The 115,343-nt window shown below is 22.5% G+C and carries 109 protein-coding genes, 13 tRNA genes and 1 pseudogene (2 of these 123 cut by a window edge); 51 read left to right on the top strand and 72 right to left on the bottom strand.

Going from position 1 to position 115,343, the window contains the following annotated elements; all coding sequences use genetic code 11:
• The 19 genes from rpsC to aroK all read right to left on the bottom strand — a co-directional run.
• A protein-coding gene (gene rpsC / locus M3Y47_RS01350) for a 30S ribosomal protein S3 (protein WP_252839300.1) crosses the window boundary here: on the bottom strand, positions 1 to 223 show its beginning. Its footprint begins 473 nt before the window's first position; the window shows 223 of its 696 coding nt (coding positions 1–223); the start codon lies at positions 221 to 223; the stop codon falls past the left edge of the window.
• Between the two features lie 21 nt (positions 224 to 244).
• A complete protein-coding gene (rplV, locus tag M3Y47_RS01355) occupies positions 245 to 574 on the bottom strand; it encodes a 50S ribosomal protein L22 (protein WP_252839301.1) in 330 nt (109 codons plus the stop codon).
• Between the two features lie 24 nt (positions 575 to 598).
• Positions 599 to 877, bottom strand: a complete 279-nt coding sequence (rpsS, locus tag M3Y47_RS01360; RefSeq protein WP_252839302.1) for a 30S ribosomal protein S19 — start codon at positions 875 to 877, stop codon at positions 599 to 601.
• Between the two features lie 24 nt (positions 878 to 901).
• Entirely contained in the window at positions 902 to 1,723 is an 822-nt protein-coding gene (gene rplB, locus M3Y47_RS01365; RefSeq protein WP_252839303.1) for a 50S ribosomal protein L2, read from the bottom strand.
• Positions 1,724 to 1,750: 27 nt separating this feature from the next.
• The gene (locus M3Y47_RS01370; RefSeq protein ID WP_252839304.1) at positions 1,751 to 2,044 is read right to left on the bottom strand and encodes a 50S ribosomal protein L23; all 294 of its coding nucleotides are present in this window, start codon (positions 2,042 to 2,044) and stop codon (positions 1,751 to 1,753) included.
• On the bottom strand, positions 2,044 to 2,652 hold the full coding sequence (gene rplD, locus M3Y47_RS01375; protein ID WP_252839305.1) for a 50S ribosomal protein L4: 609 nt from the start codon (positions 2,650 to 2,652) through the stop codon (positions 2,044 to 2,046). Before rplD ends, M3Y47_RS01370 begins: the two co-directional genes overlap by 1 nt.
• A 13-nt stretch (positions 2,653 to 2,665) precedes the next feature.
• Positions 2,666 to 3,298: a 50S ribosomal protein L3 gene (gene rplC, locus M3Y47_RS01380; protein WP_252839306.1), complete on the bottom strand. Its 633-nt coding sequence runs from the start codon at positions 3,296 to 3,298 to the stop codon at positions 2,666 to 2,668.
• A gap of 29 nt (positions 3,299 to 3,327) precedes the next feature.
• Positions 3,328 to 3,639, bottom strand: a complete 312-nt coding sequence (gene rpsJ, locus M3Y47_RS01385) for a 30S ribosomal protein S10 (RefSeq protein WP_252839307.1) — start codon at positions 3,637 to 3,639, stop codon at positions 3,328 to 3,330.
• Between the two features lie 346 nt (positions 3,640 to 3,985).
• Entirely contained in the window at positions 3,986 to 5,170 is a 1,185-nt protein-coding gene (tuf, locus tag M3Y47_RS01390) for an elongation factor Tu (protein WP_252839308.1), read from the bottom strand.
• A 53-nt stretch (positions 5,171 to 5,223) separates the two neighbouring features.
• A complete protein-coding gene (fusA, locus tag M3Y47_RS01395; RefSeq protein ID WP_252839309.1) occupies positions 5,224 to 7,332 on the bottom strand; it encodes an elongation factor G in 2,109 nt (702 codons plus the stop codon).
• 20 nt (positions 7,333 to 7,352) lie between these two features.
• Positions 7,353 to 7,823: a 30S ribosomal protein S7 gene (gene rpsG / locus M3Y47_RS01400; RefSeq protein ID WP_252839310.1), complete on the bottom strand. Its 471-nt coding sequence runs from the start codon at positions 7,821 to 7,823 to the stop codon at positions 7,353 to 7,355.
• A 41-nt stretch (positions 7,824 to 7,864) separates the two neighbouring features.
• Positions 7,865 to 8,239, bottom strand: coding sequence for a 30S ribosomal protein S12 (gene rpsL / locus M3Y47_RS01405; protein WP_252839311.1), 375 nt, complete (start codon positions 8,237 to 8,239; stop codon positions 7,865 to 7,867).
• Between the two features lie 54 nt (positions 8,240 to 8,293).
• Entirely contained in the window at positions 8,294 to 8,584 is a 291-nt protein-coding gene (tusB, locus tag M3Y47_RS01410) for a sulfurtransferase complex subunit TusB (RefSeq protein WP_252839312.1), read from the bottom strand.
• A 13-nt stretch (positions 8,585 to 8,597) separates the two neighbouring features.
• Positions 8,598 to 8,957 (bottom strand): sulfurtransferase complex subunit TusC, encoded by a 360-nt coding sequence (gene tusC, locus M3Y47_RS01415; protein WP_252839313.1) that lies wholly within the window; start codon positions 8,955 to 8,957, stop codon positions 8,598 to 8,600.
• Positions 8,958 to 8,988: 31 nt separating this feature from the next.
• The gene (tusD, locus tag M3Y47_RS01420) at positions 8,989 to 9,378 is read right to left on the bottom strand and encodes a sulfurtransferase complex subunit TusD (RefSeq protein ID WP_252839314.1); all 390 of its coding nucleotides are present in this window, start codon (positions 9,376 to 9,378) and stop codon (positions 8,989 to 8,991) included.
• Between the two features lie 1,463 nt (positions 9,379 to 10,841).
• On the bottom strand, positions 10,842 to 11,861 hold the full coding sequence (gene trpS / locus M3Y47_RS01425; protein ID WP_252839315.1) for a tryptophan--tRNA ligase: 1,020 nt from the start codon (positions 11,859 to 11,861) through the stop codon (positions 10,842 to 10,844).
• A 42-nt stretch (positions 11,862 to 11,903) separates the two neighbouring features.
• Complete coding sequence (rpe, locus tag M3Y47_RS01430) at positions 11,904 to 12,584, bottom strand: ribulose-phosphate 3-epimerase (protein ID WP_252839316.1); 681 nt, start codon at positions 12,582 to 12,584, stop codon at positions 11,904 to 11,906.
• A 50-nt stretch (positions 12,585 to 12,634) separates the two neighbouring features.
• The gene (aroB, locus tag M3Y47_RS01435) at positions 12,635 to 13,729 is read right to left on the bottom strand and encodes a 3-dehydroquinate synthase (RefSeq protein ID WP_252839317.1); all 1,095 of its coding nucleotides are present in this window, start codon (positions 13,727 to 13,729) and stop codon (positions 12,635 to 12,637) included.
• A gap of 40 nt (positions 13,730 to 13,769) precedes the next feature.
• Positions 13,770 to 14,288, bottom strand: a complete 519-nt coding sequence (aroK, locus tag M3Y47_RS01440; RefSeq protein ID WP_252839318.1) for a shikimate kinase AroK — start codon at positions 14,286 to 14,288, stop codon at positions 13,770 to 13,772.
• A gap of 282 nt (positions 14,289 to 14,570) precedes the next feature.
• On the opposite strand from aroK, the gene M3Y47_RS01445 reads away from it, so the two are divergent.
• Positions 14,571 to 14,661: transfer RNA gene (locus M3Y47_RS01445), tRNA-Ser, on the top strand.
• Positions 14,662 to 15,887: 1,226 nt separating this feature from the next.
• Here the strand turns inward: M3Y47_RS01445 and M3Y47_RS01450 are convergent.
• Positions 15,888 to 17,519, bottom strand: a complete 1,632-nt coding sequence (locus M3Y47_RS01450) for a peptide chain release factor 3 (protein ID WP_436835287.1) — start codon at positions 17,517 to 17,519, stop codon at positions 15,888 to 15,890.
• A 217-nt stretch (positions 17,520 to 17,736) separates the two neighbouring features.
• A complete protein-coding gene (locus M3Y47_RS01455) occupies positions 17,737 to 18,309 on the bottom strand; it encodes a NifU family protein (protein ID WP_252839319.1) in 573 nt (190 codons plus the stop codon).
• A 156-nt stretch (positions 18,310 to 18,465) separates the two neighbouring features.
• Here M3Y47_RS01455 and M3Y47_RS01460 point away from each other — a divergent pair, with 156 nt between their 5' ends.
• Positions 18,466 to 19,203, top strand: a complete 738-nt coding sequence (locus tag M3Y47_RS01460) for an alpha/beta fold hydrolase (RefSeq protein WP_252839320.1) — start codon at positions 18,466 to 18,468, stop codon at positions 19,201 to 19,203.
• A 77-nt stretch (positions 19,204 to 19,280) separates the two neighbouring features.
• On the opposite strand, the gene ssb is transcribed toward M3Y47_RS01460, so the two are convergent.
• Complete coding sequence (gene ssb / locus M3Y47_RS01465) at positions 19,281 to 19,775, bottom strand: single-stranded DNA-binding protein (RefSeq protein ID WP_252839640.1); 495 nt, start codon at positions 19,773 to 19,775, stop codon at positions 19,281 to 19,283.
• 468 nt (positions 19,776 to 20,243) lie between these two features.
• Here ssb and dnaB point away from each other — a divergent pair, with 468 nt between their 5' ends.
• From dnaB to hemW, 5 genes are all read left to right on the top strand, one after another.
• A complete protein-coding gene (dnaB, locus tag M3Y47_RS01470) occupies positions 20,244 to 21,617 on the top strand; it encodes a replicative DNA helicase (RefSeq protein ID WP_252839321.1) in 1,374 nt (457 codons plus the stop codon).
• A 143-nt stretch (positions 21,618 to 21,760) separates the two neighbouring features.
• Positions 21,761 to 22,336, top strand: a complete 576-nt coding sequence (locus M3Y47_RS01475; protein WP_252839322.1) for a YqgE/AlgH family protein — start codon at positions 21,761 to 21,763, stop codon at positions 22,334 to 22,336.
• A gap of 2 nt (positions 22,337 to 22,338) precedes the next feature.
• Complete coding sequence (ruvX, locus tag M3Y47_RS01480; RefSeq protein WP_252839323.1) at positions 22,339 to 22,761, top strand: Holliday junction resolvase RuvX; 423 nt, start codon at positions 22,339 to 22,341, stop codon at positions 22,759 to 22,761.
• 3 nt (positions 22,762 to 22,764) lie between these two features.
• Positions 22,765 to 23,427: a YggS family pyridoxal phosphate-dependent enzyme gene (locus M3Y47_RS01485; protein ID WP_252839324.1), complete on the top strand. Its 663-nt coding sequence runs from the start codon at positions 22,765 to 22,767 to the stop codon at positions 23,425 to 23,427.
• A 50-nt stretch (positions 23,428 to 23,477) separates the two neighbouring features.
• The gene (gene hemW, locus M3Y47_RS01490) at positions 23,478 to 24,611 is read left to right on the top strand and encodes a radical SAM family heme chaperone HemW (RefSeq protein ID WP_350030244.1); all 1,134 of its coding nucleotides are present in this window, start codon (positions 23,478 to 23,480) and stop codon (positions 24,609 to 24,611) included.
• A 19-nt stretch (positions 24,612 to 24,630) separates the two neighbouring features.
• Here the strand turns inward: hemW and trmB are convergent, their stop codons facing one another.
• Entirely contained in the window at positions 24,631 to 25,326 is a 696-nt protein-coding gene (gene trmB / locus M3Y47_RS01495; protein WP_252839326.1) for a tRNA (guanosine(46)-N7)-methyltransferase TrmB, read from the bottom strand.
• Positions 25,327 to 25,435: 109 nt separating this feature from the next.
• On the opposite strand from trmB, the gene M3Y47_RS01500 reads away from it, so the two are divergent.
• Both M3Y47_RS01500 and M3Y47_RS01505 read left to right on the top strand, forming a co-directional pair.
• A complete protein-coding gene (locus M3Y47_RS01500) occupies positions 25,436 to 26,452 on the top strand; it encodes an A/G-specific adenine glycosylase (protein ID WP_434475812.1) in 1,017 nt (338 codons plus the stop codon).
• 23 nt (positions 26,453 to 26,475) lie between these two features.
• Entirely contained in the window at positions 26,476 to 26,736 is a 261-nt protein-coding gene (locus tag M3Y47_RS01505) for an oxidative damage protection protein (protein ID WP_252839327.1), read from the top strand.
• 12 nt (positions 26,737 to 26,748) lie between these two features.
• On the opposite strand, the gene sbcB is transcribed toward M3Y47_RS01505, so the two are convergent.
• Together sbcB and M3Y47_RS01515 are read right to left on the bottom strand one after the other, a co-directional pair.
• Positions 26,749 to 28,170 (bottom strand): exodeoxyribonuclease I, encoded by a 1,422-nt coding sequence (sbcB, locus tag M3Y47_RS01510; RefSeq protein WP_252839328.1) that lies wholly within the window; start codon positions 28,168 to 28,170, stop codon positions 26,749 to 26,751.
• 289 nt (positions 28,171 to 28,459) lie between these two features.
• Positions 28,460 to 28,532: transfer RNA gene (locus tag M3Y47_RS01515), tRNA-Asn, on the bottom strand.
• A 128-nt stretch (positions 28,533 to 28,660) separates the two neighbouring features.
• On the opposite strand from M3Y47_RS01515, the gene M3Y47_RS01520 reads away from it, so the two are divergent.
• Both M3Y47_RS01520 and pyrE read left to right on the top strand, forming a co-directional pair.
• Positions 28,661 to 28,733: transfer RNA gene (locus tag M3Y47_RS01520), tRNA-Ile, on the top strand.
• Between the two features lie 103 nt (positions 28,734 to 28,836).
• A complete protein-coding gene (gene pyrE / locus M3Y47_RS01525) occupies positions 28,837 to 29,457 on the top strand; it encodes an orotate phosphoribosyltransferase (protein ID WP_252839642.1) in 621 nt (206 codons plus the stop codon).
• Here pyrE and dut read toward each other — a convergent pair.
• From dut to pgi, 8 genes are all read right to left on the bottom strand, one after another.
• Positions 29,450 to 29,914, bottom strand: a complete 465-nt coding sequence (gene dut / locus M3Y47_RS01530) for a dUTP diphosphatase (RefSeq protein WP_252839643.1) — start codon at positions 29,912 to 29,914, stop codon at positions 29,450 to 29,452. The genes pyrE and dut overlap by 8 nt on opposite strands.
• A 68-nt stretch (positions 29,915 to 29,982) precedes the next feature.
• Complete coding sequence (gene rplI, locus M3Y47_RS01535) at positions 29,983 to 30,441, bottom strand: 50S ribosomal protein L9 (protein ID WP_252839329.1); 459 nt, start codon at positions 30,439 to 30,441, stop codon at positions 29,983 to 29,985.
• Between the two features lie 39 nt (positions 30,442 to 30,480).
• A complete protein-coding gene (rpsR, locus tag M3Y47_RS01540; RefSeq protein ID WP_252839330.1) occupies positions 30,481 to 30,708 on the bottom strand; it encodes a 30S ribosomal protein S18 in 228 nt (75 codons plus the stop codon).
• 99 nt (positions 30,709 to 30,807) lie between these two features.
• On the bottom strand, positions 30,808 to 31,179 hold the full coding sequence (rpsF, locus tag M3Y47_RS01545) for a 30S ribosomal protein S6 (protein ID WP_252839331.1): 372 nt from the start codon (positions 31,177 to 31,179) through the stop codon (positions 30,808 to 30,810).
• Between the two features lie 120 nt (positions 31,180 to 31,299).
• Positions 31,300 to 32,805: a ribonuclease R family protein gene (locus M3Y47_RS01550; protein WP_252839332.1), complete on the bottom strand. Its 1,506-nt coding sequence runs from the start codon at positions 32,803 to 32,805 to the stop codon at positions 31,300 to 31,302.
• 90 nt (positions 32,806 to 32,895) lie between these two features.
• On the bottom strand, positions 32,896 to 34,203 hold the full coding sequence (locus M3Y47_RS01555; protein WP_252839333.1) for an adenylosuccinate synthase: 1,308 nt from the start codon (positions 34,201 to 34,203) through the stop codon (positions 32,896 to 32,898).
• A gap of 104 nt (positions 34,204 to 34,307) precedes the next feature.
• Positions 34,308 to 35,228, bottom strand: a complete 921-nt coding sequence (gene miaA, locus M3Y47_RS01560) for a tRNA (adenosine(37)-N6)-dimethylallyltransferase MiaA (protein ID WP_354667627.1) — start codon at positions 35,226 to 35,228, stop codon at positions 34,308 to 34,310.
• 84 nt (positions 35,229 to 35,312) lie between these two features.
• Positions 35,313 to 36,962 (bottom strand): glucose-6-phosphate isomerase, encoded by a 1,650-nt coding sequence (pgi, locus tag M3Y47_RS01565; protein WP_252839334.1) that lies wholly within the window; start codon positions 36,960 to 36,962, stop codon positions 35,313 to 35,315.
• Between the two features lie 176 nt (positions 36,963 to 37,138).
• Here pgi and orn point away from each other — a divergent pair, with 176 nt between their 5' ends.
• The 4 genes from orn (at position 37,139) to M3Y47_RS01585 (ending at position 40,560) form a co-directional block, all read left to right on the top strand.
• Positions 37,139 to 37,687 (top strand): oligoribonuclease, encoded by a 549-nt coding sequence (gene orn, locus M3Y47_RS01570; protein ID WP_252839335.1) that lies wholly within the window; start codon positions 37,139 to 37,141, stop codon positions 37,685 to 37,687.
• Positions 37,688 to 37,803: 116 nt separating this feature from the next.
• Positions 37,804 to 37,876 (top strand) — tRNA-Gly (locus M3Y47_RS01575).
• Positions 37,877 to 38,411: 535 nt separating this feature from the next.
• Positions 38,412 to 39,968: an anthranilate synthase component 1 gene (locus M3Y47_RS01580; RefSeq protein ID WP_252839336.1), complete on the top strand. Its 1,557-nt coding sequence runs from the start codon at positions 38,412 to 38,414 to the stop codon at positions 39,966 to 39,968.
• A 1-nt stretch (position 39,969) separates the two neighbouring features.
• Complete coding sequence (locus M3Y47_RS01585; RefSeq protein ID WP_252839337.1) at positions 39,970 to 40,560, top strand: aminodeoxychorismate/anthranilate synthase component II; 591 nt, start codon at positions 39,970 to 39,972, stop codon at positions 40,558 to 40,560.
• 91 nt (positions 40,561 to 40,651) lie between these two features.
• On the opposite strand, the gene rpmE is transcribed toward M3Y47_RS01585, so the two are convergent.
• Positions 40,652 to 40,861 carry a 50S ribosomal protein L31 gene (rpmE, locus tag M3Y47_RS01590; protein ID WP_252839338.1) on the bottom strand — a complete coding sequence of 70 codons (210 nt, stop codon included), beginning with the start codon at positions 40,859 to 40,861 and terminating at the stop codon, positions 40,652 to 40,654.
• Between the two features lie 146 nt (positions 40,862 to 41,007).
• Here rpmE and hslV point away from each other — a divergent pair, with 146 nt between their 5' ends.
• The 4 genes from hslV (at position 41,008) to M3Y47_RS01610 (ending at position 45,044) form a co-directional block, all read left to right on the top strand.
• Positions 41,008 to 41,547, top strand: coding sequence for an ATP-dependent protease subunit HslV (gene hslV / locus M3Y47_RS01595; RefSeq protein WP_252839339.1), 540 nt, complete (start codon positions 41,008 to 41,010; stop codon positions 41,545 to 41,547).
• A gap of 2 nt (positions 41,548 to 41,549) precedes the next feature.
• On the top strand, positions 41,550 to 42,887 hold the full coding sequence (gene hslU, locus M3Y47_RS01600; protein WP_252839340.1) for an HslU--HslV peptidase ATPase subunit: 1,338 nt from the start codon (positions 41,550 to 41,552) through the stop codon (positions 42,885 to 42,887).
• A gap of 218 nt (positions 42,888 to 43,105) precedes the next feature.
• Positions 43,106 to 43,858, top strand: a complete 753-nt coding sequence (locus tag M3Y47_RS01605) for an FAD-binding oxidoreductase (RefSeq protein ID WP_252839341.1) — start codon at positions 43,106 to 43,108, stop codon at positions 43,856 to 43,858.
• A gap of 508 nt (positions 43,859 to 44,366) precedes the next feature.
• Positions 44,367 to 45,044 (top strand): class I SAM-dependent methyltransferase, encoded by a 678-nt coding sequence (locus M3Y47_RS01610; protein ID WP_252839342.1) that lies wholly within the window; start codon positions 44,367 to 44,369, stop codon positions 45,042 to 45,044.
• A gap of 24 nt (positions 45,045 to 45,068) precedes the next feature.
• Here M3Y47_RS01610 and M3Y47_RS01615 read toward each other — a convergent pair whose 3' ends face one another.
• On the bottom strand, positions 45,069 to 46,274 hold the full coding sequence (locus tag M3Y47_RS01615; protein WP_252839343.1) for an MFS transporter: 1,206 nt from the start codon (positions 46,272 to 46,274) through the stop codon (positions 45,069 to 45,071).
• Between the two features lie 90 nt (positions 46,275 to 46,364).
• Positions 46,365 to 47,210: a diaminopimelate epimerase gene (dapF, locus tag M3Y47_RS01620; protein ID WP_252839344.1), complete on the bottom strand. Its 846-nt coding sequence runs from the start codon at positions 47,208 to 47,210 to the stop codon at positions 46,365 to 46,367.
• A gap of 161 nt (positions 47,211 to 47,371) precedes the next feature.
• On the opposite strand from dapF, the gene cyaY reads away from it, so the two are divergent.
• The gene (cyaY, locus tag M3Y47_RS01625; RefSeq protein ID WP_252839345.1) at positions 47,372 to 47,695 is read left to right on the top strand and encodes an iron donor protein CyaY; all 324 of its coding nucleotides are present in this window, start codon (positions 47,372 to 47,374) and stop codon (positions 47,693 to 47,695) included.
• Between the two features lie 22 nt (positions 47,696 to 47,717).
• Here the strand turns inward: cyaY and M3Y47_RS01630 are convergent.
• The 8 genes from M3Y47_RS01630 to M3Y47_RS01665 form a co-directional block, all read right to left on the bottom strand.
• Positions 47,718 to 47,791 (bottom strand) — tRNA-Pro (locus M3Y47_RS01630).
• A 67-nt stretch (positions 47,792 to 47,858) separates the two neighbouring features.
• Positions 47,859 to 47,934, bottom strand: a tRNA-His gene (locus M3Y47_RS01635).
• A gap of 72 nt (positions 47,935 to 48,006) precedes the next feature.
• Positions 48,007 to 48,080 (bottom strand) — tRNA-Arg (locus tag M3Y47_RS01640).
• A gap of 203 nt (positions 48,081 to 48,283) precedes the next feature.
• Positions 48,284 to 49,543, bottom strand: coding sequence for a transcription termination factor Rho (rho, locus tag M3Y47_RS01645; RefSeq protein WP_252839346.1), 1,260 nt, complete (start codon positions 49,541 to 49,543; stop codon positions 48,284 to 48,286).
• 137 nt (positions 49,544 to 49,680) lie between these two features.
• Positions 49,681 to 50,010, bottom strand: coding sequence for a thioredoxin (gene trxA / locus M3Y47_RS01650; protein WP_252839347.1), 330 nt, complete (start codon positions 50,008 to 50,010; stop codon positions 49,681 to 49,683).
• 286 nt (positions 50,011 to 50,296) lie between these two features.
• Positions 50,297 to 51,772, bottom strand: coding sequence for a ketol-acid reductoisomerase (gene ilvC, locus M3Y47_RS01655; protein ID WP_252839348.1), 1,476 nt, complete (start codon positions 51,770 to 51,772; stop codon positions 50,297 to 50,299).
• Between the two features lie 81 nt (positions 51,773 to 51,853).
• Entirely contained in the window at positions 51,854 to 53,716 is a 1,863-nt protein-coding gene (ilvD, locus tag M3Y47_RS01660) for a dihydroxy-acid dehydratase (RefSeq protein WP_252839349.1), read from the bottom strand.
• Positions 53,717 to 53,845: 129 nt separating this feature from the next.
• Positions 53,846 to 53,919, bottom strand: a tRNA-Trp gene (locus M3Y47_RS01665).
• Between the two features lie 261 nt (positions 53,920 to 54,180).
• Between M3Y47_RS01665 and M3Y47_RS01670 the strand changes: the two genes are divergently transcribed.
• The 4 genes from M3Y47_RS01670 (at position 54,181) to fdx (ending at position 56,860) form a co-directional block, all read left to right on the top strand.
• Positions 54,181 to 55,398, top strand: coding sequence for an IscS subfamily cysteine desulfurase (locus M3Y47_RS01670; protein ID WP_252839350.1), 1,218 nt, complete (start codon positions 54,181 to 54,183; stop codon positions 55,396 to 55,398).
• Positions 55,399 to 55,476: 78 nt separating this feature from the next.
• Positions 55,477 to 55,866 carry a Fe-S cluster assembly scaffold IscU gene (gene iscU / locus M3Y47_RS01675; protein ID WP_252839351.1) on the top strand — a complete coding sequence of 130 codons (390 nt, stop codon included), beginning with the start codon at positions 55,477 to 55,479 and terminating at the stop codon, positions 55,864 to 55,866.
• 177 nt (positions 55,867 to 56,043) lie between these two features.
• On the top strand, positions 56,044 to 56,421 hold the full coding sequence (gene hscB, locus M3Y47_RS01680; RefSeq protein ID WP_252839352.1) for a Fe-S protein assembly co-chaperone HscB: 378 nt from the start codon (positions 56,044 to 56,046) through the stop codon (positions 56,419 to 56,421).
• A gap of 112 nt (positions 56,422 to 56,533) precedes the next feature.
• A complete protein-coding gene (fdx, locus tag M3Y47_RS01685; protein WP_252839353.1) occupies positions 56,534 to 56,860 on the top strand; it encodes an ISC system 2Fe-2S type ferredoxin in 327 nt (108 codons plus the stop codon).
• Between the two features lie 18 nt (positions 56,861 to 56,878).
• Here fdx and der read toward each other — a convergent pair whose 3' ends face one another.
• Both der and M3Y47_RS01695 read right to left on the bottom strand, forming a co-directional pair.
• Positions 56,879 to 58,255, bottom strand: a complete 1,377-nt coding sequence (der, locus tag M3Y47_RS01690; protein WP_252839354.1) for a ribosome biogenesis GTPase Der — start codon at positions 58,253 to 58,255, stop codon at positions 56,879 to 56,881.
• 33 nt (positions 58,256 to 58,288) lie between these two features.
• Positions 58,289 to 58,909 carry a hypothetical protein gene (locus M3Y47_RS01695; RefSeq protein WP_252839355.1) on the bottom strand — a complete coding sequence of 207 codons (621 nt, stop codon included), beginning with the start codon at positions 58,907 to 58,909 and terminating at the stop codon, positions 58,289 to 58,291.
• Between the two features lie 375 nt (positions 58,910 to 59,284).
• Here M3Y47_RS01695 and mnmG point away from each other — a divergent pair, with 375 nt between their 5' ends.
• The 9 genes from mnmG to atpC all read left to right on the top strand — a co-directional run bounded on the left by mnmG (position 59,285) and on the right by atpC (position 67,908).
• Positions 59,285 to 61,183 carry a tRNA uridine-5-carboxymethylaminomethyl(34) synthesis enzyme MnmG gene (gene mnmG, locus M3Y47_RS01700; RefSeq protein WP_252839356.1) on the top strand — a complete coding sequence of 633 codons (1,899 nt, stop codon included), beginning with the start codon at positions 59,285 to 59,287 and terminating at the stop codon, positions 61,181 to 61,183.
• A gap of 185 nt (positions 61,184 to 61,368) precedes the next feature.
• Entirely contained in the window at positions 61,369 to 62,193 is an 825-nt protein-coding gene (atpB, locus tag M3Y47_RS01705) for a F0F1 ATP synthase subunit A (RefSeq protein ID WP_252839357.1), read from the top strand.
• Between the two features lie 33 nt (positions 62,194 to 62,226).
• The gene (gene atpE / locus M3Y47_RS01710; RefSeq protein WP_252839358.1) at positions 62,227 to 62,466 is read left to right on the top strand and encodes a F0F1 ATP synthase subunit C; all 240 of its coding nucleotides are present in this window, start codon (positions 62,227 to 62,229) and stop codon (positions 62,464 to 62,466) included.
• Between the two features lie 92 nt (positions 62,467 to 62,558).
• A complete protein-coding gene (gene atpF, locus M3Y47_RS01715; RefSeq protein ID WP_252839359.1) occupies positions 62,559 to 63,053 on the top strand; it encodes a F0F1 ATP synthase subunit B in 495 nt (164 codons plus the stop codon).
• Positions 63,044 to 63,577: an ATP synthase F1 subunit delta gene (gene atpH, locus M3Y47_RS01720; protein WP_252839360.1), complete on the top strand. Its 534-nt coding sequence runs from the start codon at positions 63,044 to 63,046 to the stop codon at positions 63,575 to 63,577. The genes atpF and atpH overlap by 10 nt, the downstream gene beginning before the upstream one ends.
• A gap of 15 nt (positions 63,578 to 63,592) precedes the next feature.
• Positions 63,593 to 65,143: a F0F1 ATP synthase subunit alpha gene (atpA, locus tag M3Y47_RS01725; RefSeq protein WP_252839361.1), complete on the top strand. Its 1,551-nt coding sequence runs from the start codon at positions 63,593 to 63,595 to the stop codon at positions 65,141 to 65,143.
• A 26-nt stretch (positions 65,144 to 65,169) separates the two neighbouring features.
• Positions 65,170 to 66,048: an ATP synthase F1 subunit gamma gene (gene atpG / locus M3Y47_RS01730; protein ID WP_252839362.1), complete on the top strand. Its 879-nt coding sequence runs from the start codon at positions 65,170 to 65,172 to the stop codon at positions 66,046 to 66,048.
• A gap of 23 nt (positions 66,049 to 66,071) precedes the next feature.
• On the top strand, positions 66,072 to 67,469 hold the full coding sequence (atpD, locus tag M3Y47_RS01735; protein WP_252839363.1) for a F0F1 ATP synthase subunit beta: 1,398 nt from the start codon (positions 66,072 to 66,074) through the stop codon (positions 67,467 to 67,469).
• 25 nt (positions 67,470 to 67,494) lie between these two features.
• Entirely contained in the window at positions 67,495 to 67,908 is a 414-nt protein-coding gene (atpC, locus tag M3Y47_RS01740; protein ID WP_252839364.1) for an ATP synthase F1 subunit epsilon, read from the top strand.
• A gap of 118 nt (positions 67,909 to 68,026) precedes the next feature.
• Here atpC and gyrB read toward each other — a convergent pair whose 3' ends face one another.
• The 3 genes from gyrB to dnaA all read right to left on the bottom strand — a co-directional run bounded on the left by gyrB (position 68,027) and on the right by dnaA (position 72,922).
• Positions 68,027 to 70,438 carry a DNA topoisomerase (ATP-hydrolyzing) subunit B gene (gene gyrB / locus M3Y47_RS01745; protein WP_252839365.1) on the bottom strand — a complete coding sequence of 804 codons (2,412 nt, stop codon included), beginning with the start codon at positions 70,436 to 70,438 and terminating at the stop codon, positions 68,027 to 68,029.
• 68 nt (positions 70,439 to 70,506) lie between these two features.
• Entirely contained in the window at positions 70,507 to 71,607 is a 1,101-nt protein-coding gene (dnaN, locus tag M3Y47_RS01750; protein ID WP_252839366.1) for a DNA polymerase III subunit beta, read from the bottom strand.
• 4 nt (positions 71,608 to 71,611) lie between these two features.
• A complete protein-coding gene (gene dnaA, locus M3Y47_RS01755) occupies positions 71,612 to 72,922 on the bottom strand; it encodes a chromosomal replication initiator protein DnaA (RefSeq protein ID WP_252839367.1) in 1,311 nt (436 codons plus the stop codon).
• Between the two features lie 255 nt (positions 72,923 to 73,177).
• Here dnaA and rpmH point away from each other — a divergent pair, with 255 nt between their 5' ends.
• The 5 genes from rpmH to mnmE all read left to right on the top strand — a co-directional run bounded on the left by rpmH (position 73,178) and on the right by mnmE (position 77,045).
• Entirely contained in the window at positions 73,178 to 73,321 is a 144-nt protein-coding gene (gene rpmH, locus M3Y47_RS01760; protein WP_252839368.1) for a 50S ribosomal protein L34, read from the top strand.
• A 19-nt stretch (positions 73,322 to 73,340) separates the two neighbouring features.
• On the top strand, positions 73,341 to 73,691 hold the full coding sequence (gene rnpA / locus M3Y47_RS01765) for a ribonuclease P protein component (protein ID WP_252839369.1): 351 nt from the start codon (positions 73,341 to 73,343) through the stop codon (positions 73,689 to 73,691).
• A gap of 142 nt (positions 73,692 to 73,833) precedes the next feature.
• A complete protein-coding gene (locus tag M3Y47_RS01770) occupies positions 73,834 to 74,481 on the top strand; it encodes a hypothetical protein (RefSeq protein WP_252839370.1) in 648 nt (215 codons plus the stop codon).
• A 5-nt stretch (positions 74,482 to 74,486) separates the two neighbouring features.
• A complete protein-coding gene (yidC, locus tag M3Y47_RS01775; RefSeq protein WP_252839371.1) occupies positions 74,487 to 75,620 on the top strand; it encodes a membrane protein insertase YidC in 1,134 nt (377 codons plus the stop codon).
• A 54-nt stretch (positions 75,621 to 75,674) separates the two neighbouring features.
• A complete protein-coding gene (mnmE, locus tag M3Y47_RS01780) occupies positions 75,675 to 77,045 on the top strand; it encodes a tRNA uridine-5-carboxymethylaminomethyl(34) synthesis GTPase MnmE (protein ID WP_252839372.1) in 1,371 nt (456 codons plus the stop codon).
• Positions 77,046 to 77,094: 49 nt separating this feature from the next.
• On the opposite strand, the gene M3Y47_RS01785 is transcribed toward mnmE, so the two are convergent.
• A tRNA-Phe gene (locus M3Y47_RS01785) sits at positions 77,095 to 77,167 on the bottom strand.
• A gap of 203 nt (positions 77,168 to 77,370) precedes the next feature.
• On the opposite strand from M3Y47_RS01785, the gene M3Y47_RS01790 reads away from it, so the two are divergent.
• The 3 genes from M3Y47_RS01790 to efp all read left to right on the top strand — a co-directional run bounded on the left by M3Y47_RS01790 (position 77,371) and on the right by efp (position 80,088).
• Positions 77,371 to 77,664, top strand: coding sequence for a co-chaperone GroES (locus M3Y47_RS01790; RefSeq protein WP_252839373.1), 294 nt, complete (start codon positions 77,371 to 77,373; stop codon positions 77,662 to 77,664).
• 48 nt (positions 77,665 to 77,712) lie between these two features.
• Positions 77,713 to 79,359 (top strand): chaperonin GroEL, encoded by a 1,647-nt coding sequence (groL, locus tag M3Y47_RS01795; protein ID WP_252839374.1) that lies wholly within the window; start codon positions 77,713 to 77,715, stop codon positions 79,357 to 79,359.
• Between the two features lie 159 nt (positions 79,360 to 79,518).
• On the top strand, positions 79,519 to 80,088 hold the full coding sequence (efp, locus tag M3Y47_RS01800) for an elongation factor P (protein ID WP_252839375.1): 570 nt from the start codon (positions 79,519 to 79,521) through the stop codon (positions 80,086 to 80,088).
• 20 nt (positions 80,089 to 80,108) lie between these two features.
• On the opposite strand, the gene dnaC is transcribed toward efp, so the two are convergent.
• Positions 80,109 to 80,849 (bottom strand): DNA replication protein DnaC, encoded by a 741-nt coding sequence (gene dnaC, locus M3Y47_RS01805; protein ID WP_252839376.1) that lies wholly within the window; start codon positions 80,847 to 80,849, stop codon positions 80,109 to 80,111.
• Between the two features lie 95 nt (positions 80,850 to 80,944).
• Positions 80,945 to 81,517, bottom strand: coding sequence for a 16S rRNA (guanine(966)-N(2))-methyltransferase RsmD (gene rsmD / locus M3Y47_RS01810; RefSeq protein ID WP_252839377.1), 573 nt, complete (start codon positions 81,515 to 81,517; stop codon positions 80,945 to 80,947).
• A gap of 94 nt (positions 81,518 to 81,611) precedes the next feature.
• Here rsmD and ftsY point away from each other — a divergent pair, with 94 nt between their 5' ends.
• The 3 genes from ftsY to metE all read left to right on the top strand — a co-directional run bounded on the left by ftsY (position 81,612) and on the right by metE (position 86,111).
• Positions 81,612 to 82,691, top strand: a complete 1,080-nt coding sequence (gene ftsY / locus M3Y47_RS01815) for a signal recognition particle-docking protein FtsY (RefSeq protein WP_252839378.1) — start codon at positions 81,612 to 81,614, stop codon at positions 82,689 to 82,691.
• A gap of 187 nt (positions 82,692 to 82,878) precedes the next feature.
• Complete coding sequence (gene rpoH, locus M3Y47_RS01820; RefSeq protein ID WP_252839379.1) at positions 82,879 to 83,748, top strand: RNA polymerase sigma factor RpoH; 870 nt, start codon at positions 82,879 to 82,881, stop codon at positions 83,746 to 83,748.
• A 92-nt stretch (positions 83,749 to 83,840) separates the two neighbouring features.
• Entirely contained in the window at positions 83,841 to 86,111 is a 2,271-nt protein-coding gene (gene metE / locus M3Y47_RS01825; RefSeq protein WP_252839380.1) for a 5-methyltetrahydropteroyltriglutamate--homocysteine S-methyltransferase, read from the top strand.
• Positions 86,112 to 86,255: 144 nt separating this feature from the next.
• Here the strand turns inward: metE and purH are convergent, their stop codons facing one another.
• The 14 genes and pseudogenes from purH to M3Y47_RS01895 all read right to left on the bottom strand — a co-directional run bounded on the left by purH (position 86,256) and on the right by M3Y47_RS01895 (position 100,654).
• Positions 86,256 to 87,827 carry a bifunctional phosphoribosylaminoimidazolecarboxamide formyltransferase/IMP cyclohydrolase gene (purH, locus tag M3Y47_RS01830; protein WP_252839381.1) on the bottom strand — a complete coding sequence of 524 codons (1,572 nt, stop codon included), beginning with the start codon at positions 87,825 to 87,827 and terminating at the stop codon, positions 86,256 to 86,258.
• Between the two features lie 183 nt (positions 87,828 to 88,010).
• Positions 88,011 to 88,283: an HU family DNA-binding protein gene (locus M3Y47_RS01835; protein ID WP_252839382.1), complete on the bottom strand. Its 273-nt coding sequence runs from the start codon at positions 88,281 to 88,283 to the stop codon at positions 88,011 to 88,013.
• A 156-nt stretch (positions 88,284 to 88,439) separates the two neighbouring features.
• The gene (rpoC, locus tag M3Y47_RS01840; protein WP_252839383.1) at positions 88,440 to 92,675 is read right to left on the bottom strand and encodes a DNA-directed RNA polymerase subunit beta'; all 4,236 of its coding nucleotides are present in this window, start codon (positions 92,673 to 92,675) and stop codon (positions 88,440 to 88,442) included.
• Positions 92,676 to 92,801: 126 nt separating this feature from the next.
• A complete protein-coding gene (gene rpoB, locus M3Y47_RS01845) occupies positions 92,802 to 96,821 on the bottom strand; it encodes a DNA-directed RNA polymerase subunit beta (RefSeq protein ID WP_252839384.1) in 4,020 nt (1,339 codons plus the stop codon).
• Positions 96,822 to 96,942: 121 nt separating this feature from the next.
• Positions 96,943 to 97,308 (bottom strand): 50S ribosomal protein L7/L12, encoded by a 366-nt coding sequence (gene rplL, locus M3Y47_RS01850; RefSeq protein ID WP_252839385.1) that lies wholly within the window; start codon positions 97,306 to 97,308, stop codon positions 96,943 to 96,945.
• Between the two features lie 27 nt (positions 97,309 to 97,335).
• Positions 97,336 to 97,827: a 50S ribosomal protein L10 gene (rplJ, locus tag M3Y47_RS01855; RefSeq protein ID WP_252839386.1), complete on the bottom strand. Its 492-nt coding sequence runs from the start codon at positions 97,825 to 97,827 to the stop codon at positions 97,336 to 97,338.
• A 264-nt stretch (positions 97,828 to 98,091) separates the two neighbouring features.
• Positions 98,092 to 98,778 carry a 50S ribosomal protein L1 gene (rplA, locus tag M3Y47_RS01860; protein WP_252839387.1) on the bottom strand — a complete coding sequence of 229 codons (687 nt, stop codon included), beginning with the start codon at positions 98,776 to 98,778 and terminating at the stop codon, positions 98,092 to 98,094.
• On the bottom strand, positions 98,768 to 99,214 hold the full coding sequence (gene rplK / locus M3Y47_RS01865; protein WP_252839388.1) for a 50S ribosomal protein L11: 447 nt from the start codon (positions 99,212 to 99,214) through the stop codon (positions 98,768 to 98,770). Before rplK ends, rplA begins: the two co-directional genes overlap by 11 nt.
• A gap of 30 nt (positions 99,215 to 99,244) precedes the next feature.
• Positions 99,245 to 99,778 (bottom strand): annotated as a pseudogene (nusG, locus tag M3Y47_RS01870) (transcription termination/antitermination protein NusG); the annotation flags it as partial.
• A gap of 38 nt (positions 99,779 to 99,816) precedes the next feature.
• Positions 99,817 to 100,197, bottom strand: a complete 381-nt coding sequence (gene secE, locus M3Y47_RS01875; RefSeq protein WP_252839389.1) for a preprotein translocase subunit SecE — start codon at positions 100,195 to 100,197, stop codon at positions 99,817 to 99,819.
• 68 nt (positions 100,198 to 100,265) lie between these two features.
• Positions 100,266 to 100,339: transfer RNA gene (locus M3Y47_RS01880), tRNA-Thr, on the bottom strand.
• Between the two features lie 35 nt (positions 100,340 to 100,374).
• Positions 100,375 to 100,446, bottom strand: a tRNA-Gly gene (locus M3Y47_RS01885).
• A gap of 10 nt (positions 100,447 to 100,456) precedes the next feature.
• Positions 100,457 to 100,539, bottom strand: a tRNA-Tyr gene (locus M3Y47_RS01890).
• 42 nt (positions 100,540 to 100,581) lie between these two features.
• Positions 100,582 to 100,654: transfer RNA gene (locus M3Y47_RS01895), tRNA-Thr, on the bottom strand.
• A 349-nt stretch (positions 100,655 to 101,003) separates the two neighbouring features.
• Here M3Y47_RS01895 and M3Y47_RS01900 point away from each other — a divergent pair.
• The 4 genes from M3Y47_RS01900 to secB all read left to right on the top strand — a co-directional run bounded on the left by M3Y47_RS01900 (position 101,004) and on the right by secB (position 105,730).
• On the top strand, positions 101,004 to 101,843 hold the full coding sequence (locus M3Y47_RS01900; RefSeq protein WP_252839390.1) for a methylenetetrahydrofolate reductase: 840 nt from the start codon (positions 101,004 to 101,006) through the stop codon (positions 101,841 to 101,843).
• A 181-nt stretch (positions 101,844 to 102,024) separates the two neighbouring features.
• Positions 102,025 to 103,224, top strand: coding sequence for an argininosuccinate synthase (locus tag M3Y47_RS01905; RefSeq protein WP_252839391.1), 1,200 nt, complete (start codon positions 102,025 to 102,027; stop codon positions 103,222 to 103,224).
• 149 nt (positions 103,225 to 103,373) lie between these two features.
• Complete coding sequence (gene argH / locus M3Y47_RS01910) at positions 103,374 to 104,771, top strand: argininosuccinate lyase (protein ID WP_252839392.1); 1,398 nt, start codon at positions 103,374 to 103,376, stop codon at positions 104,769 to 104,771.
• 503 nt (positions 104,772 to 105,274) lie between these two features.
• Positions 105,275 to 105,730, top strand: coding sequence for a protein-export chaperone SecB (gene secB / locus M3Y47_RS01915; protein ID WP_252839393.1), 456 nt, complete (start codon positions 105,275 to 105,277; stop codon positions 105,728 to 105,730).
• 115 nt (positions 105,731 to 105,845) lie between these two features.
• Here secB and rpoD read toward each other — a convergent pair whose 3' ends face one another.
• From rpoD to rpsU, 3 genes are all read right to left on the bottom strand, one after another.
• Entirely contained in the window at positions 105,846 to 107,672 is a 1,827-nt protein-coding gene (rpoD, locus tag M3Y47_RS01920; RefSeq protein WP_252839394.1) for an RNA polymerase sigma factor RpoD, read from the bottom strand.
• A 76-nt stretch (positions 107,673 to 107,748) separates the two neighbouring features.
• The gene (gene dnaG, locus M3Y47_RS01925; protein WP_252839395.1) at positions 107,749 to 109,500 is read right to left on the bottom strand and encodes a DNA primase; all 1,752 of its coding nucleotides are present in this window, start codon (positions 109,498 to 109,500) and stop codon (positions 107,749 to 107,751) included.
• Positions 109,501 to 109,588: 88 nt separating this feature from the next.
• Entirely contained in the window at positions 109,589 to 109,804 is a 216-nt protein-coding gene (gene rpsU / locus M3Y47_RS01930) for a 30S ribosomal protein S21 (RefSeq protein WP_252839396.1), read from the bottom strand.
• Between the two features lie 108 nt (positions 109,805 to 109,912).
• Here rpsU and tsaD point away from each other — a divergent pair, with 108 nt between their 5' ends.
• Together tsaD and M3Y47_RS01940 are read left to right on the top strand one after the other, a co-directional pair.
• Positions 109,913 to 110,920, top strand: coding sequence for a tRNA (adenosine(37)-N6)-threonylcarbamoyltransferase complex transferase subunit TsaD (gene tsaD, locus M3Y47_RS01935; protein WP_252839397.1), 1,008 nt, complete (start codon positions 109,913 to 109,915; stop codon positions 110,918 to 110,920).
• 115 nt (positions 110,921 to 111,035) lie between these two features.
• The gene (locus tag M3Y47_RS01940; RefSeq protein ID WP_284622297.1) at positions 111,036 to 112,268 is read left to right on the top strand and encodes a tRNA CCA-pyrophosphorylase; all 1,233 of its coding nucleotides are present in this window, start codon (positions 111,036 to 111,038) and stop codon (positions 112,266 to 112,268) included.
• Between the two features lie 141 nt (positions 112,269 to 112,409).
• On the opposite strand, the gene crr is transcribed toward M3Y47_RS01940, so the two are convergent.
• The 3 genes from crr to M3Y47_RS01955 all read right to left on the bottom strand — a co-directional run bounded on the left by crr (position 112,410) and on the right by M3Y47_RS01955 (position 115,035).
• Positions 112,410 to 112,916, bottom strand: a complete 507-nt coding sequence (gene crr, locus M3Y47_RS01945; protein ID WP_252839399.1) for a PTS glucose transporter subunit IIA — start codon at positions 112,914 to 112,916, stop codon at positions 112,410 to 112,412.
• Positions 112,917 to 112,945: 29 nt separating this feature from the next.
• Positions 112,946 to 114,673: a phosphoenolpyruvate-protein phosphotransferase PtsI gene (gene ptsI, locus M3Y47_RS01950; protein ID WP_252839400.1), complete on the bottom strand. Its 1,728-nt coding sequence runs from the start codon at positions 114,671 to 114,673 to the stop codon at positions 112,946 to 112,948.
• Positions 114,674 to 114,777: 104 nt separating this feature from the next.
• A complete protein-coding gene (locus M3Y47_RS01955; protein ID WP_252839401.1) occupies positions 114,778 to 115,035 on the bottom strand; it encodes an HPr family phosphocarrier protein in 258 nt (85 codons plus the stop codon).
• Positions 115,036 to 115,337: 302 nt separating this feature from the next.
• Here M3Y47_RS01955 and ligA point away from each other — a divergent pair, with 302 nt between their 5' ends.
• Positions 115,338 to 115,343: the start of an NAD-dependent DNA ligase LigA gene (ligA, locus tag M3Y47_RS01960; protein WP_252839402.1), read on the top strand. 2,046 nt of this gene lie beyond the right edge of the window; 6 of the gene's 2,052 nt are visible here — the first part of the coding sequence; it begins with the start codon at positions 115,338 to 115,340; its stop codon lies beyond the right edge, outside the window.

Here is a 115,343-nt window from a genome sequence, read left to right on the forward strand (position 1 = left end):
TTCCAGGTCTTGCAGTATATATAATTATCTTTATTGTTTTAGATGGTCTCTCAATAATTATTTTTGATATTGAAGCTCGAGATAATTTCTTAAACAAAAATTGACGCACTTGATAATCATTATTTAAATAACTAGAAAAATTTTTACTATTCGCAAACCATATTGAATTCCATTTTTTTATAATTCCTAATCTCATTCCATGTGGATGTACTTTTTGCCCCATTATGAAATATCTCCAAAATCATCAATTTGATAATACAATTTTAATATTACTAGTACGCTTCAATATTTGATCTGCTCTTCCTTTTGCTCTAGGTAACATTCTTTTCATAGTTGGTCCTTGGTCTATTAAAATCTCGCTAATTTTAAGTAAATCAATATCTGCTCCACTATTATTTTCAGCATTAGCAATGGCAGATTCTAATACTTTTTTAATTAATAAAGCTGCTTTTTTATTAGAAAAATTTAATATATTTATTGCTTGATCAACTTTTTTTCCACGAATACAATTTGCTACTAATCTTAGTTTTTGAGCTGAAGAACGAACTTTCTTATATTTAGCTAAAATTTTCAAATTTCTAACCTCTTACACAAAAATTTATCTTTTTTTAATTTTTCTATCAGCTGCATGACTTCTAAAAGTTCTTGTTAAAGAAAATTCACCTAGCTTATGACCAACCATTTCTTCTGTAATAAAAACAGGAATATGTCTTTTCCCATTATGTACTAAAAAAGTTAAACCAATCATATTGGGAAAAATAGTAGATCTTCTTGACCATGTTTTAATAGGTTTTTTATCTTTTTTTGAACGAGCTAATTCTACCTTTTTAAATAAACTTTCATCAATATAAGGTCCTTTTTTTAAAGAACGAGGCATAATAAAATTTTCCTATATTTTAAATTATTTTTTACGAAAACGAATAATAAATTTCTTTGTTCTTTTATTTTTTCTTGTTTTTTTTCCTTTTGTTTGTACTCCCCAAGGTGTAACAGGATGTTTACCAAAATTTTTTCCTTCTCCACCACCATGTGGATGATCAATAGGATTCATTGCTGTTCCACGTACAGTCGGACGTACTCCTCTCCAACGAGAAACTCCAGCCTTACCAAAAACTTTTAACATATGTTCAGAATTTCCAACTTCACCAATAGTTGCTCTACATATAGATAAAATTTTTCTTATTTCTCCAGAACGCATTCGTACACTCACATATTTTTCCTCTTTAGAAATTATTTGTAAATAACTTCCCGCAGAACGCGCTAATTGTCCACCTCTTCCAGGTTTTAATTCTACATTATGTATTAAAGATCCTACAGGAATGTTTTGCATAGGTAAAGCATTTCCTAATTTTATTTCTACAGTCGTACCAGAACAAATTTTATCTCCGATTTTTATTCCTTTAGGCGCTAAAATATATTTATAACATCCATCTTTATATAAGATTAAAGCAATATGAGAAGAACGATTTGGATCATATTCTAAACGTACTACAGTAGCTACAACATTATCTTTATTTCTTTTAAAATCAATAATACGATATGCTCTTTTATGGCCTCCTCCAATATGTCGTGTAGTTATTCTTCCTTGATTGTTTCGTCCACCACTTTTATTTTTTTTTTTTAATAAATTAGCAAATGGTTTTCCTCTATGTAAAAAAGAATGTACTACTTTAATAACATGACGACGTCCTGGTGAAGTTGGTTTACATTTAACGATTGTCATAAATAAAATTCTCTAATTTATCTGAAATTAATTATTTAAAAAATCTAAATTTTGATTTTTATGTAAAAAAACATACGCTTTTTTCCAATTTTTTTTAATCACTATATTTTTTCCTTTGCGTTTCCTTTTCCCTTTCACATTTAAAACATTAACTTTTTTAACTTTTAATTTAAACATTTTGAAAACAGATAATTTTATTTCCCGTTTAGTAGAATTTTTACATACCTTTAAAACAAGAACATTATTTGCTCCTCTACATCCATGAGATTTTTCCGAAACATGAAAAGAATATATTATATGAAATAAAAACTCTTGATTCATCATGAAAATTTTTCCTCAAGATTTTTTAAAGCTGATAAAGTAATTAAAATATTTCTATACTTTAATAGTAATACAGGGTTAACAAAATTTACTCCAATCGCTTTCACTTGATATAAATTCCTAGATGCTAATAATAATTCCTTAGATAAATTTTCTTGTATAATCATAGAATTTACATGTATATCAAATTTTTCTAATTTTTTTATTAAAATTTTTGTTTTAGGAATATTAATATTAAAATCCTTAAAAACAATTAAACGTTTCTGAGAAATTAATTTAGAAAATATACACTTCATTGCTCCGCGATACATTTTCTTATTAATCTTTTGAAAATAGTCTCTGGTTTTTGCAGCAAAAGTTACACCACCTGAACGCCAAATCGGACTTCTAATAGATCCCACTCGAGCTCTACCCGTCCCTTTTTGACGCCAAGGTTTTTTACCTGATCCAGAAACTTCAGATCTATTTTTTTGAGCTTTAGTCCCTTGTCTACAAGAAATCAAGTAAGACTTTAAAACTTGATTTACTAAAAATTTATTAAAACTACATTGAAAAATTAACTTAGAAAGTTTAACATATTCATTTGTATCTTTTAATCTTATTTCCATTTTATATACCTCCTTAACTTTTTTTCACAGATGGCTTAATAATTAAATTGCCATTCAAAATCCCAGGAACAGATCCTTTTATCAAAAGATATTTCTTTTTAACATCTATCTTAATGATAGATAAACTTTGTATAGTTACTCTTGTATTTCCTAAATGACCAGCCATTTTTTTCCCTTTAAAAACTCTTCCAGGAGTTTGATTTTGACCAATAGAACCAGGAGCTCGATGAGATAAAGAATTTCCATGAGAAGCATCCTGTGAAGAAAAATTCCAACGTTTAATAGTTCCAGAAAATCCTTTACCTCTAGATATTCCTGTGATATCAACTTTTTTAAAATTTTTTAAAAAATCAATATAAATTTTTTGCCCAACAAAAAAACTATCATTACAAGAAACTTTAAACTCCCACAAACCACGTCCAGCTAAAATATTATTTTTTTTAAAATGCCCAAGTTCTGGCTTATTTAAAGCGCGTAATTTTTTTGTTCCAGTAGTTAATTGTACTGTAAAAAAATTTTTACAAGGGTGAGTTTTAATCTGAGTAATTCTATTTTCTACAATTTCAACTACTGTCACAGGAATAGAATTTCCTTCCTTACTAAAAATTCTTGTCATTCCAAGTTTTTTACCCACTAATCCAAGCACAATTTTATAAACTCCTAAAAGTAAAATGATTAACCTAAACTTATTTGTACATCAACACCAGCAGCAAGATCGAGTCTCATTAAAGCATCAACAGTTTTTTCAGTAGGCTCAACAATATCTATTAATCTTTTATGAGTACGAATTTCATATTGATCACGTGCATCTTTATTTACATGAGGAGAAACCAAAATAGTAAATTTTTCTTTTCTTGTAGGTAAAGGTATAGGACCACAAACTCGTGCACCTGTTCTTTTTGCTGTTGCAACAATTTCTGCAGTAGAGTAATCTATTAATTTGTGATCAAAAGCTTTCAAACGTATTCTAATTCTCTGGTTCTGCATAATCTCAGAACTCCAATTATTGGATTATAGTAAAAACTAAAAATTACTCTCCATAAAAAATTAGAGAGTATTTTAGAATAATTTCTTCTAATAAATCAATTTATTGATATTAGAATTTCAAAAAAATTTCATTAATTATCTATAAATAATATTATAAAAACAAAATTTTTACAAATTAATGCTAAATATGAAATTTTATAAATATATTTTATCAAAAATAATATCTTTACAAATTAAAATTAAAAATTTTTCACTTAGAATAAAAAAATCAAGAAAAGCAAAAATCTTTTCTTGATTTTTATTAAAAAATTATTCAAATCAATATATCTAACTGTAAAATGAAGAATTAACTAATCACTTTAGAAACCACTCCTGCGCCTACTGTTCTACCACCTTCACGAATAGCAAAACGCAATCCTTCCTCCATAGCTACTGGATTAATCAATGTTACAATAATTTTTACATTATCTCCAGGCATTACCATTTCCATATCCTTAGGCAACTCAACAAAACCTGTTACATCAGTTGTTCGAAAATAGAATTGAGGTCTATAACCTTTAAAAAACGGTGTATGTCTTCCACCTTCTTCTTTAGATAAAACATAAACTTCTGATTCGAACTTAATATGTGGTAAAATACTTCCTGGTTTAGCTAAAACTTGACCTCTTTCTATATCGTCACGTTTAATTCCTCTTAATAATACACCAATATTTTCTCCAGCACGACCTTCATCTAATAACTTCCTAAACATTTCTACACCTGTACAAATTGTTTTTGTAGTAGGTTTTATTCCAACAACTTCAACTTCGTCTCCAACTTTTATAATACCACGTTCAACTCGTCCAGTAACTACAGTACCTCTTCCTGAAATTGAAAAAACATCTTCAATCGGTAATAAAAAAGATCCATCAATTGCTCTTTTAGGTTCAGGAATATAATTATCTAAAAAATTTGATAATTCTACTATCTTTTCTTCCCATTTAGGATCACCTTCTAATGCTTTCAAAGCAGATCCTCGAATAATTGGAGTTTCATCACCAGGAAAATCATATTGAGTTAAAAGATCTCTTACTTCCATTTCAACTAATTCTAACAACTCTTCATCATCTACCATGTCACATTTATTTAAAAAAACAACAATATAAGGAACTCCTACTTGTCTTCCAAGTAATATATGCTCACGAGTTTGCGGCATTGGTCCATCAGTCGCTGCAACAACAAGTATAGCTCCATCCATTTGCGCCGCTCCAGTAATCATATTCTTTATATAATCAGCATGACCTGGACAATCTACATGTGCATAATGTCTGTTTTTAGTATCATATTCAACATGTGATGTATTTATTGTAATACCTCGTGCTTTTTCTTCTGGAGCATTATCAATTTGATCGAAAGCACGTGCAGATCCACCATAACTTTTAGATAAAACAGTTGTAATTGCTGCAGTCAATGTTGTTTTACCATGATCAACATGACCTATAGTACCAACATTAATATGAACTTTATCACGTTTAAATTTTTCTTTTGACATAGTCTACCTTTAAATAAAATATAAAATAAAAATTTATTAAAAATATTATTCTTTTATTTTTTCTTTTCAATAATATTTTGAGCTACATTAGTAGGAGCTTGAGAATATTTTAAAAATTCCATTGAATACAAAGCTCTTCCTTGTGTTTGCGATCGTAAATCAGTTGCATACCCAAACATTTCTGACAAAGGAACCAAAGATTTTATAACCTTGATATTATTATTATTTAACATACTTTCAATAATTCCTCTTCTTCGATTTAAATCACCGATCACATCTCCCATATATTCTTCAGGAGTTTCTACTTCGACAACCATTATCGGTTCTAAAAGAATCGGTTTTGCTTTCTTAAAACCATTTTTAAATGCAATAGAAGCAGCTAATTTAAAAGCAATTTCAGAAGAATCAACATCATGGTAAGAACCATCATGTAAAATAACTCCAATATCAACTACTGGATAACCAGCCAAAGGTCCAAATTTTAACTGTTCTTGAATCCCTTTATCTACAGCAGGAATATATTCTCCAGGAATAATTCCACCTTTAATCTTATTAATAAACTTATATCCTTCAGATCCTGGTTCTAAAGGAAAAATATCAATTACAACATGTCCATATTGTCCTCTACCACCGGATTGTTTAATATATTTTCCTTCAATATTTTTTACATCAATACTAATTGTTTCACGATACGCAACCTGTGGTTTACCTATATTTGCATCAACATTAAACTCTCTTTTCATTCGATCAACAATTATTTCCAAATGTAACTCACCCATACCAGAAATAATTGTTTGATTGGATTCCTGATCAGTCCAAACTTTAAAAGATGGATCTTCTTTTGCTAATCTATTTAATGCAATACCCATTTTTTCTTGATCAATTTTAGTTTTTGGCTCAACAGCAATAGAAATAACAGGTTCAGGAAACTCCATTTTCTCTAAAATAATAGAATTTTCAGGATCACATAATGTATCTCCAGTACTAACGTCTTTTAAACCAATCGCTGCTGCTATATCTCCAGAACGTACCTCTTTAATTTCTTCTCTTTTATTCGCATGCATTTGGACTATTCTACCCAAACGTTCTACTTTATTTTTAATAGAATTTAAAATTGTATCTCCCGAACGAATCACACCTGAATACACTCTAAAAAAAGTTAAATTTCCAACATATGGGTCACTAGAAATTTTAAATGCAAGTGCGGAAAAAGGTTCTTTATCTTTGTCTTCCGCAATAGCTAAAGATTTTTTTTTTGAATCATGTAAAACTCTAGAAACAGAATTAACATCACTTGGAGAAGGAAGAAAATCGATCACAGAATCCAATAATGCTTGAACTCCTTTATTTTTAAAAGCAGAACCGCAAGTAATTATAATAATTTCATTTTTTAATGATTTTTCTCTTAATACTTTTTTAATTTCATCCTCAGAAAAGCACTCTTCGTTTAAATATTTATTCATAAAAAATTCATTAAAATCTGCAACTAATTCAATAATTTTATTATTTTCTTTTTTCGACTGAGATAATAAATTTTCTGGAATATCTTTATAAATAAAAGTAATTCCTTTATCTTGTTCATTCCAATAAATCGCTTTCATTTTAATTAAATCAATAACACCAACAAAATTCTCTTCTGATCCAATCGGCAATTGTATAGGGACTGGAATAGCTCCTAATCTCTTCTCAATTTGATCAACTACATTAAAAAAATTTGCTCCTAAACGATCCATTTTATTTATAAAAGCAATTCTTGGAACTTTATATTTATTTGCTTGTCTCCACACGGTTTCTGATTGCGGTTGAACACCTCCTACAGCGCAATATATCATAATCACTCCATCTAAAACACGCATCGAGCGTTCCACTTCAATAGTAAAATCAACATGACCTGGTGTATCTATAATATTAATACGATGAGAAGAATATTGATTCGCCATCCCAGACCAAAAAGTTGTAGTAGCAGCAGAAGTAATAGTTATACCTCTTTCTTGTTCTTGTTCCATCCAATCCATTGTTGCTGCCCCGTCATGAACTTCTCCAATTTTATGATTTACGCCAGTATAAAATAAAATTCTTTCTGTAGTAGTAGTTTTCCCTGCATCTATATGTGCGCTAATACCAATATTTCTATAATTTTTGATAGGTGTCAATCGTGCCATTCTATTCCTTAAAATTTTTATTACCAACGATAATGTGCAAAAGCTTTATTAACTTCAGCAGTTTTATGTAATTCTTCTTTTTTTTTAACAGCATTACCTTTATTCGATATTGCATCAAATAATTCATTTAATAATCTAATAGACATTGATTTATCTGTTCTTTTTCTAGCTGATGCAATAATCCAACGCATAGCTAAAGCATTTCTTCTAATTGGTCGAACTTCAATAGGTACTTGATAAGTTGATCCTCCTACTCTTCTAGATTTTACTTCTACTATTGGACGAACTTTTTCTAATGCGCTTTCAAAAGAATCTAAAGGATTTTTACCAGTTTTTTTAGATAATTTTTTTAAAGCATCATATACAATTACCTCAGCAAGAGATTTTTTTCCATTGATCATAAGTATATTAATAAATTTACTTAATAATTCAGAAGAAAACATAGGATCCGGCAAAATCTTTCTAGAGCCAATTACTTTACGACGAGGCATTTTCTCTCCTGTAATATATCTAACTTTATAATTTTCTTAATTTAAGCTTTCTTTTTTTTTACACCATACTTTGAACGTCCATTTTTTCTATCTTTTACACCAGAACAATCTAATGCTCCTCGAATAACATGATATCTAACTCCAGGTAAATCTTTGACTCTTCCTCCTCGAATTAAAACGACAGAATGTTCTTGTAAGTTATGACCTTCTCCACCAATATATGCTGTTACTTCTAATCCGTTAGTTAATCTTACTCTGCAAACTTTTCTCAAAGCAGAATTTGGTTTTTTTGGAGTAGTAGTATAAACTCTTAAACAAACACCTCTTTTTTGAGGACATCTATATAAAGCTGGTACATTACTTTTAAATTTCTTTTTTGTTCTAGATTTTCTGACTAATTGATTTAAAGTAACCATTTTTCTCCTATTTTATAAAAATTTATTTATAAAAAAATATATTTCTTATATTTGTTACCAAATTAACTGATTTTTATGATGTTCTGTTAACTTAACAAAACCTTGGTAATTAATTGGAATGAAAATTTTTGATATATCTGTAATATTTATTCCCCTAATAATTAAATCATTTAATAAAACATAATTTTTTCGTGTATTTAAAAAAACTTTTTTTAAAAAAATATTTTGCTTAATAGAAAATATTACACCATCTTGAATAACAATTAAATCATCTCTTTTTGTAAGAGATTTTATTAACAATCTTATATCACTTTTAAAAGGAGTATTTATTAAAATATGTAACACAACTCAAATCCTCTTAAAAATTTAAAATATGATCAAAATCATTTATTTTTTTCATGAATTTTCTAGTATTTAAAACTTTTATTGGGAAAAGAAAATTTTTTAAACTTAATACACCTCTATCCTTTAAAGATTGGTAATCACAATAAAAATTTCTGACACCTAAAAAAAATAACGCTTGAAATCTATCACTATAATTAGAAGAATAAACTTCTTTTATGTTTTTTTTTTTTAAAAATTGAAAAATTCCATCACTTAAAAAAAAAATTCCTATTTTCTTTGTATAAGGGGTAAGTGAAATAGCTAGATCTAATCCTTCTCTTCCAATATTATTTCCATGAGGAGAATGTGAAAAAATTACTGCAATATCTTTCATAAAAATTTTATTTCCACTCCAATACCAAACATTAAAACTTTACTACACGATCAGATTTTTGAATGTCCCTAGATAATTCTTCTAAATTAGATATTTTAAAAAAAATATCTAAATTTCCTTGTAAAGAATTATTACCAAAGAATTTTTTGAAATGAATAATCCCTCTATTTAATAAAGAACTAAAACATACACTTAATCTAATTTTATTTTGTAAACTAAATAAAATCCATTTCTTTCTTAAATCTAATATATTTGATCCTGCAGACAAAAACTTATTTGCATGTGACACTCCATCACAATAAAAAAAAACACTTTTTATTATATGTTTTCTCCTTATAATTAATGCATCAGAAAATAATAATGCACTAATAGAATTTTCTATTCCATATGCAGGACCAGTGACAATTACAGTATAAATCAAAAAAATCTCCTAAATATTAAAATATATATATAATTTAAAAATTTCTCACTAAAAAATATAAATTCTGCATATAATTTTATTAAACTATAAAAAATTATCTCATAAAATAATATTTTTTATACTTTTTTTTTTTATTTTTTTTTCAATTTTTTAATATTTTTTTTTTAATTTATCTTTTTTTTTTCGCTATTTTTTCTCGTAAAAATTTATATTTTATCTATAAAATTATTTCATAAAAAATATAAATATATATTTCAAAATAAATCATTTTTTCAATAATAATTAACTTAAACTATATTTTAAAAATATAAAAAAAAAAAAAAAAAAAATATGTCAATTATTTTAACTATATTTTTATTATTATTTAATAAAATACTAATAAATAAAAACTATTTTACATATAAATCTTAAAAAAATATTTCTATTCTAGAAAAAAATAATATTTTTATTTATAAAATGTTAAAAAATTATTTTTTTCATTTTTTATAAATTAATAATCTGAGAAATTATTTTTAATAAAAAAAATATTTTAAATTTTTATAATTCTTTTTATTACCACTAAAAAAATCACCATATTAATATTTTTAAATAATGTAATAATTTTTTTAGAATAATATGTATATTAGGAATAATCTCTGAAATAATCTGATATGTTCAAAATATATAAAAAATTTATCTTAAAAATATATATTAATTAAAAATGAATTTTTATTCATATCAATAATTCTTTTACAATAATTAATATTTTTTTTAATCAAGTTTTTATGAAATAAAATACATATTTATTAATAAATTTAATATAATTTTAATTTTTCAAATATCTATATAAAAATATAAAAAATATTAATATAAAAAATATTTTTTTTTAAAAAACATTTTTTTTATAAATACTTCATATTTATATTTACACAAATAAAAATTTAATAAAGTAAAGAAAAAATATTTAATTAAATTTATAAACTTAAAAATTAAAAAAAAATTTATAAAAAAATCATTAATTATTTATAAATATAAATAATCAAATAATAATAAAATTTTATATCATTTTTTTTACAATTTTTTTAATTTTTACAAACCATCTATATAAAAACTTTCTGAAATATTTATAATATTTATATTTATTTTTATAGAAAAATAAACGATATTTTTTTTACATAATAAATTTTATTTAAATCACTTTAAATGTTTTGATGTATCATAAATACAACATTTAGAAATTAATCTCTATAAAAAAATTCAATAATAATTAGTATTTTATTTATACAAAAAAAAAAAAAAAAAAAAAAAAATAAAACTTATTAATATTTAAAAAAATAATCAACTATAAAATGTAAAAATAAAATTTTCTCTTTAAAAAAATTGAACATCATATATTTTCCATATTTCTAACGTGATGACATATAAAGAAATAATCGAAAAAAAAATTTTTACGTATTTAAATAATATTTTATTAAATCTAAAATTTACTCAAATTTTTTCAATAATCCTAAAATTTTATATATATTTGATAAAGTCTTCTTAGCTATTTTCGATGCTCGCTGTGATCCTTTATAGAATATTTCCTTTAATAAAAATTTATTATTTCTATAAAAAAAAAACTTTTCTTGTATTTGAATAATATTTTTTATTAAAGCGTTATATACCTCTTGCTTTAATTCTAAATATGATTTTCCTAAAAAATACTTTTCTAAATCACATACAGACACGTTATTTAAAGTTGATAAAATAATTAATAAATTTGATATTCCAGGTTTTTTATCAATATCAAAAAATATTTTTGGAGGAAAATCCGAATCTGTAATTGAAGATTTTACTTTTTTTAAAATATCTTTAGGATTATCTAATAAAAAAATTGAATTTTTTAAATTACTATCCGATTTAGACATTTTTTTTTTAGGATTTAATAAAGACATAATTCTTGCACCTTTTTGAAAAATTAATATCTTAGGCACTTGAAAAGTTTTTCCATAAATAGAATTAAATTTCATAGAAATATTGCGAGTTAATTCTATATGTTGCTTTTGATCTTCTCCAACGAGCACTTTATCTGTTTTATATAAAAGAATATCAGATGCCATTAAGACAGGATAATTAAATAATCCAGTATTAATATTTTTTTTTAAATCTAATATTTTACTTTTAAATTGCGTCATTCTCATTAATTCTTTATAAGAAGTATAACAACTCAAAATCCAATTTAATTCAGCATGCTCGCTAATAGAAGATTGTATAAAAATAATACTTTTCTTAGGATCTACTCCGCATGATAAATATAATGCTAAAGTATCTAAAATAGATTTTTTTATAGATGAACAATTTTTATTACTTGTAACAGAGGTTAAAGAATGTAAATCTGCTATACAAAAAATACATTTATATTTTTTTTGCAAACCTTTCCAATGTCGTAAAACGCTAATATAATTTCCTATTGTTAAATTTCCTGAAGGTTGCATAGCACTAAAAACTGTTTTTTTTTTATTCATTAGTTTGTAAATTCTCAATTATAATACAATATCTTTCGATATTTATTTCTTTATATAAAAACTATTTATCTTCTCTCTAATTTTTTTAATAACAAATTGATAATTTGAATTTCTAAAAATATACGATCCCATAACAAAAATATCAGTTCCTGCTTTTAATAAAGAGTATATATGACACATTTTCACTCCTCCATCAACAGAAACATATATTTCTCGTTTACTCAAACGAATTTTTTTTTTAATTTTAGAAATTTTTTTTACAACATTAAAAATAAATTTCTGTTTAGGATATCCAGGATCTACAGACATAACTAAAATTAAATCTAATTTTTCTATAATATAATCTAAAACATCAATAGAAGAAGTAGGATTCAATGCTATTCCCACTTTACAACCGTAATCTTTAATAAGATCTAAAGTTCTATTTAAATGATAAGTAGATTCAGGATGAATTGTAATAAATGTTGCGCCTGCTTTTGCAAACAAAGGAATTAATGTATCTACAGGTTTAGCCATAATATGAACATCAATAGGACAAGAAATATTAAATTTCCTAATAGATTCTAAAACCATTGGACCAAATGTTAAATTTGGAACATAATGATTATCCATAACATCAAAATGAATTATATCTGCTCCTGCATCTAAAACATTTTTTATTTCTTTTCCTAAAATAGAAAAATTTGCTGATAAAATCGAAGGAGCTAAAAGTATTTTTTTCATATGTTATAACCAAAAAATGGAAGAAAAAAAACATTATTTTCATAAAAAAATTATATTTTTTCAAAAGAATTTTTTATTGATGATAAAATAACTTCTTCTTTGATATTATCATATATTTTTACTAATCCAATTTTAAATGGTAAAATCAATTTTATTTTTCCGTAAGAATTTTTTTTATCTCGTTTCATATATGAAATATAATTTAATAAAGGAATTTTTTTAGGAAAAAAAATTGGCAATTGAAATTTATTCAATAAAGAAATTATTTTCTTCACTTGAGAAATTTCTAATATACCTAAAATTTCAGCAGTGCGTGCAGATAAAATCATTCCTATAGAAATTGCTTCTCCATGTAAAAAATTTTTATAATTAGTACATGATTCGATCGCATGACCATAAGTGTGACCAAAATTCAATAATGCCCTCAAATTCTTTTCTTTCTCATCTAAAGAAACAATTTTTGCTTTTATTTTACAACATTTTTTCACGCAATATAATAAGCTTTTTTTCTCTAAATTAATTAATCTAAAAAATGTCTTTTCTAACCATATAAAAAATTTTTTATCAAAACTAATAGCATATTTAATAACTTCTGAAAATCCAGACAATAATTCTCTTTTTGATAAAGTAGATAAAAAAAACAAATCAATAATCACCACTTTAGGTTGCCAAAAAGTACCAATCATATTTTTCCCTAATGCATGATTGACACCAGTTTTTCCTCCAATAGATGCATCTACTTGAGCAAGCAAAGTTGTTGGAATTTGAATAAAACTAATACCTCTTTGATAAATAGAAGCTACAAAACCAGTAATATCTCCAATTACTCCTCCTCCAAAAGCTACTAAAACATCATTTCGACTACAATTTTTTTTCAATAATTCTTTTATAATATAATCTACTTGTTCAATTTTCTTATATATTTCTCCGTCAGATATTACAATAATATCAATATTAATATTATTTTTTTTGAAAATTTGTAAAATTTTTTTTGCCCATATAGATAACAATGTATTATTTGTAATTAAAAAATATCGTTTATTCTTAGAAAAATAAAATAAGAAATCTGATTTTTTAAATATTTTAAAACCAATAATTATCGAATAACTTTTTTTTTTTAGAGAAACAGAAATTTTTTTTATCATAATATGATCTTATAAAAAGTAATTTTAAAATAAAAGAAAATCATAAATTTAACGATTTAATAATATTTTGTACAATAGTTTTTGCGCTATAATTATCTGCATTAATTATAATGTCAGAAATTTTTTTATATAAATAATTTCGTTCTTTTGCTAATTTCTCTAAAGTAGATTTTAAAGAATCTTTATTTTGTAATAAAGGTCTATTTTTATCTTTTCTAGTTCTTAATAATTGTTTTTCAATAGTTATATTTAAATAAATAACTATTCCACGAGCAGATAAAAATTTTCGATTTTCACTTGAAAGTATAGATCCTCCCCCAGTAGCTAAAACAATTCCCTTTTTTTTAGTTAATTCAGAAATAATTTTTGTCTCTCTCTTTCTAAAACCAGACTCTCCTTCAATATCAAAAACCCAATTTATATCAGCACCAGTTCTTTTTTCAATTTCCTGATCAGAATCATAAAATTTCATCTGAAGATTTTTTGATAAATATTTACCTATTGTACTTTTTCCAGCACCCATAGGACCTATTAAAAATAAATTTTTATTTTTTTTCATATGAATATAATAATATAAAAAAGTTAAATAAATGAATAAATTTGTAATAAAAAATATAAATTTTAAAAAATTTATATAAAAAATTAATATTATTAAAAAAATTGACTTCAAAAATATAAAATATTTTTTACATATAAATATAAATATATAATAATGTATATGTTTAAATTTTATTAAATTAATCATTTTATAATATTTTTATATAAAAATATTAAAGATTTGCAATAAAGCTCTTGACGTTTTATATTTTTTTATTAAACTGAGTAAAAGTACTACAAAAAAGGTGAGATGTCCGAGTGGCTTAAGGAGCATGCCTGGAAAGCATGTATACGCACAAAGCGTATCAAGGGTTCGAATCCCTTTCTCACCACCAAAAATAAAAAAAAAAAAAAATAATATTTCAATTATAATTTCGAACAGTTTAACTATAATACTCTAAACCTTTTCTTATATCATGAAAATAATCTTTACTTACTAAAAGTAAGTAAAAAAAAATACATGTTAATATATCTCAACTGAAAATTTTTTAAGAATCTAAAATATATAAAAAAATAAAAATTTTCTAATCTATTTGTAAAATATTTAAAATAATAAAAAATTTTTTAATTTTCTGATAAAAGAAATATTAAATATATATCTTAAAAAAAAATAAAAAGATTTTTTTAATATAATTTAAAATTAAAAATAAAAAAATATATAAAAATAATTTTTATTATAAAAAAAATTATTCATAAATTGAATTCAATCATTTAACTTCTAATATGAAAAACTTTTTTAAACCTCAAAACACTTCATAAACTCATCATTTTTACATTATATTTATTCTTATTTCTTAAATAAATATATATTGATAATACAATAATTTATAAGTACATGATATAACATTTTATTTTTTCTAGAATATTAAAAAGTTCATCTTAAAAATTCATCATATTATATTAATTTTCATATTAAGTATACAAAAAATTTTTATTTATATATTTCAATCTAAAAAAATTTTTTGATATATTAGTTTATAGAATAAAATTTTTGAAAATTTATATATAACATAATTATACTTATAATACTAATACACATAAAATAATTTTTAATAAAAATATTTTTTTTAAACTTACTCAAATAACTTTATACAAAATTAAAATTTTTAAAATTATGGAAATCATTAAAAAATATTCTTATATTATATATTTTAAAAAAAAAAGTATTCTCTAACAAAATTAATATTTTTTTTTAAATAAAAGTATTTTTTATAAATAAAAAATATTTATTTTAAATTAATATTTATTGCATATGAAATAATTCAATTCATTAAAAAATTTAAATTTTTTTAAGAAAAATATACTTTAAAAAAAATAATTTTATTATTTATAACAACATGGAAAAATTTTATTTCAAATATTTATCTTAAATAATATGAATTTTATAGAATTTTAATAATTATAAAAAATCTTCATCTTTACAATAATTAAATGAATTATAAATTCATACAAATAATATTAAAAAATAAAAAATAAAAAACATGTATTAAACAAAATAACTTTCTGAATTCACTGTTCTCTTAAAAATTTTTAAAAATTCAAAAATATAATTTTATTTTTTTTAAAATCTCTTCATTTCTGAAAAATATATATCTTTATATTGAGATTTAATTAAATTTAATTTAAAAATATTGGTCGTAAAAAAAATTATTTCATTATCATTATCATAAGCTAAAAATAAATCATTTTCTTTTTTAAATATCTCAAATGCTTTTTTATTCGTACTAGAAATCCATCGAATAATAGATATATCTGTTTTTCTATATTTTGCTACAACATGATATTCTATTTTTAATCTTTCTAAAACAATATCAAATTGTAATTTTCCTATAACACCTAAAATTAAAGAACGATCTATAAAAGTTTGAAAAAAACTAATCACCCCTTCTTCTGATAATTGCTTTAACCCACGTAATAATTTTTTTTGCTGAAAAGAATCTTTCAAATAAATAATTTTAAAATATTCTGGAGCAAACTTCGGAACTTCAATAAAATTAATTAATTCACCTTCTGTAAAAGTATCTCCAATTTTAATATCTCCCATATGATGTATTCCAATAATATCTCCAGGATACGCTTTTTTAATTAAACACCTTTCTCCTGCAATAAAATTTACTGCATTTTTAATAATTTTAATTTTTTTTGTTCTAACATGATAAAATTTCATTCCTTCTGTATATTTTCCAGAAACTATTCTAATAAAAGCAATTCTATCATGATGCTTAGGATTCATATTTGCTTGTATTTTAAAAACAAAACCTGAAAAATACTTCTCAATAGAAAAAACTTTTCTGGTCAAACTATTCCTAATTTTTGGATAAGGAGCCCATAAAACTATTTTATTTAAAATATTTTTAATCCCAAAATTATTTAATGCGCTTCCAAAAAACAAAGGCGTTTCTTTTCCTTGCAAAAATTTTCTTTTATTAAATGAATTATAACAAGATTGAATTAACTCTAAATCTTCTAACAACTGTAATATTTCATTCTTTTCTAAATACTTTCTTAAAAAAAAATCATTATGATTTAAAAAAATATTTTTTTTAATTACTTTTATTAAAGAATTTTGCGTAAATAAAGAAATTTTATTAGTATAAATATCATAAATTCCTTTAAAGAGTTTTCCGCAACCAATAGGCCAATTTATTGGAACACAAAAAATTTTTAATTTTCTTTCAATATCATCTAAAATTTTAATATAATTATAGGTATTTCTATCTATTTTATTAATAAACGTTATTATGGGAATTTTTTTAATACGTGCAACTTTCATTAATTTTTCTGTTCTAGATTCAACACTTTTAGAACCATCTATGATAATCAAACAACAATCTACTGCAGTTAAAACTCTATATGTATCTTCTGAAAAATCTTCATGACCTGGTGTATCTAATAAATTTATATGATATCCTAAATAAGAAAAACTCATAACAGAAGTATTTATAGAAATTCCTCTTTGTCTTTCAATGTCCATCCAATCTGATTTTGTATATTTTTTAAATCTTTTTGGTTTTATAATTCCTGTTTGATGAATAACTTTACCTAATAATAAAAATTTTTCTGTAATAGTTGTTTTTCCTGAATCAGGATGAGAAATAATGGCAAATGTTCGTCTTCTCTTAATTTTAGAAATATCTTTTTGATCTAAAATTATCTTTTTCATTAAAGCAAATTTTTCTCTTTTAAATGACATAAAATTTTCAAATTATAATAATGTATCCAAAAATTTCACATTTCACATAATACTTTCTTATGAAGATATTATGATCTTAAAATACATTATAGAAATAATATTCAAAGAATACGAAAAACTATTAAAAAAAAAATTACTTGTAATAAGATTTACAAAATCTCTCTAAATAATAAATTGAAAAAAAATTTTATCAATACTGATATTTTTAAAAAAAAAATTAATAATAAGAATGAATATCATGTATATGCTTAGTTACATCAATAACTTTTGTTAATTTTTTAAAATTATTTAATAAACGTTTCTCTACCATATCCTTTAAAGTTGTACTCACCATAGAACAACCATTACAACCTCCCTGAAATTCAATCATAGCTTGATTTTTTTTGTTCACTTCTATTAACACAACTTTTCCACCATGTGAAAAAAGAAATGGATTAATATGTAATTCAATAAAAGAATTAATTTCTTCTTGCAAAGAATAATCATTCTTTTGAAAAGTTTTTTTCAAATCAGGAGCATTTAACATTAACTCAAAATTTAAATCACTTTTGACTAATTTTATTTCAGATTTCTTTAAATATGGTAAATCTCTTTTATTAATATATATATTAAAATTACTAAATTTAATTTCTTTTTCCTGAGTAAGAACATCATCAATATGAACATATTCCATATGACAAGAAGCATCCTCTTTTCCAAAATTTTTAATAAAAATTCTGACATGTATATTTTTTTTTTTATAAAGTAATCTAGAAATATATTCTTGTGCATTTTTAGATATTTTAATCATAATTTTTATTACTTACGTGCAAATTAACAATAAATTAATTTTATCTTAAAAATAAAATTAAATATATATTTTAATTATAAAATTTCTTTAAAAAAGATAAAAAAATTTATACAATAAAATTAAATTTACTAAAAAAAAATAAAAATTTAATAAATTATGATAAAAAAATTTACTGTAATATTAATACATGGTCTAGGATTTAATAAAAAAATTTGGTTTTATCTAAAAAAAAAATTAAAAAAACACTTTAATGTACATACAATAAATTTACACATACCAAAAAAAAATAAAAATTTTTATTTAGAACTTCAAAATTTTATTAATAATACAATTATTTCAATACCAAAAAATTCTATATTAATAGGATGGTCTATAGGTGGTATAATAGCTACTCTACTCACTTTAAAAATACAAGAAAAAATAAAATTACTAGTGACAATTTCGTCTTCTCCATGTTTTATAAAAAAAAAATCATGGATTGGGCTAAATTTAAATAAAATAAAAAAATTAAAAAATGAGCTTAACAATAATTATTTTCAAACGATAAAAAATTTTTTAAAATTACAAAATTTAAATAAAAAAAATATTAAAATTTTATATAAAAAAATTATCAATTCTTCAAATAACAATCCTCAATCAATAAATTTTAATACAAAAATTTTAATAAAACTAGATACTCGAAATTTAATTAAAAAAATACATATTCCAATTTTTAGAATATATGGAAAATTTGATATAATAGTACAAAAAGATGTTAAATATTATGTAGATAAAATTTTAAAAAATGAAAACTCTATTATTATAAATCATGCAAATCATGCTCCTTTTATATCTCATTTAAATTTATTTTATAAAATTCTTATAAAAAAAATAAGAAAATATATTGATTTATAAAAAATGAAAAATATAATTTTATCTCTAAAAAAATTTTTAAAAATGTTTATTAAAAATTTTTAAATAATTTTTCTTTTTTAAAATGGAATTTCATCTTCAAAATCCATATTTGTATCATCATGTAGTAAAATTTTTTTATCATCTTCAAAAGAATCCTTCTTTTTTGAAAAAGTATTATTCACAGGTTTTGTGAAATTCTCTTTTTTTACACTTAAATTATTTTGTCGAGAACCTAACATTTGCATAGAACCATTAATATTTACTATTATTTCTGTCGTATATCTTTCAAAATTATTTTTATCTTTCCATCTTCTTGTTTGTAAAGAACCCTCAATATATACTTGTGAACCTTTTTTTAAATATTCACCAGCAATTTCAGCTAATTTTCCAAATAAAACTACTTTATGCCATTCTGTTTTTTCTTTAACTTCACCAGTATTTTTATCTTTCCAATTTTCTGAAGTAGCTAAATTAATATTTGCTACCGCTGAACCATTTGTCATATAACGAATATCAGGATTTTGCCCTAAATATCCTATTAAAATTACTTTATTTACTCCTCGACTAGCCATAATAAAATCTCCTAACTGAACACACAAAATATTATTCAAAAAAAATATATTTTATTAAATTATATATCATATATTGTATAAAAACTTGAAAAAAATAAAAATTTAAAAAAAAAGAAAAAACGTCAATAAATTTTAAATCACTCTGTAATAATAAAAATAAATATAAAAATTGCAAAACTTGTATTTCAAATAAATATAATTATATTATCTATTTGAAGTATAAAAAATATTTTTTAAATTTTATTTTTTTCGTTCATATTAATAAAAAATATTTTTTATTTATTGTTAATTTAATATGAATTGACATAAAATATATATTTTGTTTATTTTTTTAAAAAAATAAAACAAAAAAATTTTGAAAAAATTATAAAAAACAAATTTTCAATTTATAAAATATTTAAATCCTTTTCAAAAAAAAATATTCTAAAAAAAATTTTATATACAAATATATATGGCGAAAGTTTAACTATGTCTATAAAAAAAATAAAATACAATAAAAAAATTCTACCTAACTCTATTGAAGCAGAAAAATCTCTTTTAGGTGGATTAATGTTAAAAAATGAAAAATGGGATGAAATATTTGAAATTATCAGAAAAAATGATTTCTTTATTTATTCACATCAAATAATCTTTCAAGAAATGGAAATTTTAATAAATTCTCAAAAACCAATAGATTTAATCACGCTTTCAGAATCTTTAGAAAAAAAAAAATTTTTAGAAAAAATTGGAAATTTTTCTTATTTAGCCGAGTTATCTAAAAATACTTTCAGTACTTCAAATATTTCTACCTATGCAAATATTATTAAAGAAAATTCAATAATGAGAGAATTAATTTCAATTGCTGATAAAATTAAAAATATCAGTTATCACCCAAATGGAAAACAAAGTACAGAAATTTTAAATTATTTAGAATCACGTATATTTTCAATTACAGAAAAAAAAAGAAAAAATAACAACGGATTAAAAAATATAGAAGAAATCTTGAGTACAACAGTAAAAAATTTAGAAAAACTTCTTCAAGAACCTTATAAAAAAATTACTGGAATTGATACAGGATATCATGACATTAATGAAAAAACATTTGGTTTACAACCATCTGAACTGATTATTATAGCATCTCGACCTTCTATGGGTAAAACAACTTTTGCAATGAATTTATGTGAAAATATTTCTATGATGTATGAAAAACCGATATTAATTTTCAGTTTAGAAATGCCCAGTGAGCAAATTATAATAAAAATGTTATCTTCTTTATCTCGAGTAAAACAAAAAAACCTTCGTACAGGAAAAATTAATGATAAAGAATGGTCAAGAATTTCTAGTACAATCAACATATTACTCAAAAAGAAAAATATATACATAGATGATTCCTCTTATCTTACACCAAATGAAATTCGATCAAGATCTCGACGTATATATAAAGAAAATAAAGGTATTAGTTTAATTATGATAGATTATTTACAACTCATGAATATTCCATCTTTATCAGATAATCGAACATTAGAAGTAACAGAAATTTCAAAAAATTTAAAATCTTTAGCAAAAGAATTAAAAGTGCCAATAATTGCTTTATCTCAATTAAATCGATCATTAGAACAAAGATCTGATAAAAGACCAATTAATTCAGATTTAAGAGAATCAGGATCTATCGAACAAGATGCAGATGTCATTATGTTTATATATCGAGATGAAATTTATAATCCAGAAACAAATTTAAAAGGAATTGCAGAAATAATTATAGGTAAACAAAGAAATGGACCAATAGGTACAATACGTTTAACATTTAATAAAAAATGTTCAAGATTTGATAATTATGCCGAAAATATATATGAAAATGAATAAAATAAGATATTTTTTTAATAAAATTTTTCTCAATTTCTATCTTCAATTTAATCTAAAAATTTTTTTCAAGTATACAAAAAATTTTATATATAATTTCGGAAATTATTTGAAATAATTGATTTCAACACTATGAGGTAAAATAGATGAAAATTATTAATTTTAAAAATCATCTTTTAATTGCTATGCCAAAACTTTATAATTCATTATTTTATAAAACAGTAATATATATATATCAAGATCATGAAAAAGAAATTAATGGTGTTATAATTAATAAAAAAATTAATAATTTAACAACAAAAAAACTTTTTAATAAATTAAAAATTTATTCTTTAAAAGAAAAAATTTTAGAAAAAATAAAATATCCAATAATATTTGGAGGCCCAATAGAAAGAAACAAGGGATTAATTTTACATTCTTTAAAAAAGAACTTTCTTTCAGATATATATATTTCAAAATCAATTTCAATAACATCTTCAAAAGATATATTAGAAGCTCTAAATAAAAAAAATAATTTTAAAAAATTATTAATTATTTTAGGACATTGTGTATGGAGTCGAAACCAATTACAAAAAGAAATATTAAAAAATAATTGGTTACTCATTAAAGCAAATAAAGATCTTTTATTCCATACTTCTTTAGAGAAAAAATGGGAAAAATGTATAAAAATATTAGGCATCAAAGATATTAATACACTCACAATTGAACATGGAAAAATCTGAAAATGATTCTTTTAGCATTTGATTACGGAACGAAAAACATAGGAGTAGCTATTGGAGAAAGTTTTATACAAACTTCTCGAACATTAGATTGTATTTCTAGAAAAAAAAATAATCACTGGTTAAAAATAAAAAAAATAATATCAGAATGGGAGCCTTTAAAAATTATTCTTGGATTACCTTTAAATATACACGGAAAAAATCAAAAAACTACTTTAAAAACAAGAAAATTTTCTATGAAATTATTCAAAAAATTTCACATTCCAATACATCTCCAAGATGAAAGATTTACAACACAAGAAGCAAAATCTGTTTTATTTAATAAATATGGAAAGAAAAAACTAAATGTCAAAAACATAAATTCTACTTCTGCATTAATTATTTTAAGAAGTTGGTTATATCAAAATACATACAAAAATAAAAAATAAAATATGTCAAAAATAATAAAAAATATTCAAAATATATATGAAAAAATTTCTAATTTTTCTAAAAAAAATAAAATAAAATCTAGAAAAATAAAATTATTAATCGTAACAAAAAATCAAGGAACACACGTAATAAAAAAAATGATAAAAAATAAATTTGTATCTTTTGGAGAAAATTATTTACAAGAAAGTTTAAAAAAAATAAAAAAATTCAAAAAAAATAAATTAAAATGGCATTTTCTTGGGAAAATACAAAGTAACAAAACAAAACTTATTGCAAAAAATTTTTCATGGTGTCATACCATCGATCGCAAAAAAATTGCGTTTTTATTAAATAAACATCGTAATAATATCACACCTCCATTAAATGTTTTAATACAAATAAATATTAGCAATAACAGAAATAAAAACGGAACATCAAAAGAATCTTGTTTTCAATTAGCTGAATATGTAAAAAATCTTAAAAACTTACACTTAAAAGGAATAATGTGTCTACCAAATCTCAATTCAAAAAATGACGAATATCAAAAAATACAAAACATTTTTCAGAAAATGAAAAAAAAATATAAAAATATAAATACATTATCTCTTGGAACAAGCCAAGATTTTAAAAAAGCTATTCTATATGGTAGTACATTGATCAGAATTGGAAAAAAAATTTTTTCTTAATACAACTCAAATAAAAAAAACTAAATTCATAAAATTTATCTAAAAATATTATCTATATGAAAATTCCATTAAGTTTATATATTCACATTCCATGGTGTTTAACAAAATGTCCATATTGTGATTTTTATTCAAAATCAACAAAAAAAAAAATACCTGAAAAAAAATATATTACAAATCTTTTACTAGATTTACAAAATGATATTAAATTAATTAACTCAAGAAAAATACGTTCAATTTTTATAGGAGGAGGAACACCTAATTTAATTCATCCAAAATATATTAAATATTTAATACAAGAAATTAAAAAAAAAATTTTCTTTGCTAAAAATATAGAAATTACTTTAGAAGCCAACCCTAAATCAATTCATGAAAATGTTTTTTTTCAATATAAAGAAGCTGGTGTAAATAGATTATCTTTAGGAATTCAAAGTTTTCATGAAACACTTTTAAAAAAAATTCATAGAAAATATTCTTTTATTGAATTAATAAAAACAATTAAATATATTAGAAAAAAAAAATTCACAAACATAAATTTTGATTTAATGTATGGACTTCCACAACAAACAATCCAAGAATCTTTACAAGATCTTTTGTATGCAATTAAATATAATCCATCACATATATCGTGGTATCAATTATCTATTGAAAAAAATACACCGTTTTCAACAAAAAAAATTATTTTACCACATGAAAAAAAAATTTTATTAATGGAGAAGAAAGGAAAAAAAATTTTAAAAAAAAATAAATTCGTACAGTATGAAATATCTTCTTATACAAAAAATAAAAAAAAATGTCAACATAATCTGAACTATTGGAATTTTGGAGATTATTTAGGTATCGGATGTGGAGCGCATGGAAAAATTACTTTAAAAAATAGAAAAATTCTCAGAACAATCAAAAATAAAAATATAAATAAATTTTTAAATGGAGAGTATATACAAAAACAATATATTGTAAAAAAAAAAAATATTGCATTTGAATTTTTTTTAAATAATTTTCGTTTACATGCTCCATGTTTTAAAAAAAAATTTACACAATATACAGGTCTAAAAATCGAGAGTATTAAAAGTAATATCTATAAAGCAATAAAAAAAAAATACATTATAGAAAATAATGATTCTTGGGAAACAACTAATCAAGGAAAATGTTTTCTAAATAATTTATTGCAAATATTTCTCGAATAAAGTTTTTTAAAATTAATTTTTAAAAAACTTTTTTATAAATTATTTCATAAATTTTACTTTTTTTAATATTTGCTTTTTGTTTAAAACGAGTAAAAAAATTATTTTTTTCTAAATAATATGATTGAAAATCTTTGGTAACACATTCGACTCCTGAAATATAATCAAGTATTTTAATAATATTTTTAGCGTATGAAGCAGAATCAGTAACAATATGCAATATTCCTTGAATAATTAATTTTTGTAATAACAAATAAATTATATTAGATTGCAACATTCTTCTTTTATAATGTTTATTTTTTGGCCATGGATCTGGAAAAAATATATTTATTACAGAAAAAGAAATATTTGTTGCATAATTTTTTAAAAAAAAAATAGCATCCAAATGAATAATTTTAATATTATTTAAATTATTTTTATAAATTTTTTTTAAACAAAAACATATCCCAGGAATATACACTTCAATTCCTAAAAATTGAACATCTTTATATAATTTTGCGAAATGAATTAAAGATTCTCCAAAACCAAAACCAATTTCTAAGATCACTGGAACACTCTTTTGAAAAATTTTTTTTACACTATTACAATCTTCTGCAATATTTAAACCAATTAATGGCCAAAGAAATTCTATAATATTTTTTTTTTTCACACTTAATTTTCTATTTCTTAATCGAAAAGTCTTAATCTGAAAAAAATTTTCTTGAAAATTAATATTCATAATATACAATTTAATAAACTAATATTTTAAAAAAAATAAAAATTAAAAATAGATTTTGAAAAAAATATTTTTTTTATCTATTTCTAAATTTTGGTATATGTCATATATTATGAACTATATTTTTAATTTTTCAAGAACTATAATAAATTGGTTTCACTTACATGGAAGAAAAAATCTTCCTTGGCAAAAAAACCAAACTGCATATAAAACATGGATTTCAGAAATCATGTTACAACAAACGCAAGTTCAAGTAGTCATTCCATATTTTAAAAAATTTATTAAAAAAAATCCAAATATTCGAGATTTAACTAAAAATTCCTTAGATGAAATTCTTTTTATGTGGAGCGGACTAGGATTCTATAAACGCGCGAAAAATATTTATTTAACATCACAAATAATTAAAAAAAAATATAATAATCAAATACCATTAAATTATTATGATTTAATTAAATTACCAGGAATAGGAAAATCTACTGCAGGAGCAATTTTATCATTAACCTTTAATTATTTTTTTCCCATACTTGATGGAAACGTTAAAAGAATACTAAAAAGATTTTATCATTTAAAAGAAAAAAATTCTCAATTAGAAAAATCACTATGGAGAAAAATAAACAAATTATTACCCATTCATAATGCACAGAAATTTAATCAAGCTATGATGGATTTAGGAAAATTAATTTGTAAAAAAAATCCCCTATGTCAGAAATGTCCGTTAGAAAAAAAATGTTTATATACTCATGAAAAAAATATACACAAAAAAAATATAAATATAAAAAAAAAAATTAAAAAATGTTTTTTTTTATTAATCAAATATAAAAATTTTATTTATTTAAAAAAACAAAATCATAATATTTGGAAAAATTTATATTATTTTCCTTTATTTTTTAAAAAAAAAGAATTATTAAATTGGATAAAAAAAAAGAAAATCACTAAAAAAAGAAAAAATATAGAAAAATTTTTTCATCATTTTAATAATTATTCATTGTTAATTCAAGCAAAAATTATTAATTTAAGTAAAAAAAATATTAATCAAAAAAAATCAATCTGGTTTAATTTAATAAATCCACAAAAAATTGGAATTCCTTCTCCTGTAATAAAAATTTTTAAAAAAATAACAAAAAAATAAATAAAAAATAGGAAAATAAATATATGAAAAGAAAAATATATTGTTTTTTTTATAAACAAAAAATGCAAGGATTAAATTTTAAACTTTATCCAGGAAAAATAGGCGATAAAATATATCAAAAAATTTCTCAAAAAGCTTGGAATCAATGGATAAAAAAACAAACAATTTTAATCAATGAACAAAAATTAAATATGCTTAATAAAAAAGATCAAAAAATCTTAGAAAAAAAAATGATCCAATTTCTTTTTAAAAACAATACTGTTAAAAAATATCAAAAAAAATAAAATAAGAATTTATTAAGTAGATTTCAATAGTTTTTTTAAATATTTTAAATAAAATAATAATTTATCTAATAAATTCTGATTTTTTATATTATGTAAATATTTTTTTTTCAACAAAAAAATATTTTTTTTATACTTATAAATCTTTTTTTTATTAAAAAAATTTTTTAAATATTTTTTCCAACGCAATCTTTCTATTTGAGTTAAATAATGAGGAAAATTTCGAGCTTTAAAAAAAAAATTTAAATCCGTAAAACGTGAATCATACATTTTCAAACCATGATTAATATTTTTTTTATTGATGTTTTCTCTAATTTTTTTCATTTGTATACGATCAAATAAAGTAAAAAATTTTTCATATAATTTATAATCACTATGTTTAAAATATTTATATTCAAAACGTATTCGTGAAAGTTTCTGAATTATATTTTTATTAAAAAATTTTTTAAAAAAAATAAAATTTTTTAAAAATCGACTTTGATTTAATTTTAATCGTGAAATATCTTTTTCACGTAATACATTTATCGGAATTAAAATAGGTGATTTATTTAAAAAAATTAATCTCATTCCATGAGAAAATAAAACATTTATATTTTTATAAATTTCTTTTTTATTTTCTAAAAAAAAATCAGAATATAATCGATCTAAATCAAATGCAATTAAAATATTTTTATTTTCATAATGTAAAGTTAATGGAAATATACGAGAAAAATTATTATTTTTAGATCCATAATAATGAGAAATATAAATTAATGGCTTTCTATAATTCTTTTCAATAAATTTTAATATTTTTTTTTTTTTTCTCATAAAAAATAAAAAACGAAAAAAATTAAAATTTTTTTTTTTTAATAACTTTAAAACTTCTATCGTAGCATAGACATCAGATAATGCATGATGAGCTTTATCATGAAAAAGATTGTTACTCTTAGAAAAATCTTGTAATTTAAAAGAAACACATTTTTTAACTTTATTCCAAGGCCAAGAAATACCAGAAGGACGTAATGCATAAAAAGCTCTGAGTAAATTGATTACATCCCATCTAGTATTATGGTTTTTCCAACTCCATTCATATGCATCAAAAAAATTTCTATAGAAAATATTTCTCGTTATTTCATCATCAAAAAGAATATTATTAAATCCTAAAATACAAGTGTTAGCTTGAATGAAAATATCATAAATTTTTTTTGAAAAATCAGATTCATTTAATCCACTATTTAATAAAGTATATTGAGGTGTAATAGAAGTAATTAAAATAGATTCTGGATTAGGTAAATAATCTAATGGAGGGTAACAATATAATACAGTTGGATTAGAAATAACATTAAAATTTATATCTGTTCGTAAACAAGCAAATTGCGCTGGTCTATCCTTGACAGGATTAACTCCAAACGTTTCATAATCATAAAATAAAAAACTAAATTTAGAAAAATTTTTCATGAGATATAATTTTTTTGAAGAAAAAACTAATTATATAGTATATAAAATATATATAAAAAAATAGATAATAAAATAAAATTAATTGATATTCTCAATGAATAATATTAATCTAGAAAAATTCGATCAAAAATTTAAAAAAACTCGCTTAAATATAAAATAGACTAAAAAAAATAAAATTTATAATTATGTAATAAAATATTTTAAAATATCTAAAAAAAAATCTAATAAATTAAAAAAATATTTTAATTTAAAAATAATGAAAAATTTATATAATTAAAATAAAAAAATACTCCTCCGACTGGGCTCGAACCAGTGACATACGGATTAACAGTCCGCCGTTCTACCAACTGAACTACAGAGGAAAACTTAATTGTATCATAAATATTTAAAAAATCAATTTTTTCATAAAACAAAAAAATAATTACTAGATTATTCTAAAAAATTCTATTATAATTTTGTTTAAAATATTTTTCATTTTAGAAAAAATTAAGGCCCTTTAGCTCAGCGGTTAGAGCAAGCGACTCATAATCGCTTGGTCGCTGGTTCGAGTCCAGCAAGGGCCAATTTTGTAAAATATCTTTTTTTTTACAAAAATTTTTTAATAAAAATATACAAAATTTAAAAAAGGTTTTTATGAAACAATGGAAAAAAAAATTTATTGAATTTATGATAAAAAAAAAAATTTTAAAGTTTGGAAATTTCACACTAAAATGTAATAGAAAAAGCCCTTATTTTTTTAATATGGCACTTTTTCACACTGGAAAAGATTTATATACTTTAGGAACATTTTATGCTCAAGCATTAGTAAATTTAAATATAAAATTTGACTTATTATTTGGAATAGCTTATAAAGGCATACCTATTGTAATATCTACTGTAATAGCTTTGAAAAAAATTTATAATATAAACATTAAATATTCTTTTAATAGAAAAGAAATTAAAAAATATGGAGAGAAAGGGAATACTGTAGGAAGTAAATTACATGGAAATATTGTCATTATTGATGATATCCTAACCGCTGGAACAGCAATAAAAAATACATTAAAATTTTTACTAAATAAAAAAAAAAAAATATCAAACATATTAGTTGCATTAGATAGACAAGAATTCGGAAATAAAAATTCTTTTGCTAAAAATGATATTGAAAAAAAATACTCATGTAAAATATCTTCAATAATTAATATTGATGATATTACTAATTATTTAAAAAGTAAAAAAATTATGAAAGAAAAATTAAAAATTTTATTAAAATATAGAGAAAAATATATTTTAAATAAAATTAACTAATTCCAGTATGTCCAAAACCTTTTTCACCTCTTTTGCTTTTTTTAGAAAATTTTTTCACAACATGAAATTTTACTTGAGAAATTTTCAAAAAAACCATTTGAGCTATACGTGTTCCTGGATATAAACAATATTTTTTACTACTTCTATTCCATAAAGAAACCATAATCTGTCCTTGATAATCAGAATCAATCAAACCTACAGAATTTCCTAATATAATTCCATTATTATGACCGAGTCCAGAACGAGGAATTAATATTGCAGCTAATGACTTATCTTGAATATATATTGCAAGTCCCGTAGGAATTAAATAAGATTGACCACCTATAATAGTTATTTTTTTATTAATAGAAGCTCTTAAATCTAATCCAGATGATCCGCTAGTAGAATATTTTGGAAGAACAATATCTCTTTTTATCACACAAGAATCTAAAATTTTTATATCAATTTTTTTCATAATTTTTTTCTTTTTAAAATCAATCAAAAAATATTTTTATTTAGAAGAGTTCTAAAACTATAAATTTATCATTATATATTTCTTTTTGAAATAATCGTAAGCTTAACTTCAGTAAAAATTTTTTTATCTGGTTGAAATAAAATTGTATAATCTCCTAAAGAACGGAAAACACCATTTTTTAATTTTATTTCTGATTTTTTTACTTTTATTCCCAATTCATTAAACTTTCTAGCAATATCACGAGAATTAATTGATCCAAATAATTTTCCTTTATCTCCAGATTTTGCAGAAATAATAATATTTTTGATTTTCTCTACTGATTTTATACGTTCTTTTATTAATGATAATTTTTTACGTTGTTTCTCTTCTAAAAATTTTTTTTGAGCTTCAAAATATTTTATATTTTCTGGAATTGCAGGTAAAGCAATATCCTGAGGAAATAAAAAATTTCTTGCAAAACCAGGTTTAACTTGAACAATATCCCCTAATACACCTAAATTTTTAAATTTCTTTAACAATATTATATTCATAAATAATCTTATCTCGATAAATTTAAATAATAAAAATTCTTATTTATGATTATCAGTATATGGGATGAGAGATAAATATCTTGCTCGTTTAATAGCTTTAGATAATTTTCTTTGATACCTTGCTTTTGTTCCAGTAATTCTACTTGGAACAATTTTCCCACTTTCTGTAATATAACCTTTTAACATTAAAAGATCTTTATAATCAACTTGAGTAATACCTTCTGCAGTAAATTTACAAAACTTCCTACGACGGAAATATCGATTCATATATATATTAATTTCCTATGATAAAAAATATAAAATGTAAAAAACTGATTTTTAATCAGAAATCATAATATCATAATTATAAACTTATTTTTTGAATTTCTATAAATTTATTTTTTTAACAACAATATTTTCTTTCATATTCTGAAAATTATTTTTCTCTTTTAATATCGGAGAAATTTCAGAAATCGCTTCTTTAACATTAAAAATTATGTTTCTAATAATAGAATCATCAAATTTAAAAGCTTGTTCAATATTTTTGATATATTTTTGAGATATTTCTATATTCATTAACACATAATGCGCTTTACTCAAATTTTTTATAGGATACGATAATTGTCTTCTCCCCCAATCTTCTAAACGATGTATTTCCCCAGAAAACTTAAATATCAATTTCTTATATTTAGAAATAATTTCATTCGATTTTTCACTTTTATTAGGATGAATCATAAATACAATTTCATAATGACGCATACATAAAATCTCCTTTTATATTATAAATTTCTATAAAAAATTTTTGAGTAAAAAATTTAAAAAAATTAATAATATTTTAACATAAGAAACTCTAAAAAAAAATATACTTTATAAAAAAATTTAAATTAAAAATAAATCAAGAATTTTATTTTTATATCTCATTGATTTTATTTTAACTTTAACACTATCTCCTAAAAAAAATTTTTTTTTAAATCTTTTTCCATTTAAAGTCATATTTTTTCTATTATAATAGTAATAGTCATCTTTTAAGGTAGATACATGTACTAATCCATTCGTAAATAAATCTCTTATTTTAACAAAAAAACCAAATTCTGTAATATGTATAATCACACCATGAAATTCTTTTCCTATTTTTCTTTTAATAAAATCAAACTTCAGTATATCAATAAAAAATTTATAAGCTTTATCAGCTTTCTTTTCAGATTTCGAACAAATTCTAGCAATTTTTTTCATACTTTCTACGTTATATAAAGATTTTCTTTTAGCATTGATGTTATTTGTATTCTTAATATTATTTTTATTTTTTAAAAAATATTTAATACCTCTATGAACCATTAAATCTGGATAACGCCTGATCGGAGAAGTAAAATGCGTATAAAATTTCTCAGATAAACCAAAATGACCAAAATTTTTTTCACTATAAAAAGCTTTTTTTGTAGATTTTAATAATTCTAATTCTATTATTTCTTTATACGGTTTATTTTTCAATTTTTCAAATAATTTTAAATAATCTTCAAATAATGGTTGCTTACCTCCCTTCAATGTTAAATTAAATTTACTTAATAAATTTCTAAAATTTCTAATTTGTATTGATGTTGGGCATTTATGATTTCTAAATAAAGAAATAATATTATTTTTTTTAAGAAATAAAGCAGAAGATTTATTTGCTAAAATCATACATAATTCAACAAAAGTATGCGCTCTATTTCTATTTTTTAGAATAATATTTTTAATTTTTCCAGAATGATGAAAAATAAAATTTGGTTCACTATTATGAAAAAAAATTATTTTTTTCAAATTTTTATTTTTATGCAATATAGAGCTTAAAAAACGAAAATTTTTTAAAGTTTTTTTTATTTTAAAAAATTTTTTAGATAAATTTACGTCATTTTTCCATATTTTTATTACTTCTTCATATGTCAAGCGAGCATGTGATTTTATTACTGCTTCATAATGCATATAATTTAAAAGATTACCTTTATGGGATAAAGTCATTTCGCAAACAATAGATAATCTATCCTTATTTGGTAATAAGGAACATAAATTATTAGATAATTGTTCCGGTAACATAGGTAAAACATTCAAAGGAAAATATATAGAAGTCCCTCTATACAACGCTTCCTTATCTAAATCAGAACCCTTTTCTACAAAAAAACTAACATCGGAAATAGCAACGAAAAGTTTCCATAACGAGGTATTTGGAATTTTATAACAATAAACTGCATCATCAAAATCATAAGCATCTTTTTCATCAATAGTAACAAATGGCAAAGATCTTAAATCTTTTCTAAAAGATTTCTCTTTATTAATTTTTTGTGGCTTAATCACTCTAATTGAATTTACAATTTTTTTTTTCCAAACAGCGCGAATTTGATATTTTTTCATAACTTTTCTGAATATCGCAACAGATTTATTTTTTTCTTTAGATATTTTTATATTAATTATCCTAATTATTTAAAAAAATTAATGTTTATTTTATATAAAATTTTTTAAATTATGATTTATAAAAATTGTCTCATCACGTTCTGGACCAGTAGAAATTAAATCTATTGAAACATGAGTAAATTTTTGAATAAAATTAATATATCTTTTTGCATTTTTAGGAAGTTGATCAAAATTTTTTATGCCTCGTGTTTTTTCTTTCCATCCCTTAAAAATCTTATATATAGGAATAATATTTTTCCAATCTTGCTTATTTAAAGGATAATTATCAAATTTCTGATGAGTAATCTTATTAAAATACTGAATACACACTTTAATTTCTTTTAAGCCATCTAATACATCTAATTTAGTCAAACATAACCCAGATAAAGAATTTATATTAATCATTCTTTTCAAAATAACTAAATCTAACCAACCTGTACGTCTTTTTCTTCCTGTAGTTGCTCCAAATTCTTTTCCAATAAAACTAAAATGATCATTATTTTTATCAGATAATTCAGTAGGGAAAGGACCATTTCCTACACGTGTAGAATAAAATTTTGACACACCAAGAACATAGTCAATATTTTTAATACCTATCCCTGTTCCCGTACATACTCCTCCGATACTACTATTAGAAGAACTAACATAAGGATATGTACCATGATCAATATCTAAAAGAGATCCTTGAGCACCTTCAAAAATAATTTTTGATTTATTTTTCATTTCAGAATTTAATAATGAACTAACATCGCCAATCATATGTTTAATTTGATTAAATTGAAATATTGTTTCAGAAAAAATTTTTTTATAAGAAACTACTTTTTTATGATAAAAATTCAATAATTGAAAATTATAATATTCAACATTCTTTTTTAAAATTTTTTTAAAATAAGATTTATTATATAAATCACTAATACGAATTGCACGTCTTGCAATTTTATCTTCATATGCAGGACCAATTCCTTTATTTGTAGTTCCAATAGAACTCTTTCTATTCTCATCTTCTCTTGCTTGATCTATAGAAATATGATATTTAAAAATTAAAGATAAAGAATTTGATAAAATTAAACGCTTTTGAACAAATATATTTCTTTCTTTTAAATGATTGATTTCCTTTAATAAAGCTTTTAATGAAACAACTACATTATTTCCAAGAATAGCTGTAACATTTTTATGCAAAACGCAAGAAGGAATTAAATGTAAAATAATTTTCTTTTTTTTTACTAATAATGTATGACCAGCATTATTTCCTCCTTGATAACGAACAACAAAATCTGATTTTTTAGATAATAAATCAACAATCTTCCCTTTTCCTTCATCACCCCATTGTATACCAAGTATTACAATATTATTAATCAAAATATATATATCCTTATCCTATGTCATAAAAATAAAAAATTTTTATATAAAAATATCATTTATAAAAAATTATTATCATTTTTATATTCTATTTATTTTCTAAATTACATTTTTAATATTCTTTGAATATTTTTTATCATAAAATTAATAGATATTTCTTCTTTCATACTATTAATCCAAAAACAATTTCTATAACTTTTTAACCAAGTAATTTGTTTTTTCGCTAACTGTTTTGTTGAATGTAAAATTTTAAAAAACATATCATCATATGTAATTTTTCCTAAAATATAATTATAGACATCAATATATCCTAAACATTTCATTCCAGGTACATTACAACCAACGTCGTTATTTAAAAACACTTCTTCTACTTCTTCTTTAAATCCAGAAGACAACATTTTTTTTAATCGAAGTTCAATTCTTTTATGTAAAATATCTTTACTTTCTGGAAAAACAATAAATTTAATTACATTATATGGAAATTCATAATTATTAAATTTAATCAAATCACTCATTTTATTTCCTGAAATAAAATAAATTTCTAACGCTCGTATAATTCTTTGTAAATCATTAGGATGAATTTTATAAGATATTTCAGGATCAATTTGAATCAATTTATCATACAAAGAATATTTTTTTTTACAAGAAAAATCTTTTAAAATTTTTTCTCGAACTAAATCATTTCTAGGAGGAAGTAGAGATAAACCATTGAGTAAAACATTAAAATAAAACATAGTTCCTCCTACTAACAATGGTATTCTATTAGCAGATAATATTTCTTCTATTTCAAAAAGAGCGTCTTTTCTAAAAGATTCAACGCAATAATTTTCTTTAATATTTTTAATATTAATAAGACGATGTGGAGCAACAACTAAATCTTGTAAGCTAGGTTTAGCTATACCTATATTCAATTCTTTATAAATTAAACAAGAATCAACACTAATGAGATCAATAGGTAAAAATTGACTTAATTTTATAGCTAATTTTGTTTTATTTGAAGCAGTCGGGCCAATTAAGAAAATAATATTTTTTTTTTATTAATCATAAATATTACTTTTATAAAATATTTTTATTATTATACAAAAAATATAAAAAAAATAAAAAAAAAATTAAGATTTTTTATAAAAATTTATTAATGCATTTGTTGAAGAATCATAACTATTGCATAAACTATTCATTTTTAATGTAGATAAAATATCTTTTGCAACCTCTTTCCCGAGTTCAACTCCCCATTGATCAAAACTATAAATATTTAATATAACACCTTGAGTAAAAATTTTATGTTCATATAAAGCAATTAAATTACCTAATGTATAAGGAGTAATTTCATCTAATAAAAACGAGTTTGTTGGTTGATTTCCAGGACATTCTTGATAAATTAAAAAATCTGTATTTATTTTTTTTTTATTAATTTGAATATCTTTCTTTTGATTTAATAACTCTTTTAAAGATCTTCCAAAAGCTAAAGCTCTTGTTTGTGCAAAAAAATGAGATAATAATTTAATATGATGATCGCCAATCTGGTTATGTGTTTTTATTGGAATAATAAAATCTGATGGAACTAATTTTGTTCCTTGATGTAATAATTGATAAAAAGAATGTTGTCCATTTGTTCCTGGTTCTCCCCAAATTATTGCTCCTGTTTGCCAAGATACAATATTTTTGTTTCGATCTACTCTTTTTCCATTAGATTCCATATACGCTTGTTGTAAATATCGAGAAAAAACATGCATATATTGATCATATACAAAAATACCTTCTGTTTCCGCACAAAAAAAATTACTATACCATATACTTATTAAACCTAACAAAACTGGAATATTTTTTTCTAAAGGAGTATTTAAAAAATGATTATCCATATCATGTGCTCCTTGTAATAATAAAGAAAAATTTTCATATCCAATAGATAATGCAATTGATAATCCCATAGACGACCATAAAGAATAACGGCCGCCCACCCAATCCCATAAAGGAAAAAAATTTTCTTTATGAATACCAAATTTAATAACTTCTTTTTTATTCATAGATATAGCAAAAAAATGTTTAGAAATATCAGATAACAAAACATTAGGTTGTTGTAAAAAAAGATTTTTAACAGTTTTAGCGTTTGTGATTGTTTCCTCAGTTGTAAAAGTTTTAGAAGAAATTAAAAAAATTGTTGATTCAAAATTAATTTTCTTTAAAACTTCTGTTACATTACTTCCATCAAGATTCGAAATAAAATAAATATTTAAATGATTTTTATATGGAGTTAAAGATTCAATCACCATTTCTGGACCTAAATGCGATCCTCCAATTCCTATATTCACAATACTTTTAATATATTTTCCTGTATATCCTGTCCATTTTTTTTTAATAATTTGAGAAGAAAAATTTTTAATTTTTAAAAGTACTTCATTTATTTTTATAGAAATATTTTCATGTTTAACAAATATTTCTGTTTTATTAAAATTTCTTAAAGCTGTATGCAAAACAGGTTTATTTTCAGTAACATTAATATATTTACCCTGAAATAAAGATCGAATAGATCCTTCTAAATCAAATTCTTTAGCTAAATCTAAAAGATATAAAAGAGTTTTTTCTGTAATTCTATTTTTAGAATAATCTATTAACATAACATTTTTAATATTTAATGAAAATTTTTGAAAACGATAAATATCTTTTTTAAATAAATCTTTTAGATGCATATTTTTCATTTTTAAAAAATGTTTTTTTAGTTTTCTCCAAGATAATGTTAAAGTTGGATCTAAACTTTTCATAAGTATATTTTCCTTTTAAAAAAGAATTTATTTCACCATTATACTAAATATAAATATAAATACATTTTTTATAAAAATTTTTTAAATTATCTATCAATATCCTCTTAAAAATACATTTCATATAAAAAAAATTTTATACTATAATAAATTTTAATTATAATAAATTAACACAAAAAATGACTAAAAAAATAAAAAAAAACTTGATTTGGATAGACTTAGAAATGACAGGATTATATTCTGAAATCCATAAAATATTAGAAATAGCAGTTATAGTTACAGATGGTAATTTAAATATCTTAGAAAATGGAATGGCAATTCCAATATATCAAAATAAACAAGAAATAGAAAAAATGGATCATTGGAATCAAAAAACACACTCTAAAACAGGTTTAATAGAAAAAGTTAAAAAAAGTAAATATAATGAAAAAAAAGCAGAAAAAAAAATACTTTTATTTTTAAAAAAAATAACTATACAAAAAAAATCTCCTTTATGCGGAAATACAGTTTGGAAAGATAGAGAATTTTTAAAAAAATATATGCCAAAACTAGAATCTTATTTTCATTATAGAAACATAGATACGAGTACAATCCAAGAATTATATAAAAGATGGAAAAACAATCAAGCAAAAAAATTTCATAAAAAAAACCAACACTCTGCATTACAAGATATTCAAGAATCAATTGATGAATTAATATTTTATAAAAAAAATTTTTTTAATATTTAAATAAATTTTCTAATGTTTATAAAAAATATCTATAAAGAAAACTTGAAAATATAATCGATGTAATATATATTATTATAAAATTTGTATAAAATTTTTTATATTTAATTTTTTTAAACGCGGGAATAGCTCAGTTGGTAGAGCGTAACCTTGCCAAGGTTAAGGTCACGAGTTCGAAACTCGTTTCTCGCTCATTTCAAAATTAATAAAATAAAATTTTTTATGAATATTAATAAAAAAAGTTCCTTATCAATAAAATTCATAATTTTTTAAATAATAAAAATTACTTAATATTATTAAGTTTTTAAAAATTTTTCAAAATAAAAAAATAATATTTAAATAAAAAAAAATCCTATTTTTATTTAAATAAACAATAAATATTCTATTTAATTTTTAACATCTCAATTTCTTTAAAAGATCTTCATAAAAATAAGATTTATTCCAAAAGTAATTAAAAAAAAATTGTCGTACTTCCTAATCATTTTAAATAAAATTTATCATTCATAAAAAAATTTATCTATCAATGTTATATGTAAATTATTCTTTAAAAAATACATTTTATAAAAACTGTTAAATATAAAATTAATATTAAAAATTTCAAAAAAATAATGATTTCATATATCCACTCAACATAAAAAAACAAAATATTAAAATAATATATCTTTAAATTTCTATAAAAATATTTATATAAAATATTTATATTTTTTAAAATCAAAAAGATCACAAAATGAAAGATAAAAAATGTAAAATACAAGTTATACAAAAAAAAGTTAATTATTATAAAAATCCATTAAAAATATTTAATCATTTTTGTCACGAAAAAAAAAACACTTTATTATTAGAATCCGCTGATATAAGTAATAAGAAAAACCTTAAAAGTATTATAATAATTGATAGTGCAATTAGAATATCATTAAATAAAAATATCGTTTCACTACATGCTTTAACAAAAAATGGTTTATATTTAATTAAATTTATAGAAATTAATATACCTAAAAATTTAAAAAAAAAAAGAAAAAAAAATACTTTAAAGATCATATTTAAAAAAAATATTAAAAAAGATCTTGATGAAGAAAAAAAATTAATACAAACATCTGTTTTCGATGCTTTTCGAATAATAATCGATAATATTATTCATGTAAAAAAATATCCTAAATCAATTTTTTTTGGTGGATTATTTTCTTATGATTTAATTTCTTATTTTGAGAATCTTCCAAAAATAAAAAAAATACAAAAATGTCCTGATTTTTGTTTTTATTTATCTGAAAATATGATTTTTATTAATCATAAAAAAAAAAAAATAATTATACAATCTACAATATTTACAAAAAATACATTAGAAATTAAAAAAATTAAACAAAGAATAAAAGAAATTATTAAAAAAATTAATAACAAAAAATTTAAAAATATTCATTTTAAAAATAACAAAAAAAAAATTCATAAAAATAAAAATGATTTACAATTTTGTAAAATAATTCAAAAATTAAAAAAATTTATTAAACATGGAGATATTTTTCAAATTGTTCCCTCAAGAAAATTTTTTATAGAATGTCCATTTCCTCTCTATTCTTATAAAATACTTAAAAAAAAAAATCCTAGTCCATACATGTTTTTTATGCAAGATAAAAAATTTAAACTATTTGGAGCATCTCCAGAAAGTTTTTTAAAATATGATCCAATCAAAAGAAATATAGAAATTCATCCCATTGCTGGAACACGTCCGCGTGGAAAAAATAAATTTGGAAAAATTAATTATGATTTAGATAATAGAATTGAATTAGAAATGAGAAACAATAAAAAAGAAATGTCTGAACATATTATGTTAGTAGACTTAGCAAGAAATGATTTATCAAGAATTTGTAAAACCGGAACGCGATATGTTAAACAATTAACTAAAGTAGATAAATACTCACATGTTATGCATTTAGTATCCATTGTAAGTGGAAAATTAAAAAAAAAACTAGATATCTTTCATGCATATAGAGCATGTATGAATATGGGAACATTAACAGGTGCCCCAAAAATAAAAGCAATGGAAATAATTTCAAATATTGAAAAAGAAACAAGAGGAAGTTATGGAGGATCAATCGGATATTTTACCGGAACAAAAAAATTAAACACTTGTATAATAATTAGAGCAGCTTATGTAGAAAAAGAAATTGCTACAATACAAACTGGAGCTGGAATAGTAATAGACTCCATTCCTGAAGAAGAATGTAAAGAAACCTGGAACAAAGCATGCGCTGTTATTAAATCCATTATTATATCAAAAAATAAGGTATAAAATGTCTGAAATTTTACTTTTAGATAATTTTGACTCTTTCGTGTATAATTTAGTTGATCAATTAAAAAATAGTTTACATAAAGTAGTCATATATAGAAATAATGTTTCAATAAAAAAAATTATTACAAAAATCTCTCATATGAAAAAACCAATATTAATGCTTTCTCCAGGACCTGGTATACCAGAGAATTCTGGATGTATGATGGAAATAATTTCTATTTTTCATGGAAAAATACCAATTGTTGGAATATGTTTAGGATATCAAGCAATTATAAAATTTTATGGAGGAAAAATTTCCCCTGTAAAAAAAATAATTCATGGAAAATCTTCTCTTATAAAACATGATAGAAAACATATGTTTAAAAATATTCAGAATCCTATTCATGTTGCTCGATATCATTCTTTAATATGCAAGAATATACCTAAAATATTTACTATAAATTCGAAAAAAAATAAAATTGTAATGTCAATCCGAAATAATAATTTAAGAATTTGTGGATTCCAATTTCATCCTGAATCTATCTTGACTACTGAAGGTCAAAAAATCATGGATAATACTATTACATGGTTAAATAAAAAAAATATTAAATAAAATTTTTTATAATAAATTTAAAAATTTATATAAAACTAATTAATTCATACTTAAATGATAAAAATATAACAAATAATAATTCAATAAAATTTTATTTATGAGAAAAATTGAATCGCTTATTAAACAATTCTACTCTTCCTCCAGTATCAACGATTCTCTGTTTTCCTGTATAAAAAGGATGACATTTAGAGCAAACTTCTAAATTAATATCTTTACCTAACGTATTAAAAAAATTTATTACATTTCCACATGTACAAGAAGCAGAATTACAAAAATATTTTGGATGGATGTTTTTTTTCATAAAATTCTCATTTATTTATAAATATATGAAATTAATATAATATATTAAAGATAAAAAATAAATATTTTTTTTTAAATTTTTATCATCTAAAATTCATCAGAAATTTAAAAAAAATAAAATTTTTTCACAAAAAAAGAAAAATAAAAATGACAACTATATTAAGTATACGCTCTAAAAAAAAAGTCGTACTTGGTGGAGATGGACAAGCTACTTTAGGTAATACAATTATGAAAAGTAACGTAAAAAAAATTCGAAACTTATATCATAATCAAGTAATAGCAGGATTCGCTGGAGGAACAGCAGATGCATTTACTCTATTTGAATTATTTGAAAAAAAACTTTTAATGTATCAAGGACAATTAAAAAGAGCGGCTATTGAACTCGCAAAAGATTGGAGAAGTGACAAAATTTTAAGAAAACTAGAAGCTTTATTAGCTGTAGTAAATAAAAAAAATTCTTTAATAATTACAGGAAATGGCGATGTAATTCAACCAGAAAATGATATCATTGCAATCGGTTCAGGAGGATGTTATGCACAAGCAGCAGCACGTGCTCTTCTTGATAATACTGATCTTGACGCTAAAAAAATAGTAAAAAAATCATTAAATATTGCAGCAAATATTTGTATATATACAAATCATACTTTTACAATTAAAGAATTATTGATATCAAAAAGTAAGGAATAAATATGTCTAATATGACTCCTCAAAAAATAGTTCAAGAACTCAATAAATTTATTATTGGACAAAAAAATGCAAAAAAAGCAGTAGCTATTGCTTTACGTAATAGATGGAGACGAATGCAATTAAATAATGAATTAAAAAACGAAGTTACTCCAAAAAATATTCTTATGATCGGGCCTACAGGAGTAGGAAAAACAGAAATTGCAAAAAGATTAGCAAAACTCTCTAATGCTCCTTTTATAAAAGTTGAAGCAACAAAATTTACAGAAGTAGGATATGTCGGTAAAGAAGTTGATTCTATCATACGAGAGTTAACAGACATTGCAATAAAAATGATAAAAAACCAAACAATTAATAAAAATAAAAAGAAAGTAAAAAAATTAGCAGAAGAAAGAATATTAGATGTATTAGTACCAGGTGCTCAAAAACATTTAAAAAAAGATACTACATCGTCAGAAGAACGCCCATTAAATACAATAAAAATTTTTAGAAAAAAATTAAAAGAAGGAAAATTAGATAATAAAGAAATAGAAATTAATGTTCTAGGATCTCCAATGGGTATAGAAATTATGGCTCCTCCTGGAATGGAAGAATTAACAAATCAATTACAATCTTTATTTCAAAATTTAAGCGGATCTAAAAAAAATATTCGTAAACTAAAAATAAAAGATGCAATGAAACTTTTAATAGAAGAAGAAGCTGCAAAATTAGTCAATCCTGAAGAATTAAAGAAAGAAGCAATAAATTCTGTTGAACAAAATGGAATAGTATTTATTGACGAAATAGATAAAATATGTAAAAGAAATAATACATCTGGACCAGATGTTTCTAGAGAAGGTGTACAAAGAGATTTACTTCCTTTAGTTGAAGGATGTACTGTATCTACAAAATATGGAACAGTAAAAACAGATCATATTCTATTCATTACCTCTGGAGCTTTTCAAATATCTTCACCATCAGATTTAATACCTGAATTACAAGGAAGATTACCTATTCGTGTAGAATTACATGCTTTAACAGTAAATGATTTTGAAAAAATTCTAACAGAACCAAAAGCATCGATCACAACACAATATAAAGCGTTAATGAATACTGAAAACGTAAAAATACACTTTACTAAAGAAGGGATCAGAGAAATTGCTGAAACGTCATGGAGAGTTAACGAAAGCATGGAAAATATTGGAGCAAGAAGATTATATACAGTCTTAGAGCAATTAATGGAAGAAATCTCTTTTAATGCAAGTGAAAATAGTGGAAAAAAAATTACTATTGATGCTAATTACGTAACAAAATATTTAAAAAAACTACAATCAAAAGATAATTTAAATAAATTTATATTATAATTTTTATAAAAATAAAAATTTTTTTTTAAAAATAAAATTTTTATAATAAAAAATTTATTTATTTAAAAAAATAAATCTTCATGTTAAATATTAATATATACAAATTATATATTAATATTTAAAAAATAAAATTAAAATTTTTTGATACATAAAAAAATAAAAAAATATTAAATTTTTTAATTTAAACATTAAAAAAAAAATATTTTTAAAGGATTTCTATGACTAAATGGGTAACAGCAAAAATAGAAAAAATAAAATACTGGAAAAAAAATTTACTAAATCTAGTTTTACAAGCATCTATAAAAAAATTTGTCGCAGGACAATTCGCAAAACTATTAATTAAAAATTCTCAAAACAACACCAAAATACAACGAGCATATTCATTCGTTAACCCACCCAGTTCAAAAAAAATAGAATTTTATATTACTTTAATTAAACATGGAAAAATGAGTCAACAATTTAAAAAAATAAATGAAAATACAAAAATATTGATTACACAAAAATCATTTGGATTTTTTACCCTTAAAGAAGTTCCATCATATAAAAACTTATGGATGTTTTCTACAGGAACTGCAATTGGACCATATTTCTCTATATTACAAGAAAAACAAGATATAAAAAGATTCTCACAATTAATTTTGATACACTCTGTAAGATATTTTTCTGATCTAAAATATTTAGATGTTATTAAAAAATTAAAAAAACACTATAAAAAAAAATTAATTGTTTTAATAACCATTAGTAGAGAAAAAAAAAATGGATTTTTATATGGAAGAATACCACATCTTATACTCAATGATACAATTGAAAAATATACTAACATTCACATGAACAACAAAAATTCTCATGTAATGCTCTGCGGAAATCCTAACATGGTCAAAGATATGTTTAATATACTACAAAAGAAAAAAAAAATGACAAAAAATCTACGTCAAAAACCAGGAAATATTACACGAGAAAATTATTGGTAAAAATATATTAAAAAAAAAGAAAAAAATAATTTTATACAAAAATTTTATATTGTATTCAAATCAAAAAAAATAAAAACAGAGTACAAAAAATATACCACATGTACTCTGATTATAATAAACAAAAATAAAAAAATAAATTCATTTAATAAATTCTTCAAATTATATTTATAAAAAACGGTACATTTCAATAAAAATCATCAATCTTTTAAAAAAAAATAATAAATAAAAAATTTTTATAAAATATCCGTTTTTCATTGTTAAAATTAAAAAATATTTTATTTAAAAGATATTTCATTTTTTAAAATAAAAATATTAATATATTAAAAATATTATTTTTTTATTTATTATTTTTTTTTATTTTACTTAGAAATATTTAATATATATAGTAATAATACTAAACAACAAATATATTTATATTCACAAAAAATAAAATTTAAAATTCATTGCTTAAAATTAATTACTTTTATATAAGTATATTAAAAAATTAAAGAATCTATTTTATATAAAAATGAATAAAATCTATAAAAATTTCAAAATATTTTTATTGAATATTAATAATAAATTAAAAATATGTAAATTAAATCTAAAAAATAAAAAAATAACATTTTTTACAATAAATTTTTTATCAGGAAAAAATAACTTTCGAAGAAAATACAATAGGAAAAAAGAACTAATTATAAAAGCCGTAAAAATTAAAAATTCAAAAAAAACAATTATATTAGATGCTACTGCAGGATTAGGAAAAGATTCTTTTATATTAGCTTCTTCTGGATATAAAATATTTATGATCGAAAAAAATAAAATAATTTATCAATTGCTCAAGAATGGTTTAAAAAGATTATATAAAAATATGGAAATAAACATGTGGATAAAAAAAAAAATGATTTTATTTCATGATGATAGTTTAAATTTTTTCAAACACACAAAAATTATTCCAGATGTAATATATTTAGATCCTATGTTTTTAAATAAAAAAAAAACATTACCCAAAAAAGACATGTCTATATTAAAAATATTAGTGTCTAAACAAAAAATAACAAAAAATTTATTAAAAAAATCAATAAAATTTACTAAGAAGAAAGTTGTAGTCAAAAGACCAATAAAAGCACCATATCTCGAAAATATAAAACCAACATACATAATTTATGGAACAAAATATAGATTTGATATATATCTTAAAAATTAAAAAAAATTTATTTTATATTAAAATTTAATCATCATGCAATCTTCTCATTAAAAATAAACAAATAATAAGTATAAAATTTAATATAAAAAAAACACCAGACCATCCCCAATAAAACCAAAAAAATCCACTAAAACTACCAAAAACACTAGAACCTAAATAATAAAAAAAAAAATATAAAGATGAAATTTCTAATCTATATTTCTTTGTCATATCACTAATCCAACTACTTGCTGTAGAATGAGCAATAAAAAAACCTGTTGTAAAAAAAATTAAACCTATAAGAATAATAAATAAAAAATTACTATAAGTTAATATCACTCCTAATATCATAATAAATAAAGCAAATTTTAAAACAAAAATTCTTCCATAATAATTAGATAAAAAACTTGCTTGCGGAGAACTATAAACACCTATTAAATATATTATAGATAATAAAGAAACATAAATTGGATGCAACAAGAAAGGTTTCATTATTAAACGATATCCAATGTAATTAAATAAAGCAACAAAACTACCCATAAAAAGAAAACCAACTAAAAATAATATTAAACAATTTTCCATTGTAAATGGTTTATAAAAACTATCTATTAAAATTTCATAATTTACCTCTTTTAAAAATTTAAAATTTTTTGATTTCGGAAGATAATATATAAATAAAATAGTACAAAATAAAGAAAAAAAACCTATAATTATAAAAACCCAATTCCATGATAAAACTCGAACTATTATATTACTAATTAATCTTCCTACAAGTCCACCAATTGTGTTACCACTAATATATAAACCAATACATAAAGATAAAATTTTAGGATCAAACTCTTCACTTAAATAAGTAATTGCAATAGAAGTCACTCCACTTAATGAAAATCCAACCAATCCTCTGATAATAATAATTTCTAACCAATTTTTTGAAAATGCACATAATATTGTAAAAAAAGATGCACAAAATAAAGATATAGACATAACATTTTTTCTGCCAAAAAAATTTGAAACTGGACCGATAAATAATATTCCAAAAGCCATAGACAGAGTAGAAACTGATAAAGAAAAACTACTTTCTAGAGGAGTTAAAAGAAAAATTCTAGAAAAAACAGGTAAAATTGGTTGTATAGAATATAAAATTGCAAACGTTGAAAAACCAGCTAAAAATAAAGAAATTATAGCTCGATAAAAATTTTTTGTATTTTTTTTTATATATTTTTTTTTTATATTTTTTTTTTTTATACACATCTTGAATATATTCTCCGAAATTTAATAAAAATTTTTATTGATTGAAAAAAAAAATATAAAAAGTTTATATAAAATTTTTAAAAAAACCTTTTAATAATATATAATTCCATCATATATCTTTTTTGCTGGACCAATCATATATAAACAATTTTTTTTCACATCAAACTTTACTAACATCTTTCCCCCTGCAAGATCAACTCTTACTTTATTTAACAATTTTTTTTGTCTAATTCCTATTGCAACAGCAGCACATGCACCACTACCACAAGATCTAGTCTCTCCAACTCCTCTTTCAAAAACGCGTAAAAAAATATGATTCTTATTTATTATTTGCATAAATCCAACGTTTACTTGATTAGGAAAAGATACATGACTTTCTAAATAAGATCCAATTTCATTTACTCTCGCTTTATTAATATCATCTACAATAACAACACAATGCGGGTTACCCAAAGACACGACTCCAAAAAAAATTATTTCTTTATTCATACTTAATGAATATATATCTTTTTCGAATAATTCTAAAAAAGGAATTTTTTTTGGATGAAATTCAGGAGAACCCATATTTACCAAAATATTATCTGAATTTATCACTTTTAATTTAATAATTCTATTTTTTGTACTTACTTTTATAATTTTGGAATTAAGAAGTTTTTGATCGAAAATAAATTTTGCAAAACAACGTGCTCCATTTCCGCATTGCTCTACTTCAGAGCCATTAGCATTAAAAATTCGATAATGAAAATTTGTATTTTTGAAAACTGGTTTTTCTACCAATAATAATTGATCAAAACCAATTCCTGTATATCTATTTGAAAAAAATTGAATTATTTTTTTTGTAAAAAAAAATTTTTGAGTTAAAGTATTTACTATCATAAAATCATTTTCTAAACCATGCATTTTTGTAAAAATTAACTTTCTTTTATTTTTTGTCATATTTTTATTAATAAATCCGCATAAAATAAATTTATAAAATTTATTGAAAAAATTAAAAATCGAGCGATGTATAAAATTTTTATCATAAAAATTTAACTTTAAAAAAATTATTTAAAATTCATTATTATAATGTATTTATCTAAGGATACAAAAAATAAAAAATGATTATTATAAAAAAAAAATTCCATCAATTAGTTGATAAAACAATAGAAAAAATAGAAAAATATCTAGACAATTATCAAGGAAAATTAGATATAGATTATGAAAAAAGTGGAAACACAACAAAAATTAATATTAAATCTAAAAATGAAATAATAATTACAAGACAGGAATTTTTACAACAAATTTGGATAGCTACTCAATATAAAGGATATTATTTTAAATATAAAAATAATAAATGGATATGTCAAAAAAAATATGAATTATTTGATTTTTTAAAAAAATTTTTTCTAAAAAAAACAAAAGAAAATATATTTGGAAAATAAAATTATCAACTAATTTGATATTTCGGCGAAAGAGGATTTGAACCTCTGACCTACTGGTCCCAAACCAGTTGCGCTACCAAGCTGCGCTATTCGCCGGTAAAAATTTTTTAATAATTCAGGTTATTATTTCAAAAATTTTTAATAAATCAAATAAAAAAACTTATGGGGTGACTAATGGGGTTCGAACCCATGACAACTGGAATCACAATCCAGGACTCTACCAACTGAGCTATAGCCACCATATATTTTAATTATTTAATATATTATATATTATCAAATATATCAATAAAAATTTAAAATTATATTCGTATTGCGTCTATCAGGAATTGAACCTGAGACCTCTATTTTCGGAAAATAGTGCTCTATCCAACTGAGCTACAGACGCAAATTATATGATCTGTATAAATATTTTAAAAAAAAAATTATTTTTATTTAAGCAACAAATGATTTATAAAATTTTTATGTTGAAAAATCATTCATATATTCTAATAAAAAAATATTTTTCCTAAACAAATCTCCTTATTAGAATAAAAATTTTTTTTAAAATACTTTAAAATTTTTACTTTAAAATACGTTCCAAAAATATTTTTAAGAGCGTTTCATCATATCAAAAAATTCATGATTTGTTTTAGTCATAGATAATTTATTTATTAAAAATTCCATTGCATCAATTTCAGACATAGGATGAATAATTTTACGTAAAATCCACATTTTTTGTAATTCATCGACAGAAGTTAATAATTCTTCTTTCCTTGTACCAGAACGATTATAATCAATTGCTGGAAAAACTCTTTTTTCTGCTATTTTCCTCGATAAAGGAAGCTCCATATTTCCAGTACCTTTAAATTCTTCATATATCACTTCATCCATTTTTGATCCAGTATCAATTAATGCAGTTGCAATAATTGTTAAACTTCCTCCTTCTTGAACATTCCTAGCAGCCCCGAAAAACCTTTTCGGTCTATGTAAAGCATTAGCATCTACACCTCCAGTCAAAACCTTACCAGAAGATGGAACAACAGTATTATATGCTCGCGCTAATCTTGTTATAGAATCTAATAATATTATAACATCTTTTTTATGTTCAACCAATCTCTTTGCTTTTTCAATAACCATTTCAGCAACTTGAACATGACGCGAAGAAGGTTCATCAAAGGTAGATGCAATAACTTCTCCTTTAACCAATTTCTGCATTTCAGTAACTTCTTCAGGCCTTTCATCAATCAATAATACCATTAAAACACAATCTGGATGATTATAAGCAATACTCTGTGCAATATTTTGTAAAAGCATAGTTTTTCCTGCTTTTGGAGGAGCTACTATTAAACCTCTTTGTCCTCTTCCAATAGGTGATGCCAAATCTAATACACGAGCTGTTAAATCTTCTTTTGAACCATTTCCTCTTTCCATGCGCAAACGAGAATTTGCATGCGAAGGTGTTAAATTTTCGAATAAAATTTTTCCTCGAGAATTTTCTGGTTGATCATAATTTACTTTATTCACTTTTAATAGAGCAAAATATCTTTCTCCTTCTTTTGGCGGTCTTATTTTTCCTGAAATAGTATCTCCGGTTCTTAAATTAAATCTTCTGATTTGGCTAGGAGAAACATATATATCATCAGGTCCTGCTAAATAAGAACTATCTGAAGATCTTAAAAATCCAAATCCATCTTGTAATATTTCTAGCACTCCATCTCCAAAAATATCTTCTCCACTTTTTGCATGTTGCTTTAAAATAGAAAAAATAATATCTTGTTTTCGCATACGAGCGAGATTTTCTAACCCCATATTTTCGCCAAGTCTAATTAATTTAGAAACTGATGTATTTTTAAGAGTAGTAAGATTCATAATGGTGGGTTTCTTAATAAAAATCGAGGTCGTGTATATTAAAAAAAAATACTGATTAAATTTTTAAACATTCTATATCCTTTACTATAAAAAAATAAAAAAAATATAGAATTTTTAAAAGATTTTATATGTAATATTTATTTAATATATTTGTTTAAAAAAATTTTTAAATCATTTTTAGAAATAGAACCAATATTTTTATCAATAATTTTATTTTTTTTAAACAATATTAATGTTGGTATACTTTGAATAGAATATTTTAAAGCAGAATTTGAATTTTCTTCAATATCCAATTTAACAATCTCTAATTTTTTATCATATTCATTTATAATTTCTTTTAAAACATAAGATAAATTTTTACATGGAGCACACCATGAAGCCCAAAAATCTACTAAAACATATTTTTTACAACTCAATAAATAATCTTTTAAAGATTCATCGGTAACAGATCTTATTAATTTCGCCATTTTATACTCACTATAAATTTTATTTATTAAAATTCAAGTATCTTTTTATAAATAAAAATTTATTTAAAAACTAAAAATTAATTTATAAAAAGTTTTATTTTTATTTTACTACAAATTTATGTAAAAAATTCTTTTCTAAAAAATAAAATAAATTCTAATAAAATTTACAAAATTATTTTTTGAATGGAAATAATTTATGTAAAGAGTAATCGTAAAAAATAATTTTTTATAATCTAAAATTTGTATAAAAAATTATAAAAAATATTTTTAAAACTGAACTTTAACATTAAGAATGTAAAGAAATTTTTTTCATCCCAGTCATATATTTTCTTAATTTCCGTCCTATTTTCTCAATAGAATGATTATAAATTTTTTCATCAATATTTTTTAATTCTATATTATCTACATCATTAGAAACTAATAAATTTCCTAAATCTCCATATTTTAAATTCAAAATAAAATTTTTTAATAAAGGAATCGCATTTTTAGAAAACAAATAATTTCCATATTCAGCAGTATCAGAAATCACAACATTCATTTCAAACAATTTTTTACGCGCAATAGTATTTGCAATTAATGGTAATTCATGCAATGATTCATAATAAGCAGATTCTTTTAAAATTCCAGATTCTACCATCACTTCAAAAGCTAATTCAATTCCTGCTTTTAAAAGTGCTACCATAAATACTCCATGTTGAAAATATTCTTCTTCAGATATTTTTTCTAAATATTTTGGAGAATTTTCAAACATTGAACATTTAGTATTTTTTCTCCATAATAGTAATTTTTTATCTCCATTATTCCAATCTTTGATCATATTCTCAGAAAATTTTCCTGAAAGAATATTATCCATGTGTTTTCTAAATAACGGTTTAAAAACTTTTTTTAAATTATTTGATAATTTATACGCTCGTATTTTAGATGGATTTGATAACCTATTCATCATTAAAGTAATTCCTCCATGCTTTAAAGATTCAGTCATTACTTCCCATCCATTTTGTATTAATTTTCCTGCATATCCAGGATTATGTCCTTCATTTACAAGATATTCATAACAAACAATAGATCCAGATTGTAATAAACCACATAATATTGTTTGCTCGCCCATTAAATCGGATTTCACTTCTGCAGAAAAAGAAGATCGTAAAACACCAGCTTTATGTGAACCAATTGAGAACGCCCATGCTTTAGCATAATCTATACCGTTTTTAAATGGATCATTTTTTTTATGAACTGCAATTAAGGTAGGAACACCAAATCCTCTTTTATATTCCTCTCGAACTTCAGTTCCAGGACATTTTGGAGCAACCATAATAACAGTAATATCGCTTCTAATCATAGCTCCCATTTCAACAATATTAAAACCGTGAGAATATCCTAATATAGAATTTTTTTTCATTAATGCCTGAAGTTTATGAATCACAAATTGATGTTGTTTATCAGGAGTTAAATTAATAACAAGATCTGCTTTAGGAATAAGCTTTTCATAAGTATTTACATAAAATTTATTATTAATCGCTCGTAACCAAGATTCATTTTTATTTAATATACTTTCTTTTCTTAATGCATAAGAAATATTTAATCCAGAATCACGCATATTTAAACCTTGATTTAACCCTTGCGCTCCGCATCCAATAATAACAATGTTCTTATCTTTTAATATTTTTAACTTCTGATTAAACTCTTCTTTTTTAATTATACAACATTCTCTTAATTCTTTAATTTTCTCACGAAAATTTAATTGATTAAAATAATTTAACATGTTTCATAACCTCTAAATATAATTCATTAAAAAAATATAAAAAAATAGTTCTATATTTTTTTGTTATCTAAAAATATCAAACTAAAAATCTTTTAACTTATTTTTATTTCTTATTGCTCCTTGATCAGCACTCATCGCAAAAAAAGAATAAAATTTTAAAGCACGAGAAATAATACGTTTTCTATAATACGGTGTAAAAGGAATTTTTCTTTTTCTTTCCAATTTTATACGATAATTCATTTCCTTTTTTGAGATAATTAAATTTATTTTTCTATTCGGAATATCAATATTTATTAAATCATTATTTTTAACTATCGCAATTAATCCTTCATTTGCAGCTTCAGGAGATATATGACCAATAGATAATCCAGAAGTTCCCCCAGAAAATCTCCCATCTGTAATCAGAGCACAATGTTGATCCAATCCTACTGATTTCAAATACGTTGTGGGATATAACATTTCTTGCATTCCTGGCCCTCCTTTCGGTCCTTCATATCGAATAACTACTACATCTCCTTTTTTAATTTTTTTATTTAATATTGCATAAGAAGCTTCTTCTTGTGATTCATAAACCTTAGCATAACCTTGAAAATTCTGAAGACTTGTAGGAACACCTGCTGTTTTTACAACACAACCATGAATTGCTAAATTTCCATATAAAATAGCTAATCCTCCATCTTTACTATACGCATAATCTATTGATCTAATACATCCTTTCTTTCTATCTATATCTAAATTTTTCCAATAAAAAGACTGTGAAAAAGCCTTTTTTGTTCTCACTCCCATTGGTCCAGCTAAATACATTTTCTTTATTTTTTTATTTTTTGTTGATAAAACATCATATTTCTTTAATGTCTGTAATAAAGTTAACCCAAGAATATTTCTTGTTTGAGGATGTATTAAATCTTTTTTATTTAACTCAGACATAATAGAAATTACTCCACCTGCTCTATGAACGTCTTCCATGTGATATTTTGATGTACTAGGAGAAACTTTACATAAATGAGGAATTTTTTTTGATAAATAATCTATATCTTTAATATTAAAATCAATTTTTCCTTCTCTAGCCGCAGCTAATAAATGAAGAACTGTATTAGTTGAACCTCCCATGGCAATATCTAATCCCATTGCGTTATAAAAAGATAATTTATTAGCAATATTTCGAGGTAAAAAATTTTGATCATTATTGTTATAAAATTTTTTTGTAATTTTAACAATTAATTTTGCTGCTTGAATAAATAAATCTTTTCGAGCCGTATGTGTGGCTAATAAAGTACCATTTCCAGGAACAGACAATCCAAGAGCTTCTACTAAACAATTCATAGAATTTGCAGTAAACATTCCTGAACACGAACCGCATGTAGGGCAAGCTGATTTTTCTATTTTATCAACTTCAAGATCTGAAAAATTAACATTTCCACCACTTGAAATTGCATCTACTAAATCCAATTTAAAACTTTGCAAAATAGAATTTTTTAAATCAAAATTTTTTCCTGCTTCCATGGGTCCACCTGAGATAAAAACTGTAGGAATATTTAATCTTAAACAACTCATTAACATACCTGGAGTAATTTTATCACAATTGGAAATACATATCATAGAATCTACACAATGTGCATTAATCATGTATTCAACTGAATCCGCAATTAATTCCCGAGAAGGTAAAGAATATAACATTCCTGAATGACCCATAGCAATACCATCATCGATTGCTATAGTATTAAATTCTTTTGGAACTCCACCAGATTGATATATTTCTCGAGAAATTATCTTTGATACCTCTCGTAAATGGATATGCCCTGGAACAAATTCTGTAAATGAATTTACAACTGCAATAATAGGTTTTTTAAAATCTTCATCTATCATTCCAGTAGCTCTCCATAAAGCTCTTGCTCCTGCCATATTCCTTCCTTGAGTAGTAGTTCTAGAACGATATTCTGGCATAATTTTAATTCCTTAAAAATTTAAGAAATTTTTATAAAAAAAATAAAATTTTTATTAGAAAACTAATAAAAATTAGTATATTTTTAAACTTCCTTTTTTTTTCATATTAAATAATTTCATAAAAATATACAAGGGTGGAGGGACTCGAACCCCCAACAGTCGGTTTTGGAGACCGATGCTCTACCTAATTGAACTACACCCTTTCAAAAATAAAAAAAAAAAAAAAAAAAAAATAAAAGAAAATCTATTTTAAAAATTTAAAAAAAATACCAAAATAAATCTTTTAAAATTTACTTTAAAATAAAAAAATTAAATTTTATAAAAATTAAATTTTTTAATATATTATAATGTATAATACATACATAAAATATATATGGCAAAAATTTTTTTAAAAAATATAATTTTTTAAAATTTTTCAAATATTTTTATAAATTATAATAAATTTTTATAAAGAACACAAAAAAATGAAAATCCCAATTTATTTAGATTATGCATCAACTACACCAGTGGATCCTGCTGTAGCAAAAAAAATGCAAAAATATTTAACTATAAAAGGAATATTTGGAAATTCTGCATCTCGATCACATCAATTTGGATGGGCTTCAGAAGAAGCTGTAAATATTTCTCGATTTGAAATTGCAAAAATAATTAATTCTGATCCGCGAGAAATTATTTTTACATCAGGAGCAACAGAATCAAATAATCTAGCTATTAAAGGAATTGCATCGTTTTATCAAAAAAAAGGAAATCATATCATTACAAGTAAAACAGAACATAAATCTGTTTTAGATACATGTCGTTATTTAGAAGAAAAAAAATTTAAAATTACATATATTACTCCAAAAAAAAATGGTTTAATTAATCTAAAAAAATTAAAATCAAAAATTACTAAAAAAACAATTTTAATTTCTATTATGCATGTTAATAATGAAATTGGAGTAATACAAGACATTAAAAAAATTTCTGAAATTTGTTTAAAAAATAATATTTTTTTTCACGTAGATGCTACACAAAGTATAGGAAAAATTTCAATTGATGTAAAAAAAACAAAAATAGATTTAATATCTTTCTCTGCTCATAAAATTTATGGACCAAAAGGAATTGGAGTCTTATATGTAAGAAAAAAACCAAGAGTAAGATTACATCCTCAAATTCATGGAGGAGGGCATGAAAGAGGTATGAGATCTGGAACATTACCTGTACATCAAATCGTTGGAATGAGCGAAGCATGTAAAATTGCACGTAAAAGACAAAAAAAAGATTTTTTAAAAATAAAAAAATTAAGAGATTTATTATGGAACGGATTATCACAAATTAAAGAAATTAATTTAAATAGCAACTTAAATTTAAAAAATGGAGTACCTCATATTTTAAATATTAGTTTCAATTATATTGAAGGCGAATCTTTAATCATGTCTTTGAAAGAAATTGGAATTTCTTCAGGATCGGCATGTACTTCAGAAAGTTTAGAACCTTCATATGTGTTAAAAGCACTTGGTTTAAAAGATGAATTAGCTCATAGTTCTATAAGATTTTCTATCGGAAGATTTACAACAAAAAAAGAAATTGAATTTACAATAAAATTAATACAAAAATCTGTAAAAAAATTACGTAATCTTTCTCCGCTATGGGAAATGTTTCAAGAAGGAATTGATTTAAATACAGTAACTTGGAATACATAAAATATTTCGGAAAAAAAATAATTAAAAAAATAAAATCAAAAACAATAATTATAAATTTTGATAACATAGGATAAATTTATGTCATATAGTAAAGAAGTAATTGATCATTATGAAAATCCAAGAAACGTCGGATCTTTTGCAAATAAAAAAAGCAAGAAAATTGGGAATGGATTAGTAGGAGCTCCTGCATGTGGAGATGTCATGAAATTACAAATTAAAGTTAATAAAAAAGGAATTATAGAAGATGTTCGATTTAAAACTTATGGATGTGGTTCAGCTATCGCTTCAAGTTCATTAATTACAGAATGGATAAAAGGAAAATCAATCACTTCAGCAAGTAAAATTAAAAATAAAAATATTGCAAAAAAATTAAGTTTACCACCAGTGAAAATACATTGTTCTGTATTAGCTGAAAGTGCTATTAAAGCAGCAATCCAAGATTATAAAAAAAAAAATAAAATTAAATAAATAATTTATAAAATGAATTTTTTTAATAAATTTCATAAAACATATTTTTTAATAAAGAGATCTTATGAATTATTTCGAATACTTTAATTTACCACAAAAATTTCAAATTAATAAAAAAAAATTATTAAGAAAATATTACTCCCTACAAAAAAAATATCATCCTGATATGCATATAAATTGTTCAACAAAAAAAAAAAAAATATTTTAAAAAGATCAATTTATATTAATAAAGGATATCAAATATTAAAAAATACAATTAAAAGAATACAATATCTTTTAAAAATAAATGGATTTGATATTAAATCTAATAAAACACACAACACTTTAGATCAAAAATTTTTATATAAGCAATACAAACTATATAAAAAACTAAATAAAATACAACAAAAAAAAAACAAAAAAGCAATATTAAATTTTATACGTAAAATTGATTCTCTATTTAAAAAAAATCTTAAAAAAATAAAAATAAAATTAATAAAAAAATCTTGGAAAAAATCTTATATTATCTTTCAAAAAATTATTTTTTTAAAAAATTTTAAAAAAAAAATAAAATAATAAAAAAATTTTAACCAATAAAATTATTTTCTTTTTTTTAAATAATTTTTATTATAAAAAAAATCATGAAAATTTTAAATTAATATATTCATTTAATAAAAGAGTTATTAAAATGCCTAAAATAAAATTTTTACCACATAAAAAATTATTACCTAAAGGGGGTTCTTTTTTTGGGAAAGAAGGAGAATCAATTTTAGACGTAGCATTGAGAAATAATGTAAACATTGAACACGCATGTGAAAAATCTTGTTCTTGTAGTACATGTCATTGCATTATAAAAAAAGGATTTTCAACATTGTCTACAATGAAAGAAAAAGAAGAAGATATACTAGATAAAGCATGGGGTTTAACTGAAAAAAGTCGTTTATCTTGTCAAGCAAAATTAGGAAAATTTGATATTGAAGTAAAAATACCTTTATATACTGCAAATCATAATTAAAATAATTTTATAAAAAATTTAATAATCTTTTTTATTATGAAAAGGATTTCTACTATTTTTAAATTCTAATTTTAGAGAAGAACCTAATAAATTCAAATGACATGAAAAAAAATTATTTAAATATTTCTTATACGAAAGAGATAAATTGTCTAAATTATTACCATGTATAACAATTATTGGTGGATTTATTCCACCAAAATTTGCATACTTTAATGTAGATTTTTTTTTTCTATTTAACAATGGAGGTTTCTTTTTTTCTAAAGCAAGATATAAAATTTTTGTTAAAAATGAACTATTTATTTTTTTTTTAGAAATAAAATAAAATTTTTTAATTAATTGTAATAAAAACTTTCTAATATTTTTTGTAAAAAGAAATGATACAAAATAAAATTTAATATTTTTTACAAATCGAAAGCGAAAATAAATATTTTCTTTAAAAGATATTTTTTCTGTCTTTGTTAAAATATCCCATTTATTTACAAGAATAATTACAGGAAAACCAAATTTATTAATTAAATTCCATAAAACTAAATTTTGATTAGAAACAACTTTTTCAGAAGAATCAATAACCAATATTGATAAATCAATTTTTCTCAATTGACTAATAGAATTTTTCACAAAAAATTTCTCTAAAAAAGAATTTATTTTAGATCTTCTACGTATTCCTGCTGTATCAAAAAAAATATATTTTACTTGATCATAATATGTAAAAGTTTGAATAATATCACCTGTAGTTCCAGGAAAATTAGATGTTATTAATCTATTATTATCTTGCACTAATTTATTGATTAAAGTTGATTTTCCGACATTAGGTTTTCCAATTATCGCAATCTTGATTTTAACTATTTCTATATTTTTAAATATTTCTTTTTTAAATAATGAATTTTCTTGTATTAAATTTTTTTTTTTAAAAAAAGATACTATTTTTTTTTTAAAAAAATAAATATCTTTTAAATTCAAAGCTGAAATTTTATAAATTTCTTTCAATCCGAGAGCATAAAAATCATTAATAAAATCTAAATTTTTTGTTTTATCAATTTTATTTATTATTAAAATAATTTTTTTTTTTTTTTTTCTTAACTTTTCGATAATTATTCTATCTTTGTAAGTTAATCCATATTTTGCATTAACAACAAAAAAAATAAAATCAGAGTTTTTAATTGACAAAGAAATTTGCAACAAAATTTCTTTCTTCAAAACTTTATTAGAAGAAAAAAAACTCGGATTATCAATTAATGTAAAAAAAAATTTTTTTAAATGAACTTTACCAGTTTTCCGATCTCTCGTAACACCTTTCATTTTTTTTAAAACTAAAGAGTATTCATCTGTTAGATTATTAAATATTGTAGATTTCCCAACATTTTCATAACCAATTAAAGAAACGGTAAAATTCATTTTTTTAACCTAATTTTTTACAAAATGTGTAAACTAATGTAAAGTTTTAATTGCTACGGATGGAAAAATATTTTTCTTTATAAGTTGAGCATATAAATTCCATGGATATACTTTTATACTATCAAGAGTTTTTATTGTTCCTTTATTATCTCCATAACAAAATTGAACTTGTGCAACTCTTAATAACATTAAACATTTTAAATTTGGATCATTAACATATGTTAAAACTTTAGGATAAGTATCTAAAATATATGGAATATCAGATACATTTAAAGGATTTATCAATACTTTTAAAAAAATTAAAAAACCATAGATATTCTGATTTTTATGTAAAATGTTTTTTAAAGAATCTTTTTTTTTATCTAATTTATCTTTTAGTTCATTTAAATATTTAAAATCAAATTTTGTATTTAAATTATGATTAAAAAAATACATTTTATTTATTTTTAAATCATCTACATCTTTCTCATTTTTAAAAACTATATTAGCATTTTTTTTTTCTATACAAGAAGAAAAATTATGCGAAACAAATGAACTTTTGTTGCTTAAATTAGTATAAGAAATATTTTGCAATAAAACAAAAAAACTTGAAAGAAATAAAAAAATAAAAGAACAGATAAAAAAATCACTTTTAACATATCTTTTTAAATTCATAATCTTCATATACTCCATGATTTTTAAAAAAATTAGATATAAAAATTATATTATATTTTTTTCAAAAAAAATCAAGAAAAATGTTAAAAGATTTTTTTATAAACAAGTTATAAACATTTTATAAACAAAAAAAAAATGATCAAAAATCAATTTTTTAAATATATTAAAACTTTTTTGTGAACAAAATAATTATTAATAATAATAAGTTATTTATTTTTTTAAATAAAATTAAAGTTATTTATTTTTTTTATTTTTTATTTTTTATTTTATTCTTTTATTTTTTTTTTATTCTTTTATTTTTTTTTATTTCTTTAAAACATAAGTTAAATAATATATATTATATATATCAATTAATAACGAGGTTATTTTAAAATTTTGTCTAAATTAAAAAATTTTTATGATGTTATAGTAATTGGCGGAGGTCATGCAGGAACTGAAGCATGTTTAGCTGCCTCTGGAATTGGTTGTAAAACTCTTCTTTTAACACAAGATATAAAAAAATTAGGTTGTTTATCTTGTAATCCTGCTATTGGTGGAATTGGAAAAAGTCAATTAGTTAAAGAAATTGACGCGTTAGGTGGTTTTATGGGAATTTTTGCGGATTATTCTGGTATACAATTTAGAACTTTAAATTTAAAGAAAGGACCTGCAGTTCGCTCAACACGTGTTCAAGTTGATCGTGATATTTATTCCCATATAGTTAAAAAAAAATTGTTTGCTCAAAAAAATTTATCTATTCTTGCACAAGAAGTTATAGATTTAATTATTAAAAAAGATAAAATTATTGGTGTGATTACTATTAATAATATAAATTTTTTTTCTAATTCTATTGTATTAACTACAGGAACTTTTTTAAATGGAAAAATATATATTGGGAAAAAACTTTTTTTAGGAGGAAGAATAACAGATAAACCTTCAAATTTATTAGCTGATAAGTTAAAAAGGTATTCTTTTAGAATTAATCGTTTAAAAACAGGAACACCTCCTAGAATTCATAAAGATAGTATTGATTTTAGCAAATTAGAAAAACAAAAAGGCGATTTTCCTATACCATATATTTCTTTTATTCATCAGAAGAAAAAAAAAAATAAACAAATTTCTTGTTATATTACATATACAAATAAAGATACTCATAAAATTATTAATAAAAATTTATTTTTAAGCGCTGTTTATTCAGGGAAAATAAGCGGTTTAGGACCTCGTTATTGTCCTTCTATAGAAGATAAAATTAAACGTTTTTCAGACAGATCTCGACATCAAATTTTTTTAGAACCTGAAGGTTTAAAAAGCAAAATAATTTATCCAAATGGTATTTCTACTAGTTTACCGTTTAGTATACAAAAAAAGTTTTTGAAAACTATTCCTGGTTTACAATATGCTAAAATCTTACAACCAGGCTATGCAGTAGAATATGATTATTTTAATCCTATGGATTTAAATTTAACTTTAGAATCTAAATTTGTTTCTGGTCTTTTTTTTGCAGGTCAAATAAATGGAACTACAGGTTATGAAGAAGCTGCAGCTCAAGGAATTATTGCAGGTATTAATGCTGCTTTTTTTTCTTTAAAAAAATCCCTTTGGTATCCTCGTCGTGATCAGTGTTATATAGGTGTTTTAATAGATGATTTATGTACAAAAGGTACTAAAGAACCTTATAGAATGTTTACTGCAAGATCTGAATATAGACTTTTACTTCGTGAAGATAACGCAGATTTAAGATTGACTAGAATTGGAAGAAAAATTGGTTTAGTTGATAATTTCAGATGGAATCGTTATAATCAAAAAGTTAATAACATTGAAAGTGAAAAATCGCATATTAAATCTATTTTATTTAAACCAAATTTTTCTATTACAAACAAATTAAATAAATATTTATTGGATCCGATTAAACAAAATACTAATCTTTATAATATATTAAAAAGACCTGAAATTAGTATTGAAAAATTAATCAGTTTAAATTTGTATAATCCTAAAATTTCAAATGATTTTGAATCTCTAAAACAATTAGAGATACAAATTAAATATCATGGATATATTACTCGTCAAACTAATGAAATTAAAAAACATCTTAAATATGAAAAGATTTTTTTATCTAATAAAATAAATTATAAATCTATTACAGGATTATCTACGGAAGTAAAAAATATATTAGATATTCATAAACCAACTTCAATTGGACAAGCATCTCGTCTTTCAGGAATGACTCCATCAGCTATATCAATATTATTAATTTATTTAAAGAAAAATAATTTTTTTGTAAAAAATAAGTTATAAAAATTATTATTTTTGATTATATTTTTAATTTTTTATTATTTTTTTTATCTTTTTTAGTTTTTTAATGTAAATAGGATGCTTTTATTTTTCAAATATTTTTTTTTAAAAAAAATGTTTATTTTTTTTTAAAAAATATTTTCATATAAAAATATTTTTTATATTTTTTTACCAAGGTAATAGTTATAATGTTTTTAAAAAGTGTATTTAATTCAAAAGAATATATTAGCCATCATTTGCACCATCTTCAGTTGAATTTAAAAACATTTAGAATTTTAAGTTATCATGATCAAGATAATTGTTTTTTTATTATAAATTTAGATTCAATTTTTTTTTCATTTTTTTTAGGTTTAGTTTTTATCAGTTTTTTTTATAGCGTTTCCAGAAATTTAAATTTTGAAGTTCCTGGGAAATTGCAATCTTTTGTTGAACTTTCAATCAATTTTGTTAATAAAAATATAAAAGAATTATATCCTAATAATAAAAATCCTCTTATTGCTCCTTTATCCTTAACGATTTTTTTTTGGATTTTTTTAATGAATTTAATGGATTTATTACCTGTTGATTTTATTCCATTTCTCTGTAAATATCTTTTTCATATTTCTCATATGAGATTTGTTCCTTCATCTGATATAAATATTGTTCTTGCAATGTCTTTTAGTATATTTGTTTTAATTATTTTTTATAATATTTTATACAAAGGATTTATTGGTTTTTTTAAAAGTTTATTTTTAGAACCTTTCAACAATAAGTATTTTCTTTTTTTTAATTTTTTTTTGGAAATAATTTCATTATTTTCTAAACCAGTTTCTTTAGGTTTAAGATTATTTGGAAATATATATTCTGGAGAAATGATTTTTATACTTATTTCTGCGTTATTACCGTGGTGGATTCAATGGGTTTTAAGCGTTCCGTGGGCTATTTTTCATATTTTAATAATATTTTTACAATCTTTTATTTTTATGGTTTTAACTATTATTTATCTTTCTATTACTAAGAAGAAGAAACATTAACTTTCAATGTTTTATAGAATTTGGGGTTTGTTTATGCATCATACAAATATGAATTATGTTTATTTAGCATCGGCAATTATGATTGGATTAGGATCTATTGGAGCAGCTATTGGAATTGGGATATTAGGAGGTAAATTTTTAGAAGGCGCAGCAAGACAACCAGATTCTATTCCAATTTTAAGAGCGCAATTTTTTATTGTGATGGGATTAGTTGATGCTATTCCAATGATTACAGTTGGTTTAGGGTTATATATGATTTTTGGAATTTCATAGTTAATTTTTAGTTGCAAAAATATTTTTTTTAAAATTAGATTTTATTTCAATATAACATTTTTATGAAAATAATTTTTAAGGAATAAATATTTATGCATATTAATGCAACTATTTTAGGACAAGCTATTTCTTTTATTTTTTTTGTCTTTTTTTGTATGAAATTTATTTGGCCTAAAATTATCAAAGTTATTGAAAAAAGACAAAGCGAAGTTCGTAAGTCAATGATTCGCTTAAAAAAAGCTAAAAATAAGATTGATCGAATAAATCAAAAAAATATATTAAAGATTCATTCCGCAAAAAAAAAATCTTTTAAAATTATTGAAAGTGCATTTGAGAAAAAAAATTTTATTATCGAAGACGCTAAAAAAAAAGCATTTTTTGAAAGAAAAAAAATTTTAAAAGAAATGAAATTATTAATTTCGATTATGAAAATTAAAGCATACAATGATATTAAAAAGAAATCTATTTCTTTAGGTATAAAAATTGCTGAAAAAATTTTAAAAGAAAAACTTGTAAAAGAAGATCATCTAAATAAAAGTATTAAACAATTTATTTTAGATTTTAAAGGCGCTTCAAAATGTTTTTAAAAAAAATTGCATATATTTATGCAAAAGCTATTTTTTATGTTGCGGTTAAAGAAAAAAGAATACGCCGTTGGAAAGAATTTTTAAAATTATTATCTTTAATTATTCAAGATAAAAATATGAAATTTATTATATCTGGATATTTAGAATATCATATATCATATAAGTTTTTAAAATTTTTATTCAAAAATTTCAAATTATATGATTCTGAAAAAAAATTTTTAAAAATTTTATCTGAAAACAAAAAACTATCTTTAATTCCTGAAATTTATCAAGCGTATAAATATAAAAAAAATACTTATGAACATATGATTCAAGTAGTCTTAAAAACTTCTCATTATATTAATAATTTACAAAAAAAAAACATAATTAATTTTTTAAGTAAATTTTTTTCTAAAAAAATTTCTTTAAAATTTTTTATAGATAAAAGTTTGATTAGTGGAATAGTAATTATTATAGACGGTTTTATAATTGATTATTCTATTAAATATGATTTAGAATGTTTAATAAATTTTTTAAAAATATAAAAGAGAATGAAGATAATGCAGATAAATTCTGTAGAAATTAGTAAAATAATTCAAAAACGTATTTTGGATTTTAAAATTAATACACGTATATATAATGAAGGTCAAGTAATTTCTGTTATGGATGGGATTGTTAAAATTTATGGTTTAAATAATGTAATGCAAGGAGAAATGCTTGTATTATCTAAAAATATATATGCTATTGCATTAAATTTAGAAAAAGATATTGTTGGAGCTATTATTTTAGGTCCTTTTTCAGATATTTATGAAGGTATGAATGTCCGATGTACAGGAAAACTTTTAGAAGTTCCAGTAGGAGAGAATTTTTTAGGGCGTGTTGTTAATGCTTTAGGAATTCCTATTGATGGAAAAGGTGAAATTATTAATAACGGTTATTATCCTATAGAAAATAAAGCTCCTGAAGTTATTGATCGAGAAAAAATTAATAAACCTATTCATACTGGTTATTTATCTATTGATTCTATGATACCTATTGGAAAAGGACAAAGAGAGTTAATTATTGGAGATAAACAAACTGGAAAAACATCTTTAGCTATTGATATAATAATTAATCAAAAAAATTTAGGTGTTAAATGTATTTATGTTGCAATTGGTCAAAAAATGTCATCTATTTCTGAAATTGTTCAAATTTTATTAAATAATGATGCTTTAGAAAATACGGTTGTTATTTCTGCATCTGCATCTGATTCAGCTGCTTTACAATATTTATCTCCATATTCCGGGTGTTCAATAGGAGAATATTTTAGGGATAAAGGAGAAGATGTTCTAATTGTTTATGATGATTTATCTAAACATGCAATATCATATAGACAAATTTCTTTATTATTAAAAAGACCACCAGGAAGAGAAGCATATCCTGGAGATATATTTTATTTACATTCTAGATTATTAGAAAGAGCATCAAAAGTAAATGAGAAATATTTATTTTCTAAAAATAAAGCAAGATTTATTAAAAAAAAACAAACTGGATCTTTAACAGCTTTTCCAATTATTGAAACACAGTTAGGAGATGTTGCATCTTTTGTTCCAACAAATATTATTTCTATTACAGATGGTCAGATATTTCTAGAGTCTAATCTTTTTAATTCTGGAATACGACCTGCTGTTAATTCTGGAATATCAGTTTCTCGTGTAGGAAGTTCTGCACAAATTGAAATTATTAAAAAATTTTCTGCAGGAATTAGAACTTTTTTAGCACAATATCAGGAGTTAGCAGCATTTTCACAATTTTCTTCAGATTTGGATGTTGATACACAAAAACAATTAAGTTTTGGTAAAAAAATTATTGAATTATTAAAACAGAAGCAATACCAACCTCTTTCTATTGCTGAACAATCCATACTTTTATTTTTAATAGAAAAAAAAATATTAAATACAATTAAATTTAAAAATATTTATAATTTTAAAAAAAATTTCTTGTTTTATGCTAAAAAAAAATATTTTTCTTTACTTAAAGAGATAAATAAATATGGAGAATATAATATTGTAATAGAAAAAAAAATAATGGATTTAATTAAATCGTTTCAAAAAGATTATAATGAAATATAATATTTTATATATTGAAAATGGTTTTTATGATTAATAAAAAAGAGATAAAAAATAAAATTAATAGTGTGTTAAATACAAAAAAAATCACTCGAGCTATGGAAATGATCTCTGTGATTAAAATGAAAAAATCTAAAGTTAAAATAAATTTAATTCAACCATATTTAAATACTCTTGAAAAAATTATTTGTAATCTTAGTAATTTGATACGTAATAAAAAAGAAAAAAGTTTATTTTTTTTTCAGAAAAAGATTAAAAAAATAATTTTTATTGTTGTTTTATCAAGTAAAGGTTTATGTGGTAATTTAAATACAAATTTATTTAAACATTTTCTTTTATATTTAAAAGAGTCTATTTTTGGAAAATTTTCTTTTAAAATTATAATATTTGGAAAAAAAGAATCAATTTTTATTAATCAATTAAAAGAAAATATTCAAGAATATAATTTCAATTTTTATAAAAATTTTAATTTTTTTACAGTTAAAAACTTTTCAAATAAAATTTTTCAAAATTATAAGAAAAAAAAATTTCATGAAATTTTTATTGTGTACAATAAAAATTGTAATAAGAAAAAATATATCCCTATTATTGAAAAATTATTTCCTATTCAACGAAATTCTAAAAAAAGTCTATCAAAAAATTCTTGGGATTATATTTATGAATCTGATTCTTCTTTATTGTATGAAAATATTTTAAATAGATTTTGTACAATAAAAATATATCATAGTATTTTAGAAAATTTAATAAATGAATATTCTTCACGAATTATAGCTATGAAAAATGCAACAGAAAACAGTGCTACTTTAATTCAAGATTTACAGGTTATATATAATAAATCTCGTCAATTTAATATTACTCAAGAATTGACTGAAATAATTTCTGGAGCATCTGTAGTTTTAATGGATTAAATATATTGAGGTTTAAAAAAAATATGTCTTTTGGAAAGATTGTTCAAGTTATTGGTCCTATTATTGATGTGAAATTTTCTCAAGAAGCTTTACCTAAAATTTATCATATTTTAGAAGTACAAAATTTTTCTTTAATTTTAGAAGTACAGCAACATTTAGGATCTAATCTTGTTCGTACAATTTCTATGGGTTCTTCAGACGGTGTAAAAAGAGGCATGTATGTTAAAAATTTAAAACATACTATTAAAGTTCCTGTTGGAAAATGGACTTTAGGTAGAATTATCAATGTTTTAGGTGAGCCAATAGATGGAAAAGGTCCTATTTTTAATCAAGAAAATATTTCTGATCAAGAATATTGGGAAATATATCGATCACCTCCTTCGTACCAAGAACAATCTAATTCTCGTGTTATTTTAGAAACTGGCATTAAAGTTATTGATTTGATATGTCCATTTTCTAAAGGGGGGAAAATTGGGTTGTTTGGCGGAGCAGGAGTTGGAAAAACAGTTAATATGATGGAATTAATTAGAAACATTGCAATTAAACATTCGGGATATTCTGTTTTTACAGGAGTTGGAGAACGAGTCAGAGAAGGAAATGATTTTTATAATGAAATGCAAGATTCAAAAGTTTTAGACAAAGTTTCTTTAGTATATGGACAAATGAATGAACCTCCTGGAAATAGGTTCCGAGTAGCATTTACTGGATTAACTTTAGCTGAAAAATTTCGTGAAGAAGGAAAGGATGTTTTGTTGTTTATTGATAATATATATCGATATATTTTAGCAGGAACAGAAGTTTCTTCTTTATTAGGTAGAATTCCTTCTGCAGTTGGATATCAACCTACTTTATCTGATGAAATGGGATCTTTACAAGAACGTATTACTTCTACAAAAAATGGTTCAATTACTTCAATACAAGCGGTTTATGTTCCTGCTGATGATTTCACTGATCCATCTCCTGTTGCAACTTTTTCTCACTTAGATGCTACAATTACATTAAGTCGAAAGATTTCTTCTTTAGGAATTTATCCTGCTATAGATCCTTTAAATTCTACTAGTAATAATTTGAATTCAAGTGTCATTGGTAAAGATCATTATAATATTGCGCGAGAAGTTCAATCTATTTTGCAAAAATATGAAGATTTAAAAGACATTATTTCCATACTTGGGGTAGATGAATTATCTGAAAATGATAAATTATTAGTTTCACGAGCGAGAAAAGTACAAAAATTTTTATCTCAACCTTTTTTTGTTGCTGAAGTTTTTACCGGATCTTCTGGAAAATATGTTACTTTAAAAGATACTATTTTTGGTTTTAAATGTATATTACGTGGGGATTATGATCATATACCGGAAAGTTTTTTTTATATGATCGGCTCTGTAAAAGAAGCTGTACAAAAATTTGAAGATAATATATAGAAAATAAAAGGAAATTTAAAGTTATATGTTTTTAACATTAAATATTGTGAGTTTAAAAAAAAATTTATATTATAAAAATATTAAATATGTTGTGTTAACAGGAGAAAAAGGAAATTTTAGTGTATATGTTCAACATGCTCATTTAATAACTTTTATTAAACCGGGAATAATCAATGTTGTACAATCTAGTAATTTTTCTGAAAAATTGTATACTTCAAAAGGAATCGTAGAAGTTCAACCTAGATTAGTAAATTTAATATCTGATTATTTTTTTAATATTACGCATCTAGATAAAAAAAAATTATTAAAAAAAAAAAAAATAATAGAAAATAAATATAATAAAATTAATATAGAAAGAAATTTAAATATTTTTAGAAAATACAAAGATATTTTAAAAAAAATAAAAATTTTAGAAAAAATAAAAAAAAATAAGAATTAATTTTTATAAAAATGAAATATTTCTTACATTTTGTGTTTTAGCGGCGGTGTATTTTATTTTTTTTCTGCCGCTAATAATTTTTTGATATAAAATTAATTTTTTTTTAATAATAAAACGTTTAAAAATCTATATTTTCTGCTTTTAAGGAGTTTTTTTGAATAAATTTTTTTCGCGGTTCCACTGAATCTCCCATAAGAATACTAAATAATTTGTTTGCATAAATAGCATCTGAGATTTGTACTTTTAACATTCTTCTAGTTTCAGGATTCATTGTTGTATTCCATAATTGTTGTGGATTCATTTCTCCTAAACCTTTATAACGTTGTATTGTAGATTTTTTTTTGGAATGTTTCATAATCCATTTGAAAATTTTTTTTAAAGATGTTATTTTTTTTCTTTTTTTATGTATTTTAATATATAAATTATTTTTTATAAAAGATTTAAATTGATTATAAATAATAGATATTTTTTTATACGTTGAGCTTGTAAAGAATTTTTTTTTTAAAATATAACATTGAATATTTCCATATATTTTAACATGTATATGTATTTCAAATTTTTTTTGTTCTTTTGTATATTTTATGATGAATGAATATTTATCATTATAACTATTTGTAGAATTTAGTTTTTTAATTAAATTTTTAATCCATTTTTGCAATATTCTTTTATTTTCAAAATTATTAATAGATTTATATTCCATTAATTTATGAAAAATATTTTTTACAAAAATAGGATATTTTTTTTTGATATTTTTTTTTAATTTAATATAATTATATATAATTTTATTAAACTCCTTTAAATTTTTTTCAATGCGTTCTTTTTTAGAATTAATTATTTGAATTTCTTTTAACGCAATTTTTATTTGATAATTTTTCATTGATAGGTAATTTTTTATATATTTTTCTTTTTTTCCTTTTTTAATTTTATATAGTGGAGGTTGAGCAATATATATGTGTCCTCTTTCAATAATTTCTGGCATGTATCTATAAAAAAAAGTTAATAATAAAGTTCTGATATGTGATCCGTCGATGTCTGCATCTGTCATTATTATAATTCTATGATATCTTAGTTTTTTTAAATCATAATTTTCATTTCCTATCCCACATCCTAAGGCTGTAATTATTGAAGTAACTTCTTGCGAAGAAAGCATTTTTTCAAACGTTGATTTTTCAACATTAAGAATTTTCCCTTTTAATGGTAATATTGCTTGATTTTTTCTATTTCTACCTTGTTTAGCTGATCCTCCAGCAGAATCTCCTTCGACTAAATATATTTCTGATAAAGTAGGGTTTTTTTCTTGACAATCAGATAATTTTCCAGGCAAACCAGATATTTCCAATGCGCTTTTTTTTTTTGTTATTTCTCTAGCTTTTCTTGCTGCTTCTCTAGTCGTTGCGGATTCAAGAATTTTATTAATAATTATTTTTGTATCAGTAGGATTTTCTAATAAAAAATTTATTAAATTTTCATGTATTAACGATTCAATTATAGGTTTTACTTCAGAAGATACTAATTTTTCTTTTGTTTGTGAAGAGAATTTTGGATCATTTATTTTTATAGAAACAATTGCTGTTAATCCTTCCCTAACATCGTCTCCAATGATATTAATTTTATTTCTTCTATGAGATATTTCTTTATCTATATAATTATTAATAGTTCTCGTAAGTGATGATTTAAATCCTGATAGATGACTTCCTCCTTCTTTTTGAGGGATATTATTGGTATAGCATAAAATATTTTCTTTTGTAGAATCATTCCATTTCATAGCAACTTCTATAAGGATATTTTTTTTTTTTGAAATAAAATAGAATATTTTTGAGTGAATAAATTTATTTTTTTTATTGATATGTTGAATAAATTCTTTAATCCCTCCTTGATGATAATATTTTTTTTTTTTTTTTTTTATATGATTAAGTAGATAGATAGAAATATTTGGATTTAAAAAAGATAATTCTTTTAATCTTTCTGCAATAATTTCATGTTTAAATTTTTTTACATTTTTAAAAATTTTTCTATTAGGCCAGAATCTTATTTTAGTTCCTGTTGTTTTGCTTTTTCCAATTATCTCTAACTCACTGATTTTTTTTCCATTAGAATATATTTGTTGATAAATTTTTTTATTCCGATATATAGTTAGTTTTAATTTTTGAGATAACGCATTTACAACAGATATTCCAACACCATGTAAACCTCCTGATATTTTATATGAGTAATCATCGAATTTCCCTCCAGCATGTAACATTGTCATAATTACTTCAGAAGCTGGTATACCTTCTTCAGGATGAATATCTGTAGGAATTCCTCTTCCGTTATCTTTTACTGAGATTGAATCATCTTTATGAATGGAAACAATTATTTTACTACAATGTCCAGCAAGAGCTTCATCAATAGAATTATCGACTACTTCAAATACCATGTGATGTAATCCTGTTCCATCATCTGTATCTCCTATATACATTCCTGGACGTCTTTTTACTGCTTCTAAACCTTTTAATATTTTTATGTTAGATGAATTATAAGTGTTTTTCATTATTTCTCTTGTTATAAAAATTTATATATTTGAAAATTTTTTCTTTTTACTAAAATTTTTTATATAAATTATAGATATAAAGGTAAAATTATATATTTTAACTCTGGTTTATCTGGAACTTCAATTTGTAAATATTGAATTTTTTCATCAAGAATTAAATTAATAAAATTATTTTTTAAAACGTTTAAAACGTCTAATAAATAATTAATATTAAGAGATAATTTTATTTTTTTATGATACTTATATTTAAGTGTAAATTTATATTTTGCTTGTTCATCTTGATTGTGCGAAGTAATTTTACATTGATTATTTGATAGTTTTAAATATATTCCTTTTAATTGCTCGTGAACTAAAATAGATACATGGGATAAAGATTTTTTTAATTTTTTTGCATTAGTTTTTATTGTATATTTTTTATCTTTAATTAAGATATGATCTAAATTTGGAAAATTACTATTTATTAATTTTGAAGTAAAAATAATATTTTCAATGTGAAATTGAATATAGTTTTTATGATATAGAATTGTTATTAAATTTTTTTTATGGTTTAAAAGTTTAATTAATTCAATAACTGATTTTCTGGGTAAAATCATAGAAAAAATAGGATATCTTTCTTTTATTTTTTTCTTAAAGATTGCCATTCTATGTCCATTAGTTGCAATAGATCTAATATATTTTTTTTGAAATTCTATGAAAATTCCATTTAAATATGGTCTAATATCTTGTGAAGACATTGAAAAATAAATATATTCTAACATATTTTTAAAAATTTTTTGTTCTATATGAAATTTTCTTTTATATTTTTTTTTTTTAAAATATGGGAATTTTTTTTCAGAAATTGTTAGTAAACAAAATTTACTTTTATTTGATGAAATATATAATTTTTTTTTTATTAATTTAATATAAATTAATGATTTTTCGGAAATTATTCTGAATATTTCTAACATTTTTCTTCCTGAAACAGTAATTTTTCCTGGATTACATTCATAATCATTAGAAATTTTATATATTAGCTCAATTTCTGTATTTGTGCTTCTTAAAAATATATTTTTTTTATTAATTTCAATTAAAATATTTCCTAAAATTTTATTAGGATTATTTTTTATTAATAATGTATTAATCTTTTGTAATGGAATTAAAATATTTTTTTTTTCAGTAATAAATTTCATAATTTTATACAGATAGTTTTTTTAGTAAAATATTATAATTTTTTTGGATAATAAGATTTTTATTATACAATTTTTTTATCTTTTTACATGCATATAAGACAGTTGTATGTGTTTTTTTATTAAAAAAATTTCCAATTTCTTGTAAACTATGTTTAGTTAGATTTTTAGAAAGAGTCATAGCTATTTGGCGTGGGAGTATAATAGATTTATTTTTTTTAATAGATAATAATTCAGATAACTTAATATTATAATGTTTTGATACGATTTTTTGAATTTTTTTTATAGTAATTTTTTTTTTTTTTACTTGTAAAAAATCTTTTAATATTTTTTTTATAAGATTTATAGTAATATTTTTATGTTTATTAAACAAAAGGTTTGCTTGAATTTTATTTAAAATACTTTCAAGTTCACGAACATTTGATTTAAAGTTGTTTGCAATAAAATATATTATTCTGTATGGTAAAAAAATATTTTTTTCATGAGATTTTTTAATCAAAATTTTAATTCGTGTATTTTTTGTAGGAGTATTGATGCATACACTTAATCCAGAATCTAGTCTTGATTGTAATCTTTCATTTATTCCTTTCATTTTGGTTGGATAACAATTAGAAGTAATAATAATTTGTTTATTTTTTTCAATTAAATCATATATAGTATAAAAAAATTCTTCTTGCGTTCTATTTTTATATGAAAAAAATTGAATATCTTCTATTATTAAAATATTTGCTGAACGGTAATATTTTTTAAATTTTTCAATAGAATTATTTTTTAATGACTTAACCATTTTTTGCACGAAATGTTCAGATTTTATATATATTATTTTTTGATATTTTTTTTTTTCTAAAGAGTTTTTAATTGCATATAATAAATGAGTTTTTCCTAATCCTGTTTTTCCATATAAAAAAAATGGATTATAAAAATTTCCTGGATTTTGTGCTATATGATATGCTGATTGATATGCTAATTTATTAGATTTTCCAATAATAAAATTTTTGAATTTATACTTTTTTAAAACATTTTCCTGATTATTTTCATTTTTTTTTATATTATAGTTTTTAGATATTTGAATAATTTTTTTATTTATAATTAGTTTTATATGACTAGATTTGATATTAAAATATTTTTTTACTAATATTTTTATTTTTTTTAAATATTTTTCTTTAATCCAAAGTAAAAAAAAATTGTTGGGAGTATATAAAAAAAAATTTTTTTTTTTAATTTTTGGTTGTAAAGGGCGTATCCACATATTAAATTCACTTTGTGGTATTTTTTTTTTAAAATAATTAATACATTTTTTCCATTTTAAATAAAACATTTAATTATACTCCACAAGAAAAAATATTAAGTTTCTAATTTAATAGAATATTAAATTGAAAAATTTTTATTTATATTTTGAGAAATAAAAATAAAGAAAATGATTATATGATGTTATAATGTATAATAAAAATATATTTTAATTTTTTTTATAATATATTATTATTTTTGTATTTATAAATATTTCAGAAAATATAAATTTAAAAATTTTTTATTTTTTTTAAATAAAAATTCATTTATATTAGGTTTTAGGATTATGAAAAGAACTTTTCAACCATCAGTTTTAAAAAAAAATCGAGTACACGGTTTTAGAAAAAGAATGTCTACTAAAAATGGTCGTCATATTTTATCTCGAAGAAGAGCAAAAGCGCGGTTTTTTTTAACAATTTCTTCTAAATAATACGATTTAAAAATCTCTTGTGAAAAAATTTTCTTTTAAAAAAAAATTTAGATTATTAAGTTCGCAACAATATAAAAATGTTTTTAAACATTCTTATATAGTAAAATTTAAGGAGATCTTTATATTTTCTCGAAAAAATAATGTAAAATATTCTCGATTAGGTATTTCAATTGCAAAAAAAAATATAAAAAAAGCTAATAAAAGAAATTATTTTAAAAGAGTTATTAGAGAATTTTTTCGCATTAATAAAGAAAATTTTTGTAAAATGGATTTTGTTGTTAATATAAAAAGACAAGATATAAAATCTCATAAATTTTTTTTGAAGAGATTGAGTTTTTTATGGTATAAAAATTTTTTTAAACCAAAATAAATTGTTTTAAGATGCGAATGTTTTTTTATAATATTTAAATTAATTATTTTACTTTAACTAAATTTTAATAATTTAAAATTTAAAAAAAAAGATTAATTTAATAACTTACTAACAAATATATTAAATAAAAGAGCAGAAAAATATGAATTATAGACGAATTTTTTTTATTTTTTCTTTTATCGTTGTTTCTTTTTTTTTATGGCATGTATTGCATAATAAGAATTCTTCAGAGAATATAAATTCTACTAAAGATAGTTCTGTAAAAACTCAGCAAAATGATAAAAATGATCAACAAAATCAAGATCCGAATAAGCCAAAAGAAGCTCCAAAAACACCAGAAAAAACAGAAAATCCAAATGCTCCAAAAGAAGCTCCAAAAACACCAGAAAAAACAGAAAATCCAAATGCTCCAAAAGAAGCTCCAAAAACACCAGCGAAAACAGAAAATCCAAATGCTCCGAAAGAAGCTCCAAAAACACCAGCGAAAACAGAAAATCCAAATGCTCCGAAAGAAGCTCCAAAAACACCGATAAAAGTAGAAACTCCGAGTGCTCCGAAAGAAGCTCCAAAAACACCGATAAAAGTAGAAACTCCGAGTGCTCCAAAAAATGAAGTAAAAAAACAAGAAGATGATATAAATGATCATAGCTATGATGAAGCAGCGAGTCAAGGAGATGCTGATCATATTGATGATGTTGCAGATTTAGTTTCTAAAAAAGATAATAATTCTTATAAATTTGAAATTTTTCAAAATAATATTTCAAAGAAACAATCTAGTTTTTTTTTTTAAAAAATTTGAATAAAAAAAAATATTTTCAGTTAAATAATAATATTTATGATTTGAGTAAGAAAAAAATATCTAAAAATTTTTTGCGAAAATCATTAAATATTATTAACGTACAAGGATTATCATGTAATACTGATGATTTATATGGTTTTTCTCAAAATATAATTCATCTATACAATAATAAAACTTTTCAGGTAAATTGTTCGAATGATAATCAATTTTTAGATAAAAATTTTTACAATAGACATTTTACAGAGTTGAAAAAATTATTTTCTCATAATAGTAATTTTTTTCACGTAGTGATTGTAAGAATTTTAAATTTTGTTTGTTACAATATTTTTGAGTTTCTTTCTACTCTTAAAAAAAATATATTTTTATTTTTTTTTTTATCAAATTATAAAAAAAATTTTTTTTTAGATTCTCTGGTTGATACAAAAGTTCAAAAAGAAGAGTTATCTGTTGTAAATAATAATAAATCAACAGTTAATTATGGATTTTTTTGGTTTTTGTCTCAACCTTTATTTATATTATTAAAATTTTTTTATAGAATAATAGGAAATTGGGGATTTTCTATAATTTTATTAACAATATTAATACGTTTATTAATGTATCCTTTAACAAAATCTCAATATCTTTCTATGATACATTTAAAAAATTTACAACCTAAGTTAGATTTTTTGAAAGAAAAATATAAAAACAATACAACTAAAATGAGCGAGAAAGTTGTTAAATTATATCAGAAAAATAATCTTTCTCCTTTTTCAGGATTTTTTTCATTAATTATTCAAATGCCAATTTTTTTAGCTTTTTATTATACTTTAACTAATACATCTGAATTAAAAAATGCTCCTTTTATATTTTGGATTCATGATCTTTCAAATTATGATCCATTTTATATACTTCCAGTGATTATGGGGGTAACGATGTTAATAACACAGAAGATTTCTTCGCAAAAAAGTCTTCAAGAAATTTTATCAGGGAGTATGCAAGAAAAGTTAATGATGTTGTTACCAATATTTTTTATAGTATTTTTTTTATGGTTTCCGTCTGGATTGGTTCTGTATTATATTGTAAGTAATGTATTTAGCATTGTACAACAAAAATATGTTTATGATGAATTTAACAAAAAAAAATTAATTTAATTTTTTTTAAAAAAAAATTTTCTTCTAAAATAATAATCATTCTTTTAAAAATATATGTCTGATACAACAATCGTTGCTCAAGTAACTCCTCAAGGGAATGGTGGAGTTTATATAGTAAGAATTTCTGGTAAAAAATCTCATAGAGTTTCTTTAGATGTTTTAGGAAAAATTTTAAAACCTAGATATGCTAGTTATGTAAAATTTTTTGATGTGAATAGTGAAGTTTTAGATCAAGGTATTGGAATATGGTTTCCTGCACCTAATTCATATACAGGAGAAGATGTGCTTGAATTACAAGGTCATGGAAATAGTTATATTGTTAAACTATTAATTAAAAGAATTCTAAAAATACCAGGAATACGTATTGCTCGACCAGGAGAATTTTCTGAAAGAGCTTTTTTAAATGATAAAATAGATTTAACACAAGCAGAATCTATTATAGATTTAATTAATGCAAGTTCTGAATCAGCAGTGAAAGCATCTTTAAAATCTTTAAATGGATCTTTTTCAGATAAAATTAAAAATATTATTAATAAGGTTGTTGATATTCGTGTAATGTTAGAATCAGAATTAAATTTTTCAGAAGAAGAAGATTTAAATATAAATTTTAAAAAAAAATTTTTAAAAAAAATAAAAAATATTATTAATTGTTTAGATAATTTATTATGTTTATCAAAAAATAGAAAAATTATACAAAATGGAATAAAAGTTGTAATTGCTGGTTTTCCAAATACTGGGAAATCTAGTTTTTTTAATTTATTGTCATGTAAAAAATTTTCTATAGTAACAAATATTAAAGGAACGACAAGAGATTTAATTCATAATAAAATTTATTTTAATAAATTTCTTATAGAATTAACTGATACTGCAGGTATACGTAGAACGCAAAATAAAGTTGAAAAAATTGGTATTTCTCTTGCTAAAAAAGAAATTTATAAATCTGAAATTTTATTTTTTTTAATAGATATTACTAAAAATAAAAATGATCAATTGAAAAAGTTTTTCAAGTTTATTCAAAAACTTCCAAGCTCTATTACTATTATTTTAATTTGTAATAAAATCGATTTAACAAATATTCCTCCGCATTTATCTATTTATAAAAATATACATTGTATTTATATGTCAATTAAAAAAAAAATCGGATTAGATATTTTTATTAAATATTTTAAAAAAATTTTAAAGAAGTATAATTATGATGTTTGTGGAGAAAATTTCTTTTTAGCACGGCAAAGACATTTAGAAGAAATAATTTTAGCCAAAAAGGAATTAATTTTAGGTAAGAAGGAATGGAAAAAAAATAAAAATTATGAAGTAATAGCTTATTTTTTACAAAATGCTCAAAATGCGTTAAATAGAGTTACTGGAAAAATTTTTTCTCGCGATATTCTAAATAAAATTTTTTCTCGTTTTTGTATAGGAAAATAATTTATTTATGATTTCAATTTCTCGGTATATAAAATATTTTTTTTAAATTTGCCCGAAGGTGGAATTGAACCACCGACACGGGGATTTTCAGTCCCCTGCTCTACCAACTGAGCTATCCGGGCATAATACATAGTAAAACATTAATTCTTATAATTTGTCAATATTTTTTTCTTTTTTATTTAAAAAAAAATCTTTATTTTTATATTTAAACCTTGAAAGTAATATAAATAGTCCACATATCTAATTTTAGAATACAAAGATTATCGTAAGAAATTTTTTATTAAAATTAATAATTAAAGAAAAATGTGAAAGGAGATCTTAAAAAATGAAAATACGCCCTTTACATGATCGTATTCTTATTAAGCGTGAAGAAGTTGAATCAAAATCTGCAGGTGGAATTGTTTTAACGGGTTCTGCTGCAGGTAAGTCTAATAGAGGTAAGGTTTTAGCAGTTGGGAATGGGAGAATTTTAGATAATGGAAGTATAAAAAAGTTAGACGTCAAAGTAAATGATATTGTTATTTTTAATGAAGGATATGGTGCAAAAACAGAAAAAATTGATGATGAAGAAGTTTTAATTTTAACAGAAAATGATATTTTAGCAGTTATTGAAAAATAATATTTTTTTTTATTTTTTTATTAAAACATTCTTTGAGGAAATTTAAAAATGGCAGCTAAAGACGTAAAGTTTGGAAATGAAGCTCGTACTAAAATGCTTCGTGGAGTAAATATATTAGCCGATGCAGTAAAAGTTACTTTAGGACCTAAAGGTAGAAATGTTGTTTTAGATAAATCTTTTGGTGCTCCAAGTATAACAAAAGATGGAGTTTCTGTTGCTCGAGAAATTGAGTTAGAAGATAAGTTTGAAAACATGGGAGCACAAATGGTTAAAGAAGTAGCTTCCAAAGCAAATGATGTAGCTGGAGATGGAACAACGACTGCAACTTTATTAGCGCAATCTATTGTTAACGAAGGTTTAAAAGCTGTTGCGGCTGGAATGAATCCAATGGATTTAAAGAGAGGGATTGATCAAGCAGTTGTAAAAGCTGTACAAGAATTAAAAAAATTATCTGTTCCATGTTCAGATTCTAAAGCTATTACTCAAGTTGGAACAATATCTGCGAATGCTGATGAAAATGTTGGTTCTTTAATTGCTGAAGCAATGGAAAAAGTAGGAAATGATGGAGTAATTACTGTAGAGGAAGGAACAGGTTTAGAAGATGAATTAGAAGTAGTAAAAGGAATGCAATTTGATCGAGGATATTTATCTCCTTATTTTATTAATAAACCAGAAACTGGTGTTGTAGAATTAGAAAATCCTTATATACTTTTAGTTGATAAAAAAATTTCCAATGTTAGAGAACTTTTACCTATTTTGGAAGCTGTTGCGAAATCAGGAAAACCTTTATTAATTATTTCTGAAGATTTAGAAGGTGAAGCATTAGCAACTTTAGTTGTAAACTCTATGCGTGGAATTGTAAAAATTGCAGCAGTTAAAGCTCCTGGGTTTGGAGATCGTCGTAAAGATATGTTACAAGATATTTCTATATTAACTTCAGGAATAGTAATATCTGAAGAGTTAGCAATGGAATTAGAAAAATCTACTTTAGAAGATTTAGGTCAAGCTAAAAGAGTTGTTATTACAAAAGATTCAACAACTATAATTAGTGGATCTGGAAGAAAATCTGATATTAAACGTAGAATATCTCAAATTCGTCAACAAATTACTGAATCTACATCTGATTATGATAAAGAAAAATTAAATGAAAGATTAGCTAAGTTATCTGGCGGTGTTGCAGTATTAAAAGTAGGAGCTGCGACAGAAGTAGAAATGAAAGAGAAAAAAGCACGTGTAGAAGATGCGTTACATGCAACTCGAGCAGCAGTTGAAGAAGGTGTTGTTGCAGGAGGTGGTGTTGCTTTAGTACGTGTTGCTGAAAAAATTTCAAAAATTACTGGTCAAAATGAAGATCAAAATGTTGGAATACGAGTTGCTTTAAGATCAATGGAAGCTCCTTTACGTCAAATAGTAGAAAATTCTGGTGAAGAACCTTCTGTTGTGACAAATAATGTCAAAGATGGAAAAGGAAATTATGGATATAACGCTGCTACTGATAAATACGGAGATATGCTTGATTTCGGAATTTTAGATCCAACGAAAGTAACTAGATCAGCACTTCAGTATGCTGCTTCTGTTGCAGGTTTAATGATTACAACTGAATGTATGGTTACTGATTCTCCTAAAGAAGATAAATCTTCTGAAATTCCTTCTCCAGCATCTAGTGGAATGGGTGGAATGGGTGGAATGATGTAATAATTTTTTTTGTAAAATAATATAATTTATTTATAAATAAAATTATTATTAACACAAAAAAATTTAAAATATTTTAATTTATTTTCCCTTAATTTTCTCTTGTATTAAGGGAAAATATTTTAAAATCAACCTTTAATATTAATTAATTTTTTTTAAAATATGTCAAATAATTATTCTATACATTCATTAAAACCAGGATTGAAAGTTATTATTTTTAAAGAACCATGTATTATTAAAAGTAGTTTTTTTGTAAAACCAGGAAAAGGACAAGCTTTTACACGTGTAAAGTTTAAAAGTTTTTTATCAGGAAAAACAGTAGAATTAAATTTTAAAGCAACTGATCGTTTAAAAAAAGCAAATATTAAAGAAATTGATTCAATATATTTATATAATGATAATTCTTTTTGGTATTTTTTAGATAATAGTACTTTTGAAGAGATTCATGTTATTAAAGAAATTATTGATTTTAAACGTTTTTGGTTAATACCTCAATGTCAATGTTCATTAACTGTTTGGAAAAAAAATGTTATTTCAGTAAATGTTAACAATTTTATTAATTTAAAAGTGATTCAAACATCTCCTGTTATTAAAAAAAATTCAATAAATAATAGTTTGAAAATGGCTATATTAGAAACAGGTGTATCAATTAAAGTTCCTTATTTTATAAAAATTAATGATTATATAAAAGTTGATACAAGAAAATGTAAATATATTTCAAGAGTAAAATAATGAGTGATATTTTTTTAGTTTTATTTTTTTTTAACAGAAACATATGAACGATAGCTTTTCCAATTAAAATTCAACCATATACTGTTTCCTAATTTCATGCGATCAAGTATTCTTTCTCCTAAAAGTTGATGCAAACTGTTATAGTTTAAATTGGATAACATTCCTGTGGATTTTTTAGATGCTGAACGTCTATCTATAATCTGATGAATAATTATTTTTTCATAGTTAGATTCTTTTTGTATTCCTATTTCATCAATAATTAATAAATCTACTGTACTTGTTTTATTAATGAAATATTCTTCAGTAAAATTATTATTTTTTTGGAATGTTTTTTTTATTTTTGACATAAGATCTGCAATGGTAATTATTAATATTTTTTTTCCATGTAAAATTAAATGGTTTCCTATTGCTGCAGCTAAGTGATTTTTCCCTGTTCCTGGTTTTCCTGAAAAAATAAAATTTGATAATTCTTTATTAAAATTTTTTACATATTTTTTAGAGGAATTGAGTGCTTTTTCTTGTCCTGAATGAAACACTTTATAATTTTTAAAAGAACAATTAAGATACAAATCTTTTATTCCAGATTCTTCTAAAGTTTTTTGAATTTTCATAGCTTTATTTCTTATTAAAATAGATTTTGAGAATAGTAAACCTTTTTTTTTATTCCATAATAATAAATCTTTTTCATTTTTAAATTTAGGTTGAATATGAGGTGGAATAATAGATTTTATACGTTTCATTAATTTTATATGATTTTTCATAAAAAAATCCTAATTTTCTATTCGTTGTTGTATTTTCAAATTTTTATTGTATAAATCTTTATTGTTTTAAAAATATTTTTTTATCACGATATAAGTTATTTTTTTAAATAAATAGTGTATTCTATTTTTTTAGTTGCTTTTTTTTTTTGAATAATCCAGTTTTTTGGAATATGAAAAGTTTTTTTAGAAATTTTTTTTTCGATATAAATGATTGTATTTTTTTTAGTATATTTATTTTTTTCTAATAAAAATATAGTTTTTTGTAATAATTGAAAATTATTATAAGGAGGATCAAGAAAAATGATGTTATATTTATTTTTTTTTTCTTTTAACCATTTTAAAGTATTTGTATGAATTATTTTTATTGTATTAATTTTTAACTTTTTTAAGTTTTTGTATATATAAAAGATATTTTTTTTATCAATTTCAAGAGATGTAACGTGTTTTGCATGTCTAGAAATAGATTCAATTCCTAATATTCCACTTCCTGCAAAACAATCTAAACATATTGCATTTTGAATATATTTTGTTATCCAATTAAATAATGTCTCTCGAATAAAATTTGTAGTTGGTCTAAGATTTTTGGAATGATTAATATAAATTTTATGTTTTTTAAATTTTCCACCAATAATTTTTAAAGTATTTTTTTTAAATTTTTTTTTTTTCATTTTTTTTTTGATAAATAATGAATTTTTTTATAAAAATGTTTTATTATTAAGATATCATATTATATAAAATTTTTTTATAAAAGGTCATTTATTTATGTCTAAAGACAACAAGAATTTTTTTTTTTCATTTATTGATAAAATAAATTTTTTTAAAAAAAAAAATAGCGAAGAAACTAATATTGAGAAAATAAAAAAGAAAGAAAAATCTTTTCAAGATACACAAGTTCAAGAAAAAAAAACATATATTAAAAAAGGAAAGCAATTTATAAATTTTCTAAAAGACAAATTTAAAAAAACTAAAGAAAATTTACATTCTATTTTTAAGAATATTTTTGTAAATAAAAAAATTGATTCATCTTTTTTTAAAAAATTAGAAGAAAAATTAATTTCTGCAGATGTCAATTTTAAAACTATAGAAAAATTATTAAATAATGTAAAAAACAATTTAAATGAAGAAGAATTACAAAATTCAAATGTAGTTTTACATGCTATTAAAAAGGAAATGATAAATATTTTTAAAAAAACACCTAAATCTCTTTTTTTAAGTTCTAATATAAAAAAACCTATTATTATTATCTTAGTTGGCGTAAATGGTGTAGGAAAAACTACAACAGTTGTTAAACTTGCTAAACTATATAAAAATAATAAGCAGAGAGTTCTTGTTTCTGCTGCAGATACTTTTAGAGTTGCAGCAGTAGATCAAGTAGAAAATTTATGTAAAAATAACAATATACCTGTTATTTCTAAAAACGTTGGATCTGATCCAGCTTCTGTTGTATATGATTCTGTCCAAAAAGCTATTTCACAAAAATTTGATGTATTAGTTATTGATACTGCAGGTCGATTACATACAAAAATTAATTTAATGCATGAAATAAAAAAAATAATCCGCGTTATAAAGAAAATTAATGGAGTAGGACCAACTGAAATTCTTTTAACAATTGATTCATGTACTGGGCAAAATGCTTTAATTCAAGCAAAAGAGTTTAATAAATTTTTAGGAATTACTGGATTAATATTAACGAAATTTGATGGAACTTCTAAAGGAGGAATTGTTTTATCTATAGCAGATAAATTTTCTATTCCAATTAGATATGTTACTTCCGGTGAATCTTTAAATGATATTTATTTTTTTGATAAGAAAGATTTTATTAATTCAATATTCAAATTTTAATTATTAAAATTATGTTATATTAATAAAAAAGTAAGATATATAAATAAAATTCTATATTGTCTAAAATTATTTTTTAAAAATTTTTTTCATGAATTTTTTTATATATTTTATGGTGATTATTTTATAAAATTTTAACTCATTTTTTATTTGACAATTATTTAAAATTATGAGTTTGATAGGAATAAAAATGATTGATAGAATGAAATTTTCATCAAGAAATTTTTTAAATTCTTTAAATACTTGTATTAAAATTTCTAGTAATTTTCCTATTTTATCTGCAAAAGATGAAAAAAAATTAGCTATAAAATTATTTCAAAATGGTGATTTAAAAGCTGCTAAAATTTTAATATTATCGCATTTACGTTTTGTTATTCATGTTGCAAAAAATTATTCTGGATATGGGTTACCTCAAGCAGATTTAATTCAAGAAGGAAATATTGGTTTGATGAAATCTGTTAAAAAATTTAATCCTTATTTAGGAGTTCGTCTAATTTCTTTTGCAATTCATTGGATTAAATCAGAAATTCATGAATATGTTCTTCGAAATTGGAGAATTGTTAAAGTTGCTACTACTAAATCACAAAGAAAACTTTTCTTTAATTTAAGAAAAACAAAAAAAAAGTTAGGTTGGTTTAATAAAAAAGAGATTTCGTATGTAGCACAAAAATTAGGAGTAAAAAATAAGGACGTTATTGAAATGGAATCTAGAATGTCAGCTAAAGATGTTTTTTTTAATAATCATACAGAAGATGATGATTCTCAGGAGAATGTAAAAAATATATATTCTATTCCATTTTTAAAAGATCAACTATCAGATTTTACTTATGGAATAGAAAAAGATAACTGGAAGAAGCACACTAAAAATAAATTAAATTTAGCTCTTTCATGTTTAGATGAACGTAGTAGAGATATTATTTATTCGCGTTGGTTAGATAATAATAAAAAAAAAAATACTTTACAAGATATAGCAAAAATTTATGGAATATCAGCTGAGAGAGTACGTCAATTAGAAAAAAACGCTATGAAAAAACTTCGTTTAACAATAAAAAACATATAATTTTAATATTTTTTTAATTTTTTATTTTTTTTAATTAGTTTTTAAAATTTTTTTTTATAAATATCAAAAAATTAAAGAAAAGAGATTATTTCATGAAAATATGTAGTCATATATTAGGATTTCCAAGAATAGGTTGGAAAAGAGAATTAAAGAAATCTCAAGAAGATTATTGGAACAGAAAGATTTCTCAATGTGAATTAAAAATAGTTGGTAAAAATATCAGAAAAAAAAATTGGACAACTCAAAAAGATATGGGTTTATCTTTTTTATCAGTTGGAGATTTTTCATGGTATGATCATGTTTTAACAACAAGCATGATGTTAGGAAACATTCCATCAAGATTTTTATATGATGGTGAAGTGGATTTAGATACATTATTTCATATTGCTCGAGGAGTTTCATTTAATAGAAAACCTACTTTTCCTTCTGAAATGACAAAATGGTTTAATACTAATTATCATTATATTGTTCCAGAATTTAACCAAAAAAGTTCTTTTCATTTTTTATGGAAACAGATATTAGAAGAAATTCGCGAAGCGAAAAATTATAAAAAAGATATTAAACCTATTATTTTAGGACCAATGTCATATCTTTTTTTAGGAAAATCTGGTGATTTAAATTTTAATTGTTTATCTTTACTTCCTAAAATTTTGCCAGTTTATCAAAAAATTTTAAAATGTATTAAAAATGAAAATATTTCTTGGATCCAGATAGATGAACCTATTTTAGCATTAGATTTACCTGATGAATGGAAAAAAAATTTTATATATAGTTATAAATTTTTGAAAAGTGATTTAAAAACGTTATTAACCACATATTTCGGAAGTATTACGCATAATTTAGATATTATTCAATCTATTCCGATAGATGGTTTACATATAGATTTAATTTCTGGAGATTATGATTTACAAAATTTTAATAAAAAATTACCACAAGAAATAATTTTATCGTTAGGTATAATTAATGGAAGAAATATTTGGAAAACTAATCTATTAGAATGTTTTCATTTAGTTAAAAATTTTCAAAAATATCGAAAAAATATTTGGATTGGTACATCTTGTTCTTTATTACATGTTCCTATTGACTTAGATCAAGAAATTCATTTTGATTCTAGAATAAAAAATTATTTTTCTTTTGCTGTACAAAAATGTTATGAATTATTTTTATTAAATGATGCGATTAATAAAAATAAAAAAACTTTATTAGAATCTTGGGTTCTTCCTTTGCATGAAAAGATTTATTTCAATCAGTTAAATAAAAAAAATATTCAGAAAAGATTATTAAATCTTACAGAAAAAGATTATCAAAGAAAGAATAATTATGTTATACGATTTAAAAAACAACAAAAAAAGTTTAATTTCCCTATATTACCAATAACAACAATTGGTTCTTTTCCTCAGACAAAAAAATTAAGATTTTTGAGAGCGAAATTTAAAGACAAAATTTTAGATGAAAAAGTTTATAAAGAAAAAATTTTTAAAATCATTAAAAAAAATATTCAAATTCAAGAAGATTTAGATATTGATGTTTTGGTTCATGGAGAACCTGAACGTAATGACATGGTTGAATATTTTGGAGAAAATTTAGATGGATTTTTATTTACAAATGATGGATGGGTACAAAGTTATGGTTCTAGATGTGTAAAACCTCCAATTATTTTTAGTGACATTTCTTATATTAAACCTATTACCGTATCTTGGATTAAATATGCACAATCTTTAACTAAAAAACCAGTTAAAGGAATGTTAACAGGTCCTGTTACAATGTTATTGTGGTCTTTTCCGAGAGAAGATATTTCTAAAAAAATAATTTCTCAACAAATTGCATTAGCTTTACAAGATGAAATACGTGAATTAGAAAAAAATAAGATTAATATTATACAAGTTGATGAACCAGCTTTAAGAGAAGGTTTACCCTTAAGAAATATTGATCAAGAAGAATATTTAAAATGGGCTGTGAAAGCATTTAAATTGAGTGTGTCTAAAGTAAAAGATACTACGCAAATACATACACATATGTGTTATTGTGAGTTTAATGATATTATGCAATCTATAGTAGATTTAGATGCTGATGTGATAACAATTGAAAATGCGCGTTCAAATATGGAAATATTAAAGTTTTTTAAGAATTTTAGATATCCAAATAGTATTGGTCCAGGATTTTATGATATTCATTCTCCAAATATCCCTACTGAAGATGATCTGATTAAATTAATTAAGAAATCTATGAAATTAATTTCCTATAAAAAATTATGGGTCAATCCTGATTGTGGATTAAAAACGAGAACTTGGAGAGAAGTGAAACATTCTTTAAGACATTTAGTTAATGCTACAAAAAAAGTACGTATTTTGCAAAATCATTAATTAGTAAATTTTAGCAAAGATTTCTTTGCTAAAATTTTTTATTTCATAGAATTTGTATTTTTTTATTTTTTTTAGAGTATGAAAAATTTTTTTTGAATTTATAATAATTAAATATTTTTTATATTTTTTTAAATTTCAGATAATTTAATGTTTAAAGTGTCTGATATTGGTAAAAATCATAGACATTTTATTTTTGTTTACTTCTTGAATAATTTCTTTGTCTCTGATAGAGCCACCCGGTTGGATAATACATGAAACATGAAATTTTCTTGCTTCTTGAATATTATCTTTAAATGGGAAAAAAGCATCTGATGCCATTGTAATGTGTTTTAATTTTCTATTATTGTGTTGAATTTTTGTATTTGCATTGTGTACAGCTAAAATACGACTAGTTTGACCACAACCAATAGATATAGTTGATTTATTATGAACATAAACTATTCCATTCGATTTAACAAATTTAGAAATTTTCCATCCAAAAATAGCGTCTTTTATTTCAATTTTATTTGGTTTTTTTAAACTCACTATTTCCCATTTTTTATAATTGAAATTATCATAGTCTTTTTCTTGTATTAAAAATTGATGATTGATAGTTCGAATTTCTAATTTTTCAAAAAAATTTATTTTTTTGTTATTTGTAATAAGTATTCTAATTTTTTTTTTATTATTTACAATTTTTTTTGCATTTAAAGAGAGATTAGGAGCTATAATCATTTCTACAAATTGATTGTTAATAATTTTTTTTATTACATGAGATCTAATTTTTTTATTACATGCAATGACTCCTCCAAAAGCAGAATTAGGATCGCATTTATAAGCATTTTTATAAGCTTTCAATAGGTTTTCTTTAGTAGATGCTCCGCATGGATTTCCATGTTTTATTATTACACATGTAGGTTTTTTAAATTGAGAAACGCATTCTAATGCAATATTTGCATCTAAAATATTATTATATGAAAGTTTTTTCCCTTGAATTTTTTCGAATATTTCATCTTTTTTTTGAAAATTTTCTTCAACATATATAGAAGATTTTTGATGTGGATTTTCTCCATAAATTAATTTTTCTTTTTTTTTTAATGTAATTGTAATTTTTTGTGGAAAAGTTTTTTTCACGTTTATTTTATTTTTTATATAGTATTTTTTTTTAAAAAATTCATATATTTTTTTTTCATATTTTGCTGAATATTTAAATGCTTTCATCGCAAATTTTAATCTTTCAGAATATGAAAAATGTTCGTTATTAAGAATTTTTTTTACAATATATTTGTAATCTTGAATATCTACGACAACTATTACATTTTTATAATTTTTTGCTGCTGCACGTATTAGAGAAGGTCCTCCTATATCAATATATTTTGTATAATTTTTTATATTTTTTTGTAGATGTGTATGATTTTTCTCTTCGAATGGATAAAAATTGACTATAATTAAATTAATAGAGAGAATTTTTTCTTTTTTAACTATTTTAGAATCTAAAGTGGGATCATGTAATATTCCAGAATATATTTTAGGATGTAATGTTTTTATTTGTCCATTGAGGGTTTCTTTATATTTCGTAAAATCTGATATTTTTAAGCAGGGTATTTTTTTACTTTTTAAAATTTTTCTTGTTCCTTGTGTTGATAAAATATTTATTTTTTTTTTAACTAATGCTTGAGATAGTGAAATTATTTTTGATTTATTAAATACACTGATTAATGCATTTTTTATTTTCATATTTTATTTTTTCAAAGTAATTATTAAAATTTTTGATTTGTTCATGTACAGATATTTTTTATATAAAATTATAAAAATTTAGTATATAATAATATTGTATTAGTTTTATGACTTGAATAGTAGGGATATGGTATTTTTCCCTACTAATAATGTATAATTTTATGCATCTTTTAATAAAAATTTTTATTTCACTGCTTCTTTTAGAGTTTTCCCAGAAATAAAAGATGGAACTTTGGTTGCTAATATTTGAATTTCTTGTCCAGTTTTTGGATTTCTTCCAGTTCGCGCAGATCTTTTATTTATTTTAAATGTTCCAAATCCAACTAATTGTACATTTTCTTCTTTTTTTAATGAATTTGTAATTTCAGATAGTATTAAGTCCAATATGTCTTTTGCTTTCATTTTAGATATAAAGGATTTTTTGGAGACAATATCGATTAATTGTGATTTATTCATTATTTTAATCCTTATTAAAAAATATTATTTTTATAATATATTATTTTATTTTGTTTTATTTTTGTAAAATTTTTTTATTTTTATGATTCTAATATATTTTTTTATTAAAGATAAAATTTTATAAATTTTATTTTTTTAATAACATGCATTTGTGTTTTATAAATTATTTGAATTTAATAATTCTGATAAGTTTGCAGAAGCTTCTTCTAAAATAATTTTTTTATTATTAGATTGATTTTCTTTTTTATTGTGATTTAATTTTTTTGTTCTAATGTTTTTTTTTAATCTATCTCGGTGATATGAATATCCTGTTCCTGCAGGAATTAATCTTCCTACAATTACATTTTCTTTTAATCCTCTTAATTCATCTATTTTCCCTGCTACAGAGGATTCTGTTAAAACTCTTGTAGTTTCTTGAAAGGATGCAGCGGATATAAAAGATTCTGTTGCAAGAGAGGCTTTTGTAATTCCTAATAAATCTCTAACATAATGTATTTTTTTTTTATTTTTCTTTTTTAATTTCATGTTGGCTATTCTGATTCGTGAATATTCTACTTGTTCTCCATTTAAAAATTCTGATTCACCATAATTTGTTATTGTTGCTTTCCTTAACATTTGTCTAATAATTACTTCGATATGTTTATCATTTATTTTAACTCCTTGTAATCTATATACATCTTGAACTTCATTAACTATATACCTAGTTACAGATTGAATTCCTCTTAATCTCAAGATATCATGTGGAGATTCTGGACCATCAGATATGATATCTCCTTTTTCTACTCTTTCTCCTTCAAAAACATTTAATTGTCTCCATTTAGGTATCATCTCTTCATATGAAAACTTGTCATTTATAGGTGTAATAATTAATCTTCTTTTTCCTTTTGTTTCTTTTCCAAAAGATATTATTCCACTTTTTTCTGCTAAAATTGCTGGTTCCTTAGGTTTTCTAGCTTCAAATAAATCAGCAACTCTAGGTAATCCTCCAGTGATATCTTTTGTGCTAACAGATGCTTGAGGAACTCTTGCTAATGTATCTCCGGAGCTTATTTTATCTCCATCTTTTACATGCACTATAGTTTTTCCAGGTAAAAAATATTGAGCTGGCATTTGAGTTCCTGGTATAAAAACGTCTGTTTTATCTGATTTAATTATTTTTAAAGAAGGTCTTAATTCTTTTCCTAAAGTGGTTCTTTTTAAAACATCTAAAATAATTATTGAAGAGATTCCAGTAATTTGATCAGTTTTTTTTATAATACTTTGTCCTTCTAACATATCTATAAATTTTATATATCCATTTACTTCAGTGATTACTGGAATAGTATGTGGATCCCATATAGCTACTATTTCTCCAGAAAGTACTTTTTCATGATTTTTTTTTTCTAAAATTGCTCCATAAGGAATTTTATAATTTTCTTGAGTTCTTCCTACTGAATCAATTATTTTTAATTCAACATTTCTGGAAGTAATGACAATTTTTCCAGAAGAATTAATTACGAATTTTGAATTATTGAGATTAATGATTCCATTGTTTTTAACGCGTATGTTATATTCTGTTGCTGTTCTAGAGGCTGCTCCACCAATATGAAAGGTTCTCATAGTTAACTGTGTACCTGGTTCTCCAATAGATTGCGCTGCAATAACTCCAATTGCTTCTCCTTTTTTTACCAATGTCCCTCTTGCTAAATCTCTTCCATAACAGTATGCACATACTCCAAAATTTGTTTCACAATGAACAACTGATCTTACTTCTACTTGATCAATAGAGTTTTTTTCTAAAATATCGCAATATTTTTCATTTAATAAAGTATTTTTTTTAATTAATATTTTTTTAGAATTTAATTTAAAAATATCTTTTAATGCAACTCTTCCTAGTACTCTTTCACGCAGTGTTTCTTTTATATTTCCACCTTCAATTACAGAAGTCATCATTATTCCATGTTTTGTAGAGCAATCTTTTTCTGTTACAACTAAATCTTGTGCTACGTCTACTAATCTTCGCGTTAAGTAACCAGAATTTGCAGTTTTTAAAGCAGTATCTGCTAATCCTTTTCTAGCACCATGTGTAGAAATAAAATATTGTAAAACATTTAATCCTTCTCGAAAATTTGCTGTGATTGGAGTTTCTATTATAGATCCATCCGGTTTAGCCATTAACCCTCTCATTCCAGCTAATTGTCGAATTTGCGCTGCTGAACCTCGTGCACCTGAATCTGCCATAATAAAAATGCTATTAAAGGAAAGTTGTTTTTTTATTTCTCCTTTTTTATTTTGTATTTTTTTAGTCGATAAATTTTTCATCATAGATTGAGAGATTTTTTCATTTGCAGCAGACCAAATATCTATAACTTTATTATATTTTTCTCCTTTAGTAACTAATCCTGATTGAAATTGTTCTTGAATATCTAAAACTTCTGTTTTTGCATCATTAATGATTTGTGTTTTTTTCTTCGGAATTTCTATATCGTCAATTCCCACTGAAGATCCTGAACGAGCTGCATACGAAAATCCAGTATACATAATTTGATCAGCAAAAATAACTGTTTTTTCAATTCCTAATATTCGATGACAGGTATTAATCATTTTTGAAATAGAGTTTTTTTTTAATGTTTTATTCACCATAGAAAAAGGTAATCCTTTTGGAACGATATTCCATAAAATTGCTCTTCCTATCGTTGTTTTTATAATTTTTTTAAATTTTATTTCAAATTTTTCCTTATTTTTTTTATATTCTGTAATGCGAATTTTTACAATAGAATGTAAATCTACTAGCCCTAATTGGTATACCTTTTCTGCTGCCTGTGGTCTTGTAAGTAGTGTATTTTCTCCTTTTCCATTTATTTTTTTACGAGTCATATAATATAAACCTAGAACAACATCTTGAGATGGAACAATAATAGGTTCTCCATTGGCTGGAGAAAGAATATTATTTGTTGACATCATTAAATTTCTTGCTTCTACTTGCGCTTCTATTGTTAGAGGTATATGTACAGCCATTTGATCTCCATCAAAATCGGCATTATATGCAGCGCATACTAATGGATGTAGTTGAATCGCTTTTCCTTCAATTAAGATCGGCTCGAAAGCTTGTATACCTAAACGATGTAAAGTTGGAGCTCGATTTAACAAAATAGGATGTTTTTTAATCACTTCGTCTAAAATATCCCAAACAATAGGATCTTCTTGTTCAACCATTTTTTTTGCAGATTTTATTGTATTAGCAAGATTTTTTTCTTCAAGTTTTCCATAAATAAATGGTTTAAAAAGTTCTAAAGCCATTTTTTTTGGCAATCCACATTGGTTTAATTTTAAATATGGACCTACTGTAATTACAGATCTTCCAGAATAATCTACTCTTTTTCCAAGTAAATTTTGGCGAAATCTTCCTTGTTTTCCTTTAATCATGTCTGCTAGTGATTTTAATGGTCTTTTGTTTGATCCAATAATTGCTCTTCCTCTTCTTCCGTTATCTAAAAGTGCATCTACTGATTCTTGAAGCATTCTTTTTTCATTTCTAATGATGATATCAGGTGCAGATAGTTCTAATAATTTTTTTAATCTATTATTTCTATTTATTACTCTTCTATATAAATCGTTTAAATCAGATGTTGCAAATCTACCTCCATCTAATGGTACCAAAGGTCTTAAATCGGGGGGTAATATTGGAAGTACTGTCAAAATCATCCATTCTGGTTTATTATTAGATTGTATAAAAGATTCTATTAATTTAATTCTCTTTGTTATTTTTTTTTTTTTTGTTTCAGAATTTGTTTTATTTAATTCTTTTCTAATTTTTTTACATTCTTTTTTTAAATTTATTTTTCTAAGAAGGTTTTGTATCGCTTCAGCTCCCATTTGGGCTGTAAATTCATCTCCATATTTTTCTATTGCTTCAAGATTTTGTTCTTCTGTTAAAATGTCTCCATTTTTGAGATCTGTCATTCCGTGATCAATAATTGTATATGATTCAAAATATAATACTCTTTCAATATCTCTTAATGGCATATCTAAAAGTAATCCAATACGAGATGGTAATGATTTTAAAAACCATATATGTGCTATAGGTGCAGAAAGCTCGATATGACCCATTCTTTCACGTCTTACTTTACTTTTAGTAACTTCAACGCCACATTTTTCACATATTACTCCTCTATGTTTAAGTCTTTTATATTTTCCACATAAACATTCATAATCTTTAACAGGACCAAAAATTTTTGCGCAAAATAATCCATCTCTTTCTGGTTTAAATGTTCGATAATTTATAGTTTCTGGTTTTTTTACTTCTCCATATGACCAAGATCTCATAATTTCTGGAGAAGATAAAGAAATTTTTATTGCGTTAAATTCTTCTGATAAATTTTTTGATTTTCCAAACTTGAATAATTCTTTCAAAAATTTATTCCTATATTTTTAATATTTATTGTTTAAATAAAATTTTTTAATTGAAAATAAATTATTTATGGTTTTTTATTTTTTTTTTTTTTTTTTTTTTTCTGTCTTTTTTTTAAAATCATTTTTTTAATTTTCTAATTCTATATTAATTCCTAAAGAGCGAATTTCTTTTAAAAGAACATTAAATGATTCAGGCATTCCAGGTTCCATTTTATGATTTCCATCTACAATATTTTTGTACATTTTAGTTCTTCCGCTGACATCATCCGATTTTACAGTTAACATTTCTTGTAATGTATATGAAGCTCCATACGCTTCTAATGCCCAAACTTCCATTTCTCCAAATCTTTGACCTCCAAACTGAGCTTTTCCTCCTAATGGTTGTTGCGTGACTAAACTATAAGATCCTGTAGAACGAGCATGCATTTTATCATCTACTAGATGATTTAATTTTAATATATACATATATCCTACGGTAACTGGTCTTTCAAATTTATCTCCTGTTCTTCCATCAAATAAATCTATTTGACCAGAACTATGAAATCCAGATAATTTTAAAAGATCTTTAATTTCTTTTTCTTGTGCTCCATCAAAAACTGGTGTAGATACTGGAAGTCCATTTGTATAATTCTTTGCTAAACATAAAATTTCTTCATTTGAAAAATTATCTAAATTTATTTTTTGACATTGTTTATTTCCAATTTCAAATGTTTTTTTCATAAAAGATCGTATTTTATTGATCTTTTTATATTTTTTTAACATTTTGGAAATTTTTTCTCCTATTCCTTTTGCAGCTAAACCTAAATGAGTTTCTAAAATTTGTCCAATATTCATTCTAGAAGGTACTCCTAAAGGATTTAAAACAATGTCAACTGGTACCCCATTTTTATCATAGGGCATATCTTCTATTGGATTTATTTTAGATATTACACCTTTATTACCATGTCGACCTGCCATTTTATCTCCTGTTTGAACATATCTTTTTATTGCTAAATATACTTTGACAATTTTTAATATTCCAGGAGATAAATCATCTCCTCGTGTAATTTGTTTTTTTTTATTTTTTATTTTTTTTTGAAATTTTTTCTGTAATATATTATATTGAGTTTGAAGATTTTTAAATTCAATTTTTCTTTTTTGATCTACTTTCAAAGTAAACCATTTTTTAGCAGAAAGTTTTTTAAAATTTTCATAGAGAAAACCAGATTCTATTAAAATATTTTTTACTTGTCGTAAAATACCTATTTCAAATATGTTTTTCTTTTCTAAATAAGAGCTTTCCATTTTTTTTATTTGCATTTCTTCAATTTCTAATTTTCTTTTATCTTTTTTAATTCCATCTCTTGTAAATATTTGAACGTCTATTACTGTTCCTAGTACACCATTGGGAACTCTTAAAGAAGTATCTTTTACATCAGATGCTTTTTCTCCAAAAATTGCTCTTAAAAGTTTTTCTTCTGGAGTTAATTGAGTTTCTCCTTTAGGAGTGACTTTTCCTACTAATATATCTCCTCCATGTACATCAGCTCCTATATAAACAATACCTGATTCATCTAAATTAGATAATGCTGATTCTCCTATATTCGGTATATCAGCTGTAATTTCTTCAGATCCAAGTTTTGTATCTCGAGAAATGCATGATAATTCTTGAATATGAATACTTGTGAAGCGATCTTGATGCACTACTTTTTCAGATATAAGTATAGAATCTTCGAAATTATATCCATTCCATGGCATAAATGCGACACGCATATTTTGACCTAATGCTAATTCTCCTAAATCTGTTGCCGGTCCATCTCCTAAAACATCTCCTTTTTTTATTTCATCGTTTAAATAAACACATGGATTTTGATTGATGCATGTATTTTGGTTAGATCTTTTATACTTTATTAAGTTGTAAATATCAATTCCAGTATCGTTTTTTTGAATTTCATTTTTATTCACTTTAACAATAATTTTTGAAGCGTCAATATAATGAATTTGCCCTCCTCTTTTAGCAATAACGGTGACTCCTGAATCTATGGCAACTATTCTTTCCATTCCTGTTCCAACTAATGGTTTTTCTGTTTTTAATAAAGGAACAGCTTGTCTTTGCATGTTTGCTCCCATTAAAGCACGATTAGCGTCATCGTGTTCTAAGAAAGGTATTAAAGATGCTCCAATAGAGACTATTTGTTGATTAGAAACATCCATGTATTCAATTTTTTTCTTTTTAAATAAATTTGATTCGCCTTGATGTCTACATGTCACTAATTTATCAATTATTTTTTTATTTTTATCTATTTTAGTATTTGCTTGTGCAATGATGAAATTTCCTTCTTCAATTGCAGAAAGATATTTTATTTTATTTGTAACATATCCTTTTTGCACTTTTCTATATGGCGTTTCTAAAAAACCATATTGATTTGTTCGCGCATAAATTGATAAAGAATTAATTAATCCTATGTTTGGACCTTCTGGTGTTTCTATCGGACAAACTCTTCCATAATGTGTTGGATGAACATCTCTGACTTCAAAACCTGCTCTTTCACGTGTTAAACCTCCTACGCCTAGAGCTGAAATTCTTCTTTTGTGAGTAATCTCTGCTAAAGGATTATTTTGATCCATAAATTGAGAAAGTTGACTAGAACCAAAAAATTCTTTTATTGCTGCAGAAATAGGTTTTGCGTTGATCATATCTTGAGGCATTAAATTATCTATATCTCCAGCTGATAATCTTTCTTTTACCGCTCTTTCAACTCTAATTAATCCTATTCTAAACTGGTTTTCAGTCATTTCTCCTACTGATCTTACTCTTCTATTTCCTAAATGGTCAATATCATCTATTTCTCCTTTTCCATTTCGGATATTTATTAATTTTTTTATTACATCAACTATATCTTTTTTATCAAGTACACTTTTTCCTGTAGAATGTTTTCGTAATAAAGATCTGTTAAACTTCATTCTTCCTACAGCAGATAGATCATATCTTTCTTCTAAAAAAAATAATGATTCAAAAAGTTTTTCAGCTGTTTCTTGTGTTGGTGGCTCTCCAGGTCGCATCATTCTGTAAATTTCAATTAAAGCGCTGATAGTATCTTTTGTTGGATCAATTTTTAATGTTTCTGAGATATATGGACCATGATCTAAATCATTAGTAAATATTGTTTCAATTTTTTTGATTTTATTTTGAATGATTTTTTTTATTTTTTCTTTTGTAAAAATTTCATTAGTCGCAATAATTATTTTATTATTTATGTCAAAATAATTTTTTGATGAGATTTTTCCGATAATATATTCTTTTGGAATTTTTATGAAATCGATTTTATCTTTTTCTAACTTTTTGATATGTTTAACGGTTACTCTTTCGTTTTTTTTGATATAAATAATGTTATTTTTTTTCATATCAAATGAAATTATTTCCCCTCTTAAACGAGTTGGGATTAATTTCATATATATTTTTGATTTATGAAATTTAAAAATATTTTTTTGAAAAAATAAATTTAATATTTCTTTTTGATTGTATCCTAATGCTTTTAATAAAATTGTTACAGGAAATTTTTTTCTTCGATCAATTCTTGCAAATAAATGATCTTTGGAATCAAATTCACAATCTAACCATGATCCTCGATAAGGAATTATTCTGGAATTATATAAAACTTTACCAGAAGAGTGAGATTTTCCTTTATCACTATCGAAAAATACTCCAGGACTTCTGTGTAATTGTGAAACAACAACTCTTTCTGTTCCATTAACAACAAATGTTCCATGTTTTGTCATTAATGGAATTTCTCCCATATACACTTCCTGTTCTTTAATATCTTTGATTTTTTTATTTAATGTATCTTTTTCGTATATAATTAATCTTAAAGTGACTCTTAGTGGTACTGAATATGTGGTTCCACGAATATGACATTCTTTTACATTGAAACTTTTTTTCCTTAACTTATATTTTACATATTGAATTTCTGCGTTTTCATTATAACTTTTAATGGGAAAAACTGATTTTAATGCTGATTCTATTCCATTTGAAATATTTTTTTGCGTATTAATAAAATTTTTAAATGAATCAATTTGAATAGAAAGTAAATACGGAATATTTATAATTTGTGGATTTTTTCCAAAATCTTTTCTAATTCTTTTCTTTTCTGTATAAGAATACACCATTATGTTCTCTATTTGATGAAATTGTCTTAAGAAAATGTTTTATGTTGTGTATATTAAAAGTTTAAAAAAAAATATTTTAGTAAAGCTGGTGAATCATTTTCACCAGCTGTTTTTTAAGTATTTATTTAACCTCTATTTCAGCTCCAGCTGTTTCTAAGGTTTTTTTTAATGATTCAACTTCTTCTTTGTTTATTTTTTCTTTTAAAATAACTGGTGCGGATTCTACTAAATCTTTTGCTTCTTTTAAACCTAAATTTGTTACACTTCTAACTGCCCGAATTACTGATACTTTATTTGTTCCTATCGATTTAATATATATATCAAATTCTGTTTTTTCTTCGACTTTTTCTGGTTGTGTTAAATTATTGTTTATTGGAGCATTAGCCGAAACTTCAAATTTTTCTTCCATTAATTTGATTAATTCCATAATTTCTGTGACTGACATTTTTGAAACTTTTTTTATTATATCTTCTTGCGTGATGGACATTTTTTTCTCTTAAGTTTGATAGATTTTTTATTTTTTGATTTTGTTTTTAATTAATATTAACATTCGAATTAATTTTCCTATTGAAGCTTCTTTTATTATAATTAGAAATTTTTGAATCGCTTCTGGATATGTAGGTATTAAAGCAAGTGTTTCTATATTTTTAGGAGAAATAAACTTTCCTTCAAATGCTGCTCCTTTTATTTTAAAATTTTTGTTCTCTTTTGAAAATAAATATAATAATTTTGCAGCACTTCCTGGATGTTTTATAGAAAATGCAATTAAAGTAAATTTTTTTAAAGTTTTTTGTAAACATTCAAAAGGTGTTTTTTGGATTCCTTTTTTTAATAAAGTGTTTTTAATAACATTTATTTTTACTTCATTTTTTCTTGCTTCTTTTCTTAAGAAATTTATTTTATTGACATTTATTTTTTTTGAGTTTGCTACAACTGCTGATAATGCATATTGTGATATTTTATTAATTTTTTTGATAATTTTTTGTTTTTTAATATTAACTGGCATTTTTTACTCCTAGATTTTTTTTTAAAAATCCTTTATAATATCTTTATATAAATGCAATAAAAATTTTTAAAATTAAAAATTTAGAAGTTTTTTAATTTTTTAAATTTATTTTATTTTTAGAAGTGAAATTTTAAAAAATTTATTTTTAATTATTTATTTTTTTTTTTTTTTTTTGAAGGAAGAAATATAAAAACCTAATTTCTCACTAAAATATAGAAATTAATTAAGAAACTAGGATATTTTATAAAAATGAAATTAAATTTTTTATTTTAAACTAGATTTTTTAATTTCAATTGCTGGACCCATAGTTGTTTTTAAGAAAATTTTTTTAAAATATTTTCCTTTCATGGTATGTGGTTTTTGTTTTTTTAAATCTTTTATGAGGCTTATTAAGTTTTCTTTTATTTGTTTTGTTGAAAAATTTGATTTTCCTATTAGAGCATGTATAATTCCATTTTTTTCATTTTTATATCTTATTTGTCCATTTTTTATTTTTTTTACTGTTTGATAAATATCTGAAGTAATTGTTCCCATTTTATGATTTGGCATTAATCCTTTAGGTCCTAAAATTGATCCTAACATACTTACTTGTTTCATGTTTTCTGGTGAAGTGACTACAACATCAAATTTTATTTTATTTTGTTTAATTTGTTTTGATAAATCTTCCATGCCGATAAATTCTGCTCCTGCGTTTTTAGCTTCTTCTGCTTGTTTTCCATGTGCAAATACAGCTACTATTATTTTTTTTCCTGTTCCATGAGGTAAAACGGTTGATCCTCGAATGTTTTGATCTGTTTTTTTTGCATTAATTCCAAGCATAATAATTGAATCAAAGCTTTCAATAAATTTTCTACGCGATTTTTTTTTTAAAATTGAAATAGCTTTTTCTATTTTTGTTTTTTGAAAATTATGTTCTTTTTTTATTTTTTTTTGAATTTTTTTATTTTTCATATTTTTTAGAATTTTCTATTTTTAAACCCATAGATTTTGCTGTTCCGATGATTGAATTATTAATTTTTTCTAATGTTGCTCCAGTCATATCTTTTTCTTTAATTTTAGATATTTCTTCTATTTGAGAATATTTTATACTTCCAACAAATTCAATGTTTGGTTTTTTAGATCCTGATTTTATTCCTGCATATTTTTTTAATAATATTGATGCAGGAGGCGTTTTTGTAATAAAAGTAAATGTTTTATCTGAATATACAGTTATTATAACAGGTATCGGAATACCTTTTTCTAAAGATGCTGTTTCTTCATTAAATTTTTTACAAAAATCCATTATATTTAGTCCTTTTTGACCTAATGCTGGACCAATTGGGGGACTAGGATTTGCTTGACCAGCTTGCACTTGAAGTTTGATATATGAATCTATTTTCTTTGCCATAATTTTCTCTTTTTTAAAAAATTATTTAATTTATAAATTTTTTTCTACTTGACTAAAATCTAATTCTACAGGAGTGGATCTTCCAAAAATTGATACAGAAACTTTTAAACGATTTTTATCATAATCTATTTCTTCTACAATTCCATTAAAATCTAAAAATGGACCACTGTTTACTCGGACGCTTTCTCCAGGTTGAAATAATGTTTTTGGTCTCGGTTTATCACCAATTTTTTTAAGTTTTTTTTGAATTTTTTTAATTTCTATTTTATTTACTGGAAAAGGATTTTCTGAAGATCCTCCTATAAATCCTATTACTTTAGGAATGCTTTTTATTAAATGCCAACTAGATTCATTCATAATCATTTTTATTAATATATATCCAGGAAAAAATTTATGATTACTTTTTTGTCTTTTTCCTTTTTTTATTTCTATTACTTCTTCTGAAGGAACTAAAATTTTTCCAAACATATTTCTATTTTTTTTTTTTTTTAGATGATCTTTGATAGATTGAACTACTTTATCTTCATATCCTGAGTAAATTTGTATAGCATACCATTTTTTTTTTTTTGATTAATAATTTTCATTAATTTTTATTTCCACTATTAATTTTGAAAAGGCGTAGTGAATGACATTATATAGAAGAGTATTCCATCTATTCCCCATAATATTATTGCAAGAATAGAACTTATTAATATTATTATGCATGTTGTGTTAAAAGTATCTTTTATTGTTGGATAATGAATATTTTTTATTTCAGATTTTGCGTCTTGAAAAATAGATATAATATAAGAAAAATTTTTTTCGATAACAAAAAAAATTGTTCCGACAATTATTAATATAATGAAAAGATCTATATATTTATTTTGAATGGGTAAAAATTTAAATTTTTTTTCTATGAATAAGAACAAAATGAGAAAAATATTAGTAAAAATCCATATTTTCTGAAAAATTGTTTTTTTTTTATGAAGAATATTCGATTTCATGAAAAATCCTAAAAATAAGATTTTTTAAAAGAGTAAATTAAATTTTTTCAAGAAAAAAAGATTTTTTATGCTGATACCCAGATTTGAACTGGGGATCTCACCCTTACCAAGGGTGCGCTCTAACCAACTAAGCTATACCAGCAGCAAAGTATTTTTTTATTTTATTTTTTTAAATTTAGCGAACAGTGGGAATTGAACCCACATCTTCAACTTGGAAGGTTGAGGTAATATCCATTATACCATGTTCGCAATTTTTTATTGGTGAGGGAAGGATTCGAACCTTCGAAGTCGTTAGACGTCAGATTTACAGTCTGCTCCTTTTGGCCACTCAGGAACCTCACCTATTTTTTTTAAAAAAAATATCTTTAAATATGAAATTTGTATTGCCGGCTACCGGAATCGAACTGGTGACCTACTGATTACAAGTCAGTTGCTCTACCTGCTGAGCTAAGCCGGCCTATAATTTCTTTAATAAAAAATTAATAATAACATATTTTAAAATAATTTAATATTTTACTTTTTTTTTTAACAAAAATCAAATACTTCGAACAAAAAATTATAAAATAATTTTACAAAAAAATATATTAATAAATAAATTTCTTTAAAAGATATAAATATATTAACTTTTTGTGTATAAATTATCGATATAATAAAATTTATTTTTTCCTTAAAATTTCATTATTTTCATAGTAAAATTTATATTAAAATGTGATTTTTACTTAAAAAAATTTTTTTTAAGTTTAAATATATGTTGATATGTTAAATATATCAAATTTATTTTTTTTTATTTTCATAAAGAGTGTAATATGAATTCATTAAAAGAATTAATTAATATAAAAAATATAAATTTATCTTTTGAATTTTTTCCGCCATTAGACATTCACAAAGATAAAAAATTTTGGAATGAAATAAAAAAAATAACTTATTTACAACCGAAATTTATGTCTGTCACTTATGGAGCAAATAACGGAAATAAAACACGAACATTTAATTTTGTGCAAGAATTAAAGTTATATACAAAAATAAATATTGCTCCTCATATGATTTGCGTAAATGAAGAGATAAAAACATTAAAAAAACTTGCTATGAAATATTTTCGAAATGATATAAAAGATATTGTAGCTTTAAGAGGAGATTGTATAAATAAAAAAAATAATGCAAAAATTTATGCTCGTGATTTAGTAATTTTATTAAAAAAAATTGAAGATTTCAATATATTTGTTGCTGCATATCCAGAGGTTCATCCAGAAGCAAAAAGTTTTCAATTTGATTTAATGAACTTAAAAAATAAAATGGATTCTGGAGCGAATCAAGCTATTACTCAATTTTTTTTTGATATTGAAAATTTTTTGCGATTTAGAGATAAATGTGTTGGAATTGGTATTAAAAAAAAAATTATTCCTGGAATATTACCCATTTATGATTTTAATCAAGTTTATAAGTTTTGTTTAATGTCTAATATTTTTGTTCCAACATGGTTAAAAAAATTATATTTTAACTCTGATGATTCTATTAAAAATGATTCTTGTATTGGAAAAGATCTTGCGATAAATATGATTAATACTTTATATAAAGAAGGAGTGTATGATTTTCATATATATACTTTAAATAAATTGAATTTTATTAATTCTATTTTTGGAAATTGAAATTCAGAATTGAAATAATTCTATATCACACATAATTTTTTCAAAATTTCTGATATAATTTATTTTGATATGTTAATTTTATATAATTTTTATATATTTACATATTTTTTTTTGTTAAAAACGTTTATTTATTTAATATTTTAGGTAATATACAAAAAAATAAAATTTAAGGAACTGTGTTTTGAGTAAAAAAATTGTTGTTTTAGCTTATTCTGGAGGATTAGATACTTCGGCGATTATTCCCTGGATAAAAGAAAATTATAATTTAAATGTTTTTGCTTTAGTAGTTGATATTGGACAATCTAAAAAAGATTTGAAAGGTATTGAAGAAAAAGCAATTAGTTCTGGAGCGATTGGATGTCAGGTAATCGATTTAAAAGAGGATTTTGTCAATAACTATGTTTATCCTTTATTGAAAATAGGTGCTTTATATGAAGGAAAATATTTTTTGGGAACTGCTATTGCTAGGCCAATAATAGCTGAGGCTCAAGTACATTTTGCTAAAAAAATTGGAGCAGTTGCTTTAGCGCATGGAGCAACTGGAAAAGGAAATGATCAAATTCGATTTGAAATGACATATTCTGCTTTATCTCCTGAATTAAAAGTTATTTCTCCTTGGAGAGAATGGGATTTTAAATCTCGAGAAAGTTTATTAAAATATTTAAAAGAAAAAAATATTTCTACAACTGCAACCTTGGAAAAGATATATAGTAGAGATGAAAATATTTTTCATATTTCTACAGAAGGGGGAATTTTAGAAGATTTATGGAAACAACCAACAAAAGATTGTTGGGTGTGGACAAGAGATGTTCAAGATACACCAAATAAACCAGATTATATTACATTAAAAATAAAAAATGGTTGTGTATATTCTATAAACGGTGAAAAAAACAACCCTTATCATTGCTTAAAACAATTAAATAAACTTGGTTCTATTCATGGTATTGGAAGATTAGATATTGTGGAAAATAGATTAATTGGGATAAAATCTAGAGGTTGTTATGAGACTCCTGGTGGAACGATTATTTATGAAGCTCTTAGATCACTTGAACAATTAGTTTTAGATAAAGAATCAATGAAATGGAGAAATATATTAGCATTAGAAATGTCTCATTTAGTTTATGATGGAAAATGGTTTTCTCCTATGCGAGAATCAATTCAATGTGCTTGTAATAAATTATCCACCATAGTGACTGGAAAAGTTGTTTTAAAATTGTATAAAGGAACAGTTATAGCTGTTCAAAAAAAATCAGAAAATACATTGTATTCACAGTCTTTTTCTACTTTTAGTGAAGATAATGTATATACACAATCTGATGCTTCTGGTTTTATTAATCTTTTTTCTCTTTCAACAAAAATTCGATCTTTAAAACAAAAATAATTTTTTAATTATTTCTTTTATTTTTTTATTTTTTTATTTTTTTATTTTTTTTTTTTTTTTTTTTTTTGATCAAATTATAAATATAAAAAATATAAAAAAATTATATGATAAGTTAATTTTATTAATAAATTTTTATTTTGGATAATGATATGACTCTTTGGGGTGGACGGTTTATTAAAAAACAAGATAAATTTTTTAAAGAGTTTAATAATTCTTTAAAAATAGATTTTATTTTAATTAAATATGATATTCAAGGATCCATAGCTTGGTCGAAAATCCTTTTAGATAGTAAAATAATTACACATGAAGAACAACGAAAAATAGAAACAACATTAAATTTAATTTTTCGCGAAGTGAAAAATGATCCAAAAAAAATTTTATTAAGTGATTCTGAAGATATACATTCATGGGTAGAAAAAAGACTTATTTATATTTTAGGAGATATAGGTAAGAAAATTCATACTGGAAGAAGTAGAAATGATCAAGTTGCAACAGATTTAAAATTGTGGTGTAAAAAAGCAATTATAACTGTACAAAAAAAAATTATTAATTTTCAGGAATCTCTTATTAATTTAGCTGAGAAAAATATTTCTTCTATTATATCAGGATATACTCATTTACAAAAAGCACAACCTATCATATTTTCTCATTGGTGTTTAGCATATTTTGAAATGCTAAAACGAGATTTCTCTCGTTTGAAAGATTGTTTACGGAGATTAAATGTTAGTCCATTAGGTTCTGGTGCTTTAGCTGGAACGGGATGGAAGATAAATAGAAAAAAATTAGCGTTATATATGGGTTTTTCAAAATCAAGTAATAATAGTTTGGATAGTGTATCTGATCGAGATTATATTGTAGAACTTTTATCCATTGCTTCTATTAGTATGATGCATTTATCAAGATTTTCTGAAGATTTAATTTTTTTTAATTCTGGAGAATGTAATTTTATTGAATTATCTGATGCGGTGACTTCTGGTTCTTCATTAATGCCACAAAAAAAAAATCCAGATTCTTTAGAATTAATCAGAGGGAAAACAGGGAAGGTTTATGGTGATTTATTAAATATTTTAGTTATTTTAAAAGGTTTACCTTTAGCATATAATAAAGATATGCAGGAGGATAAAGAATGTTTGTTTTCTGCTTTAAAGGTTTGGATAAATTGTTTAAAAATGTCAAGAATAGTTATTTTAGGGATAAAATTAAATAGTAAAATTTGTAGAGAAGCATCTGAAAAAGGGTATTCAAATTCTACTGATTTAGCTGATTATTTAGTTGAGAAAGGAGTAAGTTTCAGAGATGCACATAAAATTTCTGGAAAAATTGTTCTTTATGCAATAAAAAATAATAAATCTTTATTACAACTTACATTAAAAGATTTTAAAAAATTTTGTTCTATAATTGATGATAATATATATCAAAATATTAATTTAGAAAGTTGTTTAAATAAAAGAAATTCTCATGGTGGAACTTCTCAAAAACAGGTATTAAAATCTATTGCTTATGCTCAAAAATATGTTTTAAGAAAACGGAAAGAAATAAAAATTTAAGATTTAATATAATTTTTATTTTTTTTCATTTTTTAAAATTTTTTTTCAAGAAGATTGTTAAAAATTAAAATTTTTTATAAAAAATTTTAGAAATTTTTTTATATATAATACAAATATTATTTTTTTTGGAAATTTTTTTAAAATTTTTAATTTATATACAATTTTTAGAATTATTTTCATAAAAATAAATTTTTATGTATTTTTTAAGTTTGAATATATATGATTTTTTACTTAGACTATGTCTGATAGAATTTTTTTTTGTAAATTAATGTATATTTGTATTTTTTTAATTTTTTACAAATTTACTTTGTTAAAAATAGTTTTATTATATTAATTTTATTAAAATATATATTTGTAATTTATTTTTTTATGTTTCGCAAGAAGTTTTATTGTATGAAATTAACTGAATTATAAATTAAATTTTTTTTAAATATATTTTAAAAATTAATTATTAATTAATATATGTTTGTTATAATTAATTGATTTTTTATAAGAGATTTCTTATGTTAGACAAAAAAATAAAAAAAAAAGATGCTGAATCAAAATTTCAAATTCAGAAAATTTATATAAAAAGTGTTTCTTTTAAATCTCCTCATTCTCCATATATTTTTAAAGAGAAATGGAATCCAAAAATTTCTTGTGATTTAAATACTGTGTGTAATAATCTTGAAAATGATTTATTTAATGTTATTTTGCAAGTTTTTATAGAAGTAAAAATTGAATTAAAAACAATTTTTCAATGTAAAATTCATCAAGCTGGTATATTTTACATTTGCGGGATGTCAAAAGAAAAGTTAACTCATTGCTTAGGTGCATATTGTCCAACTATTCTTTTTCCATATGCACGTGAATCTGTTTCGAATTTAACTATAAAAGCTGGTTTTCCACAATTAAATTTAGAACCTATAAATTTTGATTTAGCTTTTAGTAAAGCTAATTTACAAAAAAAATCTGAATAAATTTATTTATAGAAATTAAAAATTTTTATATAAAATTTTGTTTTGTTAACAATAATCTTATGAAATTATTGTTAACGATATTTTTATAAAAAATTTTATTTATTTAATTAGATCTTTAATCATCTAAGAAACTTTTTAAAATATCAGATCGACTAGGATGTCTTAATTTTCTTAATGCTTTAGCTTCTATTTGTCTGATTCTTTCTCTAGTTACATCAAATTGTTTACCAACTTCTTCTAACGTATGATCTGTGTTAAGATTAATTCCGAATCTCATACGTAAAACTTTTGCTTCTCTTGGAGTTAAACTGGATAAAATATTATTTGTTGCATGTTTTAAACTTTTTGATGTTGCTGAGTCTAATGGGAGTTCAAGAGATGTATCTTCAATAAAGTCTCCTAAATGTGAATCTTCATCGTCTCCAATTGGAGTTTCCATAGATATTGGTTCTTTTGCGATTTTCAAAACTTTTCTAATTTTTTCTTCTGAAATAAACATTTTTTCTGAAAGTTCTTCTGGTGTTGGTTCTCTTCCTATTTCTTGTAAAATTTTTCTAGATATTCTATTTAATTTATTAATTGTTTCTATCATATGTACTGGTATTCTTATTGTTCTTGCTTGATCCGCGATTGATCTTGTGATTGCTTGTCTGATCCACCAAGTGGCATATGTTGAAAATTTATATCCTCGACGATATTCAAATTTATCAACTGCTTTCATCAAACCAATATTTCCTTCTTGAATTAAATCTAAAAACTGTAATCCTCTATTTGTATATTTTTTTGCAATAGAAATTACTAATCTTAAATTTGCTTCGACCATTTCTTTTTTAGCGTATTTCGCTTTATTCTCTCCAATGATAACTTTTTTATTGATATTTTTTATTTGGCTAATAGTGAGATCAATTTTTTTTTCAATTTTAATTAATTTATCTATTCTATATTTTATTATTTTTTCTATTTTTAATAATTTTTTAGCCCATTTATGATTCATTTTTTTAACTATTTTTAGCCATTTTTTATTTGTTTCATATTCTAAAAATAGTTTAATAAATATTTTTTTTGGAATTTTGCATTTTTTTATGCATAATTTCATTAGATTTCTTTCATGTTTGCGAATTTTTTTTATAATACGACGCATATTTTTAATTAAATAATTAAACTGTTTTGGAGCTAATTTAAATTGTTTAAATATTAAAGATAACTTTTTAATTTCTCTAATAGAGTCTTTATGGTTTCTATTTTTTTTTTTAATTGTATTATGTGTAATAATATATTGTTTTTTTAATTCTAAAAATTTTTTTTTTGCTAATTCTGGATCAATTTCATCTTCATTATTTTTTATTTGGTCTATTTTAATAGAATTTATTTCTTGAGTATTTTGTATTGAATTTTTTTGTTTTTTAGAATTGTTATTTGGTTGTGATTTTTTTTGATCTAAAAATCCTATTATTACGTCTGAAATTTTTATTTTTCCAGATTTAATATAATCATATTGCTTTAATAAATATTTTATAGATTTAGGATATTCAGAAACTGATGATTGAACTTCTTTAATTCCTTCTTCAATTTTTTTAGCGATTTTTATTTCACCTTCTCTAGTTAATAATTCTACTGTTCCCATTTCTCGCATATACATACGTATTGGATCTGTTGTACGCACTAGTTCTGTTTCAACGTTTGATAGAACTTGTGTAACAGCTTCCACTGTTTCTTCATCAGTATCATTATTATTAGGATGAATAATTAAATCGTCAGAATCAGGAACTTTTTCAACTATTTCAATTCCCATTTCATTAATCATTTGCAAGATATCTTGAACTTGCTCTGAATCAAGCATATCTTCTGGTAAATGGTCGTTAATCTCAGAAAAAGTTAAAAATCCTTTTTCTTTTCCATGATTAATAAGGGATTTTAGCTGTGATTTTTGGTTTTTATCCATAAGATAATACCCATTCTATTTATTTAAATGAGATAGAATTTTTCTTTTGAAACTTTTAATTTATTTATTTATAATTTTAAAAGTTTTTTTTTAAAGTTTTTTCTTTTTGAAGTATTTTTTTTTTTAGGATCCAAATTTTTATTTTATCTTTTTTTGTAAGTTTTTTATTTTTTTCTTTAGAAAGTAATTTTTTAATTTTTTTTTTTAATTTCTGAATATATAGAAAATTAATTATTTCGAGAAATGTTTTTTTTATTTTATTTTGGGAAATTAGATTTTTCCAATTAGATAAATATTTTATAATATAATATTTTTTGTTATTTCTATATTCTTCTAACAAAATTCCTGTATTTAATATTTTTTTTTTTTTACATATTTTAATTATTTTTGAGAATATCTTTATTCCTTTGTTTTTAATTTTAGAAATTTTTGAAAAATTAATATTTAATTGATGAAGTTGAGGATTTTGTATAATTAAACTAACTAAAATTCTCATTAAACTATATTTTTTTTTTTTATATGTATTTTTTTTTTCAATAATTTTTTTTAAATTATGATGATTAAATATTCCAATTTTTTCTCTTAATGATTTATATAAAAAAAATTGATAAGTTAGATTTGGTATCTTTTTTATTAAAGATATTGCATCATAAAAAAAATTTTTTTTTCCTTCTACTGTTTTTATATCATATTTTTTTAAAATTTTTTGAAAAAAGTATTCTGACATATATATTGCATTTTTTATTCTTTTTTTGAAAGATTTTTTTCCTTCTTTTTTGATAATTGAATCTGGATCTTCATTTTTAGGAAGAAATATAAATTTTAAAGATTTTTTTCCATCTAAATACGGTAGAGATTTTATCAAAGTTTGCCATGATGCTTGTCTTCCTGCTTGATCTCCATCATAACAAAATATAATAGTTTTAGTCATATTAAACATTTTTTTTAAATGTTCTACTGTACAAGATGTTCCTAATATTGAAATTACATTATTTATTTTCCATTGCTTTAAAAGAATTACATCAAAGTAACCTTCTACGACAATTAAATATTTCAAATTATTTTTTTTTTTTAATTCATATATTCCATATATTTGTTTTTTTTTATGAAATATTTTTGTTTCTGGAGAATTTATATATTTTGGAAATTTTTCATTTTCTTTGATCAATCTTCCACCAAAACCATTTATTTTCCCATGTTGATTTCTGATAGGAAATATAATTCTTTTATAAAATCTATCATATTTTTTTCCAGAATAATTTATGTTTATAACTCCTGTTTGAATGAAATCTTGAATAGTATAATTTTTAGATATATTTAATATTTTTTTTGTTGTTAATGAATTTGAATAACCTAATAAAAATAAATTGAATATTTTTTTTTTTATTCCTCGTTTTTTAATATAATCTATTTTTTTTTTAGATTTTTTATTCTTTAAATTTTTCCAATATATGTTTGATATATCGGCCATTAAATTATATAATTTTTTTTTTTGTTCATATTTTTGATAAAATTTATCATTATTCTTGGTATATGGTATAGATATATTATTTAACATCGATAATTCTTCTATACATTCCATAAATGTTAATCCATCATAATTCATTAAAAAATCGATTGCATTTCCATGTGCATTACATCCAAAACAATGATAAATTTGCTTTTCATGATTTACAATAAAAGAAGGAGTTTTTTCTTCATGAAAAGGACATTTTGATTGATAGTTTTTACCTTTTTTTTTTAAATCTAGTTTAGATTTAATTAGATCGATAATATTTGTTTTTAACAATACTTCAGTAATAAATGTTTTTGAAATTTTTTGAGTCATATGTTTCAAATAATTTTTAAAAAGAATAAAATGAATTACCGTTCGTATTAGAAATATGAACGGGTTTTATTATGTAGGTAAATTTTTTTTAATACATACGTTTTCTAGTTAAATTTTCTCTACAGAGTTTTTTTGATAATCTTTTGATTGCTGCTGCTTTTGCTCTTTTTCTTGCTGTAGTCGGTTTTTCATAAGATTCTCTTCTACGTATTTCAGATAATATTCCAGCTTTTTCACAAGATCTTTTAAATCTTCTTAAAGCAACATCAAATGGTTCATTTTCACGTACTTTAATTATTGGCATGTTTTTCCTTATTTTTTTGTTTTATTTTTATTGATTTAAGTAGTTTATCAAATTTATCATTTGAAATCAGGTATAATAAATATTATTTACATAATACTTGAAGATAATATGAAAATTTTAGGTATTGAAACTTCATGTGATGATACAGGAATTGCGATATATGATGCAAAGGATGGATTAATTTTTAATAAAACATTACATCAATCATTAATACATAATAAATATGGTGGTATTGTTCCTGAAATAGCTGCTAGAGAACATACATTAAATATTGTAAATTTAACCAATAAAATTTTGCAAAATCGAGAGATAAATTTTAAAAAAATTGATGCTGTGGCTTATACTTATGGTCCTGGATTAATAGGATCATTGTTAGTTGGAGCTACTTTTGGAGCATCTTTAGCGTATTCTTTAAATATTCCTAATGTTTTGGTAAATCATATGGAAGCGCATTTAATTTCTGTTATGATGGGGAGGGAATGTCCAATATTTCCATTTATAGGAATGTTAGTTTCTGGTAAACATACTGAATTAATTTATGCTCATAAATTTGGAAAATATAGTATTTTAGGAAAATCTTTAGATGATAGTGCAGGCGAAGTTTTTGACAAAATAGCAAAAAATTTACATTTAAATTATCCGGGAGGTCCTGAGATTTCGAAAATTTCAAAATTTGGAGTGTCTAGAAAATATATTTTTCCTAGACCTATGTTAAATGAGTTTAATTTAAATTTTAGTTTTTCTGGTTTAAAAACTTCAGTAATAAATTTTATTAATCAAAGATCTATTCTAGATTTTCAGTTTGTAGCAGATGTTTCTAATGCTTTTGAAGAATCTATAACCGATGTGTTAGTTTTTAAAGCAAAATTAGCTTTAAAAAAAACTAAATTAGTTCGTTTGGTTGTTGCTGGAGGAGTTAGTGTTAATAATTTATTAAGAAAAAAACTTAAAAAAATGGTTTCTTCATGTTATGGAAAAGTTTTTTTTGTTAATCCTAAATTTTGCACAGATAATGCAGCTATGATAGCATATTTAGGTATGTTAAATTTTCAGTTAAATAAAGTTTATTCTCATCGTAAAATTAAAGTGAATCCAAAATTAAAAATATATAATTAATTTTTTTTATTCTAAAAAAATTTAAGAATTTTGAATTAATTTTTTTTACATACACTATTTTTTATTTTTATGAAGATATATTATATTCTTGAAAGATAATTTGTCAGGATGGTATATGAAAGTTTATTTAGTTGGAGGTGCTGTAAGAGATTTTTTGTTAAATTTACCTATAAAAGATAGGGATTGGGTTGTTGTAGGATCTACTCCTAAAGAATTGATTAAAAAAAAATTTAAGCAAGTAGGAAAAGATTTTCCTGTATTTTTACATCCTAAAACATTTGAAGAATACGCATTAGCACGAACAGAAAAAAAATTCGGTTTTGGTTATACAGGTTTTAAAACAAGTTATTCAAAAAAAATTACTTTATATCAAGATTTATTAAGAAGAGATTTGACTATTAATGCTGTTGCTCAAGATAAAAATGGAGATTTTATTGATCCTGTCAATGGAATTAGGGATCTTAAGTTAAGATTATTAAGGCATATTTCTAAAAATTTTCAAGATGATCCTTTAAGGATATTAAGAGTAGCTAGGTTTTCAGCAAAATTTGCACATTTAGGGTTTATTATAGTCAATAAAACAATGTATTTAATGAAAAAAATGGTTCAAAATCGTGAACTTTCTTTTTTAACTTCTCATAGAGTTTGGAATGAGACAAAAAAAGCTCTTGTGACTCAAACTCCTCATGTATATTTTTCTGTTCTAAAAAGATGTAATGCATTATCTATATTATTCCCTGAAATTGATTATTTATATAAAATTAATTATTTTTTATTTAAAAATTATAATTTAGGTGAGCAATTTCTTTTTTCTTTATCTTCTTTTTCAAAAAATAATTTTGAAATAGATTTGAGGTTTTCTTTTTTTTGTCAATTTTTAGTTTATTATAATTTTTTTATTAAAAAAAATAAAAATTTTGTATATAAAGATATTTTTAAAGATATTTTAATCAAAAATATGTTGTCTAGATTAGATGTTCCTATTTTTATTAGGAATTTATCGGTACATATAGCAAATAATTATTTTTTTTTACATAATATTTTTTCTGAATCTTCTTACAACATTATTTTATTGTTTAATCGTATAAATGTTTGGAGAAATCCAATTATTATTTTAAAAATTGGAGTTTTAAGTGATTTTTGTATTTTTTTTTCAAAATGTAAAAATAATTGTAAAAAAAATAAAATTGGTATTTTTTTAAAAATAATTTTTTTTATTTTAAATTCTGTTTCTGTGAAATTTATTATTCAACAAGGTTTTACAGGATTATGGATTAATCAAGAGTTGATTAGATTAAGAACATTTGTATTAGATATTTATAGGTTGAGAATTTTTTTAATTATCTAAATTCTGTTTAAAGATATTTCATATTTAAAAAAAAATATTTTAATAAAATAATTTATTTGAAAATTGAATAATATATATTTATAAATTTTTTATTTATAAAATATTTTTAAACGGCGATTAAACGCCGTTTAGATATTTTTTTTATTTTTTTTTGACATACATAATTACATTTTTTCCTGCAACAATATATCCTGTTTTTTTTTTTATAATATTTATTTCGTCTATGTTTGATATGACTACAGGAGTAATAACAGATTTTGCTGTTTTTTTTAATAGTTCTAAATCTATTTTAATTATTAATTCTCCTTTTTTTATTTTTTGATTTTCTTTTATGAAAGCTTTGAATCCATTGCCTTTTAATTTAACAGTATCGATTCCAAAATGTACAAAAATTTGAATTCCATGAGGAGATTCAATTGAAAAAGCATGTAAAGTATGAAAAATTTTTCCTATTTTTCCATCTATTGGTGCAACAATTTTATTTCCAGTAGGATTAATGGCTATTCCATCTCCTACTATTTTTTTTGAAAAAACTACATCTGGAACATTTTCAATAGGAATTATATCACCTGAAATTGGAGCAAAAATTTTTATTTTATTGTCTAAATGAGCATCTTTTTTTTTAAAAAAATTTGAAATAAAGCTCATTATTTTCTCCTATTTTTATTTATTATTATTCATAATAAATGATGTTCTGTATTAAATTTATTAAGTAATGTTTTAATTTCACTCACTGTAGATTTTTGTAATACTTTTTTTGCTAATATTTTTGCTTTTTTAAAACTAATTTTTCGAATAATATTTTTAATAATTGGTATAGAAATTGAACTCATACTTAGTTCATCTATTCCCATTCCTATTAATAAAGAAATAGCTTGTTCATTACTTGCTAATTCTCCGCAGATTCCAGTCCATTTATTTTTTTTATGTGATTCTTTAATTACCTTTTTAATTAAATATAAAACAGCGGGACTCATGGGTTGGTATAAATCAGAAATAATTTCATTTCCACGATCTACAGCTAATGTATACTGTGTTAAATCGTTAGTTCCAATACTAAAAAAATCAACTTCTTTTGCAAGATATTTTGAAATTATAGCAGATGAAGGGGTTTCTATCATTATTCCTAATTCTATTTTTTCATCAAAATTAATTTTATTTTTTTTTAATTTTTTTTTAATTTTTTGTAGTTCGTTTTTTAAGAAATGAATTTCTTCTATTGAAATAATCATTGGGAACATTATTTTAAATTTTCCAAATGCAGAGGCGCGGAGAATGGCTTTAATTTGATCATGTAAAATTTTAATTTTATCAATAGATACTCTAATTGCTCTCCATCCAAGAAATGGGTTTTCTTCTTTTGGAAAATTCATATATGAAAGATTTTTATCTCCACCAATGTCCATAGTTCGAATAATTATATGTTTTCCATTCATTTTTTGAGCAACTTTTTTATAAGCTAGGAATTGTTCCTCTTCTGAAGGAAAATTATTTCTACCCATAAATAAAAATTCTGTTCTGTAAAGACCAATACATTCTGCGCCATATTTTTTTGATCCAATAGTATCAGCATAATTTCCTATGTTTGCACCTATTTTTATCTTTTTTCCATCTTTCGTAATTGCTTGAATATTTTTTAAAGAAATTAATTTTTTTTGTTTTTTAAAGTTTTTTTCTTGTATTATTTTAAATTGTGTAATTTGTTTTTTTGATGGATTGATAATAATTTCATTATTAATACTATTAAGTATTATATAATCATTATTATTTATTTTTTTTGTAATATTTCCAGTTCCTACAATAGCTGGTATTTCTAAAGATCTAGCCATAATAGACGTATGAGAAGTTTTTCCTCCTAGGTCTGTGATAAAACCAAGTATTTTTTTAAAATTCATTTGTGCGGTTTGAGATGGAGTTAAATCTTTAGTTATAAGGATTATTTTTTTTTGGATATTATTTAAATCAATAATAGGTATATTAAGGAGGTTTTTTAATAATCTATTTCCTATATCACGAATATCTATTGCTCTATTTTTTAAATATTCATCTTGAAGTTTTTCTAATGATGTAATTTGCTCTTGGACTATTTTTTCTACTGCATAATCAGAAGTTATGAATTTTTTTTTAATTAAAGAAATGATTTCTTTCTCTAGTTCTTCGTCTTCTAATATTAATATATGACTATCAAAAATAGATGCTTTTTCTTTTCCAAATTTTTTTTTTGCTTGATGTTGTATTTCTTTTAACTGTTTTTTTGATTTTTCTCTTGCTTGAAAAAATTTTTTAATTTCTATATTAATATTTTTTTTGGAAATTTTTTTTAAATTAATTTTTATTTTTTTTTCTTTGAAAAGAAGAGCTTTTCCAAAAACAATGCCTGGTGATGCTGGAATTCCTGAAATCATGACATTACCTTTGAATAAAATAAATTATTAGTGATTAATAATATATAAATATTACAAAAAATTTAATTAATGAAATAAAATTTTTATTTTTAATAAATGAGTATTTATACGAGTTGTTTAATTAGAGTAGATAATTTTTTAATAGCTTCTTGTTCATCTGATCCATCAGCAGATAAAATTATCATACTTCCTTGAGTTAATCCTAATGTTTGTAATTTAAATAAACTTTTTGCGTTTGCTTTTTTTCCATTGGATGTTATTGTAATTGTAGAAGTATATTTTTTTGCTTCTTTCACTAATTGAGCTGCCGGTCTAGTGTGCAAACCATTTGGTGAATTAATATATATTTTTTTTTCAACCATTTTTAGGGTTTTCCTTGATTAAAATTTTTATTTTTTTTTAATTTTTTTATATTATTTAAAAAAAATATTTTTAAAAAAAATTTGTAGAATTTTTATTTATTTTAAAAATGAATAAATTTTATATTAACATTAATATTGAAATTCTTACAAAAAAATAAAAATTTTTTGTAGAGATTAGAATTGAGATGGATTTATAAAAAATTTTTAAACTTTAAAAGAGATAATTTTTTTAAAAAAATTTTTAAAATATATTTTTTTAGAATAATATATAATTTTCTTAAGTATGAATTATAAAATTTCAAATGAAT

Origin of the sequence: Buchnera aphidicola (Sipha maydis) (assembly GCF_024029855.1) — a bacterium.
GTDB classification, from domain to species: Bacteria; Pseudomonadota; Gammaproteobacteria; order Enterobacterales; family Enterobacteriaceae; genus Buchnera_J; species Buchnera_J aphidicola_BI.

Excerpts from the sequence above, each read along its gene's own strand:
- rpsS (WP_252839302.1), bottom strand. The coding sequence starts at position 877 with ATGCCTCGTTCTTTAAAAAAAGGACCTTATATTGATGAAAGTTTATTT.
- rplB (WP_252839303.1), bottom strand. The coding sequence starts at position 1,723 with ATGACAATCGTTAAATGTAAACCAACTTCACCAGGACGTCGTCATGTT.
- M3Y47_RS01370 (WP_252839304.1), bottom strand. The coding sequence starts at position 2,044 with ATGAATCAAGAGTTTTTATTTCATATAATATATTCTTTTCATGTTTCG.
- rplD (WP_252839305.1), bottom strand. The coding sequence starts at position 2,652 with ATGGAAATAAGATTAAAAGATACAAATGAATATGTTAAACTTTCTAAG.
- rpsJ (WP_252839307.1), bottom strand. The coding sequence starts at position 3,639 with ATGCAGAACCAGAGAATTAGAATACGTTTGAAAGCTTTTGATCACAAA.
- tuf (WP_252839308.1), bottom strand. The coding sequence starts at position 5,170 with ATGTCAAAAGAAAAATTTAAACGTGATAAAGTTCATATTAATGTTGGT.
- fusA (WP_252839309.1), bottom strand. The coding sequence starts at position 7,332 with ATGGCACGATTGACACCTATCAAAAATTATAGAAATATTGGTATTAGC.
- rpsG (WP_252839310.1), bottom strand. The coding sequence starts at position 7,823 with ATGCCTCGTCGTAAAGTAATTGGCTCTAGAAAGATTTTGCCGGATCCT.
- rpsL (WP_252839311.1), bottom strand. The coding sequence starts at position 8,239 with ATGGTTACTTTAAATCAATTAGTCAGAAAATCTAGAACAAAAAAGAAA.
- tusC (WP_252839313.1), bottom strand. The coding sequence starts at position 8,957 with ATGAAAGATATTGCAGTAATTTTTTCACATTCTCCTCATGGAAATAAT.
- trpS (WP_252839315.1), bottom strand. The coding sequence starts at position 11,861 with ATGAATAAAAAAAAAACAGTTTTTAGTGCTATGCAACCTTCAGGAAAT.
- rpe (WP_252839316.1), bottom strand. The coding sequence starts at position 12,584 with ATGAAAAAAATACTTTTAGCTCCTTCGATTTTATCAGCAAATTTTTCT.
- aroB (WP_252839317.1), bottom strand. The coding sequence starts at position 13,729 with ATGATAAAAAAAATTTCTGTTTCTCTAAAAAAAAAAAGTTATTCGATA.
- aroK (WP_252839318.1), bottom strand. The coding sequence starts at position 14,288 with ATGAAAAAAAATAAAAATTTATTTTTAATAGGTCCTATGGGTGCTGGA.
- M3Y47_RS01450 (WP_436835287.1), bottom strand. The coding sequence starts at position 17,519 with ATGTCATTTAAAAGAGAAAAATTTGCTTTAATGAAAAAGATAATTTTA.
- M3Y47_RS01455 (WP_252839319.1), bottom strand. The coding sequence starts at position 18,309 with ATGATTAAAATATCTAAAAATGCACAAGAATATATTTCTAGATTACTT.
- M3Y47_RS01460 (WP_252839320.1), top strand. The coding sequence starts at position 18,466 with ATGATAAAAAAATTTACTGTAATATTAATACATGGTCTAGGATTTAAT.
- ssb (WP_252839640.1), bottom strand. The coding sequence starts at position 19,775 with ATGGCTAGTCGAGGAGTAAATAAAGTAATTTTAATAGGATATTTAGGG.
- dnaB (WP_252839321.1), top strand. The coding sequence starts at position 20,244 with ATGTCTATAAAAAAAATAAAATACAATAAAAAAATTCTACCTAACTCT.
- M3Y47_RS01475 (WP_252839322.1), top strand. The coding sequence starts at position 21,761 with ATGAAAATTATTAATTTTAAAAATCATCTTTTAATTGCTATGCCAAAA.
- ruvX (WP_252839323.1), top strand. The coding sequence starts at position 22,339 with ATGATTCTTTTAGCATTTGATTACGGAACGAAAAACATAGGAGTAGCT.
- M3Y47_RS01485 (WP_252839324.1), top strand. The coding sequence starts at position 22,765 with ATGTCAAAAATAATAAAAAATATTCAAAATATATATGAAAAAATTTCT.
- trmB (WP_252839326.1), bottom strand. The coding sequence starts at position 25,326 with ATGAATATTAATTTTCAAGAAAATTTTTTTCAGATTAAGACTTTTCGA.
- M3Y47_RS01500 (WP_434475812.1), top strand. The coding sequence starts at position 25,436 with ATGAACTATATTTTTAATTTTTCAAGAACTATAATAAATTGGTTTCAC.
- M3Y47_RS01505 (WP_252839327.1), top strand. The coding sequence starts at position 26,476 with ATGAAAAGAAAAATATATTGTTTTTTTTATAAACAAAAAATGCAAGGA.
- sbcB (WP_252839328.1), bottom strand. The coding sequence starts at position 28,170 with ATGAAAAATTTTTCTAAATTTAGTTTTTTATTTTATGATTATGAAACG.
- pyrE (WP_252839642.1), top strand. The coding sequence starts at position 28,837 with ATGATAAAAAAAAAAATTTTAAAGTTTGGAAATTTCACACTAAAATGT.
- rplI (WP_252839329.1), bottom strand. The coding sequence starts at position 30,441 with ATGAATATAATATTGTTAAAGAAATTTAAAAATTTAGGTGTATTAGGG.
- rpsR (WP_252839330.1), bottom strand. The coding sequence starts at position 30,708 with ATGAATCGATATTTCCGTCGTAGGAAGTTTTGTAAATTTACTGCAGAA.
- rpsF (WP_252839331.1), bottom strand. The coding sequence starts at position 31,179 with ATGCGTCATTATGAAATTGTATTTATGATTCATCCTAATAAAAGTGAA.
- M3Y47_RS01550 (WP_252839332.1), bottom strand. The coding sequence starts at position 32,805 with ATGAAAAAATATCAAATTCGCGCTGTTTGGAAAAAAAAAATTGTAAAT.
- pgi (WP_252839334.1), bottom strand. The coding sequence starts at position 36,962 with ATGAAAAGTTTAGATCCAACTTTAACATTATCTTGGAGAAAACTAAAA.
- orn (WP_252839335.1), top strand. The coding sequence starts at position 37,139 with ATGACTAAAAAAATAAAAAAAAACTTGATTTGGATAGACTTAGAAATG.
- M3Y47_RS01580 (WP_252839336.1), top strand. The coding sequence starts at position 38,412 with ATGAAAGATAAAAAATGTAAAATACAAGTTATACAAAAAAAAGTTAAT.
- M3Y47_RS01585 (WP_252839337.1), top strand. The coding sequence starts at position 39,970 with ATGTCTGAAATTTTACTTTTAGATAATTTTGACTCTTTCGTGTATAAT.
- rpmE (WP_252839338.1), bottom strand. The coding sequence starts at position 40,861 with ATGAAAAAAAACATCCATCCAAAATATTTTTGTAATTCTGCTTCTTGT.
- hslV (WP_252839339.1), top strand. The coding sequence starts at position 41,008 with ATGACAACTATATTAAGTATACGCTCTAAAAAAAAAGTCGTACTTGGT.
- hslU (WP_252839340.1), top strand. The coding sequence starts at position 41,550 with ATGTCTAATATGACTCCTCAAAAAATAGTTCAAGAACTCAATAAATTT.
- M3Y47_RS01605 (WP_252839341.1), top strand. The coding sequence starts at position 43,106 with ATGACTAAATGGGTAACAGCAAAAATAGAAAAAATAAAATACTGGAAA.
- M3Y47_RS01610 (WP_252839342.1), top strand. The coding sequence starts at position 44,367 with ATGAATAAAATCTATAAAAATTTCAAAATATTTTTATTGAATATTAAT.
- M3Y47_RS01615 (WP_252839343.1), bottom strand. The coding sequence starts at position 46,274 with ATGTGTATAAAAAAAAAAAATATAAAAAAAAAATATATAAAAAAAAAT.
- dapF (WP_252839344.1), bottom strand. The coding sequence starts at position 47,210 with ATGACAAAAAATAAAAGAAAGTTAATTTTTACAAAAATGCATGGTTTA.
- cyaY (WP_252839345.1), top strand. The coding sequence starts at position 47,372 with ATGATTATTATAAAAAAAAAATTCCATCAATTAGTTGATAAAACAATA.
- rho (WP_252839346.1), bottom strand. The coding sequence starts at position 49,543 with ATGAATCTTACTACTCTTAAAAATACATCAGTTTCTAAATTAATTAGA.
- trxA (WP_252839347.1), bottom strand. The coding sequence starts at position 50,010 with ATGGCGAAATTAATAAGATCTGTTACCGATGAATCTTTAAAAGATTAT.
- ilvC (WP_252839348.1), bottom strand. The coding sequence starts at position 51,772 with ATGTTAAATTATTTTAATCAATTAAATTTTCGTGAGAAAATTAAAGAA.
- ilvD (WP_252839349.1), bottom strand. The coding sequence starts at position 53,716 with ATGCCAGAATATCGTTCTAGAACTACTACTCAAGGAAGGAATATGGCA.
- M3Y47_RS01670 (WP_252839350.1), top strand. The coding sequence starts at position 54,181 with ATGAAAATCCCAATTTATTTAGATTATGCATCAACTACACCAGTGGAT.
- iscU (WP_252839351.1), top strand. The coding sequence starts at position 55,477 with ATGTCATATAGTAAAGAAGTAATTGATCATTATGAAAATCCAAGAAAC.
- fdx (WP_252839353.1), top strand. The coding sequence starts at position 56,534 with ATGCCTAAAATAAAATTTTTACCACATAAAAAATTATTACCTAAAGGG.
- der (WP_252839354.1), bottom strand. The coding sequence starts at position 58,255 with ATGAATTTTACCGTTTCTTTAATTGGTTATGAAAATGTTGGGAAATCT.
- M3Y47_RS01695 (WP_252839355.1), bottom strand. The coding sequence starts at position 58,909 with ATGAATTTAAAAAGATATGTTAAAAGTGATTTTTTTATCTGTTCTTTT.
- atpB (WP_252839357.1), top strand. The coding sequence starts at position 61,369 with ATGTTTTTAAAAAGTGTATTTAATTCAAAAGAATATATTAGCCATCAT.
- atpE (WP_252839358.1), top strand. The coding sequence starts at position 62,227 with ATGCATCATACAAATATGAATTATGTTTATTTAGCATCGGCAATTATG.
- atpF (WP_252839359.1), top strand. The coding sequence starts at position 62,559 with ATGCATATTAATGCAACTATTTTAGGACAAGCTATTTCTTTTATTTTT.
- atpH (WP_252839360.1), top strand. The coding sequence starts at position 63,044 with ATGTTTTTAAAAAAAATTGCATATATTTATGCAAAAGCTATTTTTTAT.
- atpA (WP_252839361.1), top strand. The coding sequence starts at position 63,593 with ATGCAGATAAATTCTGTAGAAATTAGTAAAATAATTCAAAAACGTATT.
- atpG (WP_252839362.1), top strand. The coding sequence starts at position 65,170 with ATGATTAATAAAAAAGAGATAAAAAATAAAATTAATAGTGTGTTAAAT.
- atpD (WP_252839363.1), top strand. The coding sequence starts at position 66,072 with ATGTCTTTTGGAAAGATTGTTCAAGTTATTGGTCCTATTATTGATGTG.
- atpC (WP_252839364.1), top strand. The coding sequence starts at position 67,495 with ATGTTTTTAACATTAAATATTGTGAGTTTAAAAAAAAATTTATATTAT.
- gyrB (WP_252839365.1), bottom strand. The coding sequence starts at position 70,438 with ATGAAAAACACTTATAATTCATCTAACATAAAAATATTAAAAGGTTTA.
- dnaN (WP_252839366.1), bottom strand. The coding sequence starts at position 71,607 with ATGAAATTTATTACTGAAAAAAAAAATATTTTAATTCCATTACAAAAG.
- dnaA (WP_252839367.1), bottom strand. The coding sequence starts at position 72,922 with ATGTTTTATTTAAAATGGAAAAAATGTATTAATTATTTTAAAAAAAAA.
- rpmH (WP_252839368.1), top strand. The coding sequence starts at position 73,178 with ATGAAAAGAACTTTTCAACCATCAGTTTTAAAAAAAAATCGAGTACAC.
- M3Y47_RS01770 (WP_252839370.1), top strand. The coding sequence starts at position 73,834 with ATGAATTATAGACGAATTTTTTTTATTTTTTCTTTTATCGTTGTTTCT.
- mnmE (WP_252839372.1), top strand. The coding sequence starts at position 75,675 with ATGTCTGATACAACAATCGTTGCTCAAGTAACTCCTCAAGGGAATGGT.
- M3Y47_RS01790 (WP_252839373.1), top strand. The coding sequence starts at position 77,371 with ATGAAAATACGCCCTTTACATGATCGTATTCTTATTAAGCGTGAAGAA.
- groL (WP_252839374.1), top strand. The coding sequence starts at position 77,713 with ATGGCAGCTAAAGACGTAAAGTTTGGAAATGAAGCTCGTACTAAAATG.
- efp (WP_252839375.1), top strand. The coding sequence starts at position 79,519 with ATGTCAAATAATTATTCTATACATTCATTAAAACCAGGATTGAAAGTT.
- dnaC (WP_252839376.1), bottom strand. The coding sequence starts at position 80,849 with ATGAAAAATCATATAAAATTAATGAAACGTATAAAATCTATTATTCCA.
- rsmD (WP_252839377.1), bottom strand. The coding sequence starts at position 81,517 with ATGAAAAAAAAAAAATTTAAAAAAAATACTTTAAAAATTATTGGTGGA.
- ftsY (WP_252839378.1), top strand. The coding sequence starts at position 81,612 with ATGTCTAAAGACAACAAGAATTTTTTTTTTTCATTTATTGATAAAATA.
- rpoH (WP_252839379.1), top strand. The coding sequence starts at position 82,879 with ATGATTGATAGAATGAAATTTTCATCAAGAAATTTTTTAAATTCTTTA.
- metE (WP_252839380.1), top strand. The coding sequence starts at position 83,841 with ATGAAAATATGTAGTCATATATTAGGATTTCCAAGAATAGGTTGGAAA.
- purH (WP_252839381.1), bottom strand. The coding sequence starts at position 87,827 with ATGAAAATAAAAAATGCATTAATCAGTGTATTTAATAAATCAAAAATA.
- M3Y47_RS01835 (WP_252839382.1), bottom strand. The coding sequence starts at position 88,283 with ATGAATAAATCACAATTAATCGATATTGTCTCCAAAAAATCCTTTATA.
- rpoB (WP_252839384.1), bottom strand. The coding sequence starts at position 96,821 with ATGGTGTATTCTTATACAGAAAAGAAAAGAATTAGAAAAGATTTTGGA.
- rplL (WP_252839385.1), bottom strand. The coding sequence starts at position 97,308 with ATGTCCATCACGCAAGAAGATATAATAAAAAAAGTTTCAAAAATGTCA.
- rplJ (WP_252839386.1), bottom strand. The coding sequence starts at position 97,827 with ATGCCAGTTAATATTAAAAAACAAAAAATTATCAAAAAAATTAATAAA.
- rplA (WP_252839387.1), bottom strand. The coding sequence starts at position 98,778 with ATGAAAAATAAAAAAATTCAAAAAAAAATAAAAAAAGAACATAATTTT.
- rplK (WP_252839388.1), bottom strand. The coding sequence starts at position 99,214 with ATGGCAAAGAAAATAGATTCATATATCAAACTTCAAGTGCAAGCTGGT.
- secE (WP_252839389.1), bottom strand. The coding sequence starts at position 100,197 with ATGAAATCGAATATTCTTCATAAAAAAAAAACAATTTTTCAGAAAATA.
- M3Y47_RS01900 (WP_252839390.1), top strand. The coding sequence starts at position 101,004 with ATGAATTCATTAAAAGAATTAATTAATATAAAAAATATAAATTTATCT.
- argH (WP_252839392.1), top strand. The coding sequence starts at position 103,374 with ATGACTCTTTGGGGTGGACGGTTTATTAAAAAACAAGATAAATTTTTT.
- secB (WP_252839393.1), top strand. The coding sequence starts at position 105,275 with ATGTTAGACAAAAAAATAAAAAAAAAAGATGCTGAATCAAAATTTCAA.
- rpoD (WP_252839394.1), bottom strand. The coding sequence starts at position 107,672 with ATGGATAAAAACCAAAAATCACAGCTAAAATCCCTTATTAATCATGGA.
- dnaG (WP_252839395.1), bottom strand. The coding sequence starts at position 109,500 with ATGACTCAAAAAATTTCAAAAACATTTATTACTGAAGTATTGTTAAAA.
- rpsU (WP_252839396.1), bottom strand. The coding sequence starts at position 109,804 with ATGCCAATAATTAAAGTACGTGAAAATGAACCATTTGATGTTGCTTTA.
- tsaD (WP_252839397.1), top strand. The coding sequence starts at position 109,913 with ATGAAAATTTTAGGTATTGAAACTTCATGTGATGATACAGGAATTGCG.
- M3Y47_RS01940 (WP_284622297.1), top strand. The coding sequence starts at position 111,036 with ATGAAAGTTTATTTAGTTGGAGGTGCTGTAAGAGATTTTTTGTTAAAT.
- crr (WP_252839399.1), bottom strand. The coding sequence starts at position 112,916 with ATGAGCTTTATTTCAAATTTTTTTAAAAAAAAAGATGCTCATTTAGAC.
- ptsI (WP_252839400.1), bottom strand. The coding sequence starts at position 114,673 with ATGATTTCAGGAATTCCAGCATCACCAGGCATTGTTTTTGGAAAAGCT.
- M3Y47_RS01955 (WP_252839401.1), bottom strand. The coding sequence starts at position 115,035 with ATGGTTGAAAAAAAAATATATATTAATTCACCAAATGGTTTGCACACT.